Origin of the sequence: Pseudomonas sp. NBRC 111140 (assembly GCF_001320885.1) — a bacterium.
Lineage (GTDB): Bacteria > Pseudomonadota > Gammaproteobacteria > Pseudomonadales > Pseudomonadaceae > Aquipseudomonas > Aquipseudomonas putida_P.
The window spans coordinates 57672-146924 of record NZ_BCBQ01000003.1; the positions used below are offsets into that span (position 1 = coordinate 57672).

An 89253-nucleotide genomic window follows, 5' to 3' on the forward strand; every position below is an offset into this window, starting at 1 on the left:
CGACCACTTCCCGGCACAGGCCGCTTTCACGCAGGCCCTTGGCGAACGAGCCACCGATCAGGCCGAGGCCGACCACGACCAAGCGGTTGATGATTGGTGCGGGTTTGGTTTTTGCTGCATTTACCACTGGTGCGAACCCTGTTCTGAAATCTGGACAGCCTGTGAGACCGCAGGGGGCTGCTTTGCAGCCCATCGCGACACAAGGCCGCTCCTACAAGGGACTGCGTACTCCTGTAGGAGCGGCCTCGTGTCGCGAAGGGCCGCGCAGCGGCCCCGGCAACCTTGAATCAAAGCACCGCCTTTGGATAAGAGCCCAGCACCTTCAGCGCCACAGCCTCCTGGCTGATCTGCTCGAGCACCGCCTTGATCAGCGGGTCGCGGTGGTGGCCAACGAAGTCGATGAAGAACACGTAGGTCCACTTGCCGCTGCGCGACGGGCGGGTCTCGATACGGGTCAGGTCGATGCCGTTCTGGTGGAACGGCACCAGCAACTCGTGCAGGGCACCTGGCTTGTTGCTCATCGACACGATGATCGAGGTCTTGTCGTCACCGGTCGGTGGCACTTCCTGGCTACCAATCATCAGGAAGCGCGTGGAGTTGTCCGGGCGGTCTTCGATTTTCTCGGCCAGGCGGGTCAAACCGTACAGGTTGGCCGCCATGTCGCCGGCGATCGCCGCCGAGTTCCACTCGCCCTTGACCCGTTTGGCCGCTTCGGCGTTGCTCGACACGGCCACGCGCTCAACGTTCGGGTAATGCGCGTCCAGCCACTTGCGGCACTGGGCCAGCGACTGGGCGTGGGAGTAGATGCGGGTGATGCTGTCGGTCTTGGTGTTCTCGCCCACCAGCAGGTGGTGGTGGATACGCAGCTCGACTTCGCCGCAAATCACCATGTCGTGCTCGAGGAAGCTGTCCAGGGTGTGGCTGACCGCACCTTCGGTGGAGTTTTCCACCGGCACCACGCCGAAGTTGACGGCACCGGCCGCCACTTCACGGAACACTTCGTCGATGGCCGCCATTGGCCGGCTGACCACCGCGTGGCCGAAGTGCTTCATGGCCGCAGCCTGGGTGAACGTACCCTCGGGGCCGAGGTAGGCGACTTTCAGCGGCTCTTCCAGGGCCAGGCACGACGACATGATTTCGCGGAACAGCCGCGCCATCTCTTCGTTGCCCAGCGGGCCCTTGTTGCGCTCCATCACGCGCTTGAGCACCGCAGCCTCACGCTCGGGACGGTAGAACACCGGCTTCTCGCCTTCTTTCAGCGAGGCGGTCTTGACCCGGGCCACTTCTTCAGCGCAACGGGCGCGGTCGCTGATCAGCTCGAGGATTTTCTCGTCGAGGCTGTCAATGCGTACGCGCAGCGCCTTGAGCTCCTGTTCGGACATCAGCCGTGCTCCTTCTCGAATTCAGCCATGTAGCCCACCAGCGCGTCCACCGCTTCCAGGCCCAGGGCGTTGTAGATGGAGGCGCGCATGCCGCCAACCGAACGGTGGCCCTTGAGATTGAGCAGGCCACGGGCGTCGGCGCCGGCGAGGAAGGCCTTGTCCAGGCGCTCATCAGCCAGGCGGAACGGCACGTTCATCCACGAACGAGCATTGACGCTGATCGGGTTGGTGTAGAAATCGCTGTTGTCGATGAAGCCGTACAGACGCTCTTTCTTGGCGCGGTTGCGCTGCTCCATGGCGTCGACGCCACCCTGCTCTTTCAACCACTCGAAGACCAGGCCCGAGAGGTACCAGGAGTAGGTGGCCGGGGTGTTGTACATCGAACCGTTGTCGGCCGACACCTTGTAGTCGAGCATGGTCGGGCAGCTGCTGCGGGCGCGGCCCAGCAGGTCTTCACGGACGATCACCACCACCAGGCCGCTTGGGCCGATGTTCTTCTGCGCGCCGGCGTAGATCAGGCCGTACTGCGACACATCGATCGGACGCGAGAGGATGTCGGACGACATGTCGACGACCAGCGGCACGTCACCGGTTTCCGGCACCCAGTCAAACTGCAGGCCGCCAATGGTCTCGTTGGACGCATAGTGCACGTAGGCCGCGTTCTTGGTCAGGCTCCACTCGTTCTGACCTGGGATGGCCAGGTAATCGTATGGCTTGGCGCTGGCGGCGACATTGACGTTGCCAAAGCGGCGCGCCTCCTCGATGGCCTTTTTCGACCAGATACCGGTTTCGATGTAGTCGGCGGTACCGTTTTCCGGCAGCAGGTTCAGCGGGATTTCAGCGAACTGCTGGCTGGCACCACCCTGCAGGAACAACACCTTGTAGTTGGAGGGGACGGACAGCAGGTCACGCAGGTCCTGCTCGGCCTTTTCGGCGATGGCCACGTAATCGTCGCTGCGATGGCTCATTTCCATCACCGACAAGCCCTTGCCACGCCAGTCCAGCATCTCGGCCTGGGCGCGCTGCAGGACAGCGTCAGGAAGCGCGGCAGGGCCTGCGCAGAAGTTAAAGGCTCGTTTGCTCACATCCACTCTCGCTCTGCCAAATAGAACAAATTCGTTGTTGCCTGCTGCAATCAGTCAAACGGGGCGACCTTGGTCGCCCCGCTCGGGTTTACGCTTGCTTACTCTTGCGGGGCCTCTTCGGCGCCAGCAGCTTCTTCGTTGTCTGGCGCTTCAGCCTCGACACCCTCCTCGTCCGCCTCGACCACATCATCGAGTTCGTCCTCGGACGGCTCCTGGATACGCTCCAGGCCCACCAGCGTCTCATCAGCCGCCAGCTTGATCAGCGTAACGCCCTGGGTGTTACGGCTCAGGCTGGATACCTCGCCAACCCGGGTGCGCACCAGCGTACCCTGGTCGGAGATCAACATGATCTCCTCGCCTTCCTGCACCTGGATAGCACCGATCAGCAGACCGTTGCGCCCCTTGGTACCCATGGCGATCACACCCTGGCCACCACGGCCGCGACGCGGGAACTTGGACAGCGGGGTGCGCTTGCCGAAGCCACGCTCGGACGCGGTGAGGATCTGCGAGCCCGACTCGGGGATCAGCATGGAAATGATGCGCTGACCTTTACCCAGTTTCATGCCGCGCACACCACGCGCGTTACGGCCCATTTCACGCACTACGCTCTCAGCGAAGCGGATGACCTTGCCGGCGTCGGAGAACATCATGACTTCTTTGGCGCCGTCGGTGATGGCCGCTGCAATCAAGGTATCGCCTTCCTTCAGCTTCAAGGCGATCAGGCCGTTGGAGCGCGGACGGGCGAACTGCACCAGCGGGGTCTTCTTGACGGTGCCGGAGGCGGTAGCCATGAAGATGTACGCGCCGGTCGGCTCCGCCACCCACTCCGGAGTGTCGCCGTCTTCTTCGTCGACTTCCTCGGCCTCTACCAGCTCACCTTCGAGCACGGTGTCATCCGCTTCTTCCAGCTCTTCGTCGAGGTCGGCGTTCTGCTGCAGCGCTTCGAGGTCGATCTGCAGCATGGCGGTGATGCGCTCACCCTCCTCCAGCGGCAGCAGGTTGACCAGCGGGCGACCACGGGCAGCACGGGACGCTTCGGGGATTTCGTAGGTCTTCTTCCAGTACACCTTGCCCTTGCTGGAGAACAGCAACAGGGTGGCGTGGCTGTTGGCGACCAGCAGGTGCTCGATGTAGTCCTCGTCCTTCACGCCAGTCGCCGACTTGCCTTTGCCGCCACGGCGCTGGGCCTGGTAAGCGGACAATGGCTGGGTCTTGGCATAACCACCGTGAGAGATAGTGACCACGCGCTCTTCTTCCGGGATCATGTCGCCGTAGTTGAGGTCGTGGCTGGCATTGAGGATTTCGGTACGACGGGCATCGCCGTATTCGGCGCGAATGGCTTCCAGCTCTTCGCGGATCACTTCCATCAGGCGCTCGGCGCTGCTGAGGATGCGGATCAGTTCGCCGATCTGCTCGAGGATTTCCTGGTACTCGGCCAGCAGCTTCTCGTGCTCCAGGCCGGTCAGGCGGTGCAGGCGCAGGTCGAGAATGGCCTGAGCCTGCTCAGGCGACAGGAAGTACTTGCCATCATGCAGCCCGTACTGTTCCGGCAGGTCCTCTGGGCGGCAGGAGTCGGCGCCAGCGCGCTCGACCATGACCTGCACGGCGCTGGATTCCCACGGCGTGGAAACCAGGGCTTCCTTGGCTTCGGACGGGGTCGGCGAGGCCTTGATCAGGGCAATGACCGGGTCGATGTTGGACAGCGCGACCGCCTGGCCTTCAAGGATGTGGCCACGTTCACGGGCCTTGCGCAGCTCGAACACGGTACGGCGGGTCACCACTTCACGGCGGTGACGGACGAACGCTTCGAGCAGGTCCTTGAGGTTGAGCAGGCGCGGACGGCCATCGACCAATGCCACCACGTTGATGCCGAACACGCTCTGCAGCTGGGTTTGCTGATAGAGGTTGTTGAGCACCACCTCCGGCACCTCGCCGCGACGCAGCTCGATGACGATGCGCATGCCGTCCTTGTCGGACTCGTCGCGCAGCTCGGTAATGCCTTCGATCTTCTTCTCTTTGACCAGCTCGGCGATCTTTTCGATCAGGCGTGCCTTGTTCAGCTGGTACGGCAGCTCGGTGATAACGATCTGCTGGCGGCCGCCTACCTTGTCGATGTCTTCGATCTCGGAGCGGGCACGCATGTAGATGCGGCCCCGGCCGGTGCGATAGGCCTCGATGATGCCCTGGCGACCGTTGATGATGCCGGCAGTCGGGAAGTCTGGCCCAGGGATGAACTGCATCAGTTCATCAATGGTGACGTCCGGGTTGTCGATCAGCGCCAGGCAGCCGTCGATGACCTCGCCAAGGTTGTGCGGCGGAATGTTGGTCGCCATGCCCACGGCGATACCGCTGGAGCCGTTGACCAGCAGGTTGGGAATACGGGTCGGCATGACCGCCGGAATCTGCTCGGTGCCGTCGTAGTTGGGCACCCAGTCGACGGTTTCCTTGTGCAGGTCGGCCAGCAGCTCGTGGGCCAGCTTGGTCATGCGCACTTCGGTGTATCGCATGGCCGCGGCGTTGTCGCCGTCCACCGAACCGAAGTTGCCCTGACCGTCGACCAGCAGGTAGCGCAGCGAGAACGGCTGGGCCATACGCACGATGGTGTCGTAGACCGCGATGTCGCCGTGCGGGTGGTACTTACCGATCACGTCACCGACCACACGGGCGGATTTCTTGTACGGCTTGTTCCAGTCGTTGCCCAGTTCGCTCATCGCATAGAGAACGCGACGATGCACGGGCTTCAAGCCGTCACGCGCATCGGGCAGCGCTCGCCCGACAATCACGCTCATCGCGTAGTCGAGGTAAGACTGTCTCAGTTCGTCTTCGATATTGACCGGGAGGATTTCTTTGGCCAGTTCGCCCATGAGAAGCCTGATTCCTTTTTCTGGTGAAACTTCGCAGCTCCATCAAGGGCCGAACGAAGCTCGCCGCCGCAGCGCATATGGGTGCGACGACTTACGACAAATCAATGAGTTGTGCCATGGATCTGCGCAATGAAGGCCGCCGTGATGGGCGGTCCTGGAAACTGCCGGATGTTATCACAAAGGCGGGGGCGGTGGGGAGATGTGGCAGGTGGTCTCAGGTGGGTTTGAATCTTGAATTTTCATTGCCTGTACCGGCCTCTTCGCGGCGGTACAGGCAATACAGGCATCAGTGCAACCGCTTGCGGCAAATCAGCTGGGCCAGCTTGGCAGTATCCGGGCGCTCGACGATGCCGCGCTCGGTCACGATCACATCGATCAGGTCGGCCGGGGTCACGTCGAATACCGGGTTGAACACCTCGACATCCGGCACCGCCGGGGCACCGCCAAAGTCCAGCCACTCGTCGGCGTCACGCTCCTCCAACGGGATATCCTCGCCCGTGGCCAGGTTCAGGTCGATGCTGGTGCTCGGCGCTACCACCATGAACCGCACACCATGATGCATGGCGCTGACCGCCAGCTGATAGGTGCCGATCTTGCTGGCCACGTCGCCGTTGGCGGCAATGCAGTCCGCCCCCACCACCACCCAGGTGATGCCTTTGGTCTTCATCAGGTGGGCCAGCGCCGAATCGGCGCACAGGGTCACCGGGATGCCTTCGTTGGCCAGCTCCCAGGCGGTCAGGCGCGAGCCTTGCAACCAGGGCCGGGTCTCGCCGGCATAGACCCGCTCGACCATGCCCTCCAGGTAACCGGCGCGAATAACCCCCAGTGCGGTACCAAAGCCGCCGCTGGCCAGGGCGCCGGCGTTGCCGTAGGTGAGCAAGGCCTGGGCATTGCCCTGATGGCGACGGATCAGCTCGATACCTTGCTGGGACATGGTCAGGTTGGCTTCACGGTCGCTTTCATGGATAGCCACGGCTTCGGCTTCCAGCGCGGCGAGCACGTCTTCGTCCGCTCGCAGGCGCAGCAGGCGCTCGCGCATGCGGTTCAGCGCCCAGAACAGGTTGGCAGCAGTGGGGCGCGCTTCGGCCAGGGTGAGAAAGTCTTCTTCCAGGTCCATCTCCCAATCGCCACCCTGGGCCAGCCGCTCTTCAAGGGCCAGCACCAGGCCGTAGGCGGCGGCAATGCCGATGGCCGAAGCCCCACGCACCACCATGTCGCGGATCGCCGCAGCCACCTGCGCAACATTGTCGCAGGCCAGCCAGCGCTCTTGCGACGGCAGCAGACGCTGGTCGAGCAGGTGCAAGGCGCCGCCCTGCCAGCGGATCGCGGTCACCTTCTCCGCCGCCAAAAGTCGCTCGCGCATCACCTCTCCCTGTCGTTCGGATATCAAAAGCCGGCGATTATAGCGACCCTTGGGGCTGAGCGCTCGGGTATACTCCGGCGCAATTTTGCGAAGTTTCAGAGGACTGTTCAATGAGCAACGTCGACCGCGCCGAAATCGCCAAGTTCGAAGCGCTGGCCCACCGCTGGTGGGACCGCGAAAGCGAGTTCAAGCCGCTGCACGAAATCAACCCGCTGCGCGTCAACTGGATCGACGAGCGGGCCAGCCTGGCCGGCAAGAAAGTGCTGGACGTAGGCTGTGGCGGCGGCATCCTCAGCGAAGCCATGGCCCTGCGCGGCGCCACGGTCACCGGTATCGACATGGGCGAGGCACCGCTGGCAGTGGCCCAACTGCATCAGCTGGAGTCGGGCGTGCAGGTGGAATACCGGCAGATCACCGCCGAAGCGCTGGCCGAGGAAATGCCTGAACAGTTCGACGTGGTCACCTGCCTTGAAATGCTCGAGCACGTGCCCGACCCGTCTTCGGTGATTCGCGCCTGCTACCGCATGGTCAAGCCTGGCGGCCAGGTGTTCTTCTCCACCATCAACCGCAACCCCAAGGCCTACCTGCTGGCCATCGTCGGCGCCGAATACATTCTGAAAATGCTGCCGCGCGGCACCCATGACTTCAAGAAGTTCATCCGCCCGTCCGAGCTGGGTGCCTGGAGCCGCGATGCCGGCCTGCAGGTAAAGGACATCATCGGCCTCACCTACAACCCGCTGACCAAGCACTACAAGCTCAACAGCGACGTCGACGTCAACTACATGATCCAGACCCTGCGCGAGGAATAAGCATGCGTTTGCGAGCAGTACTCTTCGACATGGACGGCACCTTGCTCGACACGGCGCCGGACTTCATCGCCATTTGCCAGGCCATGCTCGCCGAGCGCGGCCTGCCGGCCGTTGACGACAACCTGATCCGCGGCGTGATCTCTGGCGGCGCGCGCGCCATGGTTGCCGCCACGTTTGCCATGGACCCGGAAACCGAAGGCTTCGAGGCCCTGCGCCTGGAGTTCCTCGAGCGCTACCAACGCGACTGCGCGGTACACAGCAAACTGTTCGATGGCATGGCCGAGCTGCTGGCCGACATCGAAAAAGGCAACCTGCTGTGGGGCGTGGTCACCAACAAGCCGGTACGCTTCGCCGAGCCGATCATGCAGCAACTGGGCCTGGCCGAACGCTCGGCACTGCTGATCTGCCCGGACCACGTGAAAAACAGCAAACCCGACCCCGAACCGCTGATCCTGGCCTGCAAAACCTTGAACCTGGACCCGGCCAGCGTGCTGTTCGTCGGCGACGACCTGCGCGACATCGAGTCTGGCCGCGACGCTGGCACCCGCACGGCGGCGGTGCGCTACGGCTATATTCATCCAGAGGACAACCCGAACAACTGGGGCGCCGACGTGGTGGTGGACCACCCGCTGGAGCTGCGCAAAGTGATCGACAGCGCGCTGTGCGGCTGCTGAACTAGAGACAGGGAATACACAATGTTCGACTACACCGCCCGCCCCGACCTGCTGCAAGGCCGGGTCATTCTGGTGACCGGCGCCGGCCGTGGCATTGGTGCTGCTGCTGCCAAGGCCTATGCCGCACTGGGTGCCACCGTGCTGCTGCTGGGCAAGACCGAGGCCAACCTGAACGAGGTCTACGACCAGATCGAAGCCGCCGGGCACCCACAGCCGGTGGTCATCCCGTTCAACCTGGAAACCGCCCTGCCCCACCAGTACGACGAGCTGGCGGTCATGATCGAAGACCAGTTCGGCCGCCTCGACGGCCTGCTGAACAATGCCTCGATCATCGGCCCGCGCACGCCGCTGGAGCAGCTGTCGGGCGACAACTTCATGCGTGTGATGCACATCAACGTCGATGCCACCTTCATGCTCACCAGCACCTTGCTGCCACTGCTGAAGCTGTCGGAAGACGCCTCGGTGGTGTTCACCAGCAGCAGCGTCGGGCGCAAGGGCCGGGCTTACTGGGGCGCCTACGGCGTGTCGAAGTTCGCCACCGAGGGCCTGATGCAGACTCTGGCCGACGAACTGGAAGGCGTGGCGCCGGTGCGCTCCAACAGCATCAACCCGGGCGCCACGCGTACGGCGATGCGGGCTCAGGCTTACCCCAGCGAGAACCCGCAGAACAACCCGCTGCCGGAAGAGATCATGCCGGTGTATCTGTACCTGATGGGGCCGGACAGCAAAGCAGTCAACGGGCAAGCGCTCAACGCCCAGTAAGGCTTGAGATTGCCGGGGCTGCTGTGCAGCCCATCGCGACGCAAGGCCGCTCCTACAAGGGTACGCGATCTCTTGTAGGAGCGGCCTTGCGTCGCGATGGGCCGCGCAGCGGCCCCAAGGCCCTAACCCGCCGCCAACGCCGGGCGCATACGCCCCTGCTGGCGCCCTTCCAGCTGCATGCACCGTTCCAGGAACAGGTACATGCAGTCGTAACTCTTGCAAATCGCCCTGCGCAACTCGGTACGCAGCCCCAGCGTCGGGTTCTCACCGGCCAAGGTACAGATGATCTCCAGCGCCTCCCACGGGTGCGCATCGTCATACTGGGCGTGCATCTTCAGCCACTTCATCGCCCGCTTGCGCTGGTCTTCCGGGAAGCCTTGCGCGTAAGTATCGGTCGAGCACACCACCGCCGACCACTCGCCGGTCGCGCCTTCGATGGCATAGTTGGTCGCCGCCATGGAAATGGCCAGGTTCTCGGTGGCACACACCCGCCAGCACCAGTCGTTCAGGCCGTTCAGCTCGGGAGGCACTTCCTGCGCCTGCAATTCGTGCAGGTGCACGCCGTGCGCCTGGCACCAGTTTACCCAGTAGTCGGCATGGTTCAACTCGACGCGAATGTTGCGCATCAGCCAACGCCGGGCCATGTCCTCGCCCTGGTGCCGGCCGTAGCGGGTCTTGGTCAGGTTATGCGCCATGTACAGCGAAAACTGCTCCACCACCGGCCAGCCACCGATCAAGTACTGACGGATGGTCGATTGTTTCAGCTGGCCATCGCGCAGACGCGCATAGAACTCATGCTCCACCACCCGACGCTTGCTCTCGCGGCAGTCTTCAATCAGTTGCTGGGCCCATTGGGGGTAACTGGCAGGGTCCATCAAAGGCCCGATACGTACGAATGCATCAATCACTTTCAGCTCCTTGATCCTTGTGATTTCTAGCTAGCGAAACGTGCCAGGTGCCCGCTGCAACAGAGGCCGGGCGGCGATCCGTTGGCGCTGCAGACTGTCACAGGTGAACACCTGGGGGCGTTCGATCAGGTAGCCCTGGGCGTAATCCACGCCAATTTCCTGCAAGGCCTGCTCGATCAAGGGTGTTTCGACGAACTCGGCAATGGTGCGCTTACCCATCACATGGCCGATATGGTTGATGACCTCGACCATGGCCCGGTTGACCGGGTCGTCGAGCATGTCCTTGACGAAACTGCCGTCAATCTTCAGGTAATCCACGGGCAAATGCTTGAGATAGGCGAACGAGGACATGCCAGCGCAGAAATCATCGAGCGAAAAGCGGCAACCCAGCCCCTTCAACTCGTTGATGAAACGGATGGCGCTGCCCAGGTTGGCGATGGCACTGGTTTCGGTAATTTCAAAGCAGATCATTCGCGGCGGGATGGCGTACTCGACGAACAACCGCTGCAGGTATTCGAGAAACTTGTCGTCGCCGATGCTCGACCCCGACAGGTTGATCGCACAGATCGACAACGGCCCTTCGCGCCCTTCGTCCAGGCACTGGCGTATGACCAGAAACACATTGCGCACCACCCAACGGTCAAGCGCGGTCATCAGGCCGTAGCGTTCGGCCGCCGGGATAAAGCTGCTGGGCAGGATGGTACGGCCGCTTTCGTCGTGCAGGCGCAGCAGAATCTCGATGTGCCCCGGGCCTTCGAAGCTTTTCAGCGGGGCGATTTCCTGGGCATACAGGCAGAAGCGGTTTTCTTCCAAAGCCACATGCAAGCGCTGGATCCAGGCCATTTCGCCGAAGCGCATGGACAGTTCGCTGTCATCGGCATGGTACACCTGCACACGGTTGCGCCCCTTCTCCTTGGCCATGTAGCACGCCATGTCGGCAGCGCGCAGCGAAGCCTCCAGCGTGCCCGGGGCCTGGGCCATGTGCACCAGCCCGATGCTGACCGTGGTGACGAACGGCCGCCCTTTCCACACGAAGTGCAGGCTCTGCACCATCTGGCGCAATTGCTCGGCGATGCGCTCGGCCTGATCGGGCGGGCAGTTTTCCAGCAACACGCCAAATTCGTCGCCACCCAGCCGCGCCAAGGTATCGCCTTCGCGCAGGCCGGACTGCAGTACGGCGCAAATGTGCCGCAACAGCTCATCGCCAGCGGCATGGCCGCAAGTGTCGTTGACCAGCTTGAACTGGTCGAGGTCGAGGAACATCAGCGAGTGCCGCCCGGCCTGGCGCGCCAGGCCGTTGAGCGCCTGCTCCAGGCGGTATTCGAACTCGCGGCGGTTGGCCAGCCCGGTCAGCGCATCGTGGGTGGCCTGCCAGGACAGGTTGGCGATGTACTGCCGCTCCTGGGTCATGTCGTGCAGCACCAGTACGATACCGCTGACCTGGCCGTCACTGACGATAGGCGAACCGACCAGGTTGATTGACACGGTGCTGCCGTCCAGCCGCTGAATCAACCTGGCGTGTTCCGCGCCGCCCTTGAGGCTGCCACTGAGCACCTGCTCGACCAGGCTGCGACCCTCCTCCTCGGCCTGTTCGTCAACCAGGCTGAACATTGCCGACAGCGGCAGGCCCAGCGCCTGGCTGGCTTGCCAGTGAGTCAATTGCTCGGCGGCCGGGTTCATGTAGCCGATACTGCCCTCCACATCGGTGGTGATCACCGCATCACCGATGGCTTGCAACGTGATCTGCGCCCGCTCTTTTTCTTCCTGCAGGGCGCTGGCAAATGCCTGGCGCTGAGCCAGCAGCTTGCTGGATCGGCGCCAGGCAATGGTAATCAGCACCATTGCCGTCAGCAGGTTGGTGATCAGCAGCACCCGCAGCAACATGCGCGAGCCTTCGCCCAAGGCATCGCTGAACGCTTTGGCCGCAGGCGTGACCCCTTCGTTGATGGTGACGATACGCGCCTTCCAGTCGCTGACCGTGCCGGCATCAACCGGGCCACTGCTCAAGCGCTGGCGCATCTCGCCAGCCAGCACATCCAGCTTGGCCAGGTAATCGTCGCCGACATCCCAGTAGTCGATGGCCGTCTGCATGTAGCTGACGTTGCGGAAATTGCGGTAGAACCAGATGATCCGCTCGACATCGTCAGGGTGGTTGCCCCCTTGCAGCACTGCCTGGCGCGCGGCCTCCAGATCAGGGTTGGGGCGGTCGAGCACCTCGCGCAACTGATGGTCGCCCTGAGGTACGGTAATGGCCTGGCGATAACGCTGGTAGGTGCTGTCGTCGCGTGTTTCAGCGTACAGGTTGAGGTAGTAGATGGCGTCTTTCTGCGCCTTGGACCACAGGCTTTCGCCCGCGACATACGCGCGCACGGCCGAGAGCGTATAAAGGCTGAGGCTGCCCAACGCCACCTGGAGGACCACAACGGCGATGAAGGGCCAGGTGATACCGAGCAACTTTGGCGCTTCTAGAGTGCGATGTCCCTTCATGGAGTCCCTGTCACAGAGCAGATAAGGCGCAAATCAACCCAGACAAGCACAGCGTAGGCCATTTGCCATCGTTGTGGAGGGGATTTTTATGACAGGGAATCGGGGGATTTGTACATCCTGAAATTCAGCTCTGCTGCAGGTGCCCATACAGCTTGGCATACAACCCGCCTTCGGCAATCAGCTGCTGGTGGTCGCCATCTTCAGCCACATGCCCACTATCGAACACCAGTACTCGATCAGCCTGCTTCACCGCCGAAAGCCGGTGGGCGATGATCAGCGTGGTGCGGCCGCTGAGGAAGCGCGCCAGGGCCTGATGCAGGTTGTACTCGGTGGCGGCATCCAGGGCCGATGTGGCCTCGTCGAGGATAACCACCTTGGGCTCGGCCAGCACCATGCGGGCAATCGCCAGGCGCTGCCGCTGGCCGCCAGACAAGCGCACCCCAGAACGCCCCAGCACACTGTCCAGGCCCTGGGGCAAGGCAGCGATGGTGGCATCCAGTTGAGCAATGTGCAGCGCCTGCCAGCAGGCATCGTCACTGCAATCACGGCCCATGGTCAGGTTGGCACGCACGCTGTCGTTGAACAGTGACGGGTGCTGCAACACCACCGCGACGTTCTCGCGCAGGGTTTCAAGGCCGATTTCCTGCAAGCTGGCCCCGCCGAAGCGGATGGTTCCGGCCTGGGCGCTGTAAAGGCCCAACAGCAGTTGCACCAGGGTGCTCTTGCCGCCGCCGCTGGCACCGACAATCGCCACCTTCTCACCCGGGGCAATCGACAGGTCGAGATGCTCCAGCACCGGCTCGTCGGCATAGGCAAAGCGCAGGTCGCGCACTTCGATACCCACGGTCTGGCGACCGGCGAACGGGTCGCTGGCGGCGGGGTACTGCGGCTCGTCGTCACGCGCCAGCAGCTCGTTGAGGCGGCTCAGCGCACCACCGGCGGCGTAATAGGCATATTGCAGGTTGAGCAGTTGCTCCACCGGGCCGATCATGAACCACAGGTAGCTGAACACCGCCAGCATCTGGCCGATCGACAAGTCTGAAAACAACACGGTAAGCATCGCCGCGGCGCGGAAGATGTCGATGCCGAACTGGAACAGCAGGCCACTGGCACGGCCACTGGCGTCGCTTTTCCATTGAGAGTCCACGGCGTAGTCGCGCACCTCACGGGCACGCAAGCCCAACCGGCCAAGGAAATAGCCCTGGCGGTTGCCCGCGCGGATTTCCTGGATGGCATCGAGGGTTTCCGCCAGTGCCTGGGTAAAGCGCGCGGTGCTGTCGTTTTCGAGCTTTTTCAGGTGTTTTACCCGCTTGCCCAACTGCACGGTGAAGTAGATCACCAGCGGGTTGAACAGCAAGATCAGCAAGGCCAGTTGCCAGTGCATCCAGATCAGGATGGCTGCCGTGCCGGTCAGGGTCAGCATGGCCACCAGGAAGCGGCTGAGGGTTTCGCCGACGAACTTGTCGAGGGTGTCCAGGTCGGTGACCAGGTGGGTGGTCACCGTGCCGCTGCCCAGGCTTTCGTATTCCTTCAGCGAAATACGCTTGAGCCGCTCGATCAGGCGAATGCGCAGGCGGTAGACGATATCCTTGGCCAAGCCGGCGAACAGCTTGGCCTGAATCACGTTGAACGCCAGCGCAGCCAGGCGCAGGCACAGGGTGAGTGCCAGCATCAGGCCAATGTAGCCGGCGGCCACCTGCCAGCTGGACGGCAGCAGGTGGTTCATCCACTTCAACGCGGCATCACCATGGCCGAGCAGCACCTCATCCACCAGCAACGGCAGCAGCAGCGGAATGGGCACACTGCAGCATGCCGCCAGCACAGCGATGAGGTTGGCAGACCAGAGGTTTTTCTTGTGATGCAGGGCCAGGCGGCGGATTTCCGCCCAGCTCAGTCGATCGGCCGCACTGTATGGCTTGCCCGGCACCGGGTCGGGTGACCCAGGCACATCAAGCACAGGCAGCCTGCTGCAGCCAACGGCCGAGCAAGGGTTGCAGGCGCTCCAGCGGCTGATAGCCGTTGGTCAGCAAGGCCAGTTGGCCGTTGCGCTCGGCCAACAGGGTCGGGAAGCCGGCGATACCCAGGTCCTGCGCCCAGGCGAAGTCGGCCGCTGTGGCAGCACGGGTGTCGGCACGGGCGAAGGTTTCGGCGAACACGGCACGGTCGAAGCCGGCCTGTTCAGCCAGCTCGACCAGCTGTGGCGCGGTGGTCACATCCATGCCTTGCTCGTAGAACGCACGCTGGATCAGCGCCAGCAGCGGCCAGACGCGCTCGGCGTCCAGCTCACGGGCTGTGACCAGAGCACGGCAGGCCGGCTCGGTGTCGTAGACGAAGCCGTCGGGCATGGCACCCTCGAAGCGGAACGGCTGGCCGGTAGCCTCAGCCACCGCCTGCCAGTGTTCGAGGATGTACTTGCGGGTGGAGCTGTCCAAGGCGCTGCCGCCGGTACGCAGCCCACCCGGCACCAGACGGGTGGCAACGCCTGCCTCACGCGCCTGGGCGATCAGGGCCGCGGCCACTGGCGCGAAACCCCAGCACCAGGAGCACATCGGGTCCATCACATAGATCAGGCGTGCAGACATGCATCAGGCCTCGGCTTTGTAGTTGTAACCGATCGGGTGCGGCAGGTTGCGGGCCTTGGCCAGCTCGATCTGCTTCTGCCGGTCGATGGCACTGCGCCGGGTCTTTTCGCTCAGGGTGTCCCAGCAATGCGGGCAGCTGACACCTGGCGAATAGTGCTCGGACGCACGCTCCTGTGCATTGATCGGGTGGCGGCAGGCGTGGCACTGGTCGTACTCGCCTTCGCTCAGGTCATGGCGCACCGTGACGCGGTTGTCGAAGACGAAGCAGTCGCCGTCCCACAGGCTTTCTTCCTGAGGCACTTCCTCGAAGTATTTCAGGATGCCGCCCTTAAGATGATAGACCGCATCAAAGCCTTCACCGAGCATGTAGCTGGAGGCTTTTTCACAGCGGATGCCACCGGTGCAGAACATGGCCACTTTCTTGTGCTTGCTCGGGTCGAAGTTGGCCTTGATGTACTCCGGGAATTCACGGAAGGTTTCGGTCTTCGGGTCGATGGCGCCCTTGAAAGTACCGATGGCCACTTCGTAGTCGTTACGGGTGTCGATCAGCAGCACTTCCGGGTCGCTGATCAAGGCGTTCCAGTCCTTGGGCTCGACATAGGTGCCGACTGCCTGGTTGGGGTCTACGCCCGGCACGCCGAGGGTGACGATTTCTTTCTTGAGCTTGACCTTGGTGCGGTAGAAGGGCTGTTCGTCGCAGTACGACTCTTTATGGTCGACATCGACCAGGCGCGGATCGTTGCGCAGCCAGGCCAGCAGGCCGTCGATGCCTTCGCGGGTGGCCGACACGGTGCCGTTGATGCCCTCGTGGGCCAGCAGCAGGGTGCCTTTGACGTTGTTGTCGAGCATGGCTTGCAGCAGCGGCTCGCGCAGCTCGATGTAGTCTTCCAGGGTGACGAACTTGTACAGCGCCGCGACGACGATGGCTTGGGACATGAAGCAGATTCTCCAGGTGGTTGCCCTCGTAAGGGGCGGACCGGATTGACAAATAAAAACGCGCCGACAAGCGGCGCGTTGCGAATTCTACCAGAACGACAAAAAGGTTTCAGTGCCCGCCGCCCGCACACACCGGCGAGGCCGGTGCAACGCCGACCTTGACCCACTCTTCGGCGGTGTAGGTGTGGATAGCCAGGGCGTGGATCTCACCCATCAGCTCACCCATGGTGGCATAGACCTTCTGGTGGCGCTTGACGCTGTTCAACCCGGCAAACTGCTCGCTGACGATCACTGCTTTGTAGTGGGTCTCCTGACCACGACTGTGCATGTGGCTTTCGTTGAGCACTTGCAGGTGTTGCGGCGCCAGCGTGGCCAACTGCTGTTCGATACGCTGTTGCATGGTCATTGCGGCGTACTCACTTCTTCGCAGGGGCGGCGGCCTTGCCTGCGTTCGGGTCCAGTTCCTTGGTCATGTCTTCCAGCAGCTTGTTCACCACCGGCACTGCTGGTTCCAGGCTCTGTTGGGTCAGCTGCGCCGACTGCTGGGTAACCTTGGGCATTTCACGCAGCACTTTCTTGCCCAGTGGCGATTCATAGAACTTGACCAGGTCCTTGAGCTCCTGCTCGGTGAAGGTCTGGGTGTACAGGTCGACCATCTTCGGCTTCAGCTTGTTCCAGCCGATGGCGTTGTCCAGTGCCGCGTTGGCCTTGGCCTGGTAGCTTTCCAGTACCGGCTGTTTGGCGGCCGGGGCCTTGGTCTGGGCGAAACGCTGGGCGAACATTTGCTGTACTTGCATGTACACCGGGGTGCCCAGCTTGTCGGCGTTGGCCAGGGTCAGGAATTTCTCGGCAGCAGCGTTGTGGCTGGCGGTGGCAGCGAGTACCTGGCCGCTGGCGCAAACCAGGGCAACGGCGGCACAAAGGACACGGAGACGGGTCATTGCATTTCCTTCAAAGAGACGGAGGCGGGTACCTCAGAGTAGAGCATTCTGCGCCGTGGTGGCGATGTGCTCAAGTGGCACGACGAGCGACGGAACCGCTCGGTCGAATCAGGGCCTAAACTGCGATTTCGAACTACACAGGAGTGAGTACAGAATGAGCCGTATCGAGACAGACAGCCTGGGCCCGGTCGAAGTTCCGGAGGACGCCTACTGGGGTGCGCAGACCCAGCGTTCGCTGATCAACTTCGCCATTGGCAAGGAACGCATGCCCCTCGCGGTGCTGCACGCCCTGGCACTGATCAAGAAGGCCGCGGCGCGCGTCAACGACCGCAATGGCGACCTGCCGGCCGACATCGCCCGGTTGATCGAACAGGCCGCCGATGAAGTGCTGGATGGCAAGCACGATGACCAGTTCCCGCTCGTCGTCTGGCAAACAGGCAGCGGCACCCAGAGCAACATGAACGTCAACGAGGTTATTGCCGGGCGCGCCAACGAGCTGGCCGGCAAAGGCCGTGGCGGCAAGGCGCCAGTACACCCCAACGACCACGTCAACCGCTCGCAAAGCTCCAACGACTGCTTCCCCACGGCCATGCACATTGCTGCTGCGCAGGCAGTGCATGAACAGCTGCTGCCAGCGATCGCCGAGCTGTCGTCAGGGCTGGCCGAGTTGTCGGCGCGCCACCACAAGCTGGTGAAAACCGGCCGCACGCACATGATGGACGCCACACCGATCACCTTCGGCCAGGAGGTTTCGGCCTTCGTCGCGCAACTCGACTACGCCCAGCGCGCCATCCGCGCCACCCTGCCGGCGGTGTGTGAACTGGCCCAGGGCGGTACCGCCGTGGGTACCGGGCTCAACGCCCCGCATGGTTTTGCCGAAGCCATCGCTGCCGAGTTGGCGGCGGAGTCCGGGCTGCCATTCGTCACCGCGCCCAACAAGTTTGCCGCCCTCGCTGGCCACGAACCGCTGACCAGCCTGGCCGGGGCCCTGAAGACCCTGGCTGTAGCCCTGATGAAAATCGCCAACGACCTGCGCCTGCTGGGCTCTGGCCCGCGCGCGGGGCTGGCCGAGGTGCGCCTGCCGGCCAACGAGCCGGGCAGTTCGATCATGCCGGGCAAGGTCAACCCGACCCAGTGCGAGGCACTGTCGATGCTGGCCTGCCAGGTGCTGGGCAATGACGCGGCGATTGGTTTTGCCGCCAGCCAGGGGCATTTGCAGTTGAACGTGTTCAAGCCGGTAATCATTCATAACCTGCTGCAATCGGTCGAATTGCTGGCCGATGGTTGCCGCAATTTCCAGCTGCATTGCGTGGCGGGTATCGAACCGGATGCCCAGCAGATGGCTGCGCACCTGGAACGCGGGTTGATGCTGGTGACCGCGCTCAACCCGCACATTGGCTATGACAAGGCGGCGGAAATTGCCAAGAAGGCTTACAGCGAAGGCAAGACCTTGAGGGAGGCGGCTTTGGAGTTGAAGTATCTGACCAATGAGCAGTTCGACCAGTGGGTGCGGCCAGAGAACATGCTGGCCCCAGGGGGGCATGGCTAACTCGGCCAGCCGCTCATTACCCGGGCATTGTGGGAGCGCGTAGGCTTAATGAACCTGGGCCAATCGCGCTTTGCGGGCCCGCCACCCGGCCACCAGCGATGGCCCCAGCGCCACCACCGCCGAGCCGAACACCACGGTTACCGCTCCCACATAGCCCAGGGCATTGATGTCCTCGGCATGTACGTACGCTGGCCAAATCACCGCCGCCAGCGCCACCGCGACAAAGGTCACCAGCGGCGTCAGCGCCAGGGTGGCACTCACTCGCGACGCCTCCCAGTGCGCCAGCGCTTCGGCAAACGCGCCATAGGCCACCAGGGTATTCAGGCAACAGGCCAGCAGCAGCCAACCTTGCACTGGGGTCAGTTGCAGCGCTTCCAGCGGGTGCACCCAAGGCGTGAGCAGCGCGGCGCAACTGAGGTAGATCACCATCATTACCTGTTGCGAATGCCATACGGTCAGCAATTGCTTCTGGCTCAGGGCGTAGAACACCCAGATGCTGGTGGCCAGCAGGATAGTCAGCACCCCGGTGGTGTAGGTGCCCAGCGACGTCAGCAGTTCTTCCAGGCGCTGGTTGAAAAACAGCCCAAAACCCGCCAGCAGAATCAGCAGGCCCACGCCCTGCCCCAGGCTGAAGCGCTCGCGGAACACGAATACGCTGGCCACCAGTAACAGCACCGGGCCGATTTGCACCACCAGTTGCGCGGTGCCGGGGCTGAGCAGCTTGAGACCGATCAGGTACAGCACGTAGTTACCCATCAAGCCAAGCACGGCCAGCACCACCAGGCCTTTGCCCTTGGGCGTAAGTTTGCGCACGGACGGCAAGCGCCGCTGAGCCGCCAGCCAGGCGAACAGCAGGCCGCCGGAGACCGACAAGCGATACCAGGTGACGGTGATCGGGTCGACCACTTGCAGCACCTGCTTGAGCTTGATCGGCAAGATACCCCAGAGCAGCGCCGTCAGAAGCGCCAGGAACAGCCCATAGCCCCAGCGGCCGGAAGTGGTGTGCATAAAATCCTCGATCAAACCCGTGGTGGGGGTGATTGGATTCTACGGACTTGGAGGGCCGTGGCGGGAAAGCGTGCCGAGAAAAGAATTCATCAGGTCATTCTTCGGCGGCATGGCTTGGCAAATGTGATGCCTGTTCTGGCCTCTTCGCGGGTAAAAACGCGAAGAGGCCAGAACAGGCAACCAGGATCTTCGATTATTTCTTGTCCTTGGCAAACGCCGCTTCCAGCGCCTGGTTGATGGTGCGCAACACCTTCACCCGCGCCCAGCGCTTGTCATTGGCCTCCACCAGCGTCCACGGTGCAATCTCGCTGCTGGTGCGGTCGACCATGTCGCCCACTGCCTGGGTGTACTCGCCCCACTTGTCACGGTTGCGCCAGTCCTCCTCGGTGATCTTGTAGCGTTTGAATGGGATCTGCTCGCGCTCTTCGAAGCGCTCCAGCTGGGTTTGCTGGTCAATCGCCAGCCAGAACTTGACCACCACCACGCCGGCGTTCACCAACTGCTCTTCAAAGTCGTTGATCTCGCTGTACGCGCGCATCCAGTCGGCCGGGCTGCAAAAGCCTTCCACCCGCTCCACCAGCACCCGGCCATACCAGGAACGGTCGAAGATGGTGAACTTGCCACGCGCCGGTATATGCCGCCAGAACCGCCAAAGGTACGGCTGGGCGCGCTCTTCTTCGGTGGGTGCGGCAATCGGCACGATGCGGTACTGGCGCGGGTCCAACGCAGCCGCCACGCGGCGGATGGCACCGCCTTTGCCGGCGGCGTCGTTGCCTTCGAACACCGCCACCAGCGCGTGCCGGCGCATATGCTTGTCACGCAGCAGGCCTGCCAGGCGGGCCTGTTCGGTGACCAGCTGTTCCTGGTAGTCGGCCTTGTCCAGGCGCAAGGTCATGTCCAGGGCGCCAAGCAGGCTGCGGTCGTCGATGCTGCGGCCAAGCGGGGCCACGTTGCCCTGGTGCTTGCCCTTGGGGTTGTTGGCCAGGGCGGCTTGCAGGCTTTCCAGCAGGATGCGCCCCACCGCCAGGCTGCGATAATTCGGGTCGACCCCTTCGACGATATGCCACGGGGCATAGTCGCGGCTGGTGCGGCGCAGCACGCGCTCGCCAAAGCGCACGAACCGGTCGTAGGTTTCTGACTGCTGCCAGTCCAGCGGGCTGATCTTCCAGCTGTGCAGCGGGTCGTCCTTGAGCGATTTCAGCCGTGCCTTCATCTGCTTCTTGGACAGGTGGAACCAGAACTTGATGATCAGCGCACCTTCGTCACACAGCATCTGCTCCAGGCGCTCGGCGCCCATGATGGCCTGATCGAGCACGGCGTCCTTGAACACCCCATGCACCCGCCCCTGCAGCATCTGGCTGTACCAGTTGCCGAAGAACACGCCCATCCGCCCCTTCGGTGGCAAGGCCCGCCAGTAACGCCAGGCGGGTGGCCGGGCCAGTTCCTCGTCGGTCTGCTGGTCGAACGTGAGCACATCGATCATGCGCGGGTCCATCCACTCGTTGAGCAGTTTTACCGTCTCACCCTTGCCGGCGCCTTCGATGCCGTTGATCAGCACGATCACCGGGAAACGCGCCTGCTGCTTGAGTTCGTACTGGGCTTCGAGCAGGGCCTCGCGCAAAGCGGGCACCTCGGCGTCGTAAGCCTCCTTGTCGATGCTGTGGCCGATTTCGGCAGATTCGAACATGCACTGGCTCCTTCAATGGATAACCAAGACTAGCGGATTTCATCTCTGCCTGTACTGGCCTGTTCGAGAATGAACGCGCTCCCACAGCTGACCCGGATGACATAAAATCTCGCCATCCGCTGCAACCGAGCCAACCATGTCCACCCTCCTCCAGCACGCCCAGATCGACTGGGACGACCAGGGCCGCCCCCACTCGCGGCAATACGACGACGTCTATTTCGCGGTCAACGAAGGCATTGAAGAAACCAAGCACGTGTTCCTCGGCCAGACCCGCCTGGCCGAGCGCTTTGCCAACCTGGCGCCGCATACCTGCGGGGTGATCGGCGAAACCGGTTTTGGCACCGGGATGAATTTTTTCTGCGCCTGGCAGCTGTTCGACCAGCACGCTCACCGCGACGCGCGCCTGCACTTCGTCAGCGTCGAAAAGTACCCCCTTGGCCACGCTGACATGGCCCGCGCCGTAAGCCTGTGGCCTGAGCTAGCTGCCTATACCGAGCCGCTGCTGGAGCAATACGTGGCGGTACACCCAGGTTTTCAGCAGTTCACCTTCGCCAATGGCCGGGTCACCCTCACGCTGTTGATCGGCGATGTGCTGGAACAGCTGCCGCAACTCGATGCACAGATCGATGTGTGGTTCCTCGATGGCTTCGCCCCCGCCAAGAACCCCGACATGTGGACCCCAGAGCTGTTCGCGCAGCTGGCGCGGCTATCGCATCCGGGCACTGTGCTGGGCACGTTCACCACCACCGGCTGGGTACGCCGCAGCCTGGTCGAAGCTGGCTTCGCCATGAAGAAGGTGCCAGGCATCGGCAAGAAGTGGGAGGTGATGAGCGGCGCCTACGTCGGCCCCGTCCCCGGTCCCAAAGCCCCCTGGTACGCACGCCCAGCGGTTGCACAAGGGCCGCGCGAAGCGCTGGTGATCGGTGCCGGGCTCGCCGGCAGCACCACCGCTGCCAGCCTGGCCCGGCGTGGCTGGCAGGTCACCGTGCTGGAGCGCCACGAAGCTCCGGCCCAGGAAGCTTCGGGTAACCCGCAAGGGGTGCTGTACCTCAAGCTGTCTGCCCATGGCACCGCGCTGTCGCAGATGATTCTGTCCGGGTTCGGCTACACGCGGCGCCAGCTCCAGCGCTTGCAACGTGGCCAGGACTGGGATGCCTGCGGCGTGCTGCAGTTGGCCTTCGACGCCAAGGAGGCCGAACGCCAGGGCAAACTGGCCGCCGCCTTCGACCACGACTTGCTGCACGCGCTGGAGCGCGCCGAGGCCGAAGCCATCGCCGGGGTGGCCTTGCCAGCCGGTGGGTTGTTCTACCCCGAAGGGGGTTGGGTGCACCCGCCGGCGCTGTGCCAGCAGCAGTTGCAGCACCCAGGTATTCGCCTGCTGACCCACCAGGACGTCATCGAGCTGCGCAGCATTGGTCAACAATGGCAAGCCTGGGCTGGCGATCGCCTGCTGGCCAGCGCACCGGTGGTGGTCCTGGCCGGCGCTGCCGATGTGCGCCGTTTCGAGCCTTGCGCGCAGTTGCCGCTCAAGCGCATCCGTGGGCAGATCACCCGCTTGCCGGCCACCGCCAGCAGCCGGGCGCTGCGTACCGTAGTGTGCGCGGAAGGCTATGTGGCACCACCGCGCGGGGATGAACATACCCTGGGCGCGAGTTTTGATTTCCACAGCGAAGACCTTGCGCCGACGGTGGCCGAACACCAGGGCAACCTGGCGCTGCTGGACGAGATTTCCGTCGACCTGGCGCAGCGGCTGGGCGTGGCTGAACTGGACGCTGAACAGCTGCAGGGGCGTGCAGCGTTCCGTTGCACCAGCCCGGATTACTTGCCAATCGTCGGGCCGCTGGCCGACAGCCAGGCGTTTGCCGAGGCCTATGCGGTGCTGGGCCGGGATGCGCGGCAGGTGCCGGATGTGGCCTGCCCATGGCTGGGCGGGTTGTACGTGAACAGTGGGCATGGCTCGCGCGGGTTGATCACAGCGCCGTTGAGTGGCGAGCTGGTGGCGGCCTGGGTGTGCGGGGAACCGTTGCCGTTGCCCCGCGCGGTGGCAGAAGCTTGTCATCCGAACCGGTTCGCCTTGCGTAGGCTGATTCGGGGCAAGTGATAGCTCTCGGGGCGTAGTGCCCCCCAGGACTCAACGTCATATAACAGATTGTTCTAAAACTCTCGCAAAGCACACAGGTCAGTTCCTGAAGGTGCCCTAATCCGGGGCACCACCTCCCCAACGGAAAAACCGGTAAGGACTTATGTGCGGATTAGCAGGAGAGTTGCGTTTCACCCCTATCGACCAAGCCCCTCGCCCAGCCGACCTGGCTGCGGTAGAGCGCATCACCCATCACCTGGCGCCACGCGGCCCGGATGCGTGGGGCTTCCATAGCCAAGGCCCGATTGCCCTTGGCCACCGGCGCCTGAAAATCATGGACTTGTCCGATGGCTCGGCGCAGCCGATGGTCGACAACACCCTGGGCCTGTCACTGGCTTTCAACGGTGCCATCTACAACTTCCCCGAACTGCGCCAGGAACTGCAAGACCTGGGCTACAGCTTCTGGTCCGACGGCGATACCGAGGTGCTGCTCAAGGGCTACCACGCCTGGGGCGCGGCACTGCTGCCCAAGCTCAACGGCATGTTTGCCCTGGCCATCTGGGAGCGCGATAACCAGCGCCTGTTCCTGGCCCGCGACCGCCTCGGCGTGAAGCCCTTGTACCTGTCGCGCAACGGCGAGCGCCTGCGCTTTGCCTCTACCCTGCCGGCGCTGCTCAAGGGCGGCGACATCGACCCGATGCTCGACCCGGTGGCGCTCAACCACTACCTGAACTTCCACGCCGTGGTGCCAGCACCGCGCACCCTGCTGGCCAACGTGCAAAAGCTGGAACCCGGCACCTGGATGCGCATTGACCGGCATGGCGAAGTAGAGCGCCAGACCTGGTGGCAACTGCAATACGGCGCCAACCCGGACGAGCGCGATCTCGACCTGGAAGGCTGGACCACCCGCGTGCTCGACGCCACCCGTGACGCCGTGGCCATTCGCCAACGGGCTGCCGTCGACGTGGGTGTGTTGCTGTCCGGCGGGGTCGATTCCAGCCTGCTGGTGGGCCTGTTGCGCGAAGTGGGCGTGGACGACCTGTCGACCTTCTCCATCGGCTTCGAGGACGCCGGCGGCGAGCGCGGCGACGAGTTCCAGTATTCCGACCTGATCGCCAAGCACTACGGCACCCGCCATCACCAACTGCGCATTGCCGAACACGAAATCATCGACCAGTTGCCGGCCGCGTTCCGCGCCATGAGCGAGCCGATGGTCAGCCACGACTGCATCGCCTTCTACCTGCTGTCGCGGGAAGTGGCCAAGCACTGCAAAGGCGTGCAGAGCGGCCAGGGCGCGGACGAACTGTTCGCCGGTTACCACTGGTACCCGCAGGTGGCCGGCGCCGAGGATGCCTTTGCCGCCTACCGCGACGCCTTCTTCGACCGCAGCCATGCCGAGTACCGCGATACCGTACAGGCCCCTTGGCTGTTGGAAACCGACGCCGCCGGTGACTTCGTGCGCGAGCACTTCGCCCGCCCCGGCGCACGGGACGCGGTGGACAAGGCCTTGCGCCTGGACAGCACGGTGATGCTGGTCGACGACCCGGTCAAACGGGTGGACAACATGACCATGGCCTGGGGCCTCGAAGCACGCACGCCATTCCTCGACTACCGCCTGGTGGAACTGTCGGCACGCATCCCGGCGCGCTTCAAGCTGCCCGACGGCGGCAAGCAGGTGCTCAAGCAGGCAGCACGGCGGGTGATCCCGCACGAGGTAATCGACCGCAAAAAGGGCTACTTCCCGGTGCCGGGCCTGAAACACCTGGAAGGCGCCACCCTGGGCTGGGTGCGTGAGCTGCTGACCGACCCCAGCCAGGACCGTGGGCTGTTCAACCCAGCCATGCTCGACCGCCTGCTGAGCAACCCGCATGGCCAGCTGACGCCGCTGCGCGGCTCCAAGCTGTGGCAGCTGGCGGCGCTGAACCTGTGGCTGAGCGAACAAGGAATCTGACCGATGAAAACCCATGAAATCGCTTACGGGCAGCGCCTGCTGCGCGGCCAGGCGCCGTCCTATGAGCGCCTGCAGGCGCGCCTGGCCGGCGACGGCAGCCAGCCCCACGACCAGCCGCGAGCCGTGCACTGCGGCTGGGGCCGGCTGCTGATCGGCCACACCTACCCCGACCCGGTTTCGCTGGCCGAGGACTTGCTCGACGAATGCCCCGGCGAGCGCGATATCGCCCTGTACGTGGCCGCGCCCCAGCAATTGCTGGCCCAGGCCCCACAGCAGTTGTTCCTGGACCCGTCCGACACCTTGCGCCTGTGGTTCACCGACTACCGCCCGGCGCAGCGGGTGTTCCGCGGCTTCCGCGTGCGCCGGGCGCAGAACCCCGCCGACTGGCAGGCGATCAACACCCTGTACCAGGCACGCAGCATGCTGCCGGTGGACGCCGAACTACTGACCCCTCGGCACCTGGGCGGCCCGGTGTACTGGCTGGCCGAAGACGAAGACAGCGGCGCTGTGATCGGCAGCGTCATGGGCCTGAACCACGCCAAGGCGTTCGATGACCCTGAGCATGGCAGCAGCCTGTGGTGCCTGGCCGTGGACCCGCACTGCACCCGCCCAGGCGTGGGTGAGGTGCTGGTGCGCCACCTGATCGAGCACTTCATGAGCCGGGGCCTGGCCTACCTCGACCTGTCGGTGCTGCACGACAACCGCCAGGCCAAGCGCCTGTACCAGAAGCTGGGCTTTCGCAACCTGCCCACCTTTGCGGTCAAGCGCAAAAATGGCATCAACGAGCAGTTGTTCCTCGGGCCCGGGCCGCAAGCCGACCTTAACCCCTATGCCCGCATCATCGTCGACGAGGCGTTGCGCCGGGGCATCGAAGTACAGGTGGATGACGCCGCTGGCGGCCTGTTCACGCTGAGCCTGGGTGGGCGGCGCATTCGCTGCCGTGAATCGCTCAGCGACCTGACCAGTGCCGTGACCATGACCCTGTGCCAAGACAAGCGCCTGACCCAGCACGCCCTGCACAACGCTGGGCTGCAGGTGCCGGCGCAGCAACTGGCGGGCAATGCCGACGACAACCTGGCGTTTCTCGACGAGCATGGCGCAGTCGTGGTCAAGCCGGTCGACGGTGAGCAAGGCCAGGGCGTGGCGGTGAACCTGACCTGCATCGACGACATCACCCGGGCCGTGGCGCACGCCCGCCAGTTCGACAGCCGCGTGTTGCTGGAAAGCTTCCATGCCGGCTTCGACCTGCGCATCGTGGTGATCGGCTACGAAGTGGTGGCCGCCGCCATCCGTCACCCGGCGCAGGTGCTGGGCGATGGCAAGCACAGTGTGCGCCAGTTGATCGAGGCCCAGAGCCGCCGGCGCCAGGCCGCCACGGGTGGCGAAAGCCGCATCCCGCTGGACGACGAAACCGAGCGCACCTTGCGCGCGGCGGGCTTGGGCTATGACGACGTGCTGCCTGCCGGCCAGCGTCTGGCCGTGCGGCGCACCGCCAATCTGCACACCGGCGGCACCCTGGAAGACGTCACCGAGCGCCTGCACCCGGTACTGGCCGACGCTGCTGTGCGCGCTGCTCGGGCGCTGGAAATTCCGGTGGTGGGGCTGGACTTCATGGTGCGTGACGCCGGGCAGCCGGAGTACGTGATCATCGAGGCCAACGAACGTGCCGGCCTGGCCAACCATGAACCGCAGCCAACGGCCGAGCGCTTTATCGACTTGCTGTTTCCGCATAGCCGACCTTTGGCCTGACAACTGCTCGGCTTTTTGTAGGAGCGGCCTTGTGTCGCGAAAGGGCCGCAAAGCGGCCCCAGCAATCTAAGCAGCGAAGCTGAAATCCTGGGGGCGCTTCGCACCCCTTTCGCGACACAAGGCCGCTCCTACAAAGACCGCGCCACAGCCTGGAATATCAACCCGACCGGAGGCCTGGACATGTCCGAACGACTCCCCGAACCCGATCTCGACTACCTCAAACGTGTGCTCCTGGAAATGCTCGCCATCCCCAGCCCCACCGGGTTCACCGATACCATCGTGCGCTACGTTGCCGAACGCCTGGACGAACTGGGCATCCCCTTCGAGCTGACCCGCCGTGGCACCATCCGCGCCACCCTCAAGGGCCGGCAAACTTCACCCGACCGGGCCGTGTCCGCCCACCTCGACACCATCGGCGCCAGTGTGCGCCAGCTGCAGGACAACGGCCGCCTGGCCCTGGCGCCAGTGGGTTGCTGGTCCAGCCGCTTCGCCGAAGGCAGTCGCGTCAGCGTGTTCACCGATACCGGGGTGTTCCGCGGCAGCGTTCTGCCGCTGATGGCCAGCGGGCATGCCTTCAACACCGCCATCGACCAGATGCCTATCAGCTGGGATCATGTGGAAGTACGCCTGGACGCCTACTGCGCCACCCGCGCCGACTGCGAGGCACTGGGCGTGAGCATCGGTGACTTCGTGGCCTTCGACCCTTTGCCCGAGTTCACCGAAAGCGGCCACATCAGCGCCCGCCATCTGGACGACAAGGCTGGCGTAGCCGCATTGCTGGCAGCATTGAAGGCCGTGGTGGAAAGCGGCCGGCAACCTTTGATCGATTGCCACCCGCTGTTCACCATCACCGAAGAAACCGGCTCAGGGGCAGCCGGTGCCCTGCCTTGGGACGTCAGCGAGTTCGTCGGCATCGACATCGCCCCGGTGGCGCCCGGGCAGGCGTCCAGCGAGCATGCCGTGAGCGTGGCCATGCAGGACTCGTCGGGGCCTTACGACTACCACCTGTCCCGGCACCTGCTGAAACTGGCCGGCGACCAAGACTTGCCCGTGCGGCGTGACCTGTTCCGCTATTACTTCAGCGACGCCCATTCGGCCGTGACGGCGGGGCACGATATTCGCACTGCGCTGGTGGCGTTTGGCTGCGATGCCACCCATGGGTACGAGCGTACCCATATCGACAGCCTGGCAGCGCTGAGCCGGTTGTTGTCGGCGTACCTGTTGAGCCCACCGGTGTTCGCCAGCGATTCGCAACCGGCCAATGCGTCGCTTGAACGCTTCAGCCATCAGCTGGAGCATGATGCGCAGATGGAGAGCGATACGCGGGTGCCGACGGTGGATAGCCTGGTTGGCAATAAAGGCTGAAGGCCCTGGGGCTGTTATGCAGCCCCAAAACTCGAATGTTTCGCGTAGCATGGCCACACCTACTTCAGACACCACCCACCATGCTGATCCCCTACGAGCAACTGCAAGCCGAAACCCTGACCCGCCTGATCGAGGACTTCGTCACCCGCGACGGCACCGACAACGGCGACGACACCCCGCTGGAAACCCGTGTGCTGCGGGTGCGCCAGGCCCTGGCCAAAGGCCAGGCGTTCATCCTGTTCGACCCGGAAAGCCAGCAGTGCCAGTTGCTGGCCAAGCACGATGTGCCCCGTGAGCTGCTTGACTAGCAGCTCTTGCCTTGTTTGGCCTCCTGGATGCGCTTGTATACCTCGGCCCGATGCACCGGGACCTCGCGCGGCGCATCCACGCCAAAGCGCACCACCCCCTCACGGGTTTCCACCACCCTGATGCGAATATCATCGCCAATCACGATGGTCTCACCCACTTCGCGTCCTATTACCAGCATGGTCCGGTCCTCCACCGAAAGGGAAAACCGGAGCCTGCCGTGTCGGCATTCCCCTACTCAATAGTTCTGCAGTGAATCAGAAGAACCCTACTCCGCCAGGTAAAATCTCCTACAGATTATTCATCGCGCCTGGGCCTTGGTGCGCATTTTCACCGCCATTTCCGCCATCTCGTCATACAGCCGCTCGGGGGCCTGGCGCTTCAATTGCCAGGCTTGGCGCCCAGCTTCGTGGGGCAGTATCAGAAACTCACCCGCGGCGACCTGCTGATGGATGTAATCGGCAATGTCCGCCGCGCTGATCGGCGAGCCTTCCAACAGCTTGCCAACCTGCGCCTTCATCGCCGGGTTCGGCCCACGGAACGAGCCCAGCAGGTTGGTCTGGAAGAACGACGGGCACACCACATGCACGGCCACTTCCAGCTGGCGCAGCTCCACCAGCAGGCTCTCTGAGAGTGCCAGCACGCCGGCCTTGGCTACGTTGTAGTTGCTCATGCCCGGGCCCTGCATCAACGCGGCCATCGAGGCGACGTTGATGATACGCCCCTTGCTGCGCTCCAGCAGCGGCAGGAACGCCTTGCAGCCCTTGACCACGCCCATCAGGTTGACCGCGATCTGCCAGTCCCAGTCCTCAAGAGACAGCTCGGCGAAGAACCCGCCCGAAGCGACCCCGGCGTTGTTGACGATCACGTCGATGCCGCCGAACTGCTCGGTGCAGGCCTGGGCCAGTGCGGTGAGCTGGCTGTAGTCGCGTACGTCGCAACGCTGGACAAACCCTTCGCCGCCGGCTTCGCGCACCCGCTCCAGGGTTTCGCGCAGGCCGCTTTCGTTGACATCGGCCAGCGCCAGGCGCCAGCCCTCGCGCGCCCAGCGCAGGGCGATCTCGCGACCGAGGCCGGACCCGGCGCCAGTGATCATGATGCGGTTTTGCATGGTGGCTGGCCTTGTTTCAAGTGGTTGTGCCACGAGTCTAATCAAGGCCGAGTAGGCAGGCAGGGTTCATCAGGGTAGTGAATGGCCGGGCATGACCATGCGGTCAGTCCCGGCCCAGCCAGCGACGGGGCCAGTGCAGGCAGCACACAGATGGAATCTTTCACAAGCGGCACCGGTCCGAACATACAAGAGGCCAGCAGTCCGAGGCCCTTGACCCTCAACCACGCAAGGATTCTGTCATGACCACGATTCTGATCATCATCCTGATCCTCCTGCTGATTGGTGGCTTACCGGTCTTCCCGCACTCGCGCAGTTGGGGTTATGGCCCGTCGGGCATCGTTGGTGTGGTGCTGGTGATTCTGTTGGTGTTGTTGTTGCTTGGCATGATTTGACGCCACGCCTGGCGCAGGACCAAAACGACAACGCCCCGATTGACGGGGCGTTGTGTTCAAGCAAGAAGCGTTTTTTTAGTGGGACACTGCCCCACTGGCACCCAGGCCCGTCTGCGAACGCACGAACTGCGGGTAGAACAGCGCACGCTCGTCATCAGCAGCCTTGGACTTGTCGGTGACCGAGAAGAACCAGATGCTGACGAAGGCAATGGCCATCGAGAACAGCGCCGGGTACTCGTACGGGTAGATTGGCTTCTCGTGGCCGAGGATCTGCACCCAGATGGTCGGGCCGAGGATCATCAGCGTCACCGCACTCACCAGGCCCAGCCAGCCGCCGATCATGGCGCCACGGGTGGTCAGTTTCTTCCAGTACATCGAAAGCAACAGTACCGGGAAGTTGCAGCTGGCGGCGATGGAGAAGGCCAGGCCTACCATGAAGGCGATGTTCTGCTTCTCGAACAGGATGCCCAGGCCGATCGCCAGCACGCCCAGCGCGACGGTGGTGATCTTCGACACGCGGATCTCGTCCTTGTCGTTGGCCTTGCCCTTGCGCCAGACGCTGGCGTACAGGTCATGGGACACCGCCGAGGCACCGGCCAGGGTCAGGCCGGCAACCACCGCCAGGATGGTGGCGAAAGCCACCGCCGAGATGAAGCCGAGGAACACGCTGCCACCTACCGCATTGGCCAGGTGCACCGCTGCCATGTTGTTGCCACCCAACAGTGCGCCGGCGGCGTCTTTGAAGTCCGGGTTGGTGCTGACCAGCAGGATCGCGCCAAAGCCGATGATGAAGGTGAGGATGTAGAAGTAGCCGATGAAGCCGGTGGCGTACAGCACGCTCTTGCGCGCTTCCTTGGCATCGCTGACGGTGAAGAAGCGCATCAGGATATGCGGCAGGCCAGCGGTACCGAACATCAGAGCCAGGCCCAGCGAGAACGCCGAGATCGGGTCTTTGACCAGGCCGCCGGGGCTCATGATCGCCTCGCCCTTGGCATGCACCTTGATGGCTTCGGAGAACAGCGTGTTGAAGTCGAAGCCCACGTGCTTCATCACCATCAGCGCCATGAAGCTGGCACCGGACAGCAACAGCACAGCTTTGATGATCTGTACCCAGGTGGTGGCCAGCATGCCGCCGAACAGCACGTACAGGCACATCAGGATACCGACCAGGATGACCGCCACGTGGTAGTCCAGGCCGAACAGCAGCTCGATCAGCTTGCCGGCACCCACCATTTGCGCGATCAGGTAGAAGGCCACCACCACCAGCGAACCGGAGGCCGACAGGGTGCGGATTTCCTTCTGCCCGAGGCGGTACGAGGCCACGTCGGCAAAGGTGTACTTGCCCAGGTTGCGCAGGCGTTCGGCAATCAGGAAGAGGATGATTGGCCAGCCGACCAGGAAACCGATCGAGTAGATCAGGCCGTCGTAGCCAGAGGTGAACACCAACGCGGAAATACCCAGGAACGAGGCCGCCGACATGTAGTCGCCAGCAATCGCCAGGCCGTTCTGGAAGCCGGTGATCTTGCCGCCGGCCGCGTAGTAGTCCGCTGCCGACTTGTTGCGTTTGGAGGCCCAGTAAGTGATGCCGAGGGTGAAGGCGACGAAGGCCACGAACATGGCGATGGCGGAAACGTTCAGCGGTTGTTTCTGCACCTCGCCGGTCAGGGCATCGGCGGCCCACACGGCGGGTGCGAAGGCTCCGCAGGCCAGTACGGCCAGGGCTTTGGCGTGGCGAATCATTGTTGCGCCTCCTTCAGGATTTCCTTGTTCAGCTCATCGAATTCGCCGTTGGCGCGGCGTACGTAGATGGCGGTCAGGACGAATGCCGAAACGATCAGGCCGACGCCCAGGGGAATGCCCCAGGTAATCGACGACTCAGGGCTGAGCTTGGCGCCCAGTATGTGAGGACCGTAGGCGATCAGGAGGATGAAGGCGCAGTACAGGCCGAGCATGATCGCCGAGAGCACCCAGGCGAACCGTTCGCGTTTGGTAACCAGCTCCTTGAAACGGGGGCTGTTTTGTATCGAGAGGTAAATGCTGTCGTTCATTGTTTTTGTCCTAGCAGCACAGATAGGGGATGGAACCCACGCCCTTACTTTATGCGGCTATTGAACGCCAACCAGACGACCTTAGTCTTAGATGCAACGGTGTTTTACCGATTGCGTAACAAAGTGGCGGCCCTTTCGCGGGTAAACCCGCTCCCACAGGGATCACACAGGCGTTGAAACCTGCGCAGTACCTGTGGGAGCGGGTTTACCCGCGAAGAAGCAAAATTGGCAGTAACGGGTTGTTACTTGCCAGTCCACTCCTTCACACGATCAGGGTGCTTGGCCACCCAATCCTTGGCCGCGGCTTCAGGCTTGGCACCTTCCTGAATCGCCAGCATCACCTCGCCAATCTCGTCCTTGGACTGCCAGTTGAACTTCTTCAGGAACTCCGCCACTTCCGGAGCCTTGGTCGCCAGTTCCTTGCTGCCGATGCTGTTCACGGTTTCCGCCGCGCCATACACACCTTTCGGGTCTTCGAGGAACTTCAGCTTCCACTTGGCGAACATCCAGTGCGGAACCCAACCGGTCACCGCAATCGACTGCTGCTTGGCGTAGGCACGGCCCAGTTCCGCAGTCATCGCGGCGCCCGAGCTGGCCTGCAGCTTGTAGCCGGTCAGGTCGTAGTCCTTGATCGCCTGGTCGGTTTTCAGCATCACACCGGAGCCTGCGTCAATGCCGACGATCTTCTGCTTGAAGCTGCTATCGGTCTTGAGGTCGGCGATGCTCACCGCCTTGACGTACTCGGGGACGATCAGGCCGATCTTGGCATCCTTGAAGTTCGGGCCGTAGTCGACCACGTTGTCCTTGTTCTTGGTCCAGTACTCGCCATGGGTCACCGGCAGCCAGGCCGACAACATGGCATCGAGTTTACCGGTTGCCACGCCCTGCCACATGATCCCCGTGGCCACGGCCTGCAACTTCACGTCGTAGCCGAGCTTTTGCTTGATCACTTCGGCGGCCACGTTGGTGGTCGCCACGCTGTCGGCCCAACCATCCACGTAACCTATGCTTACTTCTTTAGCCATTGCCTGTGCAGCGCTCATGGCCATTACCAGGGCGGTGCCCACACCCAGGAAACGTCGCATTTTTTTCAAAGTCGCCATCAAAGCATCCCCTCGTCAGGTCTTGGAGATTGCATCATCTTCCTGCAACACAGGTCGACCTGATCCAGCTGCGACCTGCACCCGCCCCATATGCGACAGCACTGTGCCATTAGCGCCATCGGCCTACGCCGGCCTGCGCGATCCTTGCATGCCAAAGCATTGGCGCCGGGCTACTATCTACCCTTTTGCGCCTGACGATGGACCGCCCGATGCCCAGTTCTGCCCGCCTGCTGTTGCCGTTGTACCTGCTTGCCTGCCTGTTGGCCCTGCTTGGGCTTGGAGGGCTCTGGTACGGGCTGGGTAAGCCGGTACACCTGGCCGATGCGGCCAGCCCGACGCACAAGCTGCAGTGCGCCTCGTACACGCCGTTCGACAAAGACCAGTCACCCTACGACCAGCCATTACAGCTGCGCCCGGCACGGATGGACGCCGACCTTGCTTTGCTGGCTGAGCGATTCCAGTGCATCCGCACCTATTCCATGAGCGGCCTTGAGGCAATCCCGGCGCTGGCACGCAAGCATGGCCTGAAGGTGATGTTGGGCGCCTGGGTCAACGCTCACCCGGCCGACACCGACAAGGAAATCGACCTGCTGATCGCCACCGCCAACGCCAACCCGGATGTGGTCAGCGCGGTGATCGTCGGCAACGAGACACTGCTGCGCAAAGAGGTGACCGGTGCACACCTGGCCAAGCTGATCGCCCGAGTGAAGCAACAGGTCAAAGTGCCGGTGACCTACGCCGATGTCTGGGATTTCTGGCTGCAGCACCCGCAGGTGGCACCGGCGGTGGACTTCCTGACCATCCACCTGCTGCCCTACTGGGAGGACGAACCGCGCGGCATCGACGATGCCTTGGCCCACGTTGCCGACGTGCGCCGGGTGTTCGGCACGCGCTTCGCGCCCAAGGACATCCTGATCGGCGAAACCGGCTGGCCCAGCGAAGGCCGCCAGCGCGAGACCGCTGTGCCCAGCCGAGCCAACGAGGCGCGCTTCATTCGCGGCTTTGTGGCCATGGCCGAAAGCAACGGCTGGCGCTACAACCTGATCGAAGCCTTCGACCAGCCGTGGAAGCGTGCCAACGAAGGTGCTGTAGGCGGTTACTGGGGGCTTTACGATGCCGACCGGCAGGACAAGGGCGTGCTCGAAGGGCCGGTGAGCAACCTGCATTACTGGCCACAGTGGTTGCTGGCGAGTGCGGTGTTGATGTTGGTCATGTTGATGCTCGCCGGGCGCCCCGCGACTGTGCAGGCGGCAGTGTTGCTGCCACTGCTGGCGGCGTTTGGCGCGGTTTGCCTGGGGCTGTGGGGCGAGTTGATGCGCACCCATGCACGCTTTGTCGGGGAGTGGGTGTGGGCGGTGGCACTGGCCGGGCTGAACCTGCTGGTATTGGCCCATGCGCTGCTGGCCTTGGCGCAACGGGCCGGCTGGCGCGAACGTTTATTCGCCTGGCTGCAGGCGCGGGCCGGCTGGCTGTTGCTGGCGGCGGGTTTTGCCGCAGCGGTGAGCATGCTGGCGATGGTGTTCGACCCGCGCTACCGCAGCTTCCCCAGCGCTGCGCTGGCGTTGCCGGCGCTGGTGTATGTGCTGTGGCCGGTAAGGGCGCGGCGGGCGGAGGTGGCGCTGCTGGCGTTCATCGTCGGCGCCGGGGTGGCGCCGCAGCTGTTCGTGGAAGGGCTGGAGAACCAGCAGGCCTTGATCTGGGCGGTAGTGAGTGTGCTGATGACAGCAGCGTTGTGGCGGAGCTTGCGAATGACTCGAAAAGCCTGAAAACACAGGTAACTGTAGGAGCGGCCTTGTGTCGCGATGGGCCGCAAAGCGGCCCCAGAATTCGAGAAGCAGCACAGATTGCCGGGGCCGCTGCGCGGCCCATCGCGACGCAAGGCCGCTCCTACACAGACCGCGTCGCCTTGGCTTTTCTTACAAGCCGCAGCCCCGCTAGCACCAGCGCAAACACGGCAATGCTGGCGGTGTACAACACCAACGCCGGCACCGCGAACACCAATGCCACCACCGCCAGCCACCAGCCGGCGCGGCCGGAAACCACCTGTGCCAGCAGCGCCAACGCCAACCCACTCCAGGCCAACACCTGATGATGAATACCCAAGCCCAGCAGCGCGCGTACTTCACACTGCCAATACGCCGCAGGCGACGTGCACAGCCCTACCCACTGGCCATCCTCCATCAGCCCATAGCGCACGCCGTAACTGGCCGCGAGCCACAACCCCAGAAGCAGTACCAGCAGCGCAGCCGGCAGCGAACGAGACATCCAGTTCTCCAATAGCGGTAATCGAATTCATCCATGATCGCTTAAGCCCGGTTGTAAGGCAAAATCACAAACCTGCAGCTATGTTGCAGATAACCAGCACACCAAAGGCCACCGCGCCAGGCAACTTTGCCTGCGTTGATGTGGTCCTAGCCTGCACACTGCTCGACCTTGCGTTCTTTTGGGGGATTACATGCTTCGATCTTTGCGCCTCGCTGCCTTGCTCGGCAGCCTGCTTATGGCTGTGGCCGCTTCAGCGCGGGATATCGACGCCGCGAGCTACGGCTACCCCTTGACCAACCCGTTCGAAGCCACCATCGCCACCACGCCGCCGGACCAGCGCCCGACCCTGCCCAGCGACGACGAAATCAACCAGTCCGACTACAGCCTCAACCTGCGCCCGGAGCGCGAGTTCACCCTGCCCGACAACTTCTGGGCGGTGAAAAAGCTCAAGTACCGCCTGGCCCGCCAGGATCACGAGGCACCACTGATTTTCATCATTGCTGGCACCGGTGCGCCCTACAGCAGCAGCATCAACGAGTACCTGAAGAAGCTGTTCTACCAGGCTGGTTTCCACGTGGTGCAGCTGTCGTCACCCACCAGCTACGACTTCATGAGCGCCGCCTCGCGCTTTGCCACCCCCGGCGTCAGCCAGGAAGACGCCGAAGACATGTACCGGGTCATGCAGGCCGTGCGCGCCCAGCACCCACGCCTGCCAATCAGCGAGTTCTACCTCACCGGCTACAGCCTGGGCGCGCTCGACGCCGCCTTCGTCAGCCACCTGGACGAAACCCGCCGCAGCTTCAACTTCAAGCGCGTGCTGCTGCTGAACCCGCCGGTCAACCTGTACACCTCGATCAACAACCTGGACAAACTGGTGCAAACCCAGGTCAAGGGCATCGACCGCAGCACCACGTTCTATGAGCTGATGCTGCAAAAGCTCACTCGCTACTTCCAGGACAAGGGCTACATCGACCTGAACGACGCCCTGCTGTATGACTTCCAGCAGTCGCGCCAGCACCTGTCCAACGAGCAGATGGCCATGCTGATCGGCACCTCGTTCCGTTTCTCCGCGGCCGACATTGCCTTCACCTCCGACCTGATCAACCGCCGTGGCCTGATCATTCCGCCGAAGTTCCCGATCACCGAAGGCAGCAGCCTCACGCCGTTCTTCAAACGCGCCTTGCAGTGCGACTTCGACTGCTACATGACCGAGCAGGTGATCCCCATGTGGCGTGCGCGCACCGATGGCAACAGCATCCTGCAACTGGTGAACCAGGTCAGCCTGTATGCCCTGGAAGACTACCTGCGCAGCAGCGACAAGATCGCCGTGATGCACAACGCCGACGACGTCATCCTCGGCCCGGGTGACATCGGCTTCCTGCGCCAGGTGTTCGGTGACCGCCTGACCCTTTACCCCCACGGCGGCCACTGCGGCAACCTCAATTACCGCGTCAACAGTGACGCCATGCTGGAGTTCTTCCGTGGTTAACAAACTCCTCTTCGCCACTGCCCTGCTGGCCGCCGGCCAAGCCCTGGCCGCCGAAACCGCCCCTCGGGCCAGCGTGATCGAGGCCGACCCGCAAGTGACCGCCGCACCACTGGCGCCCGAAGCCGACGGTTTTCTCGACCCGCTGCGCGAACTGAAATTCAACCCGGGGCTGGACCAGCGCGAGTTCGAGCGCTCCACCCTGGAAGCGTTGAACGTGTACGACCCGCTGGAGTCGATCAACCGGCGCGTCTACCACTTCAACTACCGGCTGGACCAATGGGTACTGCTGCCGCTGGTGAGTGGTTACCAGTACGTCACCCCGCGCTTCGTGCGTACCGGGGTGAGCAACTTCTTCAACAACCTGGGCGATGTGCCGAACCTGTTCAACAGTGTGCTGCAGCTCAAGGTCAAGCGCTCGGCAGAGATCACTGCCCGGCTGATGTTCAATACCATCATTGGTGTGGGCGGGCTATGGGACCCGGCGACCAGCATGGGCCTACCACGCCAGAGCGAAGACTTTGGCCAGACCCTGGGCTTCTACGGTGTGCCAGACGGGCCCTACCTGATGCTGCCGGTGCTGGGGCCATCGAACCTGCGCGATACCACCGGGCTGGTGGTGGACTATGCGGGCGAGCAGGCCATCAACTACCTGAACGTGCCCGAAACCAGCACCGACCACCCGGAAATTTTTGCCCTGCAGGTGGTGGATAAGCGCTACACCACCAAGTTCCGCTATGGCCAGCTGAACTCGCCGTTCGAGTATGAAAAGGTGCGGTATGTGTATACCCAGGCGCGCAAGTTGCAGATAGCCGAGTAACCTGTGCCGGCCCATTCGCGGCGGTTCGCCGCCTCGATGAACCCGCGAATGGGCCGTAACTGACAACGTCAAATCCCCAGGAACTGACACAACTCCCGCTTCTTGGCCAAAGCATCCCGTCGCCCCAACTCGATCAGTTCACTGCAATAACTCGCCTCGAACAGCAGATAGCTCAACACCCCCGCCCCACTGGTCCGCGTAGCCCCCGGCCCGCGCAGGAACAAGCGCAACGCCGCCGGCAGCTCACGCCGGTGCCGGGCGGCGATTTCGTCCAGCGGCTGGCTGGGCGCCACGACCAGCACCTCGACCGGCGCCAGCCCCAGGCGCCGGGCATCCAAGTGCGCTGGCAGCAAGCGGCTCAGGTGGTTGAGCCGCTGCAGCAACTCGATGTCGTCTTCCAGGCTGTCGATGAACGTGCTGTTGAGCATGTGCCCACCGATCTGCGCCAGGCTCGGCTGCTGGCCACTGAACACGCGCTGAGTGGGCAACGGCGGTGCCGGCCGCTGCGGGTTGCCGCTGACCCCGACCACCAGCACCCGGCTGGCACCCAGGTGCAGGGCCGGGCTGATCGGCGCCGACTGGCGCACCGCACCGTCACCGTAATATTCGTCGCCCAACTGCACCGGCGCAAACAGCAGCGGAATGGCCGCGCTGGCCAGCAGGTGGTCGATAGTCAATGGCGTGGGCACGCCGATGCGGCGATGGCGCAGCCAGGCTTCGATGGTGCCGCGCCCTTGGTAGAAGGTGACCGCCTGGCCGGACTCGTAGCCGAAGGCGGTGACGGCCACGGCGCGCAACTGCTCGGCCGCCAGAGAATGGCCGATACCATCCATGTTCAAGTGTGCCTCCAGCAGGCTGCGCAGTGGGCTGCTGTCCAGCAGCGCCACCGGCGCCTGGCCACCCAGGCCCAGCAGGCTATGGCCAACGAAACGGCTGGCTTGGCGAACGACTCCGGGCCAGTCACTGCGGATGACCAGATGGCTGCGAAAGTTCTGCCAGAAGGCAGTAAGCCGTTGTACGGCCTCGTTGAAATGAGTGGCGCCGCTGGCCAGGGTAACGGCGTTGATGGCACCGGCAGAGGTACCGACAATGACCGGGAACGGATTATGTGCGCCGGCAGGCAGCAACTCGGCAATGCCGGCAAGGACGCCAACCTGATAGGCGGCGCGGGCGCCGCCGCCAGAAAGGATAAGACCGGTTACCGGGGGTGGGGCCATGAACTCCTTCCTGGATCAGCTATTTTTCAGCGCTTTTTCTTCTCATACAGCCGTGGTGCACCCTCGGGCCGTGACTTGAACCGGCGGTGCGCCCACAGGTACTGCTCCGGACACTCGCGCAACACACCCTCAACCCACTGGTTGATACGCAGGCAGTCGGCCTCTTCGCTTTCGCCTGGGAAATCCGCCAGTGGCGGGTGGATTACCAGACGATAGCCGCTGCCATCCTCCAGGCGCTTCTGGGTGAACGGAATAACCTGCGCCTTGCCCAGCCGGGCGAACTTGGTGGTGGCGGTTACCGTGGCTGCGGGGATGCCGAACAGCGGCACGAAAATGCTCTGTTTGGCGCCGTAGTCCTGGTCGGGTGCGTACCAGATCGCCCGGCCCGAACGCAGCAGCTTGAGCATGCCACGCACGTCTTCGCGCTCCACCGCCAGCGAGTCAAGGTTATGCCGCTCACGGCCGCTGCGCTGGATGAAATCGAACAACGCGTTGCCATGCTCGCGGTACATGCCGTCGATGGTGTGCTGCTGGCCCAGCAGCGCGGCGCCGATTTCCAGGGTGGTGAAGTGCACCGCCATGAGGATGGCGCCCTGCCCCGCCTGCTGGGCGGCCTGCAGATGCTCCAGCCCCTCGATATGGGCCAGGCGCGCGAGCCTGGCCTTGGGCCACCACCAGCTCATGGCCATTTCGAAGAAGGCGATGCCGGTAGAGGCGAAGTTGGCCTTGAGCAAACGCCGCCGTTCGTCGACCGACAGTTCCGGGAAGCACAGCTCCAGGTTGCGCGCGGCGATGCGCCGACGCTCACCGGCGAAGCGGTACATCACGGCACCCAGTGCCGCACCGATTTTCAACAGCACCCGGTACGGCAACTGGACCACCAGCCACAGCAGGCCCAGGCCCAGCCACAGGCCCCAGAACTTGGGGTGAAGGTAATAGGGACGAAAACGCGGGCGTTCCATTGAAGCATCCGGAAAGACAAAGGCCGCGCATTCTACAACGGATCAGCGCATGTTGCGGGCAACCGGTGTTCTCGTTATAAGTCAGGGCACTTTTTTCGCAACAAGCCGTCTATGCAGACCATGAGCCCAAACCACACACCCGACACCGCCTCCGTGTTCCAGCTCAAGGGCAGCATGCTCGCCATTACAGTACTGGAACTGGCGCGCAATGACCTTGAAGCCCTTGACCGCCAGTTGGCGGCCAAAGTCGCCCAGGCACCGAACTTCTTCAGCAACACGCCGCTGGTGCTGGCGCTGGACAAGCTGCCGGCCGACGAAGGGGCAATCGACCTGCCCGGCTTGATGCGCATCTGCCGCCACCATGGCCTGCGTACCCTGGCCATCCGCGCCAACCGCATCGAGGACATCGCCGCCGCCATCGCCATCGACCTGCCGGTGCTGCCACCGTCCGGCGCGCGCGAACGGCCGCTGGAGCCCGAGCCCGAGGTGGTCAAAAAGCCCGAACCCGCCCCGACGCCACCACCGGCCCCCGAACCCGAAGTGCGCCCGACCCGCATCATTACTGCGCCAGTACGCGGCGGCCAGCAGATCTATGCTCAGGGTGGCGACCTGATCGTTACCGCCTCGGTCAGCCCGGGTGCGGAACTTCTGGCCGATGGCAACATCCATGTGTACGGCGCCATGCGTGGCCGCGCCCTGGCCGGCATCAAAGGCAATACCAAGGCGCGGATCTTCTGCCAGCAGATGACCGCCGAAATGGTTTCAATCGCCGGCCAGTACAAAGTCTGCGAAGACCTGCGCCGCGACCCGCTGTGGGGTACCGGCGTGCAAGTCAGCCTGTCTGGTGACGTGTTGAACATCACCCGTCTTTAACGGATACTTGCCAGCATTTTTAGAGCAACTTTTTTACCGTTGCCGTCATTTACGCTATTTCAGTTATTTGCAGGGACTTGTGTCCCGACTATTTTAGGGGTGAAACACCTTGGCCAAGATTCTCGTGGTTACTTCCGGCAAGGGGGGTGTGGGCAAGACCACCACCAGCGCCGCCATTGGTACCGGCCTCGCACTGCGCGGCCACAAGACCGTCATCGTCGACTTCGACGTGGGCCTGCGTAACCTCGACCTGATCATGGGCTGCGAACGCCGCGTGGTGTACGACTTCGTCAACGTGGTCAACGGCGAAGCCAACCTGCAGCAAGCCCTGATCAAGGACAAGCGCCTCGAGAACCTGTACGTGCTGGCCGCCAGCCAGACCCGTGACAAGGACGCGCTGACCCAGGAAGGCGTGGAAAAGGTATTGATGGAGCTGAAGGAAACCTTCGACTACGTCATCTGCGACTCGCCGGCCGGTATCGAGAAAGGCGCGCACCTGGCCATGTACTTCGCCGACGAAGCCATCGTGGTCACCAACCCCGAAGTGTCCTCGGTACGTGACTCTGACCGCATGCTGGGCATTCTGTCGAGCAAGTCGCGCCGCTCCGAGAACGGCGAAGAGCCAATCAAGGAACACCTGCTGATCACCCGCTACCACCCAGAGCGCGTGGAAAAAGGCGAAATGCTGAGCATCGCCGACGTCGAAGAAATCCTGGCGATCAAGCTCAAGGGCGTGATTCCCGAGTCCCAGGCAGTGCTGAAGGCCTCCAACCAGGGTATCCCGGTCATCCTCGACGACCAGAGCGATGCCGGCCAGGCCTATAGCGATACCGTCGACCGTCTGCTGGGCAAAGAAAAGCCCCTGCGGTTCATCGAAGTGCCGAAGCAAGGATTCTTCGCGCGACTGTTTGGAGGCAAGTAAACCATGAACCTTTTTGACTTCTTTCGTGGCAGACAGAAACAGACCAGCGCGTCGGTAGCGAAAGAGCGTCTACAGATCATCGTGGCGCACGAGCGCGGCCAACGCAGCGAGCCGGACTACCTGCCGGCGCTGCAGAAAGAACTGCTGGAGGTGATCCGCAAGTATGTGAACATCGGCAACGATGACGTGCATATCGAGCTGGAAAACCAGGGCAGCTGCTCGATTCTGGAGCTGAACATCACCCTGCCGGATCGCTGATCAGGCTAAAAGCTGGGGCTGCGTTGCAGCCTTGTGTCGCGAAAGGGCCGCAAAGCGGCCCCAGCGTTTTCTGCTACTTTCGTGAGAACTGCAATGCCGCTGTCGAATGTCCAGATCCTCTTCGAAGACGCCGCCATCCTGGTGATCAACAAGCCGACCCTGCTGCTGTCGGTGCCCGGCCGCGCCGAGGACAACAAGGACTGCCTGATCACCCGCCTGCAGGAAAACGGCTACCCCGACGCACTGATCGTGCACCGTCTGGACTGGGAAACCTCCGGCATCATCCTGCTGGCCCGCGATGCCGACAGCCACCGCGAGCTGTCGCGCCAGTTCCACGACCGCGAAACCGAAAAAGCCTACACCGCCCTGTGCTGGGGCCAACCCGCGCTGGACAGCGGCAGTATCGACCTGCCGCTGCGCTACGACCCGCCAACCAAGCCACGGCATGTGGTGGACCACGAGCAGGGCAAGCATGCCCTGACGTTCTGGCGCATCGTCGAGCGCTGCGGCGACTACTGCCGTGTGGAGCTGACGCCGATTACCGGGCGTTCGCACCAGCTGCGCGTGCACATGCTGTCCATCGGCCACCCGCTGCTGGGTGACCGGCTGTATGCCAACCCCGAAGCGCTGGCGGCCCATGAACGGTTGTGCCTGCATGCGTCGATGCTGAGCTTTACCCACCCGGTCTCGGGGGAGCGGTTGAAGTTCGAGTGCCCTGCACCCTTCTGATTTTTGGCTGGCTGTTCCGGCCTCTTCGCGGGCTTGCCCGCGAAGAGGCAGACACAAATTGTCGACATTCTGCGCTAAACTCGCGCCACTGCTGTCTGGAGTGAGCTATGCGCGACGCACTGAATACTGGCCTTATCGACTTCCTCAAGGCCTCCCCCACGCCCTTCCACGCCACCGCCAGCCTGGCCCAGCGCCTCGAGGCTGCCGGCTACCAGCGCCTGGACGAACGCGACAGTTGGGCCACCGTGCCTGGCGGCCGTTATTACGTCACCCGTAACGACTCTTCGATCATCGCCATCAAGTTGGGCAAGCAGGCCCCACTGTTGAACGGCATCCGCATGGTCGGCGCCCACACCGACAGCCCGTGCCTGCGGGTCAAGCCACAGCCCGAACTGCAGCGCCAGGGCTTCCTGCAACTGGGCGTGGAAGTGTATGGCGGTGCCTTGCTGGCGCCGTGGTTCGACCGCGACCTGTCGCTGGCCGGACGCGTCACCTACCGCCGTGACGGCAAAGTCGAAAGCCAGCTGATCGACTTCAAGCTGCCGATCGCGATCATCCCCAACCTGGCCATTCACCTGAACCGCACCGCCAATGAAGGCTGGGCGATCAACCCACAGAACGAGCTGCCGCCCATCCTGGCCCAGGTCGCCGGTGACGAACGTATCGACTTCCGCGCCCTGCTCACCGAGCAACTGGCCCGCGAGCACGAGCTGATCGCCGACGTGGTCCTGGACTACGAGCTGAGCTTCTACGACACCCAGGACGCCGCGTTGATTGGCCTGCACGGCGACTTCATCGCTGGCGCCCGCCTGGACAACCTGCTGTCGTGCTATGCCGGCCTGCAGGCCCTCTTGGCCGCTGACAGCGACGAAACCTGCGTGCTGGTGTGCAACGACCACGAAGAAGTCGGCAGTTGCTCGGCCTGCGGTGCCGACGGCCCGATGCTGGAGCAGACCCTGCAGCGCCTGCTGCCCGATGGCGACGCCTACGTGCGCACCGTCCAGCGCTCGCTGATGGTGTCGGCCGACAATGCCCATGGTGTGCACCCCAACTACGCCGACAAGCACGACGGTAACCACGGGCCCAAGCTCAATGCCGGCCCAGTGATCAAGGTGAACAACAACCAGCGTTACGCCACCAACAGCGAAACCGCCGGCTTCTTCCGCCACCTGTGCATGGCCGAGGAAGTACCGGTGCAAAGCTTCGTGGTGCGCAGCGACATGGGCTGCGGCTCGACCATCGGGCCGATTACCGCCAGCCACCTGGGCGTGCGCACGGTGGATATCGGTTTGCCTACCTTTGCCATGCATTCCATTCGCGAGCTGTGTGGCAGCCACGACCTGGCGCACCTGGTGAAGGTACTGACCGCCTTCTACCGTAGCCGCGAATTGCCTTGATGCAGGCAGGTGCAAGCAGGCCCGGGCCTGCTTACACCTGCTCAAGGTCAATCCCGCCTCGCTTGCCAAGCGCTATGCTTGTTACATGGCCCCACTGCATAAGGATTGCTGTCCATGTCCCCGTTCCTGTCCCTGTTCGTGCCGGTGTTCCTGTTCCTGCTGCTGCTGACCATCGGCTTCAGCATGCGCGAGCGCAATATCGGTGTGCTCATGATGTGGATCGGCACTTTGGGGATCTTCGGCCTCACCTGCTGGAAGATCCTCGAGAAACTGCCGACATAAACCTCTACACTCGGTCAATCGTTTGACCTGAGGTAGATTTGCCTGTGCCTGCCCTCCTGCGTTACCTGTTCCTGCTGCTTGTGCTGTTCATCACCCCGGTACAGGCGGCGGGCCTGCCCGGCCTGTTGGGCGGCAGTGCGCCCGCGCAACCGGAGGCCACCGAGCCGCTGGGCAAGTCGCTGGACGAGGTGATCAAAAACCTTGAAAACGATCAGCAACGGGCCAAGTTGCTGGCCGACCTGAAAAAGCTGCGCGACGCCACGAAGCAATCGCAACCCAGCGTCGAGCAAGGCGTGCTCGGCCTGATAGGCGGCGCCCTGCATGACTTTGAGAAACAGTTCAGCGGCGATGCCAGCCCGTTCCACCGCTGGGCCGCGGAAATCGAACAAGCCCAGGCCGAGCTGAGCGAGCTGATGGTGCCGGTGCACCAGTGGCCTGCGATCCTGTTCGGCTTTGCTGCAGTGATTGCCGTGTGGAGCGTGCTGGCCTACGCCTTCAACTGGGTCGGTCACCGGGTACGCCTGCGCTTTGGCCTGAGTGAAGAACTGCCACAGCACCCGCGCACCTGGGACCTGGTGCGCTTCGCCCTGCGCAAGCTCGGCCCCTGGCTGGTGGCGCTGGTGTTCACCGTGTACCTGAGCTTCGTGCTGCCACCGTCGCTGGGCAAATCGCTGGCGATGGTGTTGGCCTACGCGCTGGTGGTCGGTACCTGCTTCTCGGCCATCTGTGTCATCGCCTTCTCGCTGCTGGACGGCCCACACCGCCACCGCGCCCTGCACATCCTGCGGCACAAGGCGTTCCGCCCACTGTGGCTGATCGGCAGTTTCGCCGCCTTTGGCGAGGCAATGAGCGACCCACGCATGCTGGTGGCCCTCGGTACCCACCTGGCCCACGCCCTGGCCACCCTGGCCAACGTGGTTGCAGCACTGTGCACCGGGCTGTTCATCCTGCGCTTTCGCCGCCCGATCGCCCACCTGATCCGCAACCAGCCATTGTCGCGGCGCCTGACCCGCCGCACCCTCAGCGACACCATCGAGATCCTCGGCAGCTTCTGGTTCATCCCGGCGCTGATCCTGGTGGCCATTTCGCTGTTCGCCACCTTCGTCTCCGCCGGTGACACCAGCACCGCCCTGCGCCAGTCGCTGATGTGCACGGTGCTGGTGGTGGTGTGCATGGTGCTCAACGGCCTGGTTCGCCGCCACGCCGCCAACCCCAAACGCGCCAACAAACGCCAGGCGGTGTACACAGAGCGCCTGCGCAACTTCGGCTATTTGCTGGTGCACCTGTTCATCTGGCTGGTGTTCATCGAACTGGGCCTGCGCGTGTGGGGCGTGTCGATGATCAGCTTCGCCGAAGGCGACGGCCACGACATCAGCCTGCGCCTGCTGGGCCTGGCGGGCACGCTGATCGTCGCCTGGCTGGTGTGGATCCTGGCCGACACCGCCGTACACCATGCCCTGGTGCGCTCGCGCCGGGGGCTGGCCAATGCCCGCGCGCAAACCATGATGCCGCTGATCCGCAACGTGATGTTCGTGATCATCTTCATCATTGCGGTGATCGTCGCCCTGGCCAACATGGGCATGAACGTCACACCGCTGCTGGCCGGTGCCGGTGTCATCGGCCTGGCCATCGGTTTTGGTGCGCAGTCGCTGGTGGCCGACCTGATCACCGGTCTGTTCATCATCATCGAAGACTCGCTGGCCATCGACGACTACGTGGATGTCGGCGGGCACCTGGGCACGGTGGAGGGGCTGACCATTCGTACCGTGCGCCTGCGCGATATCGACGGCATCGTGCATACCATCCCGTTCAGCGAAATCAAGAGCATCAAGAACTACTCGCGGGAGTTCGGCTACGCGATCTTCCGCGTGGCCATCCCGCACAGCATGAACATCGACCAGGCGATCACGCTGATTCGGGAAGTGGGGCAAAAACTGCGCAATGACCCGCTGATGCGCCGCAACATCTGGTCGCCGCTGGAGCTGCAGGGGGTGGAGAGCTTCGAGTCGGGTTCGGCAATCTTGCGGGCACGCTTCAAGACCGCACCGATCAAGCAATGGGAAGTGTCGCGGGCGTTCAACCTGGCGCTCAAGCGGCAGCTGGATGAGGCGGGGCTGGATCTGGCGACGCCGCGGCTGTCGGTGCAGGTGGTGACGGCCGGTGGAGGAACAGTCGCAGACTCCGGTTCCTCCAGTTAGGGCGTCCTAGCCAGCCAGGGCGCGGATGCGGATGGCATCATGCCGCCAGTACTCCAGGTCACAGTCGATCAGGTGCCCATGCTGGTCGCTGTTGACCCGAGTGATGTGCAACCCCGGGCTACCCACCGACACCTTCAACGCCCCCGCCGCCTCCACCGGCAACGCCGTCGGCAAAATTTCAAAGCACACCTGCCCATACTCGATGCCATACACTCGCCCATAAATCTCCGTCAGCGACTGCGCCAGATCCTGTTCGAGAATCTCCGGAAAATACCGGGGGTTGAGGTAGTGCTCGGCATACAGCACCGCCCGCCCGTCAATCCGCCGCAAGCGGCAGATAAGCACCACGCTGGACAACGCCGGCAACTGCAAGCGCGCGCAGATGGCCGCCGAAGCCGGCTGCAGCCGCGCCGACAGCAGTTCGGTACTGGCCACCCGACCCTGCTCGCGCACCATGGCATGGAAGTGACTGCGCTCGATCAGGTCGTAGGTCAACCGCTCGGGCGCGACAAACCAGCCGCGGCGCTCTTCGCGGTAGATCAAGCCCTGGGCCTCCAGCTGGGCTAGCGCCTCGCGCAGGGTGATACGCGTGGTGTCGAACACCTCGCTGAGCCGGCGCTCGGCCGGCAGCTTGCCGCCCGGCGCCAACAGGCCGTGCTCGATCTGCTCCTGCAGGGCATGGCAGATGGCTGTTACCGCTCGCGGTGGCATCGGCTGCATCAAGGGTTACCTATCTGGACTATTCCAGCCCCAGAACAGGGCATTGGGAGAATAGTGCAAGCCTAGGCAGGGCTGATGAACATCCTGTGACAAGGTTGCGCCCAGAGCACTGGCAGAATCGGGCCAGCCCAGCAAAACCGGGGCTGCGCCATGGTCTACGCTGTATTGCCAGGAGCCCTCGGCCACCTGCGCGGGCCCTTCCCTACATCAAACTGTCACGCAAGCGGCCTACCTTGGCTCAAGGTTTGCTGACCTAGACCAAAGGTTCCAGGCAACGGTTTCACTCATAACAACGATCGGTAAAAGGCACCCACCCAAGGAGCTACGGATGAAAAAGTTGTTCATGGCGTCACTGCTCGGCTCTGCCATCGCGTTCTGCACCTCGGCCATGGCCGCGGACCTCAAGGCCCTGGAAGATGCCGCCCGCAAGGAAGGCACGGTCAACAGCGTGGGCATGCCCGATGCCTGGGCCAACTGGAAAGGCACCTGGGAAGACCTGGCCAGCAAGTACGGCCTCAAGCACAGCGACACCGACATGAGTTCGGCGCAGGAGATCGCCAAGTTCGAAGCCGAGAAGGACAACGCCAGCGCCGACATCGGCGACGTGGGTGCCGCCTTCGGCCCGATCGCAGTGACCAAGGGCGTCAGCCAGCCCTACAAGCCAAGCACCTGGGACCAGGTGCCGGAGTGGGCCAAGGACAAGGACGGCCACTGGGCACTGGCCTATACCGGCACCATCGCCTTCATCATCAACAAAGACCTGGTCAAGGAAGGCGAACGCCCGACGTCCTGGCATGACCTGGAAAAAGGCAAGTACAAGGTCGCCATCGGCGACGTCGGCACCGCCGCCCAGGCCGCCAACGGCGTGCTGGCCGCGGCCATTGCCTACAAGGGCGACGAGAGCAACGTGGCGCCGGGCCTGCAGCTGTTCACCAAGCTGGCCCAGCAGAAGCGCCTGTCGCTGGCCAACCCGACTATCCAGACGTTGGAAAAGGGCGAAGTGGAAGTTGGCGTGGTGTGGGACTTCAACGGCCTGAGCTACCGTGAACAGATCGACCCCAAACGCTTTGAGGTGCTGATCCCGTCGGACGGTTCGGTGATTTCCGGCTATACCACGGTCATCAACAAGTATGCCAAGCACCCCAATGCGGCCAAGCTGACCCGCGAGTACATCTTCAGCGACGCCGGGCAGATCAACCTGGCCAAGGGGCATGCGCGGCCGATCCGTGCCGAGCACCTGAAGCTGCCAGCGGATGTGCAAGCCAAGTTGCTGCCTAACGAGCAGTACGGTGCTGCCCAGCCGATCAAGAACGCCGAAGCCTGGGAAGCCACCTCGAAGAAACTGCCGCAGATGTGGCAGGAGCAAGTGATCATCGAAATGGAGTAAGGCAGGACCATCCTGGGGCTGCTGCGCAGCCCATCGCGACGCAAGGCCGCTCCTACAGGGCCCGCGTCGCCCCAGAGGTTTTCGCTGTCCCTGTGGGAGCGGCCTTGTGTCGCGAATGGAGGGCGAAGCCCTCCCCGGTTCCTTTGCGGAGTATTGAATGAGCCACAACGTCATCCTGGTCCTGCTGGACGGCCTCAACTACCAGGTCGCTCACCACGCCATGGGCCACCTGCACGCTTACGTCGAGGCCGACCGCGCCGCGCTATACCGGGTGGAATGCGAGCTGCCGTCGCTGTCGCGGCCGCTGTACGAATGCATCCTCACCGGCGTGCCGCCGATCGACAGCGGCATCGTGCACAACAACATCAACCGCCTGTCCAACCAGCGCAGCGTGTTCCACTACGCCCGCGAGGCCAACCTGGGCACCGCAGCCGCGGCCTATCACTGGATGAGCGAACTGTACAACCGCTCGCCCTTCGACCCGCAGCGCGACCGCCACACCCATGCGCCCAAGCTGCCGATCCAGCACGGGCTGTTCTACTGGGACGACCGTTACCCCGACTCGCACCTGCTGGCCGATGGCGAGTACCTGCGCCGCCGTCACGCCCCCAACTTCCTGCTGGTGCACCCTATGAGCGTTGACGACATCGGCCACCGTCACGGCCTGGACAGCAGCCAGTACCGCAACGCTGCGCGCAGCGTGGATATTTTGCTGGCCGACTACCTGCCAGGTTGGCTCGAAGAGGGCTATCAGGTATTGGTTACCGCCGACCATGGCATGAACAACGACCGCTCGCACAACGGCCTGCTGGCCGAGGAGCGCGAAGTGCCGCTGTTCGTGTTTGGCGACGCCTTCAGCCTGGACCCGGCCGCCAAACCGCTGCAGACCGAGCTGTGCGGCACCATCTGCGAGCTGCTGGGCGCCGCGCACGACAAAACGGTTTGCCGGGAGTTGCTGAAGTGAATGGCGGCGCCCGTGGCCGCTACCTGGCCCTGCTCTGCCTGCTGCCGTTCGCCGTGTTCTTCGTCATCTTCCAGGTCGCCCCGCTGGCCTGGGTGGCGACCAACAGCCTGCAATCGGACGCCGGCTGGGGCATCGACAACTTCAGCAAGGTATTCGCCTCGAAGTTTTACCTGCAGGCATTGCAACGCAGCCTGGAAATCAGCTTCTGGTCGAGCCTGTTCGGCATCGTCATCGCCACCCTCGGCGCCTATTCACTGCGCCGGGTGGACTCGAAGCTGCGCGACTTCGTCAGTGCCTTCGCCAACATGACCAGCAACTTTGCCGGGGTGCCGCTGGCCTTCGCCTTCATCATCCTGCTGGGTTTCAACGGCGCACTGACCCTGCTGCTGAAGCAGGTCGGCCTGCTGGAAGACTTCAGCATCTATTCCAAGAGCGGGCTGATCCTGGTGTACACCTACTTCCAGATCCCGCTGGGCGTATTGCTGCTGTACCCCGCCTTCGACGCGCTGCGTGAAGACTGGCGCGAGTCGGCCGCACTGCTGGGCGCCAACCATTGGCAGTACTGGCGGCACATCGGCCTGCCGGTGCTGACCCCGGCACTGCTGGGCACGTTCGTCATCCTGCTGGCCAACGCCCTCGGTGCCTACGCCACCGTGTACGCACTGACCACGGGTAATTTCAACGTACTGCCGATCCGTATCGCCGGCCTGGTGGCCGGCGACATCAGCCTCGACCCGAACCTGGCCAGCGCCCTGGCCATGGTGCTGGTGGGGCTGATGACGCTGGTCACGGTGGTGCATCAATGGCTGCTGAAGAGGAGCTACCATGCGCGCTGACGCCCTTTCCGGCGGCTGGTACCATCGCGTGGTGGTGTACCTGCTGTTCCTGATCCTGCTGCTGCCATTGGCCGGCACCCTGCTCTACTCGCTGGCCACCAGTTGGTCGGCCAGCCTGCTGCCCAGTGGCCTGACCCTGAAATGGTATGCGGCATTGTGGAGCGAGCCGCGCTTTCTGGCAGCCTTCGGCCAGTCACTGCTGGTGTGCGTGGGCGCGCTGTTGCTGTCGGTGGTGCTGATATTGCCGCTGCTGTTCGTGGTGCACTACCACTTCCCCAAACTCGACGCACTGATGAACATCCTCATCCTGCTGCCCTTCGCGGTACCGCCGGTGGTGTCGTCGGTGGGGTTGCTGCAACTGTACGGCAGCGGGCCGATGGCCATGGTCGGCACACCGTGGATCCTGATCGGCTGCTACTTCACCATCGCGCTGCCGTTCATGTACCGAGCCATTACCAACAACCTGCAGGCCATCAACCTGCGCGACCTGATGGACGCCGCGCAGCTGCTCGGCGCCAGCACCTGGCAGGCAGCACTGCTGGTGGTGCTGCCCAACCTGCGCAAGGGCTTGATGGTGGCGTTGCTGCTGTCGTTCTCGTTCCTGTTCGGCGAATTCGTATTCGCCAACCTGCTGGTCGGCACCCGCTACGAGACCCTGCAGGTGTACCTGAACAACATGCGCAACAGCAGCGGCCACTTCAACAGCGCACTGGTGATCTCCTACTTCGCCTTCGTGCTGATACTGACCTGGGTCGCCAACCGCCTGAACAAGGACAAGACCTGACATGAGCTTCGTCAGCGTACAGAAACTGCAGAAGAGCTACGCCGGCAGCCCGGTATTCGAGAACATCGACTGCCACATCGAACGCGGCGAGTTCGTCACCTTGCTGGGCCCGTCCGGCTGCGGCAAATCCACCCTGCTGCGCTGCATCGCCGGGCTGACCCCGGTGGACAGCGGGCAGATCCTCCTCGACGGCCACGACATCGTGCCGCTAAGCCCGCAAAAACGTGGCATCGGCATGGTGTTCCAAAGCTACGCACTGTTCCCCAACATGACCGTGGAGCAGAACGTCGCCTTTGGCCTGCGCATGCAGAAAGTCAAAACCGACGAAAGCCAGCTGCGAGTGCGCGAGGCCCTGGAGCTGGTTGAGCTGGGCACATTCGCCGGGCGCTACCCGCACCAGTTGTCTGGCGGCCAGTGCCAACGCGTGGCCCTGGCCCGCTCGCTGGTCACCCGCCCGCGCCTGCTGCTGCTCGACGAGCCGCTGTCGGCACTGGATGCGCGTATCCGCAAGCACCTGCGCGAGCAGATTCGCGCCATCCAGCGCGAGCTGGGGCTGACCACCATCTTCGTCACCCACGACCAGGAAGAGGCGCTGACCCTGTCCGACCGCATCTTCCTGATGAACCAGGGCCGCATCGTCCAGAGTGGTGATGCCGAAACCCTGTACACAGCGCCTGTGGACCTGTTTGCCGCCGGCTTCATCGGCAACTACAACCTGCTCGACGCCGACAGCGCCAGCCGCCTGCTGCAGCGCCCGGTGGCCAGCCGCCTGGCGATCCGCCCGGAGTCGATCACCCTGGGCGTGAACGGCGAACTAGACGCAGAAGTGCGTAGCCACAGCCTGCTGGGCAACGTGATTCGCTACCGCGTAAAGGTGCGCGAAGTGGAGCTGGTGGTCGATGTACTCAACCGCTCGCCGGCAGACCTGCACGCGGACGGAAAACGGGTAAGCTTGTCGATCGACCCCACGGCGCTGCGGGAAGTGGCCTAAGGAGACTCAACACAATGGCACTGGCAATTTTCGATCTGGACGAAACCCTTATCCACGGCGACTGCGCGTCGCTGTGGAGCGAGCAGATGGCCCGGCTGGGCTGGGTCGACGGCAAGGATTTCCTGCGCCGCGACCATGAACTGATGGAAGCCTACGGCAAGGGCCACCTGCAGATGGAGGACTACATGGCCTTCAGCCTGGAGCCGATTGCCGGGCGTACCCTGGAAGAAGTCGAGCACCTGGTGGAGCCGTGGGTGGAAGATGTGATCGAACCGATCATCTATGGCGACGCCTGCCGCTGCATTGCCGAACACCGCAAGCGTGGCGATCGCATTCTGATCATTTCTGCTTCGGGGACGCACCTGGTGGGGCCGATTGCGGCGCGGCTGGGGGTGGACGAGTACCTGGCAATCGAGCTGGAGGCGGTGAACGGGGTGTATACCGGCAAGACCCACGGGGTGCTGACCTACCGCGAGGGCAAGATCACCCGGCTGCTGGAGTGGTTGGATCAGGAGCAGGAAAATCTGGAGGGGGCGAGTTTCTATTCCGACTCACGCAATGACCTGCCGTTGTTACTGAAGGTGGACCATCCGCATGTGGTGAACCCCGATGCGGTATTGCGTGAACATGCCCAGACCAATGGCTGGCCGATCCTGAGCTGGACCTGAAAGTACTTCATTGCCTGTTCTGGCCTCTTCGCGGGTGAACCCGCTTCCACGAAAGGGTGCGATCCCTGTGGGAGCGGGGTACCCGCGAAGGGGCCAGGCCTGCTTACACCAGGCTCGCGTCGATCACCATCACCAGCTTTCCTGACACCTGATTGGTCTCAAGCTCGGCATACGCCGCCTGGGCAAACTCCACCGGGTAGGTATCGACCAGCTGCGGCGACAAGCGCCCTTCGGCAAACAGCGGCCACACCTGCTGCTGCAACTCACTCAGCAGTTCGGCCTTGAAGCCGTCATCACGGTTACGCAGCGTGGAGCCGGTAATCTCCAGGCGCTTGCCCAGCACCTGCGCCAGGTCCAGCTCGAACTTGCGCCCGCCCATCAGGCCGATGATCACCCAGCGCCCGTCACGGGCCAGCAGCTTCAGGTTGAGCTCACCGTAGCTGGCGCCCACCGGGTCGAGAATCACGTCGAACGGGCCAAAACCTTCCAGCGCGTCCAGGTTCTCGTTACGTACCACACCACCCGCGGCACCCAGCGCTTGGCAATAAGCCAGGCGGTCCTGCGAACCGACGCTGACCCACACCGGGCTGCCAAACGCCTTGCACAGCTGGATGGCGGCCGAGCCAACGCCACTGGCACCGGCGTGCACCAACACCTTCTCGCCAGCCTTCACAGCACCGAGCTGGAAGATGTTCAGCCAGGCGGTGGCATACACCTCCGGCAACGCCGCTGCTTCCTGCAGGCTCAGGCCTTCGGGCACCGGCAGTACGTGACGGGCATCGACCACCACTTCCTCGGCCATCGCGCCGCTGGCCAGCAGCGCGCAAACGCGGTCGCCCACCCGCCAATCGGCACCCGCACCTACCTCTTCAACCACCCCGGCACACTCCAGGCCCATGTACGGGCTGGCCCCTGGTGGTGGCGGGTACAAACCTTTCATCTGCAGCAGATCAGCGCGGTTCAGCCCCGCTGCGGCCACGCGAATGCGCACTTGGCCCGCGTCACAGGCCGGGCGTTCGGCCTCGACCCACTCCACATGTCCGTCAACGCCTTGCAATGCCTTCACAGTGCCTCCATAGTTGAATCATGACTGGGCCTGGGGAACGCACACCCCAGGCTTTTTGCAGTATTTGCCCGGTTCCATGGAACCGGCAACGGAAAAGACGGCCTACTATGCGTGATCAATTGCCTCCACGTCGAATCAGCATGAAGCATTTCCTCCCAAGCACCGCCCTCGCTGTCATGATCGGCCTGGGCAGCCTCACGCTCGGCGGCAATGCGGCGGCCGCCAACAAGTGGGACGGCCTGCAACCGGACCGCGACGAGATCGTCGCCAGCCTCAACGTGGTGGAATTGCTCAAGCGCCACCACTACAGCAAGCCCCCACTGGACGATGCCCGCTCGGTCATCATCTACGACAGCTACATCAAGCTGCTGGACCCGGCGCGCAGCTACTTCACCGCTGCCGACATCGCCGAGTTCGACAAGTGGAAAACGCAATTCGACGATTTCCTCAAGAGCGGTAACCTGGACCCAGGCTTCACCATCTACAAACGCTACCTCGACCGCGTCAAGCAACGCCTGGACTTCGCCCTGGCCGAGCTGAACAAAGGCGTGGACAAGATCGACTTCACCACCAAGGAAACCTTGCTGATCGACCGCAAGGACGCACCGTGGATGAAGGACCAGGCCGAGCTCGACGACCTGTGGCGCAAGCGCGTGAAAGACGAAGTGCTGCGCCAGAAAATCGCCGGCAAGGAACCCAAGCAGATCCAGGAAACCCTGACCAAGCGCTACAAGAACCAGCTGGCGCGCCTGGACCAGACCCGTGCCGAGGATATCTTCCAGGCCTACATCAACACCTTCGCCCAGTCCTACGACCCGCACACCAACTACCTGTCGCCGGACAACGCCGAAAACTTCGACATCAACATGAGCCTGTCGCTCGAAGGCATCGGCGCGGTGCTGCAAAGCGACAACGACCAGGTCAAGATTGTGCGCCTGGTGCCGGCAGGCCCGGCCGCCAAGACCAAGCAAGTGGCCCCGGCCGACAAGATCATCGGCGTGGCCCAGGGCAACAAGGAAATGGTCGACGTGGTCGGCTGGCGCCTGGACGAAGTGGTCAAGCTGATCCGCGGCCCGAAAGGTTCGGTGGTGCGCCTGGAAATCATCCCGGCCAGCAACGCACCTAGCGACCAGACCAGCAAGATCGTGTCGATCACCCGTGAAGCGGTGAAGCTTGAAGAGCAGGCAGCGAAAAAGTCGGTACTCAAGCTCAAGCAGGACGGGCGTGACTACAAGCTGGGCATCATCGAGATCCCGGCTTTCTACCTGGACTTCAAGGCCTACCGTGCAGGTGACCCGGAGTACAAGAGCACCACGCGTGACGTGAAAAAACTGCTCACCGAACTGCAGAAGGAAAAAGTCGACGGCGTGGTCATCGACCTGCGCAACAACGGCGGCGGCTCGTTGCAGGAAGCCACTGAGCTGACCAGCCTGTTCATCGAGAAAGGCCCGACCGTGCTGGTGCGCAACAGCGATGGCCGCGTCGACGTGCTGGAAGACGAAAACCCAGGTGCCTTCTACAAAGGCCCGCTGGCGCTGCTGGTGAACCGGCTGTCGGCCTCGGCTTCGGAGATCTTCGCCGGCGCCATGCAGGACTACCACCGCGCACTGATCATCGGTGGCCAGACCTTCGGCAAAGGCACTGTGCAGACCATCCAGCCACTCAACCATGGCGAACTGAAGCTGACCCTGGCCAAGTTCTACCGGGTTTCTGGGCAAAGCACCCAGCACCAAGGCGTGCTGCCGGACATCGACTACCCGTCGATCATCGACACCAAGGAAATCGGCGAGAGCGCGCTGCCCGAAGCCATGCCGTGGGACACCATTCGCCCGGCGATCAGGCCGGCGTCCGACCCGTTCAAGCCGTTCCTGGCCCAGCTCAAGGCGCAGCATGAAGCACGCAGTGACAAGGATGCCGAGTTCACCTACATCCGCGACCGGCTGGCCCTGACCCAGAAGCTGATGAATGAAAAAACCGTCAGCCTCAACGAACAGGAACGCCGTGCACGCCATGATGAAATCGAGGCCAAGCAACTGGCGCTGGAAAACGTCCGCCGCAAGGCCAAGGGTGAAGAGCCGCTGAAAGAGCTGAAGAAAGAGGATGAAGACGCGCTGCCGGCCGAAGATGAAAACACCAAGCCGGAAGACGACGCCTACCTGTCGGAAACCGGTCGCATCCTGATCGACTACCTCAGCGCCAGCACCAAGGTGGCCAAGAAATAAGGCAACGCGGCAATGATGGCAAATTAATGTGACCTGTCATCAAACAGTCATCGCGCTGTCGTGAAATACGAGGGCCGGGCATGTAGATGCCCGGCCCTTTCATTTTCAGGATTACGTCATGACCGTTGCCGAACAGCTCGATGCCTTGAGTGCCATCCTGGCTCAACGCAGTATCCACAGCTTGTTCCAGCCGATCATGTGCCTGAGCGAGCAACGGGTGTTCGGCCATGAAGCGCTGACCCGTGGCCCTTCCAACAGCCCGCTGCACGCGCCGCTGAACCTGTTTACCATCGCCCGCCAGGCCGGCCGCCTGACCGAGCTGGAAGCCGCCTGCCGGGAGAGTGCCTGCCGACGCTTCAGTGAGCAGCAACTGCAAGGCAAACTGTTTCTCAACATCTCGCCCGAATCGCTGCTGGAGCCACACTACCCCTCCGGCCTGACCCTCAAACTGCTCGAACAGGTCGGGCTGCCCCCCAGCCGGGTCGTGATCGAGTTGACCGAACACACCCCCACCGACGACTTCCAGCTGCTGTCCAATGCCCTGCACCATTACCGCGATATGGGCTTTTCGATCGCCATCGACGACCTGGGGGCGGGCTATTCGAGCTTGCGCCTGTGGTCGGAGCTGCGCCCCGAATACGTGAAGATCGACCGGCATTTCATCGACGGTATCCACCGCGACCCGCTCAAACGCGAGTTCGTCGGCTCAATCTTGCAGATCGCCCGGGCGTCAAAGGCGCAGGTGATTGCCGAAGGCATCGAGCTGGCGGAGGAACTGGCGGTGCTGAGGGAGATGGGGGTAGACCTGGTGCAGGGTTACCTGCTGGGACGGCCGCAGGAGCTGGGGGTGCGGGAACTACCGGCGCTGACGAGCCTGCCGCCGGCCGAGCAACCGACAGTGCGCTTGAATGCCACGATCGGGCAATTGCTGGAGCTGCTTGGACGGCATCAGCACCTGAATGTACTGGAGGTGGTGGATGCGGACGGCAGGGCCTGCGGATTGATCCACAGGGATGCACTGCTTGTTACGGCCTCTTAACAGACCGATTCACCCGTGAAGAAGCCTGATCAGGCAGACTCGGGGTAGCTGTACTCGAACACCCGGACCACCTCGGAGGCATGCCAAGAAGCTGCCTCCATACCATCGACCGGCCCGGTAAACCGCCCCAGCCGCTCGACACACTCAAAAAAGCCAGTACGCGGCAAACGGCTGGCGCCTTGGCTGATCACCAGCGAACTGCGCAAGGGCTGCTCGGCACGGGCATCCAACACGGCCAGGTATTCCAGCGCGGCGGTCAGCGTCTGCATGGCCGGGCTGGGTAGTTGCAAGCGCTCGATCAACGCTCGGTACGTCAGCAGGTGACGTTGTCGACGGGCCAGGTCAAGCTCGCCCAGCAGGTTATCCCAGTGCTGACGGCTGATCCTGACCTGGCTCATGATGGCTCGCTCCAGCCAGCCACCCCAAGATGCCAGGCCAAGGCGCGGCGGATGGCAGCATCCGGTTGGCGCTCGCCCGATTCGATCATGGCCAGATACGCCGGGCTCACCCCGACATTGCGCGCCAGTTGCTCAGGGGCAATGCCCTTGGCCTGGCGAATCTGGGCGACTTCGCTGAAGGCCGGTAATGGCGCACTGGCCGTCCCCCCCTGCGCTTCACTGACAACCGCCTCGGCAGGTGCCTGCCCCGCAGCCTTGAGCAAGGCCTGGTATTGCTCCCAGGGAACGACTGCGTACTCGGGCTGACCGTCCCGGCTGATGACCTGAATACCCATTACAAACCCCTTTAAAAAGGATTACAGCATGTAATCCGTAGGCATAACCCTTATGCCAATTATATTACCAACTCTGGGGTCTGTGCAGTTGAGGTGCAGTGAAGGCTCAGGCCGCTCTTAGTGCGTATTGCGTTCCAGCCGCAGCGCCTGCGGGGTGGCGGGCAGGCGCTCGACCACGCGCAGCCGTTCGGGCGCCTGGCTATCGCGCCAGGCTTTGAAGCGCGCCAGCTCGTCGGACACGGTTTTCAGCACCCAGCCCAGCACCGCGATGTCATCAAGAAAACCCACCCCCAGCAGCCAGTCGGGGATGGCATCGATGGGGCTGACGAAATACAGCAGGCCAGCCACGATGGTGACCAGCGCCCCAGGGCTGATGGCGCGGTACTCGCCGCGCCACCAGGCCAGGCACAGCGACTGTAACAGCTTCACATCTTCACGCAGCTGGCCGAGGCGCGGGCCTTTGCGCGCCACCGCGAACAGCAAGGCCGGCAAGCGGCCGCGGCTGAGCAGGCGCTCGGCCAATGGCAGAAAGCGGGCGAAATTCCAGGGTGCGCTCATGGAGCCTCCGAGAGGAAAAGGTTATCCACATTTATTGTGGATAACCTTGTGAACAGGGCGATATTTCTGACCTCCGGTGCCTGCCAGGCAAGGGTCCCGGTCAGATCGGGCGTTTTTTACACAGCCGTTTCACACCGGGGCTGGCTAAGCCGCAAACGATTTGCGTCAGAAACGTCCTACATCTTTACGCTTCATCTCCTCGGACAGTATCAGCTGTTGCAGGTTCGTCCAATCGGCACAAACGAAAACGCCCCGTCAGTGCGGGGCGTTTTCAACTACCAGCCAATATTACTTGGCAGGTGCTTCCGCAGGCGCTTCGGCCGGGGCCTCACCTTCAGGCTCGGCACCTTGCAGCTGGGCCGGGTCCTTGATGGCGATCAGTTCCAGGTCGAACACCAGTACCGAGTTGGCAGGGATCAACGGGCTCGGGCTTTGTGCGCCGTAGGCCAGTTCAGCCGGAATGAACAGCTTGTATTTCTCGCCAACGTGCATCAGCTGCAGGCCTTCGACCCAACCTGGGATCACGCCGCTGACCGGCAGGTCGATCGGGCTGCCACGCTCTACGGAGCTGTCGAATACCTTGCCATCGATCAGCTTGCCTTCGTAGTGGACAGTGACCACGTCTGTCGGCTTAGGCTGCGGGCCGTCGGCCTTCTTGACCACTTCGTACTGCAGGCCCGAAGCGGTGGTGACCACGCCTGGCTTCTTGGCGTTTTCTTCGAGGAACTTCTTGCCGGCGGAGGCGGCTTCTTCGCTGGCCTTGGCCAGGCGCTCTTCGGCGCGCTTCTGCAATGCGGTGAACGCTTCTACCAGCTCTTCATCCTTGATGCGCTGCTCTTTCTTGCTGACGGCGTCTTCGATGCCGAGGGCGACTGCTTTGGAATCAAGGTCTTCCATGCCTTCCTGAGCCAGGCTCTTGCCCATGTTCAGGCCGATACCGTAGGAGGCTTTCTGCGCCGGAGTCTTCAGCTCGGGGCTGCTGGCCTGTTGGTCACAGCCAGCCAGTACCAGGCCTACCAGGGCAACCGCAGCCGCCAAACGATGCTGTTTCATGCTATTTCCTTGTTCATGCGCCATAAGGGCAATCAGGGTAAAGCCGCGAGCTTAGCAGGCGGCCATGACCAATGGCTACCGGCATAGGAGCGGGTTTTAGTAAGGAAGTTCAGTTGTTAAACGCTTATTAATGCGAGCGTTTGCAGCCATTGGCCAGTATTGACCCGTTGTGCCGTTTTTGCGCGGTCCAACCAGGGATTTATTTCGCTGGATTCTGAAAAGCCTGCAATCAGGGATATTGACCCTCGCGATACTCCCCTGCCACCTCACGCAGTACCTCGCACACCCATTGCCCAGGCAAGCTTTGCGGCAGGGCGGCGTTACGGCAGATGCCGACCGAACCGCCCGGCTCGCGCACGCCCAGGTCGAGCTCGACCAACTCGCCACGGCGCAGGTCCAGCAAGACCGCGTCGCGGGGCGCCACCCACAGTCCATCACTGCCCAGCAGGTAACGCCGGCTCAGGGCCAGCGACAAGGTTTCCAGGCGCTGCGCCGGCATCTGGATACCGCATTGCACAAACAGGCTGTCGGCATGCTGGCGGATGGTGGTGCCCGCCGGGGGCAGCACCAACGGGTAACGCCCCACCTGGGCTCGCTCCACCGGCGCGCTGGCCAGCAGCGGGTGACCGGGGCGTACCACCAGGCTCATCGATTCGCTGTACAGGTGCTCGAACGACAGGCCCTGGATCTGCGGGCTGTCGGTCATGCGCCCGACCACAAGCTCCAGTTCGCCCAGGTGCAGTTGGCCGAGCAGCTGAGCACTGACCCCGGTGACCACACTGATCACCAGCGCGTCATGGCGCTGGTGCAGGCGGCACAACACCTCGGGCATGAGCAGGCCCTCGACCGTGGACAGCACGCCTATACGTACCTGTGACGGCGCCCGCGCTTCGCCACGCAAACTGCTGACACCATCGCGCAGGGCCTGCACGCTGGGCCCGGCATAACGCATGAAGCGCGTCCCGGCGGGGGTCAGCTCGACACCCTGACGGCTGCGCGCGAACAAGCGCGCCTCCAACAGGTCTTCAAGTTCCTTGAGGGTTTTGGAGATGGCCGGCTGGCTGATCGCAAGCACGTCGGCCGCCCTGGCCAGGCTGCCCTGCCGGGCAATCTCCAGGAAGCACAGCAGGTGGCGGTATTTAATGCGGGTATCGAGGTTCATGCGGCAAGCTTAACGCATCGCCGCAAGCAGCAGCTGAACATCAGGCCACCGCCAACTCCACCGCCTCGCCATTGAATCGCACCGACCATACCCGAAGCTGTTGCCCGGCATCCTCCAGGCACTCGCCGCTCTGCAGGCTGAAATGCTGCTTGTACAACGGCGCCGCCACCACCAACTCACCCTGCACACTGCCTACCAACCCACGGCCGATGATGTTGGCGCCGGAACGCGGGTCGCGGTTGTCCACGGCATACAGCGGCTGGGCCTGCCCCGGCAGGTAGAACAGCGCCACCTGGGTGCCATCCAGCCACACGACCACCCCGGACTCGGCTACCAGGTCTTGCACCCGGCACACCACCTGCCAGGTCGCTTGGGTTTTCACAGCAGCATTGGACAGGTTCATCAGACAGCCTCCTCGACAGTTGGAATCAGGTGCAGCGGCGCAGCAGGCCGGCGTTGTTCGCGTTCGCGCACGAAGTGCATGTCCGGGTCGGCACGCCGGTCATTGACGAAGGTGCGGAAGCGCTTGAGCTTCTCCGGGTCGTTGAGGGCGTTGGCCCATTCGCATTCGTACTGGTCGACCACATGCTGCATCTGCGCTTCCAGCTCGCTGGCCAAGCCCAGACTGTCGTCGATGATCACCTGCTTCAGGTAGTCCAGCCCACCGTCCAGGCTCTCGCGCCAAACCGAGGTGCGCTGCAGCTTGTCGGCGGTACGGATGTAGAACATCAGCACGCGGTCGATCAGGCGTACCAGGGTTTCGTCGTCCAGGTCGGTGGCGAACAGTTCAGCATGCCGTGGGCGCATGCCGCCGTTGCCGCACACGTACAGATTCCAGCCCTTGTCAGTGGCGATCACGCCGATGTCCTTGCTCTGCGCCTCGGCACATTCGCGGGTGCAGCCGGACACGGCGAACTTGAGCTTGTGCGGGCTGCGCAGGCCTTTGTAGCGGTCCTCCAGGCGCAGGGCCATGCCGACACTGTCCTGCACGCCGTAACGGCACCAGGTGCTGCCCACGCACGACTTCACCGTGCGGGTCGATTTGCCGTAGGCGTGGCCGGTTTCGAAGCCGGCTTCGATCAGCTCGCCCCAGATCAGCGGAAGTTCATGCAACTGGGCACCGAACAGGTCGATGCGCTGGCCGCCGGTGATTTTGGTGTACAAATCGTACTTCTTGGCCACCTGGCCAATGACGATGAGCTTGTCGGGGGTAATTTCCCCCCCCGGTATGCGCGGCACCACCGAGTAGGTGCCGTTTTTCTGCATGTTGGCCATGAAGGTGTCGTTGGTGTCCTGCAGCGGCACCAGCGCCGGGTCCATGATCGGCTGGTTCCAGCACGAGGCGAGAATATTGCCCACCGCCGGCTTGCAGATGTCACAGCCAACGTGGCCTTTGCCGTGGCGTTCGAGCAGTTCGCCGAAGGTGCGAATACCCTCAACCCGCACCAGCCCGTAGAGTTCCTGACGGGTGTAGGCGAAGTGCTCGCACAGGCTCTTGTCCACCGCCACGCCGCGGGCGGTCAATTCATGCTCGAACACCTGCTTGAGCAGGGCCGCGCAACCACCGCAACCACTGGCAGCCTTGGTGCAGCCCTTGACCGCCGCAAGATCGCTGCAACCGCTGTCAATGGCCGCGCACACCGCGCCCTTGCTGACGTTGTGGCAGGAGCAGATGGTCGCGCTGTCGGGCAATGCGTCAGCGCCCAAGGCCGGTGCGCCACCGCCTTGCGGCAAGATCAGCGCTGCCGGGTCGGCCGGCAAGGCAATGCCGTTCTGGGCGTATTGCAGCAGGGTGTCGTAATAGCTGTTGTCGCCCACCAGCACCGCGCCGAGCACATGCTTGCCGCTGGCGTCCACCACCAGCCGGCGGTAGGCGCTGTTGGCCTCGTCGATGAAGCGGTAGCTGCGCGCGCCAGGGGTGGCGCCGTGGGCATCACCGATCGAGCCGACATCCACACCCAACAACTTGAGCTTGGTCGACATGTCGGCGCCGGTGAACGCGACCGCCGCCTCCCCCATCAGCAACGCCGCCAGGTTGCGGGCCATGCCGTAGCCTGGGGCAACCAGGCCGAAAACGCTGCCGTTCCACGAGGCGCACTCTCCAATGGCAAAGATGCGTGGGTCGCTGCTGCGGCAGTGATTGTCGATCACCACACCGCCGCGCGCGGCGATCTCCAGGCCGCAGGCTCTGCCCAAGGCATCCTGTGGGCGGATACCAGCGGAGAACACGACCAGGTCGGTTTCCAGGTGCTCGCCGCCGTCGAAGTTCATGCGATAGCGGTAGCTTTCACCGTCGTTGATCGACTGGGTGGCACGTGACAGGTGCACCCCCACGCCCAGCGCCTCGATCTGCGCTTTAAGCGCGGCACCGCCCTCACCGTCCAACTGCACCGGCATAAGCCGTGGAGCGAATTCAACGACGTGGGCTTCCAGGCCCAGCGACTTGAGGGCGTTGGCGGCTTCCAGGCCAAGCAGGCCGCCACCGACCACCACGCCACGACGCGCACCGGCTGCGGCAGCGCGAATGCCATCAAGGTCGTCCAGGGTGCGGTACACCAGCCGGGCATTGCCGCTGGAGCCTTCGATCGGCGGTACGAAGGGGTAGGAACCGGTGGCCAGCACCAGTTGCTCGTAGCCGTATCGGCCCTCGGCGGTGACCACCTCGCAGCGCTCGCGGTCGATCTCCAGCACAGCCTCACCCAGGTGCAGGTGCACGCCGTTGGCGTTGTAGAAATCGTGCTCGCACAGGGCCAGGGTTTCGGCACAACTGCCACCGAAGTATTCGGACAGGTGCACGCGGTCGTAGGCGCGTTGGCGCTCTTCGCCGAACACCCGCACCTCAAAGCGCTGCAGGGCGCCACGGCTGACCAGTTGTTCGACGCAATGGTGGCCGACCATGCCGTTGCCGACGATGACCAGTCGCTCTCGTTGCCCGCTGCTCACTGTTGCCTTCATAAGCCGATCCTCGATCAAAAAAAAAGCGCCTGGAGCCGAAGCTCCAGGCGCCTTTGCCTGTATTCATCACGGTAGGGGCCCGGGTTGATCGCCGTTGATCAGCGGGGCTTGTTGTATTGGAGATAAAGCAGGGACTGTGCCAATTGCTTTACCTGTGCCGGCCTCTTCGCGGGTGAGGCCACGCCCACAGGGATCTCCAACGGTCGGCAGACTTGTACGGTACCTGTAGGAGCGGGTTCACCCGCGAAGAGGCCGGCACGTATGCACATTCACAGTGCACAACAGCCCATCCCGGTGCGCTCAGTACACATCGCGCCTATACCGCTTGGCCTTGTTCAATGTTTCGACATAGGCATCCGCATCCACTTTCCCGTGCACGGCAATGACTTCACGTAACGCCGCATCCACATCCTTGGCCATGCGCTGGGCATCCCCGCAGACATAAAAATACGCGCCTGCCTCCAGCCATTGCCATACCTGTGCTCCCTGCTCTCGCAGGCGTTGCTGTACATAGATCTTCTCGGCCTGGTCGCGGGAAAACGCTGTATCCAGCCGTAGATGACCACCTGCCTGCCAGGCCTGCAATTGTTCCCGGTAATAGAAGTCGGTTGCCGCGTACTGCTCGCCAAAGAACAGCCAGTTACCGCCTTTCGCCCCCCGCGCCTCCCGTTCTTCGAGGAAGGCGCGAAACGGCGCAATACCAGTGCCAGGGCCAACCATGATTACCGGCACATTGTCGTCCTCGGGCAGGCGAAAGTGCTTCGACACCTGCGGGAAAATTGCCACCTTGAGTGCCTGCGCACGGTCAGCAAGGAAGCTTGAACACACGCCTTTACGTTCGCCATAACGCACCGTGGAAACCGTCAGGTGCACCTGCTCCGGGTGCGCCAGCGGGCTGGAGCTGATCGAGTAGAGCCGCGGCTGCAACGGCTTGAGCAGCTCCAGCCAGTGGGCCAGTGGCAACTGCTGGGGGAAGGCGCGCAGCACATCGGTCAACTGCCGGCCCCACAACCAGTCCTGCAGCTCGGCCTTGCACGCGGGCTGCAGCAGGCGCTGCAGGTCGGGCGCATTGCCTGCAAATGCTTGCAGCTGTTGAGGGCTTACCTTGGCAATTTCCAGATGCGCCTGCAGGGCTTCGGCCAGTGGCATGGCAGGCTGGCCTTTCAACTCGACCATGGCCTGGCCATCAAGCTGCGTCAGTGCCAGCAGCTCGTCGACCAGGGCCGGGCAATTGCGCGGCCACACACCCAAGGCGTCACCGGCGGCGTAGGTGAATCCGCTACCGCTCAGGTCGAAGACCAGCTGGCGGGTTTCCTTGCTGGCACCGGGGCCATTGAGCAGGCGATTTTCCCGCAAGGTGGCAGCCCAGGGTTGTTGCTTGCTGTAGGCCGCCACGGGTGCGGGGTCGCTGGCCGGTAGTGGCGCCGTGGCACTGCCCAGCTCGGCTAGCAATGCCTCGAGCCAGCCCGCAAAGGCTTCGTCAAAATCCGGCTCGCAGTCCACCCGTTGCAGCAGGCGCCGCCCTCCCAGCTCGGCCAGGCGCAGGTCGAGCTTGCGGCCAAAGCCGCAGAACTGATCGTAACTGGAGTCGCCCAGGGCCAGCACGGCATAGGGCAGCTCGGCGCAGTGGGCGCCCCCCTCGCCCTGCAGTGCCTGCCAGAATGCCGCCGCGCTGTCGGGTGCATCGCCATCGCCAAAGGTACTGGCAATCAACACCACACTGGCAGCGCCCTGCAGCTGGCTTGGGCTGACCGCCTCCATGCAGCGCAGTTGCACACTCAGGCCGGCACCGCGCAGGCGCTCGGCACAGCGTTCGGCCAGCAGCTCGCCGTTGCCGGTCTGCGAGGCCCACAACACCTGATGCAGTGGCACTGTCAGCGCCGCTGGGGGCGCAGTGGCGGGCTGGGCGAACAGCCCGGCCAGCAAACCGTCGACGAACAGCCGCCGGTTGGCAGCCAGCGGCGCACTGGCCGGCAGGGCGGGCACGCCCTCGGCGCGGGCTTGGTCCAGGCCCAGCAGGAAACCTTGCAGGTAATGGCGCTCTTCTTCGGCCAGCACCGGGGTCGGCAGGGTGTCCAGGCCAAGCAGACGGGACAGGGTGGCGGTCGGCATGCGAGCAGGCTCCGAAGTGGCAGTGTTCAGGTCAAGGGCATCGATGCGCTCACTTGCGACCCGCTCCAGGGCCACGGCGCAATGTTTGAAGGCAGGCTGCAGTGACAACGGATCGACCGCATCGCAGGTCACGGCATTGATTGCCAACTGCTCGCCGACCAGGTCGTTCCAGTGAAACGGCGCGAAGCAGTTGCCCGGCATGACCCGGTCACTGATACGCGCCGGCAGCACGGCTTGACCACGTCGCGAGCGAATGGCCACCTGGTCCTTTTCTGCCACTCCCAACCGGGCAGCATCATCGGGGTGGATTTCGACAAAGGGACCGGGCTCCAACTTGTTCAGCGCCGGCACCTTGCCGGTCTTGGTCAGGGTGTGCCATTGGTGCTGCACGCGGCCGGTATTCAGCACCATGGGGTAGTCGTCATTCGGCAACTCCGGCGCCGGCAGCCAAGGCCGAGCGAAGAAGCGCGCCTTGCCGCTGGCGGTCGGGAAGGCCAGGGCCGGCCGCTGCCCCTGGGCATCGAGCAACAGCGCCTGGCTGCTGCCGTCGTTGAGGTAGCGCAGTGGGCTTCGCGCCTGTTCACGGCCCGGCGCACAGGGCCACTGGCGCGGTTGCGTACGCAGTTCGGCATAGCCGATGCCGCGCAGGTCGTAGCCGGTCAGCGGGTTGTGGAAGCGGCGAATTTCCTCGTACACCGCTTCGGCATCGGGGTAGTCGAATGCGTCGGCATAGCCCATGGCACAGGCCACACGGGCAATGATCTGCCAGTCGGGCAGGCTTTGCCCTGGCGGCTGGACGGCGCGCGGCATCAGCGTCAGGTTGCGTTCGCTATTGATCATCACACCCTCGCCTTCGGCCCACAGCGCGGCCGGCAGCAAGATGTCGGCGTAGCGGTTGGTTTCGGTGTCGAGGAATGCATCCTGGGTAATCACCAGTTCGGCCTCGCGCAGCCCGTCGATTACTTGCTGGCGGTTGGCGACACTGGCCACCGGGTTGCTGCAGATGATCCAGCAGGCTTTCACTTCTCCGGCCTTCATCTGCTCGAACAGCGCCACCGTGCCCTCACCGCCTTCGCTGCGCAGGCTGCCCGGCGCCAGCTGCCACTGCTGCTCGACAAAGGCGCGGTCCGTTGCCACCAACGCCGAGCGCTGGCCTGGCAAGCCAGGCCCCATGTAGCCCATCTCGCGGCCGCCCATGGCATTGGGCTGGCCGGTCAGCGAGAACGGGCCGCTACCGGGGCGGCAGATGGCGCCCGTGGCCAGGTGCAGGTTGCAGATGGCGTTGCTGTGCCAGGTGCCGTGGATGCTCTGGTTAAGGCCCATGGTCCAGCAGCTCATCCAGTTGCTGGCGCTGCCGATCCAATCGGCGGCCTGGATGATATCGGCCTCCGCCAGCCCGGTGATGGCGGCTACGCGCTCGGGGGTATAGTCGTCGAGGAAGGGTGGCAGTTCGTCCCAGCCTTCGGTGTGGCGGGCGATGAAGTCGAGGTTGGTGTGGCCGTTGCGCTGCAGCAAGTGCAAAAAGCCGTTGAGCAAGGCCATGTCGCTGCCTGGGCGTACTTGCAGGAACAGGTCAGCCTTGTCGGCGGTTGCGCTGCGCCGCGGGTCGACGACGATCAGCTTGGCCCCGGCCTTGACCCGGTCGAGCAAGCGCAGAAACAGAATGGGGTGGCAGTCGGCCATGTTGGCGCCGATCACCAGGAATACGTCGGCGTGCTCGAAGTCCTGGTAGCTGCCGGGTGGGCCATCGGCGCCCAGCGACAGCTTGTAGCCGCTGCCGGCGCTGGCCATGCACAGGCGCGAGTTGGACTCGATATGGCGGGTGCGGATAAAGCCTTTAGCCAGCTTGTTGGCCAAGTACTGGGCCTCCAGCGACATTTGCCCGGACACGTACAGCGCCACGGCGTCAGCGCCGTGCTGGTCGATGATGCCGCGCAGGCGCATGGCAGTGTCGGTGATGGCCTGGTCCATGTTGGTGCGCACCGGCGGCTGGCTACGTTGCTGGCGCACATAGGCGTCAGCCATGCGCCCGGCGGCGCTCAGCGGCAGGTGTGCGGTGAGGCCTTTGGTGCACAGGCGGCCGAAGTTGCTGGGGTGCTGCTTGTCGCCACTGATCTTGCCGACCTTGCCATCGGCAACGCTCATGACGATGCCGCAGCCAACGCCGCAGTAGGGGCAGACGCTGCGCACGTCGCTGTTGGCCATGGGCGGGCTCCTGTGGGGAACGCAAAAAGGCGCCGGCTGCTCCGGCTTGCGCAAGCAAGCGGGGCAACACGGCGCCTTTGTCGTGAGGTTGTGTGGGCTGTCGACGTTGACCGCCCTGGATGGCAGGTAAGTCAGCAATTAATGGGCCAGCTGTGTCGGCCTCTTCGCGGGTAAACCTGCTCCCACAGGGATATCACTGCACTCAGGTCCTGTGATATCCCTGTGGGAGCAGGTTTACCCGCGAAGAGGCCGACACAGGCAGCGCACCATGCGGTGGCAACCTCACACTCCCAGGCGCTATGCTGGGGCACATTCCAGCATGAGCAACTGCCCTCCCCCTATGTCTCAGGTGATCATCAAGACCCCCGCCCAACTCGACCTGATGCGCCGCGCCGGCCAACTGCTGGCCCAGGTGTTCGCCGACCTCGACAGCTTCATCCGCCCCGGTGTCACCACCATGCAGATCAACGATCGCGCCGAGGCATTCATCGTCAATACACTCAAGGCGCGGCCAGCGAGCAAAGGCCAGTATGGCTTCCCCTACTCGCTCAATACCTCGGTGGACCATGTGGTGTGCCACGGCATACCCAAAGTCGATGAAGTGCTCAAGGAAGGCTCGATCATCAACGTCGACATCACCCTGGAACAGGGCGGCTACATTGCCGACTCTTCGAAGATGTATGGCATCGGAGCGATCAGCGATGAAGCCCGGCGGTTGGTCGACACTACCTACGACGCATTGTGGAAAGGCATCGAGCAGGTGCGCCCTGGGGCGACGCTGGGTGATATCGGCCATGCCGTGCAGGCCCATGCCGAGGCTGCGGGCTACAGCGTGGTACGCGAGTATTGCGGGCACGGCATTGGCCAGCAGATGCATGAGGGGCCCGAGGTGCTGCACATTGGCCAGCGCGGCATGGGCATGAAGCTGAAGCCGGGCATGGTGTTTACCATCGAGCCGATGATCAACCAGGGTAAGCGTGGCACGCGAGAAATGAAGGACGGCTGGACGGTGATTACCCGTGACCACAGCCTGTCGGCGCAATGGGAGCACACCGTGGCAGTGACCGAGCAAGGGTTCGAAGTGCTGACGCTGCGGGAGGAAGAGCGCTGACGCTGAAACTGCAGGCACAAAAAAAGCGACCCTAAGGTCGCTTTCTTTGTTACTTCCGGGTGTTCAGTGGGCCCTGGAAGTGGAATATGGCGCAGCGGACGGGACTCGAACCCGCGACCCCCGGCGTGACAGGCCGGTATTCTAACCGACTGAACTACCGCTGCGCTATACATCGAGTGGTGGGTGATGACGGGATCGAACCGCCGACCCTCTGCTTGTAAGGCAGATGCTCTCCCGGCTGAGCTAATCACCCATGTCTCTCGGTGTGGCGCGCATTCTACGGGCGACTTTGCGCTCTGGCAAGCACTTATCGAAGTTTTTTCAAACTTGGATCAAACAGCAAAATACAGGCACAAAAAAAGCGACCCTAAGGTCGCTTTCTTTGTTACTTCCGGGTGTTCAGTGGGCCCTGGAAGTGGAATATGGCGCAGCGGACGGGACTCGAACCCGCGACCCCCGGCGTGACAGGCCGGTATTCTAACCGACTGAACTACCGCTGCGCTATACATCGAGTGGTGGGTGATGACGGGATCGAACCGCCGACCCTCTGCTTGTAAGGCAGATGCTCTCCCGGCTGAGCTAATCACCCTTCGTCTCGGTGTGGCGCGCATTCTACGGACGGCCCCACACCCTGGCAAGCACTTTTTAAACTTTTTTCAAAAAAAACCTCATGCCTTTCAAAGACCTAGCGTTGGCGTGCGTTTCTTTCCCGCATTAGTCACTGCTGGCCCTGTGACAGGGCTGGCCTCAGAACAGCGCACGGAGAATAATGCCCGCCTTATGCATTAAGGAGAGATTGCCCCTCATGTGGTTCAAGAACCTGCTGACCTACCGCCTGACCCAGGAAGTTCCGTTCGAGCCTGAAGCGCTGGAAGCCGCCCTGGCCAGCAAGCCGGCCCGCCCTTGCGCCAGCCAGGAGCTGACTACCTACGGTTTCGTCGCGCCGTTCGGCAAAGGCGAAGACGCTCCCCTGGTGCATGTCAGCGGCGAGTACCTGCTGATTGCCGCACGCAAGGAAGAACGCATCCTGCCTAGCAGCGTGGTCAACGACGCGGTCAAGGAAAAGGTCGAAGAGATCGAGACCGAGCAAATGCGCAAGGTCTATAAAAAGGAACGCGACCAGATCAAGGACGAGATCATCCAGGCCTTCCTGCCGCGCGCGTTCATCCGCCGCTCGATGATCTTCGCCGCCATCGCCCCGCGCCTGGGCGTGATTCTGGTCAACTCGGCCAGCGCCAAGCGTGCCGAAGACCTGTTGTCGACCCTGCGTGAAGTGATGGGCTCGCTGCCGGTGCGCCCTGCCACGGTAAAAGTTGCACCGGTTGCCACCATGACCGACTGGGTCAAGTCGCAGCAAGCCGCCGAAGGCTTCCATGTGCTGGACGAATGCGAGCTGCGCGACACGGCCGAAGACGGCGGTATCGTGCGCTGCAAGCGCCAGGACCTGACGGGCGAGGAAATCCAGCTGCACCTGAGCACTGGCAAGGTAGTGACCCAGCTGGCCCTGGCCTGGCAGGACAAGCTGTCGTTCATTCTCGACGACAAGATGGTCATCAAGCGCCTGAAATTCGAAGAGCTGCTGCAGGAGCAGGCCGAGCAGGACGGTGGCGATGAGGCAGCGCAGCAGTTCGATGCCAGCTTCCAGCTGATGATGATGACCTTTGCCGAGTTCCTGCCGGTGCTGTTCGAAGCGCTGGGTGGGGAAGAGATTCCGCAAGGGGTCTGATGTTCTCTTGAAGGACCGGTGCTGGCCTGGAAGTGATTTTTTGCCTGCACCGGCCTCTTCGCGGGTAAACCCGCGAAGAGGCCAATAAAATCCACACAGCTATAAAAAGAAAAGGAATTGCCCATGCGTGCCCTCGCCGCCTTAAGCCGCTTCGTCGGCAATACCTTCGCCCTGTGGGTGCTGGTTTTCGCCGTGCTGGCTTTCCTGCAACCGCAATGGTTCATCGCCCTCAAGGTGGCCATTGTGCCGCTGCTGGGGCTGGTGATGTTCGGCATGGGCCTTACCCTCAAGCTCGACGACTTCGCCGCCCTCGCCCGCCAGCCTTGGCGGGTGATGTTGGGCGTGGTCGCGCACTTCGTGATCATGCCCGGCATGGCCTGGCTGCTGTGCCAGCTGTTCCACCTGCCGCCGGAAATTGCCGTGGGCGTGATCCTGGTTGGTTGCTGCCCAAGCGGCACGGCATCGAACGTGATGGTCTGGCTGTCGCGTGGCGACCTGGCGCTGGCCGTGGCGATCGCTGCGGTCACCACCCTGCTGGCACCGCTACTGACCCCGGCACTGATTTGGTTCCTGGCATCGGCCTGGTTGCCGGTGTCCTTCATGGACATGTTCTGGTCGATCCTGCAGCTTGTCATGCTGCCGATCGTGCTCGGCGTGCTGGCCCAGCGCTTGCTCGGTGCCCGCGTGCAGGCGGCGGTGCAGGTGCTGCCGCTGGTGTCGGTGGTGAGTATCGTGATGATCGTGTGTGCGGTGGTGGCGGCCAGCCAGGCGAAAATCGCCGAGTCGGGGTTGCTGATCATGGCGGTGGTGATGCTGCACAACAGCTTCGGCTATTTGCTGGGGTACCTGACCGGCAAGCTGTGCAAACTGCCGCTGGCCCAGCGCAAGTCGCTGGCGCTGGAGGTGGGCATGCAGAACTCCGGGCTTGGCGCGGCACTGGCAGCAGCGCACTTCTCGCCACTGGCGGCGGTGCCGAGCGCCTTGTTCAGTGTTTGGCACAATATTTCCGGGGCGCTATTGTCCACCTGGTTCCGGCGGATGAATGAGCCGGCGGTGGAAACCGAAGCAGTGGAACCCGCCCGCACAGGCTTGCCCTGAAACCTTCAGGTGTGCACCATAGTGGCCACTGTGAGGACGACCTCACGACGCACCGCGTGACCATTCCGGGGACGGCCCCATCATTCAAACGATGGAGACACACTCATGTCCTGGATCATCCTGTTCTTTGCCGGCCTGTTCGAGGTCGGCTGGGCCGTTGGCCTGAAATACACCGACGGCTTCAGCAAGCCGATTCCCACCGTACTTACCGTCGGCGCCATGGTCATCAGCCTTGGCCTGCTGGGCCTGGCCATGAAGGAGCTGCCACTGGGCACCGCCTATGCCATCTGGACTGGCGTCGGTGCCGTGGGCACGGTGATCGCTGGCATCATCCTGTTCGGCGAATCGATGGCCCTGGTACGGCTGGTCAGCGTGGCACTGATCGTCTGCGGCCTGGTCGGCCTTAAAGTCAGCGCCAGCTAACCCCCTCCCCTAGCGCAGGTTACCGCGCAAACGGCTGACCTGCTCGCGCAACAACTCTGGCTGCGCCGCCTCCACTGGGATGGCGGCGCCTGCCACAATGGTCACCCGCGACCACAGGCGCTTGAAAAAGCCCTTGGCCGGGTCGCGGCTGAAGAAGCTGCCCCACAGCCCCTGCAAGGCCAGCGGAATCACCGGCACCGGCGTTTCTTCGAGGATGCGGTTGACGCCGCCCTTGAACACATCGATTTCGCCATCACCGGTCAACTTGCCTTCCGGGAAGATGCACACCAGCTCCCCCTCGGCCAGGTACTGGGCAATTCGCGCGAAGGCGCGCTCGTAGGTCGCCAGGTCTTCGTTACGCCCGGCTATCGGGATGGCGCCAGCGGTGCGGAACACGAAGTTGAGCACCGGCAGGTTGTAGATCTTGTAGTACATGACAAAGCGGATCGGCCGGCGGATAGCCCCACCCAGCAGCAGCGCATCGACGAATGAAACGTGGTTGCACACCAGCAACGCCGCGCCTTCGTCAGGGATGCGTTCAAGGTCGCGATGCTGCACGCGATACATCGAATGGCTGAGCAACCAGATCAGGAAGCGCATGGTGAACTCGGGCACGATCCTGAAGATGTAGGCGTTGACCGCGATGTTGAGCAGCGACACCACCAGGAACAGCTGCGGGATGGTAAAGCCTGCCAGCCCCAGCAGGACAATGGTGAGCACCGCCGACACCACCATGAACAAGGCATTGAGGATGTTGTTGGCCGCGATCACCCGGGCCCGCTGGTCTTCGGCCGTGCGGGCCTGGATCAACGCATACAACGGCACGATGTAAAAGCCGCCGAATACCCCCAGACCGACGATCGACAACAAGATCCACCAGGCCTGGCTCATGCCCAGCAGCGCCAGCCAGTCGTGCGGCGCCGCCGCAGCCGGAACATCACCGGAATGCCACCACCACAGCAAGCCGAACAGGGTCAGGCCGAACGAGCCGAACGGCACCAGGCCAATCTCCACCTTGCGCCCGCTAAGGCGCTCGCACAGCAATGAGCCCAGGGCGATACCCACCGAGAACAGCGTCAGCACCAGGGTCACCACCGTGCCGTCACCGTGCAGCCAGTCCTTGGCGTAGGCCGGGATCTGCGTAAGGTAGATGGCGCCGACGAACCAGAACCACGAGTTGCCGACGATCGAGCGCGACACCGCTGGCGGCTGGCCCAGGCCCATGCGCAGAATCGCCCAGGACTGCTTGAAGATGTTCCAGTCCAGTGTCATCTGCGGCGATGCGGCGGCAGCCCGGGGGATCCAGCGGCTGGCCAGGTAGCCGAGCACCGCCGTGCCGACCACGCCACCGGCCACCACCGAGGCGTAGCTGTCGGCCGACATCATCACCCCGGCACCGATGGTGCCAGCGAGGATGGCGAGGAAGGTGCCGGTTTCCACCAGCCCATTGCCGCCAACCAACTCTTCCTCACGCAGGGCCTGCGGCAGGATTGAATACTTCACCGGGCCAAACAGCGCCGAATGGGTGCCCATGCCGAACAGCGCCACCAGCATCAACGCCAGGTGGTTGGTGATAAAGCCCAGCGCACCCACTGCCATGATCGCGATTTCGGCCAGTTTGATCGCGCGGATCAACGCGTCCTTGGCGAACTTTTCACCGAACTGCCCGCCCAGTGCCGAGAACAGGAAAAACGGCAGGATGAACAGCAAGGCGCACAGGTTGACCCAGATCGACCGGTCGCCGTCGCCCAGGCTGAGCTTGAACAGGATCGCCAGAATCAGCGACTGCTTGAACAGGTTGTCGTTGAAGGCACCCAGCGACTGGGTGATGAAAAACGGCAGGAAACGCCGCTTGCCGAGCAAGGTGAATTGCGAGGAGTGACTCATCGTCCATGCTCCTGAGGGCTTTTCAATTGGAGGCGCGCCGGGCACGCCAGGCCACAAATCTGCATGGGAAATGCGTTGACTGGCAAGCCGAGCCTTCAGAACAGGTACTGCATCACTCGAAACCGAACAACGCCTGCGCGGTATCCAGCAACAAGGCCCGGCGCAACTGCGCCGAACAGCCCAGGGCGTCGAACTGCTCGACAGCGGTGCCGAAACTCACTGCCGATTCATGCTGGGTATGCGGCCAGTCACTGCCCCACATCAACCGCTGCGCCCCGTAATGGGCTTCCAGCGCGCATAGCGTCTGACGGGCGAATGAAAGGTTTTCCTCGGGCGAACCTTCCAGCCGATAGATGCCAGACACCTTCACCCAGACCTTGCCCCGTCCGCCCAGGGTCAGCAGCTCGGCGAACCCCGGCTGGCCGAGGCCACGGCGGGCATCGGGCCGGCCAAAATGGTCGATCACGATGTCCAGCCCATAGGGTTCGAGGGCCCGCACCAACGCCGGTATGTCGGCCACTTGCCGATGCAGCTCCAGGTGCCAGCCCTGCTCGCCAATGCGCTCCAACATAGGCCGCCATTCGGCGCCGGTCAGGTCAGGCAAGGCCTGCCCCATGAGGTTCAAGCGCACACCCCTCACGCCCAACCTTGCCATTTCGTCCAGGCTCGCCCGTTCGACATTTCGCTCCAGCATCACCACCCCGCGCAATTGCCCCGGCACGGTCTGCAAGGCACTGAGCAGGTAACGATTGTCGGTACCGAGGAAGCTGGGCTGAACCAGCACGCCATGGCTGAAACCATGGGCCAGCAACTGGCCCAGGTAGTCGCCCAGCGGCGCATCGTAGCTGGGCGCGTAACGCCGCACGCTGGCCAGGTTCAACCCACGGCTGAATACGTGGGCGTGGCTGTCGATGGCAGTCAGGTGTAAAGCAGGAGCGTCGGGCATGGTTCTCATACAAACAAGGTCAGGTTACTTGGCAGCAGCACCGGCCATTTCCGGCGCGGGTGCAGATTCAAGGTTACGGCCACGGGTTTCCGGCAGGCACAGGGCAGCGATCACCGCCACGCCATAGGCAATGCCAGCATCGATGCCAATGGCACTGCCCAGCGACATCGACTCACTCATGTGGCCGACCAGGAACGGGAATACCGCCGACAGCACGCGGCCAAAGTTGTAGCAAAAGCCCACCCCGGCCCCGCGCACATCAGCTGGGTACAGTTCATTGAAGAACGCGCCCAGGCTGGCCGGGATGCCGGCAGCGAAGAAGCCCAGCGGGAAGCCGAGGAACAGCATCTGGGTATTGGTCAGCGGGAAGAACACATAGGCCTGCACGGTCAGCACGCAGCACAGCGCGAACAGCAGGATGTTCTTGCGGCGCCCAATGCGGTCGATCAGCAGGCCACTGACCACGCAGCCGCACCAGAAGGCCAGGATGATCACCGCCAGGTAACCGCCGGAGTTCAGCACTGAAAGGTTGCGTTCGGTTTTGAGGAAGGTCGGCAACCAGGTCATCACCGCGTGGTAGCCACCGTGAGCACCCAGGCCGAGCAAGCCGCCCAGCAGGGTCACGCGCAGCAGTTCCGGGCGGAAGATGCCAGCCATCGACTGCAGGAAGCTGGTGGGGATGGCGTTTTCTTTCTGCAGGCGCTGGAAGCTGTCCGGCTCGGGCACATTGCGGCGTACCCAGATGATCAGCAGTGACGGCAGCAGGCCGACGAAGAACATGACCCGCCAGGCGAACTCCTGCGGCACCAGCGAGTAGATCAACGTGAACAGCGCCACCGCCAGGCCCCAACCCACGGCCCAGGCGCTCTGCACCGTGCCCATGACCTTGCCACGATATTTCGGGTTGATGGTTTCGGCCATCAACACCGCGCCGGCCGCCCATTCGCCACCGATGCCGAAGCCTTGCATGGCCTTGACGAACAGCAGCGGGTAAAAGCCAGTGACGAATGCCGAGAGGAAGGTGAAGAAGGAGAACCAGAGAATCATCCATTGCAGGGTTCGCACACGGCCGTAACGGTCGGACAGCGTGCCGCCCAGCCAGCCACCGATTGCCGAGGTCACCAGGGTCAGGCCACTGATCAGGCCGGCATCGCCCTTGCTCAGGGAGAACGCAGCGATCAACGCAGGGATAGCCAGGCCGAACATCTGCACTTCAAGCGCATCGAGCGACCAACCGCCGAAGCAGGCCCAGAACGTCTTGCGTTCCCGTGAAGTGATCTGGCGATACCAACTGAACATGATTGTTATCCTTCTAGTGTGTTGCGGGCAGGCGAAGCCACTGCGCCGTGGCAAAGCGGCGCAGACGGGTAACGGGGGTGAAGCGGCCGGCTTAGCGGATGTCGATGCGGTAGCGGAAGTGCTGCGCATGGCCGCGCGAGCGGCGCCATTCCAGCGGCTGGCCGGCGTAGTCACGGGCCAGGCGCTCGATCACCACCACCGGGCTGTCGACTGGTAGTTGCAATAGGCGGCCATGCACCGCGTCGACCGCTTCGGCAGTCAGGGTCTCTTCGGCGTAGGCGACTACCTGGCCGCACAATTCTTCGTAGATCGGGTACAGCAGCGGGCCCTTGCTGTTCAACTCCACATCCAGCAACGGCTGGAAGGTCTGGCGCGGCAGCCAGATTTCCTCCGCCAGCACGGGCTGGGCGCCAAGCAGACGGGTACGAACGATGCGGATCACATCGGTTTCGAGCGCCAGGCCCAGGGCCTCAGCCACCGCCGATGGCGCCGCCAGCGGCTCGATGGACAGGATGCGGCTTTCTGGCACCACGCGCTCGCCATTGGCAGCCTCGAAGCGGAAGAAGCGAAACAGCGAAGACTGGAACTGTGGGCGGCGGATAAAAGTGCCGCGGCCCTGCTGGCGCTCCAGCACGCCTTCGGCCACCAGCACATCGACGGCCTTGCGCACGGTGCCGACCGACATATCGAATTCGGAAGCCAAGGCTGCTTCGGTCGGGATCGCTTCGCCGGGCCGCCAGCGGTTGTTGGCGATCTGATCGACCATGTGGTCGCGCAGTTGTTGGTAGCGGGGCAGTCGAGCATCACCGGTCAATGGGTGCATGGGTCTCGCTCTCGTCTTGTTATATAAACATATATATGAATTTTTCGTGAGTATTCCCCGTGACATACGGGTTGTCAATCCTCCGCCTGTCGCCAGGCACCGCGCCTGGCTTATGCTTGTGCCTGGGAACACCAGAACAACAAGGACGTGGCAATGCTCGCCGCCATCAAACGCTACCCGCACACCGTACGCCTGCTGCTGCTCACCACCTTCAGCCTAACCGTCGCCCGCGCCCTCACCCTGCCCTACCTGGTGGTGTACCTGGCCGACAACTTTCAGCTGCCGATCAGCCAGATCGGCCTGCTGATCGGCGGCGCGCTGATCATTGCCTCGCTGCTGAGCCTGTATGGCGGCCATCTGGTCGACACCTTGCGCAACCACACGCTGGTCAGCGCCAGCACGCTGCTGTTCGCCCTGGCCTTCATCGGCGCGGTCGCCAGCCGTTCGGCGCTGTTGTTCTTCTTGTGCCTGGTGCTGATCAACCTGGCCCTGGCAGTGGTCGACATCGCCGCCAAGGCGGGCTTCTGCGCGTTGCTGCCGGTGGAGGAGCGGGCCGAGGTGTTCGCCATCAAGTACACCCTCAGCAACGTCGGCTACGCCGCCGGCCCGCTGTTGGGCGTGGCCATGCTGGAGCTGAACGACCATCTGCCGTTCATCGCCTCTGCCGTGCTTGGCCTGGTCATGTGCGTGGCTTACTGGCGCCTTGGCGACCGCAGCCTGCAGGCCAGCGCACCCGAAAAGCCTGCGGCCGGCTTCGGCCAGGTGGCGCTGGGGCTGGCGCGTGATCGCCGGCTGGTGTGCTTCACCCTGGGCGGGGTGCTCAGCGCGGTGGTGTTCGGCCAGTTCACCGCCTACCTGTCCCAGTACCTGGTGGTAACCAGCAGCCCGGCCGAAGCGGCGCGCCTGGTCGGCTACCTGGTGACCACCAACGCGGTGACGGTGATTGCCCTGCAGTACCTGATTGGTCGCCGCATCAGCCGCCAGCGCCTGATGCCCTGGCTGCTGGCCGGCATGGGCCTGTTCATTGCCGGGCTGCTGGGTTTCGCGCTGGCCGGCTCGGTACTGGCCTGGTGCCTGGCGATGCTTGTGTTCACCCTGGGCGAGATCATCGTGATCCCGGCCGAGTACATGTTCATCGACCTGATCGCACCGGAACACTTGCGCGGGGTGTATTACGGTGCGCAGAACCTGTCCAACCTGGGGGCGGCGCTGGGGCCGGTGATGGTGGGGTTCGCCCTGGTGCATCTGTGGCCGGGGGCGATCTTCTACCTGCTGGTGTTGTCGGTGATACTGGCGGGCGTGTTTTATGGGATGGGCACCCGAAAAGATTGATGTTTTGTTTCAGATCAATCACGCGCAAGCTCAGGCCTACAACCATCGTCTGCGCTGACGAAGCGGCACCTGCGTGCCAGACTGATTGATCGGGACCGCGTTACCTTTTTTGCTTCGGAGTCTTCATGTCGTTGTCCAGCGGGCTGATCGCCGTGGTCGCCCTGGCCTATATGGCCATCATGTTCGCCATCGCCTTCTATGGCGACCGCCGCAGCACGCCGTTGCCGCCGAAGCTGCGTGCCTGGGTGTACAGCCTGTCGCTGGCCGTGTACTGCACCAGCTGGACCTTCTTCGGCGCCGTCGGCCAGGCCGCCGAACAGCTCTGGGCGTTCCTGCCCATCTACCTGGGCCCGGTGCTGCTGCTGATCTTCGCGCCTTGGGTGCTGCAGAAGATGGTGCTGATCAGCAAACAGCAGAACATCACCTCGATCGCCGACTTCATCGCCGCGCGCTATGGCAAGTCGCAGACACTGGCGGTGGTGGTGGCGCTGATCTGCCTGATCGGCGTGCTGCCGTACATCGCCTTGCAGCTCAAGGGCATCGTGCTGGGCGTGAACCTGCTGATCGGCGCCAACGCTGATGCAACCGGTACCCGCGTGCAGGACACCGCGCTGGTGGTGTCGCTGGTGCTGGCACTGTTCGCCATCGTGTTCGGCACCCGCAGCCTGGACGTGACCGAGCACCACCGTGGCATGGTCCTGGCGATTGCCTTCGAATCGCTGATCAAGCTGCTGGCCTTCCTCGCCGTGGGTATCTTCGTGGTCTTCAACCTGTATGACGGTTTCGACGACCTGTTCAGCCAGGCTCGCCAGTCGATCCACCTGCAGGACTATTGGCAAGAGACCATCAACTGGCCGTCGATGGTGGTGCAAACCGCCGTGGCGATGATGGCGATCATCTGCCTGCCACGGCAGTTCCACGTGACCGTGGTGGAGAATATCGAACCCCAGGACATGCGCCTGGCGCGCTGGGTGTTCCCGATGTACCTGGCACTGGCCGCACTGTTCGTGGTGCCGATTGCCCTGGCCGGGCAGATGCTGCTGCCAGGCACGGTGATCTCCGACTCGTTCGTCATCAGCCTGCCACTGGCCGAGGCACACCCAAGCCTGGCCCTGCTGGCGTTCATCGGCGGCGCCTCGGCGGCCACCGGCATGGTCATCGTCGAGGCCGTGGCGTTGTCGACCATGGTGTCCAACGACATGCTGCTGCCCTGGCTGCTGCGGCGCAACAACGCCGAGCGGCCGTTCGAAGCGTTCCGTCACTGGATGCTTTCGGTACGCCGGGTGACCATCGTCGTGATCCTGCTGCTGGCCTATGTCAGCTATCGCCTGCTGGGCTCTACCGCCAGCCTGGCGACCATCGGCCAGATCGCCTTTGCCGCCGTGACCCAGCTCACCCCCGCCATGCTCGGTGCACTGTACTGGAAGCAGGCCAACCGCCGCGGTGTGTTCGCCGGCCTGGCCGCCGGCATTTTCCTGTGGTTCTACACCTTGGTACTGCCAATTGCCGCGCACAGCCTGGGCTGGTCGCTGCAGCTGTTCCCAGGGTTGGCGTGGCTGCACGGCAACCCGCTGAACCTGCCGATCAGCCCGCTGACCCAGGGCGTGGTGCTGTCACTGGCGGGCAACTTCACCCTGTTCGCCTGGGTTTCGGTGCTGTCGCGCACGCGGGTTTCCGAGCACTGGCAGGCCGGCCGCTTCATCGGCCAGCAAACCAGCGCCCGGCCCAGCAGCAAGCCGCTGCTGGCGGTGCAGATCGACGACTTGCTGACCCTGGCCTCGCGCTTTGTCGGCGAGGAGCGCGCGCGGCAGAGCTTCATCCGTTTCGCCTACCGCCAGGGCAAGGGTTTCAACCCCAACCAGAACGCCGACGGTGACTGGATCGAGCACACGGAACGGTTGCTGGCCGGGGTGCTCGGCACCTCGTCGACCCGCGCCGTGGTCAAGGCCGCCATCGAAGGCCGCGACATGCAACTGGAAGACGTGGTGCGCATCGCCGACGAAGCCAGCGAGGTGCTGCAGTTCAACCGCGCCCTGCTGCAAGGCGCCATCGAAAACATCAACCAGGGCATCAGCGTGGTCGACCAGAACCTGCATCTGGTGGCCTGGAACCGTCGCTATCTGGAGCTGTTCAACTACCCCGACGGGCTGATCAGCGTCGGTCGGCCAATTGCCGATATCATCCGCTACAACGCCGAACGCGGCCTGTGCGGCCCGGGCGAGGCCCAGGTGCATGTGGCGCGTCGTCTGCACTGGATGCGCCAGGGCCGCGCGCACTCCTCCGAGCGGTTGTTCCCCAATGGCCGCGTGATCGAACTGATCGGCAACCCGATGCCGGGCGGCGGCTTTGTCATGAGTTTCACCGACATCACCCCGTTCCGCGAAGCTGAACAAGCCCTGCGCGATTCCAACGAAGGCCTTGAGCAACGAGTAGCTGAGCGCACCCACGAGCTGTCACAACTGAACCAGGCACTGTCCGAAGCCAAAAGCCAGGCCGAAGCGGTAAGCAAGTCCAAGACCCGCTTCCTGGCGGCGGTCAGCCATGACCTGATGCAGCCACTGAACGCCGCCAGGCTGTTCTCCGCTGCCTTGTCGCAGCAGGCCGAGGGCATGAACGAGGAAGCCCAGCAACTGGTGCAACACATGGACAGCTCGCTGCGCTCGGCCGAAGAGCTGATCAGCGACCTGCTGGACATCTCGCGCCTGGAGAACGGCAAGATCACCCCGGATGCCAAACCATTCGCCCTCAACGAACTGTTCGACACCCTGGGCGCCGAATTCAAGTTGCTGGCGGCCGAGAAGGGCCTGGAGTTCCGCCTGCGCGGCAGCCGCCTGCGGGTGGACAGCGACATGAAACTGCTGCGCCGAGTGCTGCAGAACTTCCTCACCAATGCCCTGCGCTACGGCAAGAGCCCGATCCTGCTAGGCGCGCGCCGACAGGGCGAGCGCCTGTGGCTGGAAGTATGGGACCGTGGCCCGGGTATTGCCGACGACAAGCTGCAGGTGATCTTCCAGGAGTTCAAGCGCCTGGACAGCCACCAGACCCGCGCCGAGAAAGGCCTGGGCCTGGGCCTGGCGATCGCCGACGGCCTGTGCCGGGTGCTGGGGCACCCGCTGGAAGTGCGCTCATGGCCGGGCAAGGGCACGGTGTTCCGCGTCAGCGTGCCGATTGCCCGCCAGGCCGCCCCGGTGCCAAGTGCCCCGGTGGAGCAACAAGGCGGCCAGCCACTGGCCGGGCTGCAAGTGCTGTGCGTGGACAACGAAGACAGCATCCTGATTGGCATGAACAGCCTGCTCAGCCGGTGGGGTTGCCAGGTATGGACCGCGCGTAACCAGGCTGAATGCGAAGCCCTGCTGGCCAAAGGCATGCGCCCACACCTGGCGCTGGTGGACTACCACCTGGATGACGGTGAAACCGGCACCGGGCTGATGGGCTGGCTACGGGCGCGCCTGGGTGAACCGGTGCCCGGTGTGGTGATCAGTGCCGACGGCAGCAAGGAAACCATCGCCCTGGTGCATGCATCGGGCCTGGATTACCTGGCCAAGCCGGTGAAGCCAGCAGCCCTGCGCGCCATGCTCAATCGCCATCTGAGCCTGGTTCAGTAACCGCCTCGTCAGGCAGTGCCTCGTCGGACAGCGCCCGCTCCAGCAGGTCTGCCGGCAGGCTCTTGCTGGCCCGGGCGCCCAGCAACTTCAGCTGTTCGCTGCGGCTGACCAGGTTGCCACGCCCTTCGCACAGTTTATTGCGAGCGGCGGCATAGGCCTTGTCCACCTGCTGCAGGCGGTTGCCCAATTCGTCCAGGTCCTGGATGAACAGCACGAACTTGTCGTACAGCCAGCCGGCGCGCTCGGCGATCTCACGGGCGTTCTGGCCCTGGCGCTCCTGCTTCCACAGGCTGTCGATCACGCGCAGGGTGGCAAGCAACGTGGTGGGGCTGACGATCACGATCTGCCGGTCGAAGGCTTCCTGGAACAAGTTCGGCTCGGCCTGCAGGGCTGCCGAGAAGGCCGCCTCGATGGGTACGAACAGCAGCACGAAATCCAGGCTGTGCAGGCCTTCGAGGCGGTTGTAGTCCTTGCTCGACAACCCTTTGACGTGGCTGCGCAGCGACTGCACGTGCTGTTTGAGCGCGGCCTCATCATTGCCGGCAACGAACTGCTGGTACGCGGTAAGGCTGACCTTGGCGTCCACCACCACCTGCTTGTCGCCAGGCAGCATGATCAGCACATCGGGCTGGAAGCGCTCGCCATCGGCGCTCTTGAGGCTGACCTGGGTCTGGTATTCACGGCCTTTTTCCAGGCCGGCATGCTCCAGCACCCGCTCGAGGATCAGCTCGCCCCAGTTACCCTGGGTTTTCTGGCCCTTCAGGGCTTGCGTGAGGTTGGTGGCTTCGTCGGAGAGGCGCAGGTTGAGCTGTTGCAGTCGCTCCAGCTCCTTGCCCAGCGAGAAGCGCTCGCGGGCTTCTTGCTGGTAGCTTTCCTCCACGCGTTTTTCGAAGGACTGGATACGCTCCTTGAGCGGGTCGAGCAACTGGCCGAGGTGCTGCTGGCTGGTCTGGGCGAAGCGCTGCTCGCGCTCGTCGAAAATTTTGGTGGCCATGTCGGCGAACTGGGCGCGCAGCGTGTCACGGGCCTCCTGCAGGTCTTCCAGACGCTGCTGGTGGCTTTCCTGCTGCTCACGCAGTTCGGCCTCAAGGCGGGCGGTTTGCGCTTCCAGCCGGCGCAGTTCGGCTTCACGGTTGGCACGTTCAAGGTGCCAGGCGTGAGCTGCGTCACGGGCGTTGTCGCGGTCTATCTGCAGCAGCTCAAGCTCGCGGCCCTGGGCGGCCAGCTGGGTCTGCTTGACGGTGTTCGCTTCGCTGAGGTCGCTGACTTCGTCGCGGCTGGCGTCCAATTGCGCCTGCAAGCCGGCCTGAGCCAGTTGGGCGGCGTTCAGACGCTCTTCGAGCAAAGCCTGCTCACCTTGCCGCGCGCCCTGGCGGCGCTGCACCTGCATGACCCACCCCAGGCAGGGTAAAGCGCCTGCCACCAAGCCCAGCAGAATGCTGGCCAGATCCACTGTCATGCTTACCCCGAAAGATCCTGGACGATTGATGCGCAGCTTATCAGCCTGAGCACTGTGTTGCCTGTGCGGGCCTGTTCGGGGTCAGCACACCTCAGCCAGGAAACCACTGCCGCAACAGCCGCCGCGCTTCCTGCGACCCCTGCCCTGCCGCAAGCTCCAGCCAATAGCGCGCCTGCTCAGGCTCGTTATGCTGGCACTGCCGCGCGTACTCCAATTGCGCCCGCCGATCCCCTGCACGGGCGGCCTGGCGCAGCAGCTCATGGCCAATGCGCCGGTCGCGGGCGTTGCCACAATCGCGGCACAGCATCTGCCCCAAGCGGCTTTGCGCCACCACCACGCCCTGGCGCGCTGGCTGCTTCAACAGGCGCCCGGCCAGATGCTTGACCTGGGGCTTGTCGCCCAGGCGCGGGCTGTCGAGCAGCCACAAGGCCACTTTCAGGGAAAAGCGTTTGGCGGGAGGCGCAGGTGTCGATGCAGCGGGGCTGGCGAGGTGTTTACCGCGGAACTTCATGAGCAACAGGTTTGGCAACTCGAAAGGCGCGCCACTCTACTCTTTTTTTTTCACCCTGACCTGTCGATTTCTGGAGGATTGAAAAAAAATTTCAATGATCTTTTCTTGACGTTTTCAGGAGGGTGACCACCCGGTCTGTCGGGGCATGTCGATTGTCGGACAGTTCCTTCTATTGCTGGCACGCCCGTGCTAGAGCAAGCGCCCGGGACAATCCACAGTTCCTGTGGATAACTCGGTGGACAACCCTCTCCTATTCCCCGCAAACCCCCGTAAATTGGGGGCTTTGCTCAAACTGACGATTTTTTCACCAGCTAAAAATAGTGTTTTTTTTCATTGACTTAACCATGCAGTCAAGTCATTGGCGAGGTTCTCGAAGCCTGTTGCCAGGCTGTTACAGAGGATGCCCCGAATGTGAACAAGTGCACCATAACCCTCCAATTGAGTGCACGAAAAGGGCACATCGGCCCGCATACGGGCCATTTGCCCCCTCTTCACAGCAGCGAGAATTCGCGCCATACTGCGCGGCTCACCTGAACAAACGTAGTGCTTGCTATACCTGTGCACTTGCGGTAAGGTGCGCCTCGTTAGTACCAAGCTGAAAGTCAATTCTGGCCACAAGCGTCCTTGCAGAACCGCTCCGCCCAAGAGCGACCCTGCTGAAACCAGGACCGGCCCATTCAATGATTCTGTCGCCAGCCTTGCGCTGCTCAAGCACGAATCACATGACAGATTGATCAGGATCCCACCCCGACGGCCTAGAACCTTGGCCCCGGCGTGCTGCCTGCCTTCCGAAGTACCTACCAGTCAGCCCAAGCGCCCACATTTGATTGCGCCCCCTCTGGCTGCCCTGTTCCAGTCAGGTTCGTTCGTCCCTTAATAAAGGCGTCACTGGAACGTTTCTATCATGCACGGATCATATCCCCCGTGTTTAAAGCAGGAACCTCCAACAATATGCAAACTCATCATCAAATTCAGGCTGCCATTGGCACCCTCTCCCAGGCCTTCTCGCCGTTGAAGTGCCTTATCGTTGCCCCACGCAAGGGCAGCTTCAGCTTTACCCTGGTAGACGAACACGGCGTCGCCTGCCACACCGAGCGCCTGTACCCCGAACAGTACAGCCGCAATGAACCGCTGCAGGCGGTGATCGCCCGGACTCGCCAGTCGCTCACCGCGTGAGCGGCGAATACCGCGTCATTCAAGCGCTGAATCATCGAGTCGCAAGCCTGCCTGAACGTTCTTGGCGTAATTGCCTTAGGGCATATAGCGAGAAACGTCAGGCAGCAATCGATTTAAAAACAGCTCTTTACACCACGATTATCACACTACACTTCAACTCGAGCGGTGCTTGCCGCTTCCGGCGGGCCTGATCATTCACCAGCTGCCAAGCTCCAGCGCCCGTCCGGCCCTTACCTGCTCGAGGGCATCATGGGTATCGCGGCGAATGAATTGTGTCTGTATGTGATCCGACCCACCCTGGTCTACCTGAACCGTCACTGCGCCAGCGCCGAAGCCTTGTTGCTGGGCATCGCCGCCAGCCAGTCGGCACTCGGCTCAGCCTTGCATGACCGGCGCGGCCACGGCCTCTACCGTATTGGCGAACATCGTCACCAGGCGCTCTGGGACGATTATCTAGCCCGTGACCCCGACCTCGCCAGCCTGATCCGCGGCCTGGCCAGCCAACACGCCTTCCTGGGTGGCCCGCACTTGGAGCTCACCGTCAACCTGCGCTATTCCACTGCGATTGCCTGGATGCTCATCGAAGAGCAGGCCACCCCACTCCCTGCCGCTGACGACTTGCTTGCACTGGCGCGGATCTGGCGCCAAATTTTCAACCCACAAGGCCGCCTGCGCGACTTCACCCATGCCTGGCATGCCTGCATAGATCAGAAATTGCCACAGGCATCTTGAGACACGTCCTACAACTGAACCGGAAAAAAGGGAATTTTGGTCGGATTGTCCTACAAAACCGCTCTAACTCCTGCGATTGAGCCTATAGCGCGGCGCGTGATTTGTTGGTAGCTTTTCGCCCCGGAGATCCCAAGGAGTTTTCTAATAATGAAAAAAGTAATGCTCAAAACCTCCCTCGGCGTTGCCGTTGCTCTTGCATCCAGCCAACTGCTCGCCAGCGGCTTTGCGCTCAACGAACAGAGCATCAGCAGCATGGGGACAGGTTTCGCGGGACGTTCTTCTTCTGCCGATGATGCCAGCACCGTGTTTGGCAACCCTGCAGGCATGTCCCGCCTCAAACGCGAACAATTCACCGTGGGCGGCGCTGCCGTCATCGCCAAGTCCGATATCTCGGGCCCGGGCAGCAACCTCGGGGGGGAAACCGATGGTGACATGGTGCCTTTCGTTGGCGTACCCATGGGTTACTACGTCAAGCCAATCGATGACCACTGGAGCGTCGGCTTCGGTGTCTATGTACCCTTCGGCCTGGTAACCGACTACGGCAGCGATGATGCCGCACGTTACTGGGGCAAGAAGAGCCACGTCGAGGTAGTCACCTTCCAGCCGACCGTCAGCTACGCCTTCAACGACAAGGTATCTATCGGTTTCGGTCCTACCATCAACCGCATCAAGGGTGAGCTGGGCTCGAGCCTGATCAACCCGTTCACCCCAGGCCGCAACGACGGCGAAGTAAAGATCAAGGGTGACGATACCGCCGTTGGCTACAACATCGGCGTTCTGGTACAGGCCACCGACCGTACCCGCGTCGGCCTGACCTATCACTCGATGGTGGACTACAAGCTCGAGGGCAAGACCCGCGTCAGCACCCCGCTGATCGGGCCATTCAACGGCAACAAGTTCGACGCCAGCTTGAAGATCAAAACGCCTGAGTCCGTCGACCTCTCGGTTACCCATGAGCTGGACGACCAGTGGACCCTGTACGCAGGTAGCACCTGGACGCGCTGGAGCCGCCTGAAAGACATCACCGTGCAGAACGATGTCCCCGCACCGCTGGCAGGCTCGGCATTCCAGACCATTACCGAAGAACAGAACTGGCATGACACCTGGGCTCACGCTATTGGTGCATCGTACAAGGTCAACAAGGAGTGGGTGCTGCGCACCGGCTTCACCGTCGACCAATCGCCAACCAACAACCACGACCGCTCGCCACGCATCCCGACTGGCGACCGTAAAGTGTTCAGCGTGGGTGCTGGCTGGAGCCCGAGCGACGACATGACCATCGACGTTGCCTACTCCTACCTGTGGGAGGAGGACACCAAGGTCAACCAGGTCAGCGCGACCAAGGGCAGCTACCAGGCCAAGTACGAGAACAGCGCTCACGGTATCGGTGCATCCCTCACCTACCGCTTCTGATTCGTACGCGTCACATGAAAAACCGCCCTCGTGGCGGTTTTTTCATGCCTGCACCTGCCAGCGAGCCCCCAGACAGTCGCGCAGGTAGTCCATGAACACCCGCACTTTGGTGGTCATGGCAAAGCGGTCGGCCAGGCACAGGTAGATATCCATCGGCTCGGTCTGGGCATAGGCCTGGCCGCTGTCGCTGAATTCGAAAAGCGGTACGAGCGCACCGGAGGCAAGATGAGGCCGGACAATGAACTCGGCCAGGCGGGCGATGCCACCATCATGCAGTGCCATTTGGGTCAGGGCATCGATATCGTCACTGATCAATACGCTGCCGAACTCCGCGTCAAAACGCAGCCCGTCGCGCACGAAGCCCCAGCGCAGAAACCGCCCATCCACCGGGTAGCGAAACACCAGACACCGGTGAGTGAGCAATGACTCGGGCGTAGCGGGTACACCTGCGCTGTGCAGGTATCCGGGTGAGGCACAGCAAATGAACGGGATGCGGGCAATGTGCCGGGCCAGCAGTTGGTCTTCCAGTTGCGGGGCAATGCGCAGGCTTACGTCGATGTCTTCACGGGCATGGTTTACCCGGCGATCAGTCGTTATCAACTCTATCGAAAGTAGGGGATATCGGGCACTGAATGCGGGTATCAGCGGCGCCAGCACGTGTCGGCCAAAGGCGGACGTCGAGGCGATGCACAGCCGCCCCTGGGGCTCGCTGTCTGGGGTTGTAACCGCCTGTTCGGCCAAGGCCAGGTCACGGTCGATGTGCTTCACGCGCTCGTAATACTGGGTGCCTGCAGGCGTCAAGGCCATGCTGCGTGTGGTGCGGCTCAGCAGGCGTACCCGCAGGTGGCCTTCGAGTCGCGCCAGGTTCTGGCTGACGGCTGCCGGGCTAAGGCCGAGATTACGCGCACCAGCGGCGATGCTGCCAGCCTCGACCACCTTGATGAAACAGCGGATGGCGTTGAGCAGGTCCATGAAACGCTCTTTGATTCGTAGGAATTTCTTTATAAAGAACTCAATAGCGCGGGTCTACAGTTACGTGCCGGAGCATTGCTAACCTGCGCCTCCATTCAACTTTCAGGAGTTCGCATGAGCAACCTGTCCCAGTCGCGCAGCCGACGCAAATTGCACCCGGTCGCCACGCCCTATGTTTTCGCGTTCTACATGTCATCGATCATGGCACTGTTGATGTGCTTCGTGATCACCGCGGCTAATGCCGGGGTGACACCGGAGTATCTGGGCAATGTGCTCAAGGCTTATCAGTTGGCGATGCCAGTGGCGTTTTTGTGTGTGTTGGTGGTCAGGCCGGTGGTGGTGCGATTGGTGGCGATAACGGTGCACGCACAGTAACCCACCCAACCACGGCCCGGCTCTTGATCTTCGCGACTTCAGGAGGCCGAACGCAGGCCTTGCGGAGGGAGGTGACGGGCATGGATGCCCGTCAAGCGCTGGGCCGGATGAGGGGAGCGCAGCGTTTTTTGGTGGGCCTGCCCCGTGACAACAGACGCCAAGAAGCGATACCTACATCGCTATCTTGGAGGTTGTCATGTACCCAACCACCACGCACTTCAGCTACGGCTGTGAAGCGATGGCCTTTTCGATGGCTGCACGGAACGCAGGATCATCCGGTTTGGTCAGGCTGGAGAAGTTACCAATCACCTTCCCCTTACGATCGACAACATACTTGTAGAAATTCCACTTCGGCGCAC

77 protein-coding genes, 4 tRNA genes and 1 pseudogene (1 of these 82 cut by a window edge) are annotated in these 89253 nt (G+C 63.1%); 38 read left to right on the top strand and 44 right to left on the bottom strand.

What is annotated here, in order from left to right; genetic code table 11:
* The 5 genes from APH42_RS01690 to mtnA form a co-directional block, all read right to left on the bottom strand.
* Window positions 1-94, bottom strand: partial view of a bifunctional prephenate dehydrogenase/3-phosphoshikimate 1-carboxyvinyltransferase gene (locus APH42_RS01690; RefSeq protein WP_060492614.1) — the 5' portion only. 2114 nt of this gene lie to the left of the window's left edge; only the first 94 of its 2208 coding nucleotides appear in the window; it begins with the start codon at window positions 92-94; its stop codon lies beyond the left edge, outside the window.
* A 193-nt stretch (window positions 95-287) separates the two neighbouring features.
* Window positions 288-1382 (bottom strand): prephenate dehydratase, encoded by a 1095-nt coding sequence (pheA, locus tag APH42_RS01695; protein ID WP_012271038.1) that lies wholly within the window; start codon window positions 1380-1382, stop codon window positions 288-290.
* Complete coding sequence (gene serC, locus APH42_RS01700; protein WP_041166649.1) at window positions 1382-2467, bottom strand: 3-phosphoserine/phosphohydroxythreonine transaminase; 1086 nt, start codon at window positions 2465-2467, stop codon at window positions 1382-1384. Before serC ends, pheA begins: the two co-directional genes overlap by 1 nt.
* A 98-nt stretch (window positions 2468-2565) precedes the next feature.
* The gene (gene gyrA, locus APH42_RS01705) at window positions 2566-5331 is read right to left on the bottom strand and encodes a DNA gyrase subunit A (RefSeq protein WP_060492588.1); all 2766 of its coding nucleotides are present in this window, start codon (window positions 5329-5331) and stop codon (window positions 2566-2568) included.
* A 286-nt stretch (window positions 5332-5617) separates the two neighbouring features.
* On the bottom strand, window positions 5618-6694 hold the full coding sequence (mtnA, locus tag APH42_RS01710; protein WP_012271035.1) for an S-methyl-5-thioribose-1-phosphate isomerase: 1077 nt from the start codon (window positions 6692-6694) through the stop codon (window positions 5618-5620).
* A gap of 110 nt (window positions 6695-6804) precedes the next feature.
* Between mtnA and ubiG the strand changes: the two genes are divergently transcribed.
* Genes ubiG through APH42_RS01725 form a run of 3 tightly spaced genes read left to right on the top strand, consistent with a single transcriptional unit; the run spans window position 6805 to window position 8939 of the window.
* On the top strand, window positions 6805-7503 hold the full coding sequence (gene ubiG / locus APH42_RS01715) for a bifunctional 2-polyprenyl-6-hydroxyphenol methylase/3-demethylubiquinol 3-O-methyltransferase UbiG (protein ID WP_012271034.1): 699 nt from the start codon (window positions 6805-6807) through the stop codon (window positions 7501-7503).
* Between the two features lie 2 nt (window positions 7504-7505).
* A complete protein-coding gene (mupP, locus tag APH42_RS01720; RefSeq protein ID WP_012271033.1) occupies window positions 7506-8177 on the top strand; it encodes an N-acetylmuramic acid 6-phosphate phosphatase MupP in 672 nt (223 codons plus the stop codon).
* Window positions 8178-8198: 21 nt separating this feature from the next.
* Window positions 8199-8939 (top strand): YciK family oxidoreductase, encoded by a 741-nt coding sequence (locus APH42_RS01725; protein ID WP_012271032.1) that lies wholly within the window; start codon window positions 8199-8201, stop codon window positions 8937-8939.
* 122 nt (window positions 8940-9061) lie between these two features.
* Here the strand turns inward: APH42_RS01725 and APH42_RS01730 are convergent, their stop codons facing one another.
* The 7 genes from APH42_RS01730 to APH42_RS01760 all read right to left on the bottom strand — a co-directional run bounded on the left by APH42_RS01730 (window position 9062) and on the right by APH42_RS01760 (window position 16793).
* Complete coding sequence (locus APH42_RS01730; protein WP_012271031.1) at window positions 9062-9847, bottom strand: TenA family transcriptional regulator; 786 nt, start codon at window positions 9845-9847, stop codon at window positions 9062-9064.
* A 30-nt stretch (window positions 9848-9877) separates the two neighbouring features.
* The gene (locus APH42_RS01735; protein ID WP_060492589.1) at window positions 9878-12334 is read right to left on the bottom strand and encodes an EAL domain-containing protein; all 2457 of its coding nucleotides are present in this window, start codon (window positions 12332-12334) and stop codon (window positions 9878-9880) included.
* Between the two features lie 124 nt (window positions 12335-12458).
* Entirely contained in the window at window positions 12459-14291 is a 1833-nt protein-coding gene (locus APH42_RS01740; RefSeq protein ID WP_012271029.1) for an ABC transporter ATP-binding protein, read from the bottom strand.
* Window positions 14284-14916, bottom strand: coding sequence for a DsbA family protein (locus APH42_RS01745; protein ID WP_012271028.1), 633 nt, complete (start codon window positions 14914-14916; stop codon window positions 14284-14286). Before APH42_RS01745 ends, APH42_RS01740 begins: the two co-directional genes overlap by 8 nt.
* Window positions 14917-14919: 3 nt before the next feature.
* Window positions 14920-15852, bottom strand: coding sequence for a rhodanese-related sulfurtransferase (locus APH42_RS01750; RefSeq protein WP_012271027.1), 933 nt, complete (start codon window positions 15850-15852; stop codon window positions 14920-14922).
* Window positions 15853-15961: 109 nt separating this feature from the next.
* Entirely contained in the window at window positions 15962-16258 is a 297-nt protein-coding gene (locus APH42_RS01755; protein WP_060492590.1) for a BolA family transcriptional regulator, read from the bottom strand.
* 10 nt (window positions 16259-16268) lie between these two features.
* Complete coding sequence (locus APH42_RS01760; protein ID WP_003252642.1) at window positions 16269-16793, bottom strand: DUF2059 domain-containing protein; 525 nt, start codon at window positions 16791-16793, stop codon at window positions 16269-16271.
* 154 nt (window positions 16794-16947) lie between these two features.
* On the opposite strand from APH42_RS01760, the gene APH42_RS01765 reads away from it, so the two are divergent.
* A complete protein-coding gene (locus APH42_RS01765) occupies window positions 16948-18342 on the top strand; it encodes a class II fumarate hydratase (protein ID WP_060492591.1) in 1395 nt (464 codons plus the stop codon).
* 45 nt (window positions 18343-18387) lie between these two features.
* On the opposite strand, the gene APH42_RS01770 is transcribed toward APH42_RS01765, so the two are convergent.
* Window positions 18388-19350, bottom strand: coding sequence for a DMT family transporter (locus APH42_RS01770; protein WP_012271024.1), 963 nt, complete (start codon window positions 19348-19350; stop codon window positions 18388-18390).
* Between the two features lie 193 nt (window positions 19351-19543).
* A complete protein-coding gene (gene pap / locus APH42_RS01775) occupies window positions 19544-21037 on the bottom strand; it encodes a polyphosphate:AMP phosphotransferase (protein ID WP_012271023.1) in 1494 nt (497 codons plus the stop codon).
* Between the two features lie 136 nt (window positions 21038-21173).
* Here pap and mnmC point away from each other — a divergent pair, with 136 nt between their 5' ends.
* From mnmC to APH42_RS01800, 5 genes are all read left to right on the top strand, one after another.
* Window positions 21174-23138 carry a bifunctional tRNA (5-methylaminomethyl-2-thiouridine)(34)-methyltransferase MnmD/FAD-dependent 5-carboxymethylaminomethyl-2-thiouridine(34) oxidoreductase MnmC gene (mnmC, locus tag APH42_RS01780; protein WP_060492592.1) on the top strand — a complete coding sequence of 655 codons (1965 nt, stop codon included), beginning with the start codon at window positions 21174-21176 and terminating at the stop codon, window positions 23136-23138.
* Window positions 23139-23280: 142 nt separating this feature from the next.
* Window positions 23281-25068 carry an N-acetylglutaminylglutamine amidotransferase gene (locus tag APH42_RS01785; protein ID WP_012271021.1) on the top strand — a complete coding sequence of 596 codons (1788 nt, stop codon included), beginning with the start codon at window positions 23281-23283 and terminating at the stop codon, window positions 25066-25068.
* Window positions 25069-25071: 3 nt separating this feature from the next.
* Window positions 25072-26817, top strand: coding sequence for an N-acetylglutaminylglutamine synthetase (gene ngg / locus APH42_RS01790; RefSeq protein ID WP_060492593.1), 1746 nt, complete (start codon window positions 25072-25074; stop codon window positions 26815-26817).
* Between the two features lie 180 nt (window positions 26818-26997).
* Window positions 26998-28182: an osmoprotectant NAGGN system M42 family peptidase gene (locus APH42_RS01795; RefSeq protein ID WP_060492594.1), complete on the top strand. Its 1185-nt coding sequence runs from the start codon at window positions 26998-27000 to the stop codon at window positions 28180-28182.
* Between the two features lie 80 nt (window positions 28183-28262).
* Window positions 28263-28490, top strand: coding sequence for a YheU family protein (locus APH42_RS01800; RefSeq protein ID WP_009682864.1), 228 nt, complete (start codon window positions 28263-28265; stop codon window positions 28488-28490).
* Here the strand turns inward: APH42_RS01800 and csrA are convergent.
* Window positions 28487-28669: a carbon storage regulator CsrA gene (gene csrA, locus APH42_RS01805; RefSeq protein WP_012271018.1), complete on the bottom strand. Its 183-nt coding sequence runs from the start codon at window positions 28667-28669 to the stop codon at window positions 28487-28489. The two genes, APH42_RS01800 and csrA, sit on opposite strands and share 4 nt — an antisense overlap.
* 120 nt (window positions 28670-28789) lie before the next feature.
* Window positions 28790-29599 (bottom strand): SDR family oxidoreductase, encoded by an 810-nt coding sequence (locus APH42_RS01810; RefSeq protein ID WP_060492595.1) that lies wholly within the window; start codon window positions 29597-29599, stop codon window positions 28790-28792.
* Window positions 29600-29838: 239 nt separating this feature from the next.
* Here APH42_RS01810 and APH42_RS28960 point away from each other — a divergent pair, with 239 nt between their 5' ends.
* A complete protein-coding gene (locus APH42_RS28960; RefSeq protein ID WP_012271016.1) occupies window positions 29839-29991 on the top strand; it encodes a DUF3309 family protein in 153 nt (50 codons plus the stop codon).
* Window positions 29992-30066: 75 nt separating this feature from the next.
* Here the strand turns inward: APH42_RS28960 and APH42_RS01815 are convergent, their stop codons facing one another.
* From APH42_RS01815 to APH42_RS01825, 3 genes are all read right to left on the bottom strand, one after another.
* The gene (locus tag APH42_RS01815) at window positions 30067-31731 is read right to left on the bottom strand and encodes a cation acetate symporter (protein ID WP_012271015.1); all 1665 of its coding nucleotides are present in this window, start codon (window positions 31729-31731) and stop codon (window positions 30067-30069) included.
* The gene (locus APH42_RS01820) at window positions 31728-32039 is read right to left on the bottom strand and encodes a DUF485 domain-containing protein (protein ID WP_012271014.1); all 312 of its coding nucleotides are present in this window, start codon (window positions 32037-32039) and stop codon (window positions 31728-31730) included. Before APH42_RS01820 ends, APH42_RS01815 begins: the two co-directional genes overlap by 4 nt.
* Before the next feature lie 242 nt (window positions 32040-32281).
* Window positions 32282-33142: a glycine betaine ABC transporter substrate-binding protein gene (locus tag APH42_RS01825; RefSeq protein WP_012271013.1), complete on the bottom strand. Its 861-nt coding sequence runs from the start codon at window positions 33140-33142 to the stop codon at window positions 32282-32284.
* 197 nt (window positions 33143-33339) lie between these two features.
* Between APH42_RS01825 and APH42_RS01830 the strand changes: the two genes are divergently transcribed.
* The gene (locus APH42_RS01830; protein WP_012271012.1) at window positions 33340-34908 is read left to right on the top strand and encodes a beta-1,6-glucan synthase; all 1569 of its coding nucleotides are present in this window, start codon (window positions 33340-33342) and stop codon (window positions 34906-34908) included.
* A gap of 121 nt (window positions 34909-35029) precedes the next feature.
* Here APH42_RS01830 and APH42_RS01835 read toward each other — a convergent pair whose 3' ends face one another.
* Window positions 35030-35407, bottom strand: coding sequence for a hypothetical protein (locus tag APH42_RS01835; RefSeq protein ID WP_012271011.1), 378 nt, complete (start codon window positions 35405-35407; stop codon window positions 35030-35032).
* A gap of 190 nt (window positions 35408-35597) precedes the next feature.
* Between APH42_RS01835 and APH42_RS01840 the strand changes: the two genes are divergently transcribed.
* On the top strand, window positions 35598-36896 hold the full coding sequence (locus APH42_RS01840; protein WP_012271010.1) for a serine protein kinase PrkA: 1299 nt from the start codon (window positions 35598-35600) through the stop codon (window positions 36894-36896).
* Window positions 36889-37713 carry a VacJ family lipoprotein gene (locus APH42_RS01845; protein ID WP_081336902.1) on the top strand — a complete coding sequence of 275 codons (825 nt, stop codon included), beginning with the start codon at window positions 36889-36891 and terminating at the stop codon, window positions 37711-37713. Before APH42_RS01840 ends, APH42_RS01845 begins: the two co-directional genes overlap by 8 nt.
* Window positions 37714-37781: 68 nt before the next feature.
* On the opposite strand, the gene APH42_RS01850 is transcribed toward APH42_RS01845, so the two are convergent.
* Together APH42_RS01850 and APH42_RS01855 are read right to left on the bottom strand one after the other, a co-directional pair.
* Window positions 37782-38930: a patatin-like phospholipase family protein gene (locus tag APH42_RS01850; RefSeq protein WP_012271008.1), complete on the bottom strand. Its 1149-nt coding sequence runs from the start codon at window positions 38928-38930 to the stop codon at window positions 37782-37784.
* A 26-nt stretch (window positions 38931-38956) separates the two neighbouring features.
* A complete protein-coding gene (locus tag APH42_RS01855; protein ID WP_060492596.1) occupies window positions 38957-39892 on the bottom strand; it encodes a lipid A biosynthesis lauroyl acyltransferase in 936 nt (311 codons plus the stop codon).
* 111 nt (window positions 39893-40003) lie between these two features.
* Here APH42_RS01855 and minC point away from each other — a divergent pair, with 111 nt between their 5' ends.
* The 7 genes from minC (at window position 40004) to APH42_RS01885 (ending at window position 46551) form a co-directional block, all read left to right on the top strand.
* Window positions 40004-40765, top strand: a complete 762-nt coding sequence (gene minC, locus APH42_RS01860) for a septum site-determining protein MinC (RefSeq protein ID WP_012271006.1) — start codon at window positions 40004-40006, stop codon at window positions 40763-40765.
* A gap of 109 nt (window positions 40766-40874) precedes the next feature.
* Window positions 40875-41687: a septum site-determining protein MinD gene (gene minD, locus APH42_RS01865; protein ID WP_012271005.1), complete on the top strand. Its 813-nt coding sequence runs from the start codon at window positions 40875-40877 to the stop codon at window positions 41685-41687.
* 3 nt (window positions 41688-41690) lie between these two features.
* The gene (minE, locus tag APH42_RS01870) at window positions 41691-41945 is read left to right on the top strand and encodes a cell division topological specificity factor MinE (protein WP_003252572.1); all 255 of its coding nucleotides are present in this window, start codon (window positions 41691-41693) and stop codon (window positions 41943-41945) included.
* A gap of 93 nt (window positions 41946-42038) precedes the next feature.
* Window positions 42039-42674 (top strand): RluA family pseudouridine synthase, encoded by a 636-nt coding sequence (locus tag APH42_RS01875; protein WP_060492597.1) that lies wholly within the window; start codon window positions 42039-42041, stop codon window positions 42672-42674.
* A 107-nt stretch (window positions 42675-42781) separates the two neighbouring features.
* Window positions 42782-44071: a M18 family aminopeptidase gene (locus APH42_RS01880; protein ID WP_060492598.1), complete on the top strand. Its 1290-nt coding sequence runs from the start codon at window positions 42782-42784 to the stop codon at window positions 44069-44071.
* Between the two features lie 114 nt (window positions 44072-44185).
* Window positions 44186-44353 (top strand): hypothetical protein, encoded by a 168-nt coding sequence (locus APH42_RS30085; RefSeq protein WP_012271002.1) that lies wholly within the window; start codon window positions 44186-44188, stop codon window positions 44351-44353.
* A gap of 44 nt (window positions 44354-44397) precedes the next feature.
* The gene (locus APH42_RS01885) at window positions 44398-46551 is read left to right on the top strand and encodes a mechanosensitive ion channel family protein (protein ID WP_012271001.1); all 2154 of its coding nucleotides are present in this window, start codon (window positions 44398-44400) and stop codon (window positions 46549-46551) included.
* A gap of 6 nt (window positions 46552-46557) precedes the next feature.
* On the opposite strand, the gene APH42_RS01890 is transcribed toward APH42_RS01885, so the two are convergent.
* The gene (locus tag APH42_RS01890; protein WP_012271000.1) at window positions 46558-47271 is read right to left on the bottom strand and encodes a UTRA domain-containing protein; all 714 of its coding nucleotides are present in this window, start codon (window positions 47269-47271) and stop codon (window positions 46558-46560) included.
* Between the two features lie 328 nt (window positions 47272-47599).
* Between APH42_RS01890 and APH42_RS01895 the strand changes: the two genes are divergently transcribed.
* The 6 genes from APH42_RS01895 to APH42_RS01920 all read left to right on the top strand — a co-directional run bounded on the left by APH42_RS01895 (window position 47600) and on the right by APH42_RS01920 (window position 52901).
* On the top strand, window positions 47600-48658 hold the full coding sequence (locus APH42_RS01895) for an ABC transporter substrate-binding protein (RefSeq protein ID WP_012270999.1): 1059 nt from the start codon (window positions 47600-47602) through the stop codon (window positions 48656-48658).
* A gap of 157 nt (window positions 48659-48815) precedes the next feature.
* Window positions 48816-49622 (top strand): alkaline phosphatase family protein, encoded by an 807-nt coding sequence (locus APH42_RS01900; protein ID WP_012270998.1) that lies wholly within the window; start codon window positions 48816-48818, stop codon window positions 49620-49622.
* Window positions 49619-50458, top strand: a complete 840-nt coding sequence (locus tag APH42_RS01905; RefSeq protein ID WP_012270997.1) for an ABC transporter permease subunit — start codon at window positions 49619-49621, stop codon at window positions 50456-50458. The genes APH42_RS01900 and APH42_RS01905 overlap by 4 nt, the downstream gene beginning before the upstream one ends.
* Window positions 50448-51242 carry an ABC transporter permease gene (locus APH42_RS01910; protein WP_012270996.1) on the top strand — a complete coding sequence of 265 codons (795 nt, stop codon included), beginning with the start codon at window positions 50448-50450 and terminating at the stop codon, window positions 51240-51242. Before APH42_RS01905 ends, APH42_RS01910 begins: the two co-directional genes overlap by 11 nt.
* A 1-nt stretch (window position 51243) precedes the next feature.
* Window positions 51244-52233: an ABC transporter ATP-binding protein gene (locus APH42_RS01915; protein ID WP_060492599.1), complete on the top strand. Its 990-nt coding sequence runs from the start codon at window positions 51244-51246 to the stop codon at window positions 52231-52233.
* A gap of 14 nt (window positions 52234-52247) precedes the next feature.
* Window positions 52248-52901, top strand: coding sequence for an HAD family phosphatase (locus APH42_RS01920; RefSeq protein ID WP_012270994.1), 654 nt, complete (start codon window positions 52248-52250; stop codon window positions 52899-52901).
* A 103-nt stretch (window positions 52902-53004) separates the two neighbouring features.
* On the opposite strand, the gene APH42_RS01925 is transcribed toward APH42_RS01920, so the two are convergent.
* Complete coding sequence (locus tag APH42_RS01925; protein WP_060492600.1) at window positions 53005-53967, bottom strand: NAD(P)H-quinone oxidoreductase; 963 nt, start codon at window positions 53965-53967, stop codon at window positions 53005-53007.
* A gap of 140 nt (window positions 53968-54107) precedes the next feature.
* Here APH42_RS01925 and APH42_RS01930 point away from each other — a divergent pair, with 140 nt between their 5' ends.
* Window positions 54108-56189: a carboxy terminal-processing peptidase gene (locus tag APH42_RS01930; RefSeq protein WP_177336837.1), complete on the top strand. Its 2082-nt coding sequence runs from the start codon at window positions 54108-54110 to the stop codon at window positions 56187-56189.
* A gap of 118 nt (window positions 56190-56307) precedes the next feature.
* Window positions 56308-57228 (top strand): EAL domain-containing protein, encoded by a 921-nt coding sequence (locus APH42_RS01935; RefSeq protein WP_012270991.1) that lies wholly within the window; start codon window positions 56308-56310, stop codon window positions 57226-57228.
* 29 nt (window positions 57229-57257) lie between these two features.
* Here APH42_RS01935 and APH42_RS01940 read toward each other — a convergent pair whose 3' ends face one another.
* The 8 genes from APH42_RS01940 to APH42_RS01975 form a co-directional block, all read right to left on the bottom strand.
* Entirely contained in the window at window positions 57258-57626 is a 369-nt protein-coding gene (locus tag APH42_RS01940) for a hypothetical protein (protein WP_012270990.1), read from the bottom strand.
* Entirely contained in the window at window positions 57623-57961 is a 339-nt protein-coding gene (locus APH42_RS01945; RefSeq protein WP_060492602.1) for a helix-turn-helix transcriptional regulator, read from the bottom strand. Before APH42_RS01945 ends, APH42_RS01940 begins: the two co-directional genes overlap by 4 nt.
* Window positions 57962-58078: 117 nt before the next feature.
* Window positions 58079-58519 (bottom strand): YkvA family protein, encoded by a 441-nt coding sequence (locus tag APH42_RS01950; protein WP_012270988.1) that lies wholly within the window; start codon window positions 58517-58519, stop codon window positions 58079-58081.
* A 288-nt stretch (window positions 58520-58807) separates the two neighbouring features.
* A complete protein-coding gene (locus APH42_RS01955) occupies window positions 58808-59572 on the bottom strand; it encodes an FKBP-type peptidyl-prolyl cis-trans isomerase (protein WP_060492603.1) in 765 nt (254 codons plus the stop codon).
* A 229-nt stretch (window positions 59573-59801) separates the two neighbouring features.
* Window positions 59802-60734, bottom strand: a complete 933-nt coding sequence (gene pcaQ / locus APH42_RS01960; RefSeq protein WP_060492604.1) for a pca operon transcription factor PcaQ — start codon at window positions 60732-60734, stop codon at window positions 59802-59804.
* Window positions 60735-60774: 40 nt separating this feature from the next.
* Window positions 60775-61137 (bottom strand): nitrite reductase small subunit NirD, encoded by a 363-nt coding sequence (gene nirD, locus APH42_RS01965; RefSeq protein ID WP_012270985.1) that lies wholly within the window; start codon window positions 61135-61137, stop codon window positions 60775-60777.
* The gene (nirB, locus tag APH42_RS01970; RefSeq protein ID WP_060492605.1) at window positions 61137-63689 is read right to left on the bottom strand and encodes a nitrite reductase large subunit NirB; all 2553 of its coding nucleotides are present in this window, start codon (window positions 63687-63689) and stop codon (window positions 61137-61139) included. Before nirB ends, nirD begins: the two co-directional genes overlap by 1 nt.
* A 300-nt stretch (window positions 63690-63989) precedes the next feature.
* Entirely contained in the window at window positions 63990-68006 is a 4017-nt protein-coding gene (locus APH42_RS01975; protein WP_060492606.1) for a bifunctional nitrate reductase/sulfite reductase flavoprotein subunit alpha, read from the bottom strand.
* Between the two features lie 319 nt (window positions 68007-68325).
* On the opposite strand from APH42_RS01975, the gene map reads away from it, so the two are divergent.
* Window positions 68326-69117 carry a type I methionyl aminopeptidase gene (gene map, locus APH42_RS01980; protein ID WP_012270982.1) on the top strand — a complete coding sequence of 264 codons (792 nt, stop codon included), beginning with the start codon at window positions 68326-68328 and terminating at the stop codon, window positions 69115-69117.
* A gap of 87 nt (window positions 69118-69204) precedes the next feature.
* On the opposite strand, the gene APH42_RS01985 is transcribed toward map, so the two are convergent.
* From APH42_RS01985 to APH42_RS02000, 4 genes are all read right to left on the bottom strand, one after another.
* Window positions 69205-69281: transfer RNA gene (locus tag APH42_RS01985), tRNA-Asp, on the bottom strand.
* Window positions 69282-69294: 13 nt separating this feature from the next.
* Window positions 69295-69370 (bottom strand) — tRNA-Val (locus APH42_RS01990).
* Window positions 69371-69540: 170 nt separating this feature from the next.
* Window positions 69541-69617, bottom strand: a tRNA-Asp gene (locus APH42_RS01995).
* A 13-nt stretch (window positions 69618-69630) separates the two neighbouring features.
* A tRNA-Val gene (locus tag APH42_RS02000) sits at window positions 69631-69706 on the bottom strand.
* 216 nt (window positions 69707-69922) lie between these two features.
* On the opposite strand from APH42_RS02000, the gene rdgC reads away from it, so the two are divergent.
* The 3 genes from rdgC to sugE all read left to right on the top strand — a co-directional run bounded on the left by rdgC (window position 69923) and on the right by sugE (window position 72364).
* Window positions 69923-70843: a recombination-associated protein RdgC gene (rdgC, locus tag APH42_RS02005; RefSeq protein ID WP_012270981.1), complete on the top strand. Its 921-nt coding sequence runs from the start codon at window positions 69923-69925 to the stop codon at window positions 70841-70843.
* Window positions 70844-70966: 123 nt separating this feature from the next.
* Complete coding sequence (locus APH42_RS02010; RefSeq protein ID WP_012270980.1) at window positions 70967-71941, top strand: bile acid:sodium symporter family protein; 975 nt, start codon at window positions 70967-70969, stop codon at window positions 71939-71941.
* A 105-nt stretch (window positions 71942-72046) separates the two neighbouring features.
* Window positions 72047-72364, top strand: coding sequence for a quaternary ammonium compound efflux SMR transporter SugE (gene sugE / locus APH42_RS02015; RefSeq protein ID WP_012270979.1), 318 nt, complete (start codon window positions 72047-72049; stop codon window positions 72362-72364).
* Between the two features lie 9 nt (window positions 72365-72373).
* Here the strand turns inward: sugE and APH42_RS02020 are convergent, their stop codons facing one another.
* The 4 genes from APH42_RS02020 to APH42_RS02035 form a co-directional block, all read right to left on the bottom strand.
* Window positions 72374-74251: a 1-acyl-sn-glycerol-3-phosphate acyltransferase gene (locus APH42_RS02020; RefSeq protein WP_060492608.1), complete on the bottom strand. Its 1878-nt coding sequence runs from the start codon at window positions 74249-74251 to the stop codon at window positions 72374-72376.
* A gap of 112 nt (window positions 74252-74363) precedes the next feature.
* Entirely contained in the window at window positions 74364-75197 is an 834-nt protein-coding gene (locus tag APH42_RS02025) for an amidohydrolase (RefSeq protein ID WP_012270977.1), read from the bottom strand.
* Window positions 75198-75221: 24 nt separating this feature from the next.
* Entirely contained in the window at window positions 75222-76496 is a 1275-nt protein-coding gene (locus APH42_RS02030; RefSeq protein ID WP_060492609.1) for an MFS transporter, read from the bottom strand.
* A gap of 91 nt (window positions 76497-76587) precedes the next feature.
* A complete protein-coding gene (locus APH42_RS02035; RefSeq protein WP_060492610.1) occupies window positions 76588-77319 on the bottom strand; it encodes a GntR family transcriptional regulator in 732 nt (243 codons plus the stop codon).
* Between the two features lie 153 nt (window positions 77320-77472).
* On the opposite strand from APH42_RS02035, the gene APH42_RS02040 reads away from it, so the two are divergent.
* Window positions 77473-78651 carry an MFS transporter gene (locus APH42_RS02040; protein WP_060492611.1) on the top strand — a complete coding sequence of 393 codons (1179 nt, stop codon included), beginning with the start codon at window positions 77473-77475 and terminating at the stop codon, window positions 78649-78651.
* 125 nt (window positions 78652-78776) lie between these two features.
* Entirely contained in the window at window positions 78777-82256 is a 3480-nt protein-coding gene (locus tag APH42_RS02045) for a PAS domain-containing hybrid sensor histidine kinase/response regulator (protein WP_060492612.1), read from the top strand.
* On the opposite strand, the gene rmuC is transcribed toward APH42_RS02045, so the two are convergent.
* Together rmuC and APH42_RS02055 are read right to left on the bottom strand one after the other, a co-directional pair.
* Complete coding sequence (rmuC, locus tag APH42_RS02050; protein ID WP_171577275.1) at window positions 82228-83601, bottom strand: DNA recombination protein RmuC; 1374 nt, start codon at window positions 83599-83601, stop codon at window positions 82228-82230. The genes APH42_RS02045 and rmuC overlap by 29 nt on opposite strands.
* Window positions 83602-83806: 205 nt before the next feature.
* Window positions 83807-84226 (bottom strand): tetratricopeptide repeat protein, encoded by a 420-nt coding sequence (locus APH42_RS02055; RefSeq protein ID WP_012270971.1) that lies wholly within the window; start codon window positions 84224-84226, stop codon window positions 83807-83809.
* A gap of 951 nt (window positions 84227-85177) precedes the next feature.
* Here APH42_RS02055 and APH42_RS02060 point away from each other — a divergent pair.
* From APH42_RS02060 to APH42_RS02070, 3 genes are all read left to right on the top strand, one after another.
* Window positions 85178-85402, top strand: a complete 225-nt coding sequence (locus APH42_RS02060) for a hypothetical protein (RefSeq protein WP_009686213.1) — start codon at window positions 85178-85180, stop codon at window positions 85400-85402.
* Between the two features lie 249 nt (window positions 85403-85651).
* Window positions 85652-86134 (top strand): hypothetical protein, encoded by a 483-nt coding sequence (locus APH42_RS02065; RefSeq protein ID WP_012270970.1) that lies wholly within the window; start codon window positions 85652-85654, stop codon window positions 86132-86134.
* A 147-nt stretch (window positions 86135-86281) separates the two neighbouring features.
* A complete protein-coding gene (locus APH42_RS02070) occupies window positions 86282-87547 on the top strand; it encodes an OmpP1/FadL family transporter (protein WP_012270969.1) in 1266 nt (421 codons plus the stop codon).
* A gap of 42 nt (window positions 87548-87589) precedes the next feature.
* On the opposite strand, the gene APH42_RS02075 is transcribed toward APH42_RS02070, so the two are convergent.
* On the bottom strand, window positions 87590-88519 hold the full coding sequence (locus tag APH42_RS02075) for a LysR family transcriptional regulator (RefSeq protein ID WP_012270968.1): 930 nt from the start codon (window positions 88517-88519) through the stop codon (window positions 87590-87592).
* 114 nt (window positions 88520-88633) lie between these two features.
* On the opposite strand from APH42_RS02075, the gene APH42_RS02080 reads away from it, so the two are divergent.
* Window positions 88634-88894, top strand: coding sequence for a DUF2798 domain-containing protein (locus APH42_RS02080; protein WP_012270967.1), 261 nt, complete (start codon window positions 88634-88636; stop codon window positions 88892-88894).
* 222 nt (window positions 88895-89116) lie between these two features.
* Here the strand turns inward: APH42_RS02080 and APH42_RS02085 are convergent.
* Window positions 89117-89253, bottom strand: a pseudogene (locus APH42_RS02085) (glutathione peroxidase); the annotation flags it as partial.

What these genes read in the sequence shown, in the direction of transcription:
- pheA (WP_012271038.1), bottom strand. Translation starts at nt 1,382, where the DNA reads ATGTCCGAACAGGAGCTCAAGGCGCTGCGCGTACGCATTGACAGCCTC.
- gyrA (WP_060492588.1), bottom strand. Translation starts at nt 5,331, where the DNA reads ATGGGCGAACTGGCCAAAGAAATCCTCCCGGTCAATATCGAAGACGAA.
- mtnA (WP_012271035.1), bottom strand. Translation starts at nt 6,694, where the DNA reads ATGCGCGAGCGACTTTTGGCGGCGGAGAAGGTGACCGCGATCCGCTGG.
- ubiG (WP_012271034.1), top strand. Translation starts at nt 6,805, where the DNA reads ATGAGCAACGTCGACCGCGCCGAAATCGCCAAGTTCGAAGCGCTGGCC.
- mupP (WP_012271033.1), top strand. Translation starts at nt 7,506, where the DNA reads ATGCGTTTGCGAGCAGTACTCTTCGACATGGACGGCACCTTGCTCGAC.
- APH42_RS01725 (WP_012271032.1), top strand. Translation starts at nt 8,199, where the DNA reads ATGTTCGACTACACCGCCCGCCCCGACCTGCTGCAAGGCCGGGTCATT.
- APH42_RS01735 (WP_060492589.1), bottom strand. Translation starts at nt 12,334, where the DNA reads ATGAAGGGACATCGCACTCTAGAAGCGCCAAAGTTGCTCGGTATCACC.
- APH42_RS01745 (WP_012271028.1), bottom strand. Translation starts at nt 14,916, where the DNA reads ATGTCTGCACGCCTGATCTATGTGATGGACCCGATGTGCTCCTGGTGC.
- APH42_RS01750 (WP_012271027.1), bottom strand. Translation starts at nt 15,852, where the DNA reads ATGTCCCAAGCCATCGTCGTCGCGGCGCTGTACAAGTTCGTCACCCTG.
- APH42_RS01755 (WP_060492590.1), bottom strand. Translation starts at nt 16,258, where the DNA reads ATGACCATGCAACAGCGTATCGAACAGCAGTTGGCCACGCTGGCGCCG.
- APH42_RS01760 (WP_003252642.1), bottom strand. Translation starts at nt 16,793, where the DNA reads ATGACCCGTCTCCGTGTCCTTTGTGCCGCCGTTGCCCTGGTTTGCGCC.
- APH42_RS01765 (WP_060492591.1), top strand. Translation starts at nt 16,948, where the DNA reads ATGAGCCGTATCGAGACAGACAGCCTGGGCCCGGTCGAAGTTCCGGAG.
- APH42_RS01770 (WP_012271024.1), bottom strand. Translation starts at nt 19,350, where the DNA reads ATGCACACCACTTCCGGCCGCTGGGGCTATGGGCTGTTCCTGGCGCTT.
- pap (WP_012271023.1), bottom strand. Translation starts at nt 21,037, where the DNA reads ATGTTCGAATCTGCCGAAATCGGCCACAGCATCGACAAGGAGGCTTAC.
- mnmC (WP_060492592.1), top strand. Translation starts at nt 21,174, where the DNA reads ATGTCCACCCTCCTCCAGCACGCCCAGATCGACTGGGACGACCAGGGC.
- APH42_RS01785 (WP_012271021.1), top strand. Translation starts at nt 23,281, where the DNA reads ATGTGCGGATTAGCAGGAGAGTTGCGTTTCACCCCTATCGACCAAGCC.
- ngg (WP_060492593.1), top strand. Translation starts at nt 25,072, where the DNA reads ATGAAAACCCATGAAATCGCTTACGGGCAGCGCCTGCTGCGCGGCCAG.
- APH42_RS01795 (WP_060492594.1), top strand. Translation starts at nt 26,998, where the DNA reads ATGTCCGAACGACTCCCCGAACCCGATCTCGACTACCTCAAACGTGTG.
- APH42_RS01800 (WP_009682864.1), top strand. Translation starts at nt 28,263, where the DNA reads ATGCTGATCCCCTACGAGCAACTGCAAGCCGAAACCCTGACCCGCCTG.
- csrA (WP_012271018.1), bottom strand. Translation starts at nt 28,669, where the DNA reads ATGCTGGTAATAGGACGCGAAGTGGGTGAGACCATCGTGATTGGCGAT.
- APH42_RS01810 (WP_060492595.1), bottom strand. Translation starts at nt 29,599, where the DNA reads ATGCAAAACCGCATCATGATCACTGGCGCCGGGTCCGGCCTCGGTCGC.
- APH42_RS28960 (WP_012271016.1), top strand. Translation starts at nt 29,839, where the DNA reads ATGACCACGATTCTGATCATCATCCTGATCCTCCTGCTGATTGGTGGC.
- APH42_RS01815 (WP_012271015.1), bottom strand. Translation starts at nt 31,731, where the DNA reads ATGATTCGCCACGCCAAAGCCCTGGCCGTACTGGCCTGCGGAGCCTTC.
- APH42_RS01820 (WP_012271014.1), bottom strand. Translation starts at nt 32,039, where the DNA reads ATGAACGACAGCATTTACCTCTCGATACAAAACAGCCCCCGTTTCAAG.
- APH42_RS01825 (WP_012271013.1), bottom strand. Translation starts at nt 33,142, where the DNA reads ATGGCGACTTTGAAAAAAATGCGACGTTTCCTGGGTGTGGGCACCGCC.
- APH42_RS01830 (WP_012271012.1), top strand. Translation starts at nt 33,340, where the DNA reads ATGGACCGCCCGATGCCCAGTTCTGCCCGCCTGCTGTTGCCGTTGTAC.
- APH42_RS01835 (WP_012271011.1), bottom strand. Translation starts at nt 35,407, where the DNA reads ATGTCTCGTTCGCTGCCGGCTGCGCTGCTGGTACTGCTTCTGGGGTTG.
- APH42_RS01840 (WP_012271010.1), top strand. Translation starts at nt 35,598, where the DNA reads ATGCTTCGATCTTTGCGCCTCGCTGCCTTGCTCGGCAGCCTGCTTATG.
- APH42_RS01850 (WP_012271008.1), bottom strand. Translation starts at nt 38,930, where the DNA reads ATGGCCCCACCCCCGGTAACCGGTCTTATCCTTTCTGGCGGCGGCGCC.
- APH42_RS01855 (WP_060492596.1), bottom strand. Translation starts at nt 39,892, where the DNA reads ATGGAACGCCCGCGTTTTCGTCCCTATTACCTTCACCCCAAGTTCTGG.
- minC (WP_012271006.1), top strand. Translation starts at nt 40,004, where the DNA reads ATGCAGACCATGAGCCCAAACCACACACCCGACACCGCCTCCGTGTTC.
- minE (WP_003252572.1), top strand. Translation starts at nt 41,691, where the DNA reads ATGAACCTTTTTGACTTCTTTCGTGGCAGACAGAAACAGACCAGCGCG.
- APH42_RS01875 (WP_060492597.1), top strand. Translation starts at nt 42,039, where the DNA reads ATGCCGCTGTCGAATGTCCAGATCCTCTTCGAAGACGCCGCCATCCTG.
- APH42_RS01880 (WP_060492598.1), top strand. Translation starts at nt 42,782, where the DNA reads ATGCGCGACGCACTGAATACTGGCCTTATCGACTTCCTCAAGGCCTCC.
- APH42_RS30085 (WP_012271002.1), top strand. Translation starts at nt 44,186, where the DNA reads ATGTCCCCGTTCCTGTCCCTGTTCGTGCCGGTGTTCCTGTTCCTGCTG.
- APH42_RS01890 (WP_012271000.1), bottom strand. Translation starts at nt 47,271, where the DNA reads ATGCAGCCGATGCCACCGCGAGCGGTAACAGCCATCTGCCATGCCCTG.
- APH42_RS01895 (WP_012270999.1), top strand. Translation starts at nt 47,600, where the DNA reads ATGAAAAAGTTGTTCATGGCGTCACTGCTCGGCTCTGCCATCGCGTTC.
- APH42_RS01900 (WP_012270998.1), top strand. Translation starts at nt 48,816, where the DNA reads ATGAGCCACAACGTCATCCTGGTCCTGCTGGACGGCCTCAACTACCAG.
- APH42_RS01910 (WP_012270996.1), top strand. Translation starts at nt 50,448, where the DNA reads ATGCGCGCTGACGCCCTTTCCGGCGGCTGGTACCATCGCGTGGTGGTG.
- APH42_RS01915 (WP_060492599.1), top strand. Translation starts at nt 51,244, where the DNA reads ATGAGCTTCGTCAGCGTACAGAAACTGCAGAAGAGCTACGCCGGCAGC.
- APH42_RS01920 (WP_012270994.1), top strand. Translation starts at nt 52,248, where the DNA reads ATGGCACTGGCAATTTTCGATCTGGACGAAACCCTTATCCACGGCGAC.
- APH42_RS01930 (WP_177336837.1), top strand. Translation starts at nt 54,108, where the DNA reads ATGAAGCATTTCCTCCCAAGCACCGCCCTCGCTGTCATGATCGGCCTG.
- APH42_RS01935 (WP_012270991.1), top strand. Translation starts at nt 56,308, where the DNA reads ATGACCGTTGCCGAACAGCTCGATGCCTTGAGTGCCATCCTGGCTCAA.
- APH42_RS01940 (WP_012270990.1), bottom strand. Translation starts at nt 57,626, where the DNA reads ATGAGCCAGGTCAGGATCAGCCGTCAGCACTGGGATAACCTGCTGGGC.
- APH42_RS01945 (WP_060492602.1), bottom strand. Translation starts at nt 57,961, where the DNA reads ATGGGTATTCAGGTCATCAGCCGGGACGGTCAGCCCGAGTACGCAGTC.
- APH42_RS01950 (WP_012270988.1), bottom strand. Translation starts at nt 58,519, where the DNA reads ATGAGCGCACCCTGGAATTTCGCCCGCTTTCTGCCATTGGCCGAGCGC.
- APH42_RS01955 (WP_060492603.1), bottom strand. Translation starts at nt 59,572, where the DNA reads ATGAAACAGCATCGTTTGGCGGCTGCGGTTGCCCTGGTAGGCCTGGTA.
- pcaQ (WP_060492604.1), bottom strand. Translation starts at nt 60,734, where the DNA reads ATGAACCTCGATACCCGCATTAAATACCGCCACCTGCTGTGCTTCCTG.
- nirD (WP_012270985.1), bottom strand. Translation starts at nt 61,137, where the DNA reads ATGAACCTGTCCAATGCTGCTGTGAAAACCCAAGCGACCTGGCAGGTG.
- nirB (WP_060492605.1), bottom strand. Translation starts at nt 63,689, where the DNA reads ATGAAGGCAACAGTGAGCAGCGGGCAACGAGAGCGACTGGTCATCGTC.
- APH42_RS01975 (WP_060492606.1), bottom strand. Translation starts at nt 68,006, where the DNA reads ATGGCCAACAGCGACGTGCGCAGCGTCTGCCCCTACTGCGGCGTTGGC.
- map (WP_012270982.1), top strand. Translation starts at nt 68,326, where the DNA reads ATGAGCAACTGCCCTCCCCCTATGTCTCAGGTGATCATCAAGACCCCC.
- rdgC (WP_012270981.1), top strand. Translation starts at nt 69,923, where the DNA reads ATGTGGTTCAAGAACCTGCTGACCTACCGCCTGACCCAGGAAGTTCCG.
- APH42_RS02010 (WP_012270980.1), top strand. Translation starts at nt 70,967, where the DNA reads ATGCGTGCCCTCGCCGCCTTAAGCCGCTTCGTCGGCAATACCTTCGCC.
- sugE (WP_012270979.1), top strand. Translation starts at nt 72,047, where the DNA reads ATGTCCTGGATCATCCTGTTCTTTGCCGGCCTGTTCGAGGTCGGCTGG.
- APH42_RS02020 (WP_060492608.1), bottom strand. Translation starts at nt 74,251, where the DNA reads ATGAGTCACTCCTCGCAATTCACCTTGCTCGGCAAGCGGCGTTTCCTG.
- APH42_RS02025 (WP_012270977.1), bottom strand. Translation starts at nt 75,197, where the DNA reads ATGCCCGACGCTCCTGCTTTACACCTGACTGCCATCGACAGCCACGCC.
- APH42_RS02030 (WP_060492609.1), bottom strand. Translation starts at nt 76,496, where the DNA reads ATGTTCAGTTGGTATCGCCAGATCACTTCACGGGAACGCAAGACGTTC.
- APH42_RS02035 (WP_060492610.1), bottom strand. Translation starts at nt 77,319, where the DNA reads ATGCACCCATTGACCGGTGATGCTCGACTGCCCCGCTACCAACAACTG.
- APH42_RS02040 (WP_060492611.1), top strand. Translation starts at nt 77,473, where the DNA reads ATGCTCGCCGCCATCAAACGCTACCCGCACACCGTACGCCTGCTGCTG.
- APH42_RS02045 (WP_060492612.1), top strand. Translation starts at nt 78,777, where the DNA reads ATGTCGTTGTCCAGCGGGCTGATCGCCGTGGTCGCCCTGGCCTATATG.
- APH42_RS02055 (WP_012270971.1), bottom strand. Translation starts at nt 84,226, where the DNA reads ATGAAGTTCCGCGGTAAACACCTCGCCAGCCCCGCTGCATCGACACCT.
- APH42_RS02060 (WP_009686213.1), top strand. Translation starts at nt 85,178, where the DNA reads ATGCAAACTCATCATCAAATTCAGGCTGCCATTGGCACCCTCTCCCAG.
- APH42_RS02065 (WP_012270970.1), top strand. Translation starts at nt 85,652, where the DNA reads ATGGGTATCGCGGCGAATGAATTGTGTCTGTATGTGATCCGACCCACC.
- APH42_RS02070 (WP_012270969.1), top strand. Translation starts at nt 86,282, where the DNA reads ATGAAAAAAGTAATGCTCAAAACCTCCCTCGGCGTTGCCGTTGCTCTT.
- APH42_RS02075 (WP_012270968.1), bottom strand. Translation starts at nt 88,519, where the DNA reads ATGGACCTGCTCAACGCCATCCGCTGTTTCATCAAGGTGGTCGAGGCT.
- APH42_RS02080 (WP_012270967.1), top strand. Translation starts at nt 88,634, where the DNA reads ATGAGCAACCTGTCCCAGTCGCGCAGCCGACGCAAATTGCACCCGGTC.